Genomic DNA, 108,790 nt, shown 5'->3' with positions numbered 1-108,790 from the left:
TCGTCGATGGTGGCGCCCATCGGCCGCACGTCGGCGGTGATGTCCGAGGACAGCAGGAGCGAGGAGTGCCCGCCGGAGACGAGCAGGGCCATCGTCGGCTCGGGCAGCCTGCCGTGCTCCAGCTGGTCGACGCAGATGTGCGAGGCCAGGTGGTTGACGCCGTACAGCGGCTTGCCGAGGGCGTACGCGTACGCCTTGGCGGCGGAGACGCCGACGAGCAGCGCGCCCGCGAGGCCGGGCCCCGCGGTGACCGCGATGCCGTCGAGGTCCTTCGCCGAGACGCCGGCGGTCTTCAGGGCCCGCTCGATCGTCGGGACCATCGCCTCCAGGTGGGCCCGGGAGGCGATCTCGGGCACGACGCCGCCGAAGCGGGCGTGGGTGTCGACGCTGGAGGCCACGGCGTCGGCGAGGAGGGTGGTGCCGTGGACGATGCCGACGCCGGTCTCGTCGCAGGAGGTCTCGATGCCGAGTACGAGGGGTTCGTCAGCAGCCATCAGATATCGGATCCATTTCCTTGAACAGTCAGTCGCATCACGAGCGCGTCCACGTTGCCCGGCTGGTAGTAGCCGCGCCGGAACCCGATGGGCTCGAAGCCGAAGCGCTCGTAGAGCTTCTGCGCCCGGGTGTTGTCCACGCGCACTTCGAGCAGGACCTCGTCGCACTCGAAGGCGGTGGCGTGCTGGAGCAGGTCGGTGAGGAGCCGGGCGCCGAGGCCGGTGCCCCACTGCTCGCGGGCGACGGCGATGGTCTGCACGTCGCCGAGCCCGCCGGCCGCCGCCAGGCCCGCGTACCCGACGAGCCGCGCGGTGCCGTCCGGAAGGGTCTCCTCGGCGACCACGTACCGCCGGGTGGCCCGGGGCCCGCGCGCGTGCGCCAGCTCGGACCAGAACATCCCCTCGGACCAGGCGTCCTCGGGGAAGAGGTCCGCCTCCAGGGCCAGCACCTCCGGCAGGTCCCACCAGCGCATCTCGCGCAGGACCGCCCCGCCGGTCACCGCGTCCCCGCTCACTGGGGGGTGACCACCTTGTAGTTCTTCGGCACCTGCGCGTCGGGCCGCCGCAGGTACATCGGCAGCGGGTCCAGGAAGCCCTCCCCGCCGGCCCGCAGCCGCTCGGCCGCGAGGGCGGCGAGCGCGGCGGCGGACTGGTGCTCGGGGCCGCGGGCGTCCGGGAAGGCGTCCGGGTAGAGCAGGGCGCCCGCGCCGACCACCGGCAGGCTGGCGAGCCGCTCCGCGATGTCGGCGGGCCGGTCGACGGAGGCGTCGGTGACGCGGGTGCGGGCGTCGTCGTACCGCGCCCAGTAGACCTCCTTGCGGCGGGCGTCCGTCGCCACGGCGAAGGGCCCCTCGATGCCGGAGGCGTACGCGAGGCCGTCCAGGGTGCACAGGCCGTGCACGGGCACCCCGCCGAGGGCGGAGGCGAAGGTGGTGGCGGTGACGAGCCCGACCCGGAGACCGGTGTACGGCCCGGGGCCGACCCCGACCACGATCCCGGTCACCGCGTCGAGCGCGGTCCCGGCCTCCTTCAGGACCCGGTCGACGGCGGGGAGCAGCAGCTCCCCGTGGCGGCGGGCGTCGACCCGGGTCGACTCGGCGACGACGGCCGTGCCGTCGTGGAGGGCGACGGTGACGGCGGGGGTGGCGGTATCCATGGCGAGCAACAGCACGCGAACAGCCTACGGCGCCACGGGAGGGCGATGCGGCGCGCGGGCGTCCGGGGGCCCGGCTGCTACCGTCAGGGCCGTTGGTTCGTCAGGCTCGGCACGTACGTACGAAGAGGTGGAGACGGTGGCAAGGAGCAGCTCGGGATTCGTGGCCGGGCTCACCGCGGCGGCCGTCGCCGCGGTCGCCTTCCTCGCCTACCAGGCGTCGGCCAGCGTGCCGGCGGACCTCGCGGAGCAGCCGCGGACGCCCGGGGCGGTCGTGCCGTCGGCGTCGGCGTCCGCCGGGGTGAAGAAGCCGGTGCGGGACCCGCTGGCGCTGCCCGCGGCCTCCGGGACGGGCGAGCGCGTGGTGTACACCCTCAAGGACCGCCGGGTGTGGCTGGTCGGCGAGAAGAACAAGGTGCTCCGCACCTTCGCGGTGGCGCCGAGCTCGGTGAGCCCGGCGCCGGGGGCGTACGCGGTGACCTCCCGGTCGGGCGCGGTGCGCGGCTCCGACGGGGTGCAGATCGAGCACGTGGTCCGCTTCGCGACGGTGGAGGGCGTGACGGTCGGCTTCAGCGCGGCGGTGGACGGCTCGATGCCGGCGCCGGACCCGTCGAAGCAGACCGGCGGCATCCGGATGAAGCGGGCGGACGGCGACGCGATGTGGACCTTCGCGGCGATCGGCGCGAAGGTGATCGTCGTCCCCTGACGCCCGGCCCGGCCCCTGGCGGGTCAGGCGGCCTGGTCCCTGAGGTCCGCTTCCCCGTCCTCCTCGGCGGGCGCGAGGTCGCGTCCCGGCGGGGTGGAGACGGCGGTGGCCGCGGCGCAGGAGGCCAGCAGCTCGCTCATCGAGACGCGCTCCTCGGCGGGGCGGTCGTCGCGCTCCGGCATCTGCGTCACCATGCATGCCTCCCGTAGGTTAGGTACACCTAACCAGATCGTGCATCCATGTCACCACGGCGCGGAGCTGCGGCGCAACATTTTCCCGACATGCTGTCGGAACCTACGGACGTTCAGAGCAGTTCCAGGTCCTCCCCGGCCCAGCGCCCGCCGACCCCGCGCAGGGAGACGGTGCGCCGGTCGTCGTCGGTGTCGCCGGTGACGCGGTGGATGAGGACGTGCAGCCGATCGTCGGTCAGCTCCTCGACCTTGCCGTCGCCCCACTCCACGACCACCACGGACTCGGGCAGCGAGACGTCGAGGTCGAGATCCTCCATCTCGTCGAGGCCGCCGCCGAGCCGGTAGGCGTCGACGTGCACCAGGGCCGGGCCGCCGGTGAGCGAGGGGTGGACGCGGGCGATGACGAAGGTCGGCGAGGTGACCGCGCCGCGCACCCCGAGGCCCTCGCCGAGGCCGCGGGTCAGCGTGGTCTTCCCGGCGCCCAGTTCGCCGGTGAGCATGACGAGGTCGCCGGGGCGGAGGAGTTTCGCGAGCCGGCGGCCGAGCTCCTGCATCCGCTCGGGGGAGTCGACGGAGAGGGTGGCGCCGGAGACGGGCTGGTGCGCTGCTTCCATACCCGACAACCTATCCGCTCCCGGACCCCTCCCCCTGCGGCACCGGTACGGCTCCGGCCGCCTCCAGGAGACCGGTGAGCGCGCCGGTGACGGCCTCCGGCCGCTCCAGCATCACCAGGTGTCCCGCGTCGGGGACGACGACCAGTTCGGCGCCGGGCAGCTCGGCGGCGAGGGCCTCGGTGTGGGAGGCGGGGGTGACGAGGTCCTGGTCGCCGACGAGGGCCAGGGCGGGCAGGTCGCGGAAGGCGGCGAGGGCGACGCGCTTGTCGTGCGCGCCGAAGGCCGGGTAGAAGTCGGCGACCACGTCGACCGGGGTGGACTCGATCATCCGCTCGGCGAAGCGCACGACGGCCGGGTCCACGTCCTTCGACGCGAACGAGTACTTCTTCACCAGGCCCGCGAAGAGGTCGGCGGTGGCCCTGCGGCCCTTCTCGACCAGCTCGGCCTGGGAGCCGAGCGCCCGCAGCACGCCCGGCAGGACCCGGCGGACCGCGTTGACCCCGGCGAGCGGCAGCCCGTACGAGACCTCCTCCAGGCGCCCCGATGAGGTGCCGACGAAGGCGACCCCGGCGACCCGCTCCCGGATCAGCTCCGGATACCGCTCGGCGAGCGCCATCACCGTCATGCCGCCCATCGAGTGCCCGACGAGGACGAGCGGCCCCTCGGGCGCGGCGGCGTCGAGGACGGCCTTGAGGTCGCGGCCGAGGCGGTCGATGGTGACGGGCGCGCCGGCGGGCCTGGCGGCGTCGTGGGCCGAGCGGCCGTGGCCGCGCTGGTCCCAGAAGACGGCGCGGACCCGGCCGCGCAGGGCGGCCCGCTGGTAGTGCCAGGAGTCCTGGCTGAGGCAGAAGCCGTGGCAGAAGACGACGGTGACCGGCCCGGAGGCGTCGTCGGTCTCTTCGATCTCGTACGCGATCGGGGTGCCGTCGTCGGCGAGCGCCAGGCCCGGGGTGCCGCGGAGGGTGCCGTACGGGCCGGTGGCGTCCAGGGCGAGCCGCGCCTTCTGGCGTACGGAGCGGCCCACGGTCAGCCGCTCGATCGCCACGCCCGCCGCCGCACCGGCGGCGAGCACGCCTATCGCGGCGCCCGCGAACCCCGCGCGCCGCCAGCCGCCCCCGCTCCCGGCCCCGCCCCCGGTCGTCTCCCCCACGGCCGGTCACTCCCCCACGTACACGCGCGGCACGCGCGCGCCGATCCGGGTGACGATCTCGTACGCGATGGTGTCGGCGGCCGCCGCCCAGTCCTCGGCCGTCGGCTCGCCGTGCTCCCCTGAGCCGAACAGGACGGCCTCGGTGCCGGGTTCGGGCCGGTCGCCGCCGAGGTCCACCACGAACTGGTCCATGGCGACCCGCCCCGCGACCGTGCGGATCCTGCCGTCGACGAGGACCGGGCCGCGGCCGGAGGCGTGCCGGGGGACGCCGTCGGCGTAGCCCACCGGGATCAGGCCGAGGGTGGTCTCGCCGCCGGTGACGTAGTGGTGCCCGTAGGAGACGCCGTGGCCGGGCGGGACCTCCTTCACAAGTGCGACGCTCGCCTTCAGCGACATCACCGGCCGCAGGCCGAGCTCGGCGGAGGTGCCCAGCTCGGGCGCGGGCGAGACGCCGTACATCGCGATGCCGGGCCGGACCAGGTCGAAGTGGGTCTCGGGCAGGGTGAGGGTGGCGGGCGAGTTGGCGATGTGCCGGACCTCGGGCTCGATCCCGGCCTTCTCCGCGTGGTCGAGCATCGAGCGGAAGACGTCGAGCTGGGCGGCGATCGAGGGGTGGCCGGGCTCGTCCGCGCAGGCGAAGTGGGACCAGAGCCCGGTGACCTTGACCAGGCCCTCCTTCTCGGCCTGCAGGGCCTCGGAGACCAGGGCCGGCCAGTCGGCGGGCTGGCAGCCGTTGCGGCCGAGGCCGGTGTCGGCCTTGAGCTGGATACGGGCCGTGCCGCCGGTGCGGCGGGCCGCGGCGGTGACCTCGTCGAGCGCCCACCGGCCGCTGACCGCCATGTCGAGCCCGGCCTCGATGCCGGCGTCCCACGGGTCGCCGGGGGTCCACAGCCAGCACAGGACGGGGACGCCGGTGATCCCGGCGGCGCGCAGCGCCAGCGCCTCCTGCGGGGTGGCCGTGCCGAGCCAGTCCGCGCCCGCGTCGAGGGCGGCTCGGGCGCAGCGCTCCGCGCCGTGTCCGTACGCGTCGGCCTTGACCACGGCCATGATCCGGACGTGGGGCGCGACACGGGCGCGCAGCGCGCGGACGTTGGCGCGCAGCGCCCCGAGGTCGATCTCGGCGCGGGCTCGGCGGGGCGGCGGTGCTGTCTCAGTCATCGCGCCCAGTCTCTCAGGTGGTCACAGCCCCGGCCGCTTGCCCCAGATGTAGACCCCGTCACCCTTGCGGAGGACGGACCACAGCTTCTCCGCGTTCTTGTAGGTGAGGTTGACGCAGCCGTGGCTCCCGGTGGGCGTGGCGATGGCCCCGTAGACACCGTGGAAGGCCTGGCCGCCGTCGAAGAACTGGGAGAACGGCATCGGCGTGTCGTAGATGGTCGACCAGTGGTCCTTGTGGCGCCAGTAGACGGCGTGCCAGCCGGTGCGGGTGCGGTAGCCGGCCCGGCCGCTGCGGATGTTGACCACCGCGTACGTGATCTTCTTGCCCTTCTGCACCCACATCAGCTCGCGGTTCAGGTCCACGTAGGCCACGGGGTAGGAGCGGACGGGGCACTCGCCGGCCGCGTTGGGGTTCTTGCGGGCCGCGAGCAGTTCGGCGCGGCCCCAGGTGACGGGGCCCGCGTAGCCGTTGGCGGGCTTGATCTTCTCCTTGACCTGGAAGGCGCGGATGGCCCGGCAGTCGGCGGCCGACTGCCTGCCGTCGGCCTTCAGCTTCAGGAGTCGCTCGACCTGCCGCTGGTAGAACCCGGTCCTGGCGGTGCAGGCGGCCTCGACGGCGCTGCGCGGCAGGTACTCGACGAGTTCGTCGGGCTCGGCCTCCGGTTCGGGGACGGGGATCTCGCCGCCGGGGGCGGTCGGGGGCAGCACCTGGTCGGGCGTGTCCATGGGGTACTCGGGGCGCCCAGCGCCCTCGATCCCGGGGACGAGGACGTCGGACGCGGGCTCCTCCGCGGCCGCGGGGACGGCACCCGCGGCACCCACGGTGGCGGCGATCAGCAACGACGACAGGATTCGGCTTCTCCATCTGCTCACCGGTCCATCCGAACCCGTCCACGGCCGCCCCGGCACGCGTTGCCCCACGCGCGGAGCAACGGAGTTGCGCCGACCGTGGGCGCGCCGCCGTCAGGACTCCCGTACGTCCTGCCAGGCGGCGCGCAGCGAGCCGGCCACCTCGGTCGCGGTGATCGGCCCGGCGCCGGCGGAGGCCCGACGGGCGGCGAGGCCGTGCAGGTAGGCGGCGCAGGAGGCGGCGTCGACGGGGCCGAGGCCGCCGGCGAGGAGCGCGCCCGCCAGGCCGGACAGGACGTCGCCGGAGCCCGCGGTGGCGAGCCAGGGGGTGCCGGTCGGGTTGACCCGGACCGGTCCCGTGCCGCCGGGTCCGCAGACCAGGGTGGTCGAGCCCTTGAGGAGGACGGTGGCGCCGTAGCGGGCGGCGAGTTCGCGGACGGCGGCGAGCCGCCGGGCCTCCACCTCCGCCCGGTCGGTGCCGAGCAGCGCCGCCGCCTCGCCCGCGTGCGGGGTGAGCAGGGTGGGCGCCGACCGCTCGTGTACGGCCTCGGGGGTCAGGTGGCGCAGGCCGTCCGCGTCGACGAGGACGGGCACGTCGGTGGCGAGGATGTGCCTCATCGCCACCTCCGGGTCCGGCCCCTCCCCGACCCCCGGTCCGGCGACCCACGCCTGGACCCGCCCGACACCGGCCCACGGACCGGTGTGGACCAGGGTCTCGGGGTGCGCCCTGACGACCATGTCTCCCACACGGCCCACGTACCGGACGGCCCCGGCGCCGCCCCGCAGCGCCCCCGCCACGGCGAGCACGGCCGCGCCCCGGTACTGGTCGGAGCCGGCGAAGACACCGACGACGCCCCGCCGGTACTTGTCGCTCTCGGCGGCGGGCGCGGGCAGCAGCCGGGCCACGTCCCGGTGCTGGAGCGCCTCCGCGTCGGGCACGGACGGCAGGGTGGCGGCGAGCCCGATGTCGACGAGCCGCAGCGCGCCCGCGTACTCCCGGGCCGGGTCGACGAGCAGCCCCGGCTTGTACGTGCCGAAGGTGACGGTCGCGTCGGCGCGCAGGGCCTCGCCCTCGACCTCGCCGGTGTCGGCGTCGACGCCGCTGGGCAGGTCGACGGCGACCACGACCGCGCCGGAGCCGCGCGCGGCGCGGGCGACGGGGACGGCCTCGGGGCGCAGTCCGCCGCGCCCGCCGATGCCGGTGATGCCGTCGAGGACGAGGTCGGCGGCGGCCAGCGCCTCGTACGGGTCCTCGGTGACGCGCCCGCCGGCCGCCCGGAGCGCGGCGAGTCCGGCCCCGTGGGCGCGGGCGCCGAGCAGCACGGCGGTGACCCCGGCGCCTCGCCGGGCGAGCCGGGCGCCGGCGTGGAGGGCGTCGCCGCCGTTGTCGCCGCTGCCGACGAGGAGGACGACCCGGGACCCGTAGACCCGCCCCCTGCCGAGCAGGGAGCAGCAGGCGGCGGCGAGTCCGGCGGCGGCCTTCTGCATCAGCGCGCCCTCGGGCAGCCGGGCCATCAGCGCGGCCTCGGCGGCCCGGACGGTCTCCACGTGGTGAGCGGTACGCATGGTCAGCAGTCTGCCGCAGGAGGCGGGGCCCCGCCCCGTACGCACACGGGTACGGCTCAGCCCTCGGCGATCACCACCGCCGAGGCCACCCCCGCGTCATGGCTCAGCGAGATGTGCCAGTGCTTCACGCCCAGCTCGGCCGCGCGGGCCGCGACCGTGCCGCGCACCCTCAGCCGGGGCTGGCCGGTGGACTCCGCGTACACCTCCGCGTCCGTCCAGTGCAGGTCGCCGGGCGCGCCGAGCGCCTTGGCCAGGGCCTCCTTGGCGGCGAAGCGCACCGCCAGGGAGGCGGGGCCGCGGCGCTCCCCGCTCGGCAGCAGCAGTTCCTCCCGTACGAAGAGCCGGTCGAGCAGCGCCGGTGTCCGCTCCAGCGACGCGGCGAAGCGGTCGATCTCCGCCACGTCGATTCCCACCCCGATGATCATTTCTTCTTCACTCCACCGTCACGGACTTGGCCAGGTTGCGCGGCTGGTCCACCTCGTTGCCCCGGGCGGTGGCAAGCTCGCAGGCGAAGACCTGGAGCGGCACGGTCGAGACGAGCGGCTGGAGCAGCGTGGGCGTCGCGGGGACGCGGACGAGGTGGTCGGCGAAGGGCACGACGGCCTCGTCGCCCTCCTCCGCGATCACGATCGTGCGGGCTCCCCGGGCCCGGATCTCCTGGATGTTGGAGACGATCTTGTCGTGGAGGACCGAGCGCCCCTTCGGCGAGGGCACCACGACGACGACCGGCAGGTCCTCCTCGACGAGGGCGATCGGCCCGTGCTTGAGCTCACCGGCCGCGAAGCCCTCGGCGTGCATGTACGCGAGCTCCTTGAGCTTCAGCGCGCCCTCCAGGGCCACCGGGTAACCCACATGGCGGCCGAGGAAGAGGATCGTGTCCTTGTGGGCGAGGGAGCGGGCGAGCTCCCTGACCGGCTCCATGGTCTCCAGGACCCGCTCGACCTCCTCGCCGATCCTGGCCAGCTCGCGGACGACGGCGCGGATCTCGTCGCCCCACTTGGTGCCGCGCACCTGGCCCAGGTAGAGGGCGAGCAGGTAGCAGGCGACGAGCTGGGTCAGGAACGCCTTGGTGGAGGCGACGGCCACCTCGGGCCCGGCGTGGGTGTAGAGGACGGCGTCGGACTCGCGGGGGATCGTCGACCCGTTGGTGTTGCAGACGGCGAGGACCTTGGCGCCCTGCTCGCGGGCGTGCCGGAGCGCCATCAGGGTGTCCATCGTCTCCCCGGACTGGGAGATGGCGACGACGAGGGTCCGCTGCCCCAGGATCGGGTCCCGGTAGCGGAACTCGCTGGCCAGCTCGACCTCGCAGGGGATCCGGGTCCAGTGCTCGATGGCGTACTTGGCGATGAGCCCGGCGTGGAAGGCGGTGCCGCAGGCGACGATGACGACCTTGTCGGCCTCGCGGAGCACCGCGTCGGGGATGCGCACCTCGTCGAGGGTGAGCCGCCCGGAGGCGTCGATCCGGCCGAGGAGGGTGTCGGCGACCGCCTTGGGCTGCTCGGCGATCTCCTTGAGCATGAAGTGGTCGTAGCCGCCCTTCTCGGCGGCGGAGGCGTCCCAGTCGACGTGGAAGGCGCGGACGTCGGCGGGCGCGCCGTCGAAGTCGGTGACGGTGACGCCCTCCCGGGTCAGCTCGACGACCTGGTCCTGGCCGAGCTCGATCGCGGACCGGGTGTGGGCGATGAACGCGGACACGTCGGAGGCGAGGAAGTTCTCCCCCTCGCCCACGCCGACGACGAGCGGCGAGTTGCGGCGGGCACCGACGACGGCGTCGGGCTGGTCGGCGTGGACGGCGACGAGGGTGAAGGCCCCGTCGAGCCGTCGGCAGACCAGCCGCATGGCCTCGGCGAGGTCGCCCACGGAGGAGAACTCCTCGGCGAGGAGGTGCGCGACGACCTCGGTGTCGGTCTCGGAGAGCAGCTCGTGGCCGCGCTCGGCGAGCTCCTCGCGCAGGGCGGCGAAGTTCTCGATGATCCCGTTGTGCACGACGGCGACGCGCCCGGCGTTGTCGAGGTGCGGGTGCGCGTTGGCGTCGGTGGGCCCGCCGTGGGTGGCCCACCGGGTGTGCCCGACGGCGACGGAGCCGCCGGGCAGCGGCCGGTCGACGAGTTCCTTCTCCAGGTTGACGAGCTTGCCCGCCTTCTTCGCGGCGGCGAGCCCGCCGTCCGCGAGCACGGCGACCCCGGCCGAGTCGTACCCCCGGTACTCCAGCCGCTTCAGCCCCGCGACGACCACATCAAGCGCCGACTGCCCGCCGACGTATCCCACGATTCCGCACATGGCGGCAGCCTACGGCCGGAGGCCGCCCCCCGGCCGGTACCCCGCCCGGAGTCGGGACGGGCGGCGTCAACCGTGCGGCACGTGACCCACCCCACCACCCATGGCGGGCGGGAAGCCGGGACAATGGCGGGGTGATCACCTCGCCGCCACGAAGCGCCAACGGCAACGGAGCCGGTGCCGGAGGGGCCTCCCGCAGGTCCCCCGAGCCGACGCCGTACGTCGACCTCACCCGCGCGGAGTGGAGCGCCCTGCGCGACAAGACCCCCCTCCCGCTGACCGCCGAGGAGGTCGAACGGCTCCAGGGACTCGGGGACGTCATCGACCTCGACGAGGTCCGGGACATCTATCTGCCGCTCTCCCGGCTGCTCAACCTGTACGTGCAGGCCACCAGTGGTCTGCGCGGCGCCCTCAACACCTTCCTCGGCGAGAGCGGCGAGCAGCGCGGCACGCCGTTCGTCATAGGGGTCGCCGGGTCCGTCGCCGTCGGCAAGTCGACCGTCGCCCGCCTCCTCCAGGCTCTCCTCGCCCGCTGGCCCGAGCACCCGCGCGTCGAGCGGATCACCACGGACGGCTTCCTCTATCCGATGGAGGAGCTGAAGGCGCGCGGCCTGATGTCCCGGAAGGGCTTCCCCGAGTCGTACGACCGGCGGGCCCTGACCCGCTTCGTCGCCGACGTGAAGGCCGGCAAGGAGGAGGTCACCGCCCCGGTCTACTCGCACCTCATCTACGACCGGGTGCCGGGCGAGCAGCTCGTCGTGCGCCGCCCCGACATCCTGATCGTCGAGGGGCTGAACGTGCTCCAGCCGGCGCTGCCCGGCAAGGACGGGCGGACCCGGGTGGGCCTGGCGGACTACTTCGACTTCTCGGTGTACGTGGACGCGCGCGCCGAGGACATCGAGGGCTGGTACCTGAACCGCTTCCGGAAGCTGCGGGAGACCGCCTTCCAGGACCCGTCCTCCTACTTCCGGCGGTGGACGCAGGTCTCCGAGGAGGAGGCCCTGGACTACGCCCGCACGATGTGGCGGACCGTCAACAAGGTGAACCTCCTGGAGAACGTGGCGCCGACGCGCGGCCGGGCGACGCTCGTGGTCCGCAAGGGCGCGGACCACAAGGTGCAGCGGCTGAGCCTCCGCAAGCTCTGATCCCGGGTCCCGTACGTACGGGCTAGCCCAGCGCGGACTTCACCACGTCGGCGAGGCGCTGCGCGACCGAGCGGGCCTGCTCGATGTCGGCGGCCTCGACCATGACGCGGACCAGCGGCTCGGTGCCGGAGGGGCGGAGCAGGACGCGGCCGGTGGTGCCGAGCTCGCGCTCGGCGTCGGCGACGGCGGCGGCCAGCTCGCCGGAGGTGGCGACGCGGGACTTGTCGACGTCCTTCACGTTGATGAGGATCTGCGGCAGCCGCTCCATGACGGAGGCCAGCTCGGCGAGGGACTTGCCGGTGGCGGCGACGCGGGCGGCCAGCATGAGGCCGGTGAGGGTGCCGTCGCCGGTGGTGGCGTGGTCGAGCACGATGACGTGGCCGGACTGCTCGCCGCCGAGAGCATAGCCGTGCTCCTTCATGGACTCCAGGACGTAGCGGTCACCGACCGCCGTCTGGACGAGGGTGAGGCCCTCGCGCTCCATGGCGAGCTTGAAGCCCAGGTTGGACATGACGGTGGCGACGACGGTGTCGCCGCGCAGCGTGCCGGCCTCGCGCATGGCGAGGGCGAGCACGGCGAGGATCTGGTCGCCGTCCACCTCCTCGCCGGTGTGGTCGACGGCGAGGCAGCGGTCGGCGTCGCCGTCGTGGGCGATGCCGAAGTCGGCGCCGTGCTCGACGACGGCGGCCTTGAGGAGCTCCAGGTGGGTGGAGCCGCAGCCGTCGTTGATGTTGAGGCCGTCGGGGGCGGCGCCGATGGTGACGACCTGGGCGCCGGCGCGGGTGAAGGCCTCGGGCGAGACGCGGGCGGCGGCGCCGTGGGCCTCGTCGAGGACGATCCTCAGGCCGTCGAGGCGGTTGGGGAGGACGTCGAGGAGGTGGGAGACGTAGGTCTCGAAGCCCTCGTCGTAGTCGCGGACGCGGCCGACGCCGGCACCGGTCGGGCGGTCCCAGGGGGCGCCGGTGCGGTGCTCCTCGTACACGGCCTCGATCTTGTCCTCAAGCTCGTCGGCGAGCTTGTGGCCGCCACGGGCGAAGAACTTGATGCCGTTGTCGGGCATGGCGTTGTGGCTGGCGGACAGCATCACGCCGAGGTCGGCGCCGAGGACGCCGGTGAGGTGGGCGACGGCCGGGGTCGGCAGGACACCGACACGCAGGACGTCGACACCGGCGCTGGCGAGACCGGCGACGACGGCCGCCTCCAGGAACTCTCCCGACGCGCGCGGGTCCCGCCCGACCACGGCGGTCGGCCGGTGGCCCTCGAAGGTCCCCGCCTCGGCGAGCACGTGCGCGGCCGCGACGGAGAGACCGAGCGCCAGCTCGGCCGTCAGGTCCGCGTTGGCCACACCGCGCACGCCGTCCGTGCCGAAGAGTCGTCCCACAGCTGTCCTCCGAAATACGGGCCCAAAAGGTGATGAGGGGGTGAAGAAAGTGAAGAGGGTTACGAAAAAACGTACGCCCCGACGGCACGCGCAGTGCGCCGGGGCGTACGTACAAGCAGTGCGAGCAGGCGATTAGCGCTTGCTGTACTGCGGAGCCTTGCGGGCCTTCTTGAGACCGGCCTTCTTCCGCTCGACCGCGCGGTCGTCACGGGAGAGGAAGCCGGCCTTCTTCAGCGCCGGGCGGTTGTTCTCGACGTCGGCCTCGTTCAGGGCACGGGCCACGCCGAGGCGCAGGGCGCCGGCCTGGCCGGAGACGCCGCCACCCGAGATGCGGGCGATGACGTCGTAGCGGTTGTCGAGCTCGAGCACCTTGAAGGGCTCGTTGACTTCCTGCTGGTGCACCTTGTTCGGGAAGTAGTCCTCGAGGGTGCGACCGTTGATCTTCCACTTGCCGGTGCCCGGAACGATCCGGACGCGGGCGATGGCGTTCTTGCGACGGCCCAGGCCGGCGGCCGGCTGCGGGTCGCCGAAGCGGGAGGCGAGGGACTCGGAGGTGTAGTCACCCTCGACGACCTCGGTCTCGGTGGTGTACTCCTCGACGCCCTCGAACTCGTCGACAGGGGTCTCAGGGGTGGTCTCGGCCACGATGCTCCTCAGATTCTCTTCGTCTTAGGGGGTGGCCGGACTTACTGCGCGACCTGGGTGATCTCGAACGGAACCGGCTGCTGGGCAGCGTGCGGGTGGTTCTCGCCCGAGTAGACCTTCAGCTTCGAGAGCATCTGACGGCCCAGGGAGTTCTTGGGGAGCATGCCCTTGACGGCCTTCTCGACGGCCTTCTCGGGGTTCTTGTCCAGCAGCTCGTCGTAGCGGACGGAGCGCAGACCACCCGGGTAGCCGGAGTGGCGGTACGCCATCTTCTGGGTCCGCTTGTTGCCGGACAGGTGCACCTTGTCGGCGTTGATGATGACGACGAAGTCGCCCATGTCCATGTGGGGGGCGTAAACCGGCTTGTGCTTGCCCCGGAGGAGGGTCGCGGCGGTGGTGGCGAGACGGCCCAGGACAACGTCCTGGGCGTCGATGACGTACCACTGGCGCGTCACATCGCCGGGCTTGGGGCTGTACGTACGCACGTCGTTAGCCTTCGCTCTTCTTCAGTGAGTGGTCCTGACAGGGCCACCTGGGACGATCACGACAGCCTTGGCCGTATCTCGGGGACGCAACCCGGATACCTGCCGCTGGTCATCGGCCCGGTGGACCGGCGTAAGGGCCCCTCGCGTGAGAACGACCAAGCCAATACGCATAACAAAGCAGAAGCGTACCCGGGGGCCCCGGGGCGGGTCAAAACGCGCCCCGGCAACCCCCCTCCCGCTCCCTACCGCGCCCGCTCCACCCGCCGCTCGGCCCCGCTTCCGACGCCCCCCCTCGCACGGCTCGGCCCCAAGGGGCCCCTCCGGCTTCGGACGGCTGCGCCGGACTCCGCCCGGCGGGTCTCCCTACCGCGCCCGCTCCACCCGCCGCTCGTCCCACACGGGCTCGGAGGTCTCCCGTACGACCCCGTCCGAGCCGAAGACCAGGTAGCGGTCGAAGCTCTTCGCGAACCAGCGGTCGTGGGTGACGGCCAGGACCGTGCCCTCGTAGGACTCCAGGCCGTCCTGGAGGGCCTCGGCGGACTCCAGGTCCAGGTTGTCCGTGGGCTCGTCCAGGAGGAGCGCCGTGGTGCCGGCCAGTTCGAGCAGCAGGATCTGGAAGCGGGCCTGCTGGCCGCCGGAGAGCTTGTCGAAGGGCTGGTCGCCCTGGCGCTCCAGTTCGTACCGGCGCAGCATGGACATCGCCGCGCCCCGGTCCTTGGCGTGCTCCGTCCACAGGATGTCGACGAGCGGGCGGCCGGCCAGCTCGGGGTGGGCGTGGGTCTGGGCGAAGTGGCCGGGGACGACCCGCGCGCCCAGCTTCCACGTACCCGTGTGGGCGACCGACGGGTCGCCCGCCAGCAGCCGCAGGAAGTGGGACTTGCCGGAGCCGTTCGAACCGAGGACGGCGACCCGCTCCCCGTAGAAGATCTCCAGGGAGAAGGGCTTCATCAGGCCGGTGAGCTCCAGGTTCTCCGCCGTCACCGCCCGGACGCCGGTCCGGCCGCCGCGCAGCCGCATCCGGATGTCCTGCTCCCGCGGCGGCTCCGGCGGCGGGCCCGCCTCCTCGAACTTCTTCAGGCGGGTCTGCGCCGCCGCGTACCGGGACGCCATCTCGTGGCTGACCGCGGCCGCCTGCCGCAGGTTGACCACCAGCTTCTTCAGCTGCGCGTGCTTCTCCTCCCAGCGCCGCTTCAGCTCCTCGAAGCGGGCGAACCGCTCCCGTCGGGCCTCGTGGAAGGTGTCGAAGCCGCCGCCGTGCACCCACACGTCGGAGCCGGCCGCGCCGGGCTCCACCGCGATGATCTTCTGCGCGGCCCGGGAGAGCAGCTCCCTGTCGTGTGAGATGAAGAGCACGGTCTTACGGGTCTCCCGCAGCCGCTCCTCCAGCCACCGCTTGCCGGGCACGTCCAGGTAGTTGTCCGGCTCGTCGAGGAGCAGCACCTCGTCGGTGCCGCGCAGCAGCGACTCCAGGACGAGCCGCTTCTGCTCACCGCCGGACAGGGTCCTGACCTGCCGGAACTGCGCCTTCTCGTACGGCACGCCGAGCGCGGCCATGGTGCAGATGTCCCACAGCGTCTCGGCCTCGTACCCCTGCACCTCCGCCCAGTCGGCGAGGGCCTGCGCGTACGCCATCTGCGCGGCCTCGTCGTCGACCGTCATGATCAGGTGCTCGGCCTCGTCGACGGCCTTCGCCGCCTCCCGGATCCGCGGGTGCGCCACGGAGACCAGCAGGTCACGGACGGTCGACTCGTCCCGTACGGAGCCAATGAACTGCGGCATCACGCCGAGCCCGCCGCTGACGGTGACGGAGCCGCCGTGCGGCTGCAGATCTCCCGCGATCATCCGCAGGAGGGTGGTCTTGCCGGCGCCGTTGGCCCCGACGAGCGCGACGACCGCGCCCTCCCCGACCCGGAAGGAGGCGTCCCCGAGGAGGACCCTCCCGTCGGGAAGGTAGTACTCCAGATGCGCGGCCTCGACATGTCCCATGAGGTGCATTGTCACCGCCCGCGTCGGCTTCTCCCAAGCGGTTTAGGATGCGCGGCATGAGCTTTGGGGGACCGCAATGGCCGCAGGAGCCGCAGCAGCAGGGGCAGGGGTACGGACAACAACCTCAGGGATACGGGTACCCGCAGCAGCCGGGTCCGTACGGACAGCAGCCGCAGCACGGGTACGGGTACCCGCCGCCGCAGGACCCCTTCGCGGGCGGCCAGGGCGGCGGCACCCCTGACTGGGGCGCCCTCGCGGACGCCTCCGAGGCCGGCAGCCGCCGCAAGCGCCGGCTGATGATCGCGGGCGGGGCCGTCGCCACGATCGCCGTGGGCGCGGTCGTCGCGACCGCCGTCGTGGCCACCAACAAGAAGAACGACGAGGCGAAGAACGGCGGCCCGACCCCCACGGTCCCGGCCACCGCGACGGTCTCCCCCACCCCCGCGCCGACCTTCTCCTCGGTGGCCCCGCCGCCCCCGCCGGACCCGAAGGACTACATCACCGACCCGAAGAAGGACAAGGCGCCGCTGACCGCCGAGGGGCTCTTCCCCGGCAAGAAGCTCACCATGTTCGGCCGCCCCTACCGGAAGGGCGCGACCTCCTCGACGAAGAACTGCGCCTCGGTCACCCAGGGCGGGCTCGGCACCGTCCTCCAGAAGAACGGCTGCGAGCGCGTCCTGCGCGCCACCTACGTCAAGGACGGCGTGGCGATCACCGTCGGCGTGGCCGTCTTCCCCTCCGAGAAGGCGGCCCTGACGGCGAAGAAGCAGGCCACCGGCGGCATCGCCCCCCTCGCCGGTTCCGGCGTCGGCGACTTCTGCCACGCCACCGTCTGCCTCCGCCGCTCGAACTCGGTCGGCCGCTACGCCTACTTCACCCAGGCCGGCTTCGGCAACGGCACCAAGGTCACCATGAAGGACAAACCCGTCTTCCAGGCCAGCGACGACCTCGGCACCTTCGCCTTCAACCAGATCTACGCCCGCGGCAAGAGCCAGGCGCAGGCCGCGGCCGCCGCCTCGGCCCCGCCGCGGTAGCGGGGGAGGCGGGGCTCAGCAGCAGCCGGCGCCGGGCAGGGTCCGCTTGTTGCGGGCCTCCCGGTTGCGGGCGGCGAGCTGGTCGTCGGCCGGGTAGCCGACCTCTTCGAGGGTGAGGCCGTGGGGGCGTACGACGTGCACCGCGGAGTCGCGGACGCCCGCGGCCAGCACCTTGCCCGGCCACTCCACCGGCCGGTGCCCGTCGCCGACGAAGAGCAGCGCGCCGACGAGCGAGCGGACCATGTTGTGGCAGAAGGCGTCGGCCTTGACCGTGGCCTCCAGGACGCCGTCGGGCCGCCGCTCCCACCGCAGCTCCTGAAGGGTGCGGATGGTCGTCGCGCCCTCGCGCCTCTTGCAGTACGCGGCGAAGTCGTGCTCGCCGATCAGCGCCGCCGCGGCCTCGTTCATGGCGTCCATGTCGAGCGTCCAGTCGTGCCACAGCACATGCCCGCGCAGCAGCGGGTCGACGCCGCCGGGATGGTCGGTGACCCGGTACGCGTACCGCCGCCAGATCGCCGAGAAGCGGGCGTCGAAGCCCTCGGGCGCCTCCGTGAGCCGCCAGATCCGCACATCGTGCGAGAGCCGCCCCGCGAGCCGCCGCAGCAGCTTCTCGCGGTGCTCCTGCCACAGCTCCACCGGCAGGTCGACGTGGGCGACCTGCCCGCGCGCGTGCACCCCCGCGTCGGTCCGGCCCGCGACGGTCAGCTCGTACGTCTCCGAAGACCGCGTCACGGTCCGCAGCGCGTCCTCGATCTCGCCCTGCACGGTCCGCTGCCCGCGGGCCTGCTTGGCCCAGCCGGAGAAGTCCCGGCCGTCGTACGAAAGGTCGAGCCGTACCCGTACGAACCCGGGCTGCACGTCATCACTCACGCAGAAATCCTCTCAGACACTCCGGAACACGGGAGCGGGCCCGCACCCCAGGGGGTACGGGCCCGTCCGCGAGAAACGTCGGAAGAACGCTTACGCGTCCTTCGCCTCGTCCTCGGTCGCCTCGACGGCGGCGGCCTCGTCGGCCTCCTTGACGGCGCGCTTGGTGGCGGCCTCGGCCTCGGCGACGGTCGCCTTCTTGGCGATCTCGCCCTCGACCAGCTCGATCACGGCCATCGGGGCGTTGTCGCCACGACGGTTGCCGATCTTGGTGATGCGGGTGTAACCGCCGGGACGCTCCGAGTAGCGCGGGGCGATCTCGGTGAAGAGGGTGTGGACGATGCCCTTGTCGGTGATCGTCTGCAGCACCAGGCGACGGTTGTGGATGTCGCCCTTCTTCGCCTTGGTGATCAGGCGCTCGGCGACCGGACGCAGGCGGCGGGCCTTGGCCTCGGTCGTCGTGATGCGGCCGTGCTCGAAGAGCGACTTCGCCAGGTTGGCGAGGAGCAGCTTCTCGTGCGCGGCGGAACCGCCGAGGCGGGCACCCTTCGCGGGACGCGGCATGGTGTTTCTCCTTGTGATCTGCACCGGCCGTATGAGGTACCGGTGTCAGTATCCGAGCAGGCGGTTACCTGTCGGAGACCCCGGGCCCTGTAAGGGGCGCGGGGAGGTGTCGATCTGCGGCTAGCGCCGCGTGGGCGCGATCAGCCGAAGCGGACCCGCAGCAAAACTGCGACGTCAGTACTGCTCGGTCTCGACGAACCCGGCATCCGCGTCGTCGTCCGCGCCGAACGCGTCGGCCGCGGCGGTCGGGTCGAATCCGGGCGGCGAGTCCTTCAGCGCCAGGCCCATACCGGCCAGCTTCGCCTTGACCTCGTCGATCGACTTCGCACCGAAGTTGCGGATGTCGAGCAGGTCGGCCTCGGAGCGCGCCACGAGCTCACCCACGGAGTGGATGCCCTCACGCTTGAGGCAGTTGTAGGAGCGGACAGTGAGCTCCAGCTCCTCGATCGGCAGCGCGAGGTCGGCGGCGAGGGCGGCGTCCGTCGGGGACGGGCCCATGTCGATGCCCTCGGCGTCGATGTTCAGCTCGCGGGCGAGACCGAACAGCTCGACCAGGGTCTTGCCGGCGGACGCCATGGCGTCGCGCGGGCGCATGGCCTGCTTGGTCTCGACGTCGACGATGAGCTTGTCGAAGTCGGTGCGCTGCTCGACTCGGGTCGCCTCGACCTTGTAGGTGACCTTGAGAACCGGCGAGTAGATGGAGTCGACCGGGATGCGGCCGATCTCCTGGCCCACCTGCTTGTTCTGGACGGCGGAGACGTAGCCGCGACCGCGCTCGACGGTCAGCTCCATCTCCAGCTTGCCCTTGGCGTTCAGGGTCGCCAGGACGAGGTCGGGGTTGTGCACCTCGACACCGGCCGGGGGCGCGATGTCGGCGGCGGTGACCAGACCCGGGCCCTGCTTGCGCAGGTACATCACGACCGGCTCGTCGTGCTCCGAGGAGACGACCAGCTGCTTGATGTTGAGGATGAGGTCGGTGACGTCCTCCTTGACCCCCGGCACGGTGGTGAACTCGTGCAGGACACCGTCGATGCGGATGCTGGTGACGGCGGCACCCGGGATCGAGGAGAGGAGGGTACGGCGGAGGCTGTTGCCGAGGGTGTAGCCGAAGCCCGGCTCCAGCGGCTCGATCACGAACCGGGAGCGGAACTCGTCGACGACCTCTTCGGTCAGCGAAGGACGCTGAGCGATAAGCATGTGTGTTCCTTCAGTCGTGGACGCCCACTATTTGACGCCCGACGGGTGCGGTACTCCCGTACCGCGTACTGCAAGGGTACGGGCGGCACGCCCCGAAAGGGGGCGCACCGCCCGAAAGCCCAGGTCAAGCAGTCGACGCGTCAGACGCGGCGACGCCTGGGCGGACGGCAGCCGTACTGCGATTCCCGGGGGATAACCCCCGGGCCCCCAGCAGACCAACCGGCCGCCATCGGCAGCCGTACGTCAGACGCGGCGGCGCTTCGGCGGACGGCAGCCGTTGTGCGGCGTGGGGGTGACGTCCTGGATCGAGCCAACCTCGAGGCCGGTGGCCTGGAGGGAGCGGATCGCGGTCTCACGGCCGGAGCCGGGACCCTTGACGAAGACGTCGACCTTGCGCATGCCGTGCTCCTGCGCGCGGCGGGCGGCCGACTCGGCGGCCATCTGCGCGGCGAAGGGGGTGGACTTGCGCGAGCCCTTGAAGCCGACGTGGCCGGCGGAGGCCCAGGAGATCACGTTGCCGGACGGGTCCGTGATCGAGACGATCGTGTTGTTGAACGTGCTCTTGATGTGCGCGTGGCCGTGAGCGACGTTCTTCTTTTCCTTGCGGCGCACCTTCTTGGCAGCGCCCTGACGACCCTTGGGGGGCATCTAAAACTCCTACGGGAGGTGGTCGGTCCTACAGCGAAGACCGTGGACAGTCGTCCGCTGTGGACTACTTCTTGCCCGGCTTCTTCTTGCCGGCGATGGCGCGACGCGGGCCCTTGCGGGTACGAGCGTTCGTGCTGGTGCGCTGACCGCGGACGGGCAGGCCACGACGGTGGCGCAGACCCTGGTAGCAGCCGATCTCGACCTTGCGGCGGATGTCGGCGGCGATCTCACGGCGGAGGTCACCCTCGGTCTGGAGGTTGGCGTCCACGTACTCGCGGATCTTGACGAGGTCTTCCTCGGCAAGGTCGCGGACACGGGTGGACGGGTTCACGCCGGTGGCGGCGAGGATCTCCTCGGACCGGGTGCGCCCGATACCGAAGACGTAGGTGAGTGCGACCACCACACGCTTCTCGCGCGGGATGTCAACACCGGAAACGCGTGCCATTCAATGGCTCCTGGGTGCTCGGGGGTCTGCCGCAGAACCGCTCCCGACCGCCGGCCTCTTCACGCTGTTCCATAGATACAGCCAAAGATTAGGTACGAATCGGGTCCCCGGCCCCCGCCGGAGGTACCGTCAGCCGTGGATCACGACCGGACGGGCTCTGCGTATGTACGTATTGCTATGCGTCGCGCGAAGAACTGCGAGATGCAGGTCGGTCGGCGTGCGTCAGCCCTGGCGCTGCTTGTGGCGCAGGTTGTCGCAGATGACCATGACCCGGCCGTGACGGCGGATCACCTTGCACTTGTCGCAGATCTTCTTGACGCTCGGCTTGACCTTCATGGGATGTGAGGTTCTCCGGGTCAGTGCCACCCACCCACGCACGGAGGCGGGGTGCGGGCAAGATCTACTTGTAGCGGTAGACGATCCGGCCACGCGTCAGGTCGTACGGAGACAGCTCCACGACGACCCGGTCGTCCGGGAGGATGCGGATGTAGTGCATACGCATCTTGCCGGAGATGTGCGCGAGGACCTTGTGACCGTTCTGGAGCTCCACCTTGAACATGGCGTTCGGCAGGGACTCGATCACGGTGCCCTCGATCTCGATGGCACCTTGCTTCTTGGCCACGCTTCGCCCTTCGAATCGGCTACCTTGATCGACTCTCGCTCTCCGGTGCGGACACACGGGTACACGGGAGCCGACGCATCAGTCTACGCCAGGCCCTCCGAAAAGACGAATCGGGAGAGTGTGCCCAGCGCGGGAGATCGTTACGCCACCAGGGGGCGGCTGCTCCGGTGGCTACGCCGGCGGGACAGCCCTGCCTCACGCGCCCCTCGCGGGCTCGGCGCCGGGGCGCCTCACAGGCTTCGGGCCGCCTCGGCGGACTCCGTCCGCCGAGGCGCGGGCCTGCCCCGCCGGTTACGCCAGCGGGTCCGGTGCCGCCGTGACGCCCAGTTCCGCCAGCTTCGCCTTGCCGCCGTCGACGGCGGTGAGGACCAGGGGGCCGGCCTCCGTGAGGGCGACGCTGTGCTCCCAGTGGGAGGACCAGGTGCCGTCGGTGGTGACGACGGTCCAGTCGTCCTCCAGGACCTCCGTGCGCGGCGTACCGAGGGAGACCATCGGCTCGATCGCCAGGCAGAAGCCGGGGACCAGCTTGGGGCCCTTGCCGCGCTTGCGGGAGACGTAGTTCAGGAGGTGCGGGTCCATGTGCATCTCGGTGCCGATGCCGTGGCCGCCGTAGTCCTCGACGATGCCGTACCGGCCGAGGCTGTGGTCGCCGGCCGCCGGGCGCGGCTGGCGCTTGATGTAGGACTCGATCGCCTTCGAGATGTCGACCAGGCGGGCACCCAGCCGCATCGCGGCGATTCCGGCCCACATCGACTCCTCCGTCACCCGGGAGAGCTCGATCAGCTCCGGGGCGTGACCGGTGCCGACGAAGGCGGTGTACGCGGCGTCGCCGTGCCAGCCGTCCACGATCGCGCCCGCGTCGATCGAGATGATGTCGCCGTCCTTGAGGACGGTCTTCTCGTCGGGGATGCCGTGGACGACGACCTCGTTGACCGAGGTGCAGATGGTCGCGGGGAAGCCGCCGTACCCGAGGAAGTTCGACTTCGCCCCGTGGTCGGCGATCACCTTGCGCGCGACCTCGTCGAGGTCGCGGGTGGTGGCGCCGGGGACGGCGGCCTCACGGGTCGCCGCGTGGATGGCGGCGACGACCAGCCCCGCCTCACGCATCTTCGCGATCTGCTCGGGGGTCTTGATCTGCACCATCGTGGCCGGGGCCTTTCCATCGAGTACGGGGGGATCGGAACAAGGAGAACAACGAGAACAACGATACGGCCGCGGCGCCCGTGAGGGGCACCGCGGCCGTACCGCGTGAGTGCGGGGTTACTTCTTCAGCGCGTCCATCGCACGCGCCGTGACCTCGTCCACCTTGCCGAGCGCGGAGATCGTCACGACCAGGTTCTGCGCCCGGTAGTAGTCGATGATCGGCTCGGTCTGCGTGTGGTAGACCTCCAGGCGCCGGCGGACGGTCTCCTCGGAGTCGTCCTCGCGCTGGAAGAGCTCACCGCCGCAGACGTCGCACACGCCCTCTTCCTTCGGGGCGTTGTACGTCACGTGGAAGACGTGCGCGGAGTCGTTGCGGCAGATGCGACGACCCGCGATCCGCTTCACGACCTCGTCCTCGGGGACCTCCAGGTCCAGGACCGCGTCCAGCTGCATGTCGTCGGCCTTCAGGACGACATCCAGGGCCTCGGCCTGGGCCACGTTGCGCGGGAACCCGTCGAGCAGGAAGCCGTTGGCGGCGTCCGCCTGCTCCATACGGTCCTTGGCCATCCCGATGGTCACCTCGTCGGGGACGAGGTCACCGGCGTCCATGTAGGACTTCGCCTTGAGGCCCAGCTCCGTGCCCTGCGAGATGTTGGCACGGAACAGGTCGCCCGTGGAGATGTGCGGGATGTCCAGGTTCTTGGCGAGGAACGCGGCCTGCGTTCCCTTGCCGGCCCCGGGCGGTCCGACGAGGACGATTCGCATCAGCGGAGGAACCCTTCGTAATTGCGCTGCTGGAGCTGGCTCTCGATCTGCTTCACGGTCTCCAGCCCCACACCCACGATGATGAGGATGCTCGTCCCGCCGAACGGGAAGTTGGCATTGGCACCGCCGAAGCCTGCCAACGCCATCGTCGGCACAAGAGCGATCAGACCCAAGTACAGCGAGCCCGGCCAGGTGATCCGGTTGAGCACGTAGCTCAAGTACTCGGCAGTAGGTCGACCAGCCCGGATACCCGGGATGAAGCCACCATACTTCTTCATGTTGTCGGCGACTTCCTCGGGGTTGAACGAGATCGCCACGTAGAAGAAGGCGAAGAACACGATCAGGAGGAAGTAGGTGGCGATGTAATACGGGTGGTCACCCTTGACGAAGTGGGCTTCGATCCAGGTCTTCCAGCCGGCCGTGGAGTTCGAGAACTGCGCGATCAGGGCCGGGATGTAGAGCAGCGACGAGGCGAAGATGACAGGAATCACACCTGCCTGGTTCACCTTCAACGGGATGTAAGTGGACGTACCGCCGTACGACCTGCGGCCGATCATGCGCTTCGCGTACTGCACCGGGATGCGGCGCTGGGCCTGCTCGACGAAGACCACGAGGGCCACCATCACGAAGCCGATGAGGATGACGGTGCCGAACTCGATCCAGCCGTCGGCCAGGTTGCCGCTCTCCTTGATGGCCCAGAGGGCGCCCGGGAAGCCGGCGGCGATCGAGATGAACATGAGGATCGACATGCCGTTGCCGATGCCGCGGTCGGTGATGAGCTCGCCGAGCCACATCACGACGGCGGTGCCCGCGGTCATGGTGATGACCATGGTGGTGATGGTGAAGATCGACGGGTCCGGGACCACCTGGTTGGCCACGCTGCAGCCGCTGAAGAGCGCGCCGCTCTTGGCGGTGGCGACCAGACCGGTGCCCTGCAGGACCGCGAGCGCGATCGTCAGGTAACGGGTGTACTGGGTGATCTTCGCGGTGCCGCTCTGGCCCTCCTTCTTGAGGGCTTCCAGTCGCGGGATCACGACGGTGAGCAGCTGCAGGATGATGCTCGCCGTGATGTACGGCATGATGCCGAGCGCGAAGATGGTGATCTGCAGCAGTGCGCCGCCACTGAACATGTTCACCAGGCCGAACAGGCTGTTGTTGCCCTGGCTCGCCTGGTCCACGCACATCTGGACGGCCTCGTAGCTGACGCCTGGAACGGGGATGTGAGCCCCCAGGCGGTACAGCACGATGATGCCCAGCGTGAAGAGCAGCTTCTTGCGCAGGTCGGGCGTCTTGAACGCCCGGGCGAAGCCGGTGAGCACGGTGCCTCCTGCGACCCCCGCGCTATGCGTCAGAGGTGACGGTCTTGAGATTCGATAAGGACTGATTGGATCGGTCTCGACCCTGCGGTCCATACCGCATGAGTCTGGACGGTGCACGCCACCTTACCGGCGACCATGCCCCCCTAGGAACGACCAACCGGGGATGCCCCTTTTGGGAGGCATCCCCGGTCGGATGTTCAGGCCATCGAGTCGTCTCAGACGAGCTCGGTGACGGTGCCGCCGGCGGCGGCGATCTTCTCCTTGGCGGAGCCGGAGACGGCGTCGACCGTCACCTGCAGCGCCACGGAGATCTCGCCCTGGCCCAGGACCTTGACGAGCTGGTTCTTGCGCACCGCGCCCTTGGCGACCAGGTCGGCCACCGTGACCTCGCCACCCTGCGGGTAGAGCGCGGCCAGCTTGTCCAGGTTCACGACCTGGTACTCGGTGCGGAACGGGTTCTTGAAGCCCTTCAGCTTCGGGAGGCGCATGTGGAGCGGCATCTGGCCACCCTCGAAGCGCTCCGGAACCTGGTAGCGGGCCTTCGTGCCCTTGGTACCACGACCGGCCGTCTTACCCTTCGACGCCTCACCACGACCCACACGGGTCTTGGCGGTCTTGGCGCCCGGGGCGGGACGGAGGTTGTGGATCTTGAGCGGGTTGTTCTCCGCCATGATCAGTCGACCTCCTCAACCGTCACGAGGTGGCGGACGGTGTGCACCATGCCGCGGAACTCGGGGCGGTCCTCCTTGACGACCACGTCGTTCAGGCGCTTGAGCCCGAGCGAACGCAGGGTGTCGCGGTGGTTCTGCTTGCTGCCGATGTACGACTTCGTCTGCGTGATCTTGAGGCGAGCCATTACGCACCCGCCCCAGCACGCGCACGGAGCAGAGCCGCGGGGGCGACGTCCTCGAGCGGCAGACCGCGGCGGGCCGCGATCTCCTCGGGACGCTGCAGGCCCTTCAGGGCCTCCACGGTCGCGTGCACGATGTTGATCGCGTTGTCGGAGCCGAGCGACTTCGACAGGATGTCGTGAACGCCGGCGCACTCCAGGACGGCGCGCACCGGGCCACCGGCGATAACACCGGTACCGGGGGAAGCAGGCTTGAGCAGGACGACGCCCGCGGCCTTCTCACCCTGGATCGGGTGCGGGATGGTGCCCTGGATACGGGGGACCTTGAAGAAGTGCTTCTTGGCCTCCTCCACACCCTTGGCGATGGCGGCCGGCACCTCCTTGGCCTTGCCGTAACCGACACCCACGGTGCCGTCACCGTCGCCCACCACGACCAGCGCGGTGAAGCTGAAGCGACGTCCACCCTTGACAACCTTGGCGACGCGGTTGATCGCGACTACGCGCTCAACGTACGCGGTCTTCTCGGCGGCGGCAGCGCCACCGTCGCGGCCCTTCCGGTCCCGCCGCTCGCCGCCACCGGCACCGCTGCCGCGGCGCTGGGGTCCAGCCATTGGAATACCTCTCTCTGTTACGTCCGTTAGTCCCGGAACCGGGGCTTAGAACTTCAGCCCGGCTTCGCGGGCGGCGTCAGCCAGAGCGGCAATGCGCCCGGCGTACCTGTTGCCACCACGGTCGAACACGACGGCCTCGACACCGGCGGCCTTGGCGCGCTCGGCGACCAGGGCGCCGACCTGCTTGGCCTGCGCGGACTTGTCGCCCTCGCCACCGCGGATCGAAGCGTCCAGGTGGGACGCCGACGCCAGGGTGTGGCCCTTGAGGTCGTCGATGACCTGCGCGGTGATGCCGCGGTTGGAGCGCGTCACGACGAGGCGCGGACGCTCCGCCGTACCCGACACGTTCTTGCGGATGCGCAGGTGACGACGCGCCTTCGCGGCGCGCTTGTAAGCGTCGCCCTTGGCGATCTTGACACCGTATGCCATGGCTTACTTACCAGCCTTTCCGACCTTGCGGCGGATGACTTCGCCCTCGTACTTGACGCCCTTGGCCTTGTACGGGTCGGGCTTCCGCAGCTTGCGGATGTTCGCGGCGACCTCGCCGACCTTCTGCTTGTCGATGCCCTCGACCGAGAACTTGGTCGGCGACTCGACCTTGAAGGAGATGCCCTCGGGCGCCTCCACCACGATCGGGTGGCTGTAGCCGAGCTGGAACTCCAGGTTGGAGCCCTTCGCGGCGACGCGGTAACCGACACCGCTGATCTCGAGCTTCTTCACGTAACCCGTGGTCACGCCGGTGATCATGTTGGCCACCAGCGTGCGGGACAGGCCGTGGAGGGCCTTGTTCTGACGCTCATCGTTCGGACGGGTGACGTTGAGAACGCCCTCCTCGCCCTTGGCGATCTCGATCGGCGCGGCGACGGTGTGGGTCAGGGTGCCCTTGGAACCCTTGACCGTGACCGTGCGGCCCTCGATGGTGACGTCCACGCCGGCGGGAACCGTGATGGGGAGCTTGCCGATACGCGACATTGGCTTTTCCTCCGTTCCCGACTACCAGACGTAGGCGAGGACTTCCCCACCCACGCCCTTCTTCTGAGCCTGCTGGCCGGTCAGGAGACCGTGGGACGTGGAGATGATCGCCACGCCCAGGCCGCCGAGGACCTTCGGCAGGTTGGTGGACTTCGCGTAAACCCGGAGGCCCGGCTTCGAGATCCGCTTGATGCCCGCGATGGAGCGCTCACGGTTCGGACCGAACTTGAGGTCGATGACGAGGTTCTTGCCGACCTCGGCGTCCTCGACCTTCCAGCCCGTGATGAAGCCCTCCTGCTGGAGGATTTCCGCGATGTGCGACTTGATCTTGCTGTGCGGCATCGTCACGGTGTCGTGGTACGCCGAGTTCGCGTTACGCAGACGCGTGAGCATGTCTGCGATCGGATCAGTCATGGTCATGAATTGGCCTTCGGCCTCTCTCGCCGGGGTTTCCTGGTGCACCATCCCTCTCCCCGATCCGAGACGGGGCGGGTGCGGTGCGGTGGACCTACGGCGTAGTAAGTCGTACGGGCGGCGGACGCCCAACCCTTCAAGCCTACGGCATGTCGGGTTGGGCCTCCGCCGGCCCAATGCCTACCGAGAGACTCCGGTCATTCACCAACGCCCAGAGGGCGCCGGGGAATTACCAGGAGCTCTTGGTCACGCCCGGCAGCTCGCCACGGTGAGCCATCTCACGGAGGCACACGCGGCAGAGGCCGAACTTGCGGTACACGGAGTGGGGGCGACCGCAGCGCTGGCAGCGGGTGTACGCGCGCACACCGAACTTGGGCTTACGGGCAGCCTTCGCGATGAGAGCCTTCTTCGCCATCTCGCTTACGCCTCCTTGAACGGGAAGCCGAGGTGACGCAGAAGGGCACGGCCCTCGTCGTCGTTGGTCGCCGTGGTCACCACGGTGATGTCCATACCCCGGACACGGTCGATCTTGTCCTGGTCGATCTCGTGGAACATGACCTGCTCCGTGAGACCGAAGGTGTAGTTGCCACGGCCGTCGAACTGCTTCGGGGAGAGGCCGCGGAAGTCGCGGATGCGCGGCAGCGCGAGCGACAGGGTGCGGTCCAGGAACTCCCACATGCGGTCGCCACGGAGCGTGACGTGGGCACCGATCGGCTGGCCCTCGCGCAGCTTGAACTGCGCGATGGACTTGCGGGCCTTGGTGACGGCCGGCTTCTGACCGGTGATCGTGGTGAGGTCGCGGATGGCGCCCTCGATCAGCTTCGAGTCACGGGCGGCGTCGCCGACACCCATGTTGACCACGATCTTCACGAGGCCGGGGATCTGCATGACGTTCTCGTACTTGAACTCGTCACGCAGCTTGCCCGCGATCTCCTCGCGGTACTTCGTCTTGAGACGCGGAGTGGTGGTAGCCATCAGATGTCCTCACCCGTCCGCTTGGCAACGCGGATCTTGTTGCCCTCGTCGTCGAAGCGGTAACCGACACGCGTGACGACCTTCTTGCCGTCCTTCTCCACGACCAGCTGGACGTTGGAGACGTGGACCGGGGCCTCGGTGGTCACGATGCCGCCGGCCTGGTTCGGGCCGGCCTTGGTGTGCTTCTTGACCCGGTTGACACCCTCGACGAGGACGCGGGACTCGGCGGGGTAGGCCGCGATGACCTTGCCCTGCTTGCCCTTGTCCTTGCCGGTGATGACCTGGACCAGGTCGCCCTTCTTGATCTTCATGCTTACAGCACCTCCGGCGCGAGCGAGATGATCTTCATGAACTTCTTCTCGCGCAGCTCACGGCCGACGGGGCCGAAGATACGGGTGCCGCGAGGGTCGCCGTCGTTCTTCAGAATGACGGCGGCGTTCTCGTCGAAGCGGATGTACGAGCCGTCCTGACGGCGACGCTCCTTGACGGTGCGAACGATGACCGCCTTGACGACGTCACCCTTCTTCACGTTGCCACCGGGGATCGCGTCCTTGACGGTGGCGACGATGACGTCACCGATGCCCGCGTAGCGGCGACCCGAACCACCGAGAACACGGATGCAAAGGATCTCCTTGGCACCAGTGTTGTCGGCGACGCGAAGTCGCGACTCCTGCTGGATCACGTCTATCTCCTGATTGTCTGCCGGTTCCCGGCAGGGGTTGATCGCTCAACCCCTGCCGAGCCTGGCGGAACGAACCCGAGGGGAAAGCCCCTCGGATGAATTACTTGGCCTTCTCGAGGATCTCGACGACGCGCCAGTGCTTCGTCGCCGACAGCTTCCGGGTCTCCATCAGGAGGACGCGGTCGCCGACGCCGGCGGCGTTCTGCTCGTCGTGAGCCTTGAGCTTGTTCGTACGGCGGATGACCTTGCCGTACAGCGCGTGCTTGACGCGGTCCTCGACGGCGACGACGACGGTCTTGTCCATCTTGTCGCTGACGACCAGGCCCTCGCGGACCTTGCGGGCGTTGCGCTCGGTCTTCTCAGTCACGTTGTTCTCGCTCATCAGGCGTTCTCCACCGTCTCAATGCCGAGCTCACGCTCACGCATGAGGGTGTAGATCCGGGCGATGTCCTTACGGACCGCCCGCAGACGGCCGTGGTTCTCGAGCTGGCCCGTCGCCGCCTGGAAGCGGAGGTTGAACAGCTCTTCCTTGGCCTCGCGGAGCTTGGCCACAAGCTCCTCGTTGCCCAGCTCGCGCAGCTCGGACGCCTTGGTACCGGCCGACATCACAGCTCACCTGCCTCGCGCTTAACGATCTTGCACTTCATCGGCAGCTTGTGGGCCGCACGAGTCAGAGCCTCACGCGCGATCTTCTCGTTCGGGTAGGACAGCTCGAACATCACCCGACCGGGCTTGACGTTCGCGATCCACCACTCCGGGGAACCCTTACCGGAACCCATGCGGGTCTCGGCAGGCTTCTTCGTGAGCGGACGGTCCGGGTAGATGTTGATCCAGACCTTGCCGCCACGCTTGATGTGGCGGGTCATCGCGATACGCGCGGCCTCGATCTGGCGGTTGGTCACGTAGGCCGGGGTGAGGGCCTGAATGCCGTACTCGCCGAACGCAACCTGCGTGCCACCCTTGGACATGCCGTTGCGCTTGGGGTGGTGCTGCTTGCGGTGCTTGACCCTACGGGGGATCAGCATGACGGTCAGGCCTCCGTTCCGGTGCTCTCGGCAGCCGGAGCGGCGGCGGCCTCGGCCTTGGGGGCCTCGGCAGCGGGAGCCTGCTGCGGCTTGCGACCGCGACCGCCACGCTCGCCACCGCGGCCACCACGGCCGGCCGGGCGGTCAGCACCGCCACGGGCCGGACGGTTGCCGGCGCGGGCGGCGGCGTTCTCGGCGCGGACCTCGGCGATGTTCTTGACGTCGCCCTTGTAGATCCAGACCTTCACGCCGATGCGGCCGAAGGTCGTCTTGGCCTCGAAGAAGCCGTACTCGACGTTCGCGCGGAGCGTGTGCAGCGGCACACGGCCCTCGCGGTAGAACTCCGAGCGGGACATCTCGGCGCCGCCGAGACGGCCACCACACTGGATCTTGATGCCCTTGGCGCCGGCCTTCATGGCGGACTGCATGCTCTTGCGCATGGCCCGACGGAAGGAGACGCGGGAGGACAGCTGCTCGGCCACGGCCTGGGCCACGAGCTGAGCGTCGACCTCGGGGTTCTTGACCTCGAGGATGTTCAGCTGGACCTGCTTGCCGGTCAGCTTCTCCAGCTGGCCGCGGATCTTGTCGGCCTCGGCGCCACGGCGACCGATGACAATGCCCGGGCGAGCGGTGTGGATGTCCACGCGGACACGGTCACGGGTGCGCTCGATCTCGACCTTGGAGATGCCGGCGCGCTCCATGCCGGACGTCAGCATCCGACGGATGGCGACGTCTTCCTTGACGTAGTCCTTGTACAGCTTGTCGGCGTACCACCGGGACTTGAAGTCCGTGGTGATGCCGAGCCGGAACCCGTGCGGGTTTACCTTCTGGCCCATTACCGGGTTCCTTCCTTGCTGCTGACGACCACGGTGATGTGGCTGGTCCGCTTGCGGATCCGGTAGGCACGGCCCTGGGCGCGCGGACGGAACCGCTTCAGGGTCGGGCCCTCGTCGACGTACGCCTCGCTGATGAACAGCGAAGAGGCGTCCGTGTGGTCGTAGTTGTGCGCGGCGTTGGCAATGGCGCTGTCGAGCACCTTGCCGACCGGCACGGAAGCGGCCTGCGGAGCGAATCGCAGGACCGCCTGGGCCTCCGTGGCGTCCATGCCACGGATGAGGTCCACCACGCGGCGGGCCTTCATGGGCGTGACGCGGATGTACCGCGCCTGGGCCCTGGCTTCCATGGTTGTCCCTTCAGTTACTTACGTGTCTGAATGCGATCCGCTGTTAGCGGCGCTTCGACTTCCGGTCTTCCTTGACGTGACCCCGGAAGGTGCGCGTCGGCGAGAACTCGCCGAGCTTGTGGCCGACCATCGACTCGGTGACGAACACCGGGACGTGGGTCTTGCCGTTGTGCACCGCGATCGTGTGGCCGAGCATGGCCGGGACGATCATCGAGCGACGGGACCAGGTCTTGATGACGTTCTTGGTGCCGGCTTCGTTCTGGGCGTCCACCTTCTTGATGAGGTGGTCGTCGACGAAGGGCCCCTTCTTGAGACTGCGCGGCATCTAAACCCGCTCCTAGCGCTTCTTGTTCGTCTTGCGGCGGCGGACGATGTACTTGTTCGAAGCCTTCTTCGGCGAACGAGTACGACCCTCCTTCTGACCCCACGGGGAGACCGGGTGGCGACCACCGGAGGTCTTGCCCTCACCACCACCGTGCGGGTGGTCAACCGGGTTCATCGCCACACCGCGGACGGTCGGGCGGACGCCCAGCCAGCGCTTGCGGCCGGCCTTGCCCCAGTTGATGTTCGACTGCTCGGCGTTGCCGACCTCGCCGATGGTGGCGCGGCAGCGGGCGTCGACCAGACGGATCTCGCCGGAAGGCATGCGGAGGTGGGCCATGGTGCCCTCCTTCGCGAGCAGCTGCACGGAGGCACCTGCGGAGCGGGCGAACTTGGCGCCACCGCCGGGACGGAGCTCGATCGCGTGGATCGTGGTACCGACCGGGATGTTGCGGAGGGCCAGGTTGTTGCCGGGCTTGATGTCGGCCGTGGGGCCGTTCTCCACCCGGTCGCCCTGCGAGAGACCACGCGGGGCGATGATGTAGCGCTTCTCGCCGTCCGCGTAGTGGAGCAGCGCGATGCGCGCGGTGCGGTTGGGGTCGTACTCGATGTGAGCGACCTTGGCCGGCACGCCGTCCTTGTCGTGACGACGGAAGTCGATCACGCGGTAGGCGCGCTTGTGGCCACCGCCCTGGTGACGGACGGTCACACGACCGGTGTTGTTACGGCCACCCTTGCTGTGCAGCGGGCGGACCAGCGACTTCTCCGGCGTGGACCGCGTGATCTCGACGAAGTCGGCGACGGAGGCGCCACGGCGGCCCGGCGTCGTCGGCTTGTACTTGCGGATACCCATTTCTCAGTCCTCGTCCGATATCGGACGACTCGACCGCCCTTAGGCGGTCGGGCCGCCGAAGATGTCGATTCGGTTGCCCTCAGCAAGGGTCACGATGGCGCGCTTGGTGTTGGCACGCTTGCCGAAACCGGTGCGGGTGCGCTTGCGCTTGCCCTGGCGGTTGATCGTGTTGACCCCGGCGACCTTGACCGAGAAGACCGCCTCGACGGCCTGCTTGATCTGGGTCTTGTTGGCGGTGGGCGCGACGATGAACGTGTACTTGTTCTCGTCGAGCAGCGCGTAGCTCTTCTCGGAGACAACCGGCTTGACGAGGATGTCGCGCGGGTCCGTGAAGGTCTTGCTGGTGATCTCGGCCATCAGGCTTCGTTCCCCTCGTTGTCAGCGGCCTTGGGGCCAGACACGAAGGACTCGAACGCGGCCTGGGTGAAGACCACGTCGTCAGAGCGCATCACGTCGTACGTGTTCAGCTGGCCCGGCTCCAGGATGTGCACCTGGGGCAGGTTGCGGGCGGACAGCCACGCGGCCTCGTCGGCGCGCTCGGCGACCAGGAGCAGGTTCTTGCGCTCCGAGATCTTGCCGAACAGCGTCTTGGCGGCCTTGGTGGAGACCTCACCCTCGACCACACCGGTGACGACGTGGATGCGGGAGTGGTTCGCCCGGTCGGAGAGGGCACCGCGGAGGGCGGCGGCCTTCATCTTCTTCGGGGTCCGCTGCGAGTAGTCACGCGGCACGGGACCGTGCACGACGCCACCACCGGCGAACTGCGGGGCGCGGGTCGAACCCTGACGGGCGCGGCCGGTGCCCTTCTGGCGGTAGGGCTTCTTGCCACCACCACGGACCTCGCCACGCGTCTTGGTCTTGTGCGTGCCCTGACGGGCAGCGGCCAGCTGCGCGACGACGACCTGGTGGATCAGCGGGACGCTGACCTTGGCGTCGAAGATCTCGGCCGGGAGCTCGATGGTCCCCGCCTTGTCGCCCGCGGGCGACAGAATGTCAATGGTGCTCATATCCTCAGGCCCCCTTGGCCGCGGTGCGGACCAGGACGAGGCCGCCGTTCGGACCAGGAACCGCGCCCTTGATGAGCAGCAGGCCCTTCTCCGCGTCAACGGCGTGAACGGTCAGGTTCTGGGTGGTCACGCGCTCGTTGCCCATGCGGCCGGCCATGCGCATGCCCTTGAAGACACGGCCCGGGGTGGCGCAGCCACCGATCGAACCGGGCTTGCGGTGCACGCGGTGGGCACCGTGGGAGGCCTTGCCACCACGGAAGTTGTGGCGCTTCATGGCACCGGCGAAGCCCTTGCCCTTGCTCTTGCCGGTCACGTCGACCTTGATGCCCGCCTCGAAGACCTCGGCGGTGATCTCCTGGCCGAGGGTGTACTCGCTGGCGTCAGCGGTACGGATCTCGACGAGGTGACGGCGCGGGGTGACGTCGGCCTTGGCGAAGTGGCCCTTGAGGGGCTTGTTCACCTTGCGCGGGTCGATCTCGCCGAAGGCGATCTGGACCGACTCGTAGCCGTCGACGTCGTTCGTACGCACCTGGGTCACGACATTCGGGCCGGCCTTGACGACGGTCACCGGGACGACCCGGTTGTTCTCGTCCCAGACCTGCGTCATGCCGAGCTTCTCGCCCAGGATGCCCTTGATGTTCTTAGCCATCTCGCGCGTCACCTCAGAGCTTGATCTCGATGTCGACGCCAGCCGGGAGGTCGAGGCGCATGAGCGAGTCAACCGTCTTCGGCGTGGGGTCGAGGATGTCGATGAGGCGCTTGTGCGTGCGCATCTCGAAGTGCTCGCGCGAGTCCTTGTACTTGTGCGGCGACTTGATGACGCAGTACACGTTCTTCTCAGTGGGCAGCGGCACCGGGCCCGCGACCGACGCACCAGTGCGGGTCACCGTCTCGACGATCTTCTTCGCCGAGGAGTCGATGACCTCGTGGTCGTAGGCCTTGAGCCGGATGCGGATCTTCTGTCCCGCCATGGCTACTTCGTAGTCCTGTCTCTTCGTAACGCTCCGGAACCCGGAAGGTTCGCGTCTTCCTCCGACCCACGCGGTCGGGCGTGTCGCACTCCCTCTACGAAGAACTCCCGAAGGATTTCCCAACCAAGGGGGTGCGGGCCCGAGGACCGCGGAGCGGGGGTGGACACCCGCCGGGTGCCTGGCCGGTACCCCGCTGACGCTTCCCGGAAGATTCCCGTACGTCCGCTCCTGACAAGGAGCGACGAGTACTGTGGGACTCGCTTCCGGTCCCCCCGGCGGGAGGCGCGCAGCATCGGCACTCAACCGAGCAACCCCGCTAGTCTGCCATACGGCCCCTGGGGGCCGCCAATCGGGGGCGAAGACTGTACCCCACGTCACGTAGGGGTACACGCCGGGGGCGCGCGAGGTCCCGGACGCGCCGGCTTCACCCTCCAGGGTGGTCATATCCGGAAGGCATATTCCGAACCGCGTCGGCGGCCCTACGTTGCCGCCCATGGTCACTTCCTCCCACGAAGCGTCCCACCGGATCTTCCAGGACCGCCCGGAGCTCCTCTCCCCCGTCTTCCGGGTGCTCGGACTCCGTCTGCCGCCGAAGGCCGCCGTCGAGGTGCTGACGCCGGACGCGACGGAGCTGCGGCCCCTGGAACGCCGGGTGGACAGCGTGCTGCGGATCAGCCCCTCCGAGGGGCCGGGCTTCCTGCTCGCCATCGAGGCGCAGGGACGCCGGGATCCGGACAAGGCGTCGAGCTGGACGTATTACCTCGCCTACCTGAGCGCCAAGTACGGCATGCCCGCCCTGCTGCTCGTCGTCTGCCAGGACCGGTCCACCGCCCGCTGGGCGGCGGGGCCCTTCCTCACCGGCATCGACGGCTGGACGGCGCTGCGCACGCACCCCCTCGTCCTCGGGCCCGACAACGTGCCCGTCATCACCGACCCCGAGGAGGCCGGGCGGAACCTCGCCATGGCGGCCTTCTCCGCCATGACCCATGGCCGCGACCAGGACGCCTCCGCGATACTGGAGGCACTGGCACAGGCCCTGTCGACGGCCGAGTCCGACTCGGTCGCGTACTACTCGGAACTGCTGGAGATCGGCCTGGGCGACACCCCGGCCAGGAACATCTGGAGGCACCTGATGCGGCACGTGGGCAGCTTCTTCCCCGGGCGGGGCACGCTCGTCGAGGAGACCTTCCTGGAGGGCCAGGCCAAGGGCAAAGCCGAGGCCGTGCTCCGCTTCCTGCGGGCGCGCGGGATCGACGTCCCCGAGGCCGTCGCCGAGCGGGTCACCGCCGTGACCGACCCCGACGAGCTCGACCGCCTCCTCGACCGCGCGGTCACGGCCACCTCCGCCGAGGAGCTGTTCGACGCCGAGTAGCCGGTAGCCGGTACGGGCTCAGCCCAGCCCCCGGGCCCGCTCCGTGAGGTGGCGGCGCTCCGGGGCGCTGGACGTGCGGCGGGCGGCCTCGCGGTACGACTCCGCCGCCGCTGCCCGGTCGCCGGTGAGCTCCAGGAGGTGACCGCGGGTCGCCAGGAGGCGGTGGTGGCGGGCCAGGCGCTTGTCGGCGGCCAGGGTGTCGAGGAGGGCGAGGCCCGCCTCCGGGCCGTGGACCATGGCGACGGCCACCGCGCGGTTGAGGGTGACCATCGGGTTGGGTCCTGTCCGCTCCAGGAGCTCGTACAGGGCGAGGATCTGCGGCCAGTCGGTCGCCTCCGCCGACTCCGCCTCGTCGTGCACCGCCGCGATCGCCGCCTGGATCTGGTACGGGCCGACCCGGCCGCGCGGGAGGGTGCGGCTGATCAGGGCGACGCCCTCCGCGACCAGCCGCGCGTCCCAGCGGGAACGGTCCTGCTCCGCCAGCGGCACCAGTTCGCCGTGCGGGCCCGTGCGGGCGGGGCGGCGGGCGTCGGTGAGGAGCATCAGGGCCAGCAGGCCGGCGGTCTCGGGGTCGTCCGGCACCAGCCGGTGCAGCAGCCGGGCCAGCCGGATCGCCTCCGCCGACAGCTCCGGGGCGGTCAGCTCCTCGCCGCCGCTCGCCGTATAACCCTCGTTGAAGATCAGGTACAGCACGTGCCGGACCTCGGAGAGCCGCGCCGTACGGTCCTCCCCCTCGGGCAGCGCGAGCGTGTCCCCGGCCGCCCGGACGGTCTGCTTGGCGCGGCTGATCCTCTGCGCCGTCGTCGCCTCCGGCACCAGGAACGCGGCGGCGATCTGCGCGGTGGTGAGACCGCCGACCGCGCGCAGGGTGAGCGCGATCCGGCTCGGCGGCGACAGGTCCCGGTGGCAGCAGAGGAAGAGCAGCGCGAGCGAGTCGTCCGCCGCGCCCTCCCCCGCCTCGTCTGCGGCGGGCGCGAGCAGCTCCGCCGCCGGGGTGGCGAGCGCGACCGCGTCCTCGCGCCGCCGGCGCGCGGCCTCGCTGCGCACCTGGTCCACGTACTTGCGCTGGGCCACCGTCAGCAGCCAGCTCCCCGGCCGCTCGGGCACCCCCTGCTCCGGCCACTGCCGGGCCGCCGCGATCAGCGCCTCCTGCACGGCGTCCTCGCACCCGTAGAAGTCCCCGTGCCGCCGCACCAGCGCCCCGAGCACCCGAGGCGCACTGTCCCGCAGCAACTCCTCGACGCCCACCGGGTCTTCACCGTCCGAGCCCGCACCAGCCGGGGCCACCCCGGTCGCCCCGTCCGGCGAACCCGCGCCGGTCAGGTCCCCGTCGGTCGGCCTCACGCCCGCCGGACCCGCACCGGTCGGCCCCACGCCGGCCAAGCCCTCGCTGATCGGGCCCGCGCCGGCCGGTCTTCCGTCGACCGAACCCGCGCCGGCCAGGTCCCCGCCCGCCGACCCCATGCCGGCCGGACCCGCACCGGGTGGGCCCGGCCGGTGCCGGTCCGCCCCGGCCGGGTCCGGCCCCGTCGCTCCCCCGGTCACACGTCCGCCGCGGACTCGTGCAGGATCGGCCACAGTTCGACCGGGTCCACGTCGGCGAAGGGCATGTCGGCGGCGATCTGCTGGGCGCGTTCCAGGGAGTCGCAGTCCAGGAGGTAGAAGCTCGCCAGGTACTCCTTCGTCTCCAGGTAGGGGCCGTCGGTGACAGCGGGGGCGCCGGACTCGCGGCGGATCAGCTGGGCGGCGGCCGCGTCGGCCAGGCCGTAGGCGCCGAGGAGTTCGCCGGTCTCGCGGTACTTGCGGTTGAAGGCCTCCTGGCGGGCGATCGCGTCGGGCCACGCCTCGGCCGGGAAGGAGTCCCACTTGGCCTGGTTGCCGTAGATCATCGCGACGTACTTCATCTCGGGTGTCCTCCCCGTCCCGCGCGCCCCGTCGGCGCGCTGTCACCCTACGGTCGGAGCCGCGAGGGCGCTCTCTACATCCACCAGGAAGATCTTCGAAAAAAATCTTTTCGGCTTTTCGGTGGGCAACCCCCGCCCCCTCCCCACCCGTCTTGCCAGGGACCGATCCCGGGGGAAGGGCCATCCGCCGTGCACAGACCGTCCCGTCGCGCGCTCCTGGCCGCCGCGATCGCCGTGACCACCTCCCTGGCCGCCGGCTGCTCCGTACCGGCGCCGCGCCGGACCGGGCCCGCCGCCGATCCGGCGCCGGGCAGGCCGGTCGGCGGCGGGGAGCCGGGGCGGGCGCTGCTGCTCCAGGTCGTCGCGCATCCGGACGACGACCTGTACTTCATGAACCCGGACTCGCAGCGGCTGCTCGACGCCGGCGTACCGCTGGTCTCCGTCTACGTCACCGCCGGCGAGCACACCGGTGTCAACCGGGTCGACGGGATGCCGAAGACCGCGCCGGACCGGGCCGCGTACTCCTCCGCCCGCCGCCAGGGGCTCCGGCAGAGCTACGCGCAGGCGCTCGGGCTGCCGCTCTTCACGCCGTGGCGGCGCGGCGTGCTGGCGGTCGGCGGCGGACGGGCGGCCGAGCGGGCGGTCCTGGAGCACGGGGGGCGGCGGGTCGAGCTGGTCTTCCTCGACCTGCCGATGCACACCCCGCGCCGCTACACCGCCCTGACCGCGCTGTGGGAGGACCGCGGGGCCCTGGAGCTGCCCGCGCACCGCTCGGCGGGGTCGCCGGTCGCGCGCTCGGGGCCGTACGACCACGACGGTCTGGTGGAGACCCTCACCGGGCTGCTGCGCCGCTACCGGCCCACCGTCGTGCACACCCTCGACCCCGATCCGGACGCCCGGACCGGGCCCGGCGCGGGCCGGCCCCGGGACTCCGAGCAGCCGGGCTACTCGGACCACGAGGACCACACCGCGGCGGCCCGCTTCAGCTGGGCCGCGCTGGTGCGCTGGGTGGCGGAGGAGGTACGGGAAGGGGCGCCGGTCCCGGTCTTCACGGCGACCGCCTTCCGCGGCTACTACAACCGGCACTGGCCGAAGAACCTGCCGCCGCGGGTCCTGGCGGGGAAGGCCGCCCGGCTCGTGCCGTACGGCGGCGACCCGTCCTGGGAGTGCGGGAACCCTTCGGGATGCGGGGACTACGGGGTCGGCGGCGAGCGGCCGTTGACCAACCGCAAGGGGTGGGTCCGGTCCACTCATCACCGCTGGCCGGGGGCGGGCCCGCGGCTCGTCGAGGAGCCGGGCGGGCTGCTCGCCGCCTACGGCGTGCTGGGGCTGCGGGCCGTGCGGTGGCGGGAGACCTCCGCCGGGGTGTGGGGGCCGCCCGAGGACCTCGGCGGCGGGCCGCTGGCGCCCGCGCTGGGCTCCGCGGTGCTGCCGGACGGGCGGGTGCTGCTCCTCGGGATACGGTTCGCGGCCCTGGAGGGGCACGGCGGGCCGAACCGGCGGGAGGTGGTCCTCCTCGAACAGCGCGTTCCCGGCGGGCCGTTCCTGGCCTGGCGGGGGCTCGGCACCCCGGACACGGGTGCGGAGCGCAGCCGGCGGCTCGGCGCCCCGGTGGCGGTGACGGCACCGGACGGGCGGGTGCGGCTCCACGTACGGAACGCGGCGCGGGGGGTCGCCGAGCGGGTCCGGGAGCCGGACGGGTCCTGGGGGGCGTGGCGGGCGCTGCCGGGGGAGGCGGTGGTGCAGGACGGCCTCGCGGTCTCGCTGGACGCGGCGGGGCAGACGCATCTGTACGCGGCGGGGCGGGAGTCCGTACGGCACTGGGTGGACGGACGGGAGGCGCCAGGGGCGCTGCCGCTGTCGGGTTCGACGGTGGCGAGCGCGGGCGGCGGGCTGTACTTCCGGCCGCCGGCCTCGGCGCGGCTGCTCGGGCCCGACGGCGCCGACGCGGGCCTGGACGGCTTCGGGGAGGTGCGGGCGGCGCGCTCCGGCGCGCTGGGCACGGTGCTCCTCGGACTCGATGTCGCGGGGCGGCCGTGCGTACGGGCCGGAGGGCGGCTGCGTACCCGGACGGGGGGTCCCGCCGCGGTGGGGGCGCCCGCGCTCCACGTGGGCGCCCGCGGGGTGACGGTGGTGGGGCTCGGGCCGGACGGGCGGCCCTGGTCCTGGCGGCCCTGACCGGCTCGTACCGGACGCGGCCCTGACCGGCTCGTACCGGACAAGCGAGAAGGCCCCGCACCTCTCGGTGCGGGGCCTTCCCTCACTGCTCAGCGGCTCCTGGGAGCCACCAGGTCAGTTCAAGGTCACTTCGTGATCTTGACGACCTGGCCGGCGCCGACGGTCCGGCCACCCTCACGGATGGCGAACTTGAGGCCCTCCTCCATGGCGACCGGCTGGATCAGCTGGACGGACATGGAGGTGTTGTCGCCCGGCATGACCATCTCGGTGCCCTCGGGGAGGGTCACGACGCCGGTCACGTCCGTGGTACGGAAGTAGAACTGCGGGCGGTAGTTGTTGAAGAACGGGGTGTGACGGCCACCCTCGTCCTTCGACAGGATGTAGGCCTGGGCCTCGAACTCGGTGTGCGGCGTGACCGAACCGGGCTTGATGATGACCTGGCCGCGCTCGACGTCCTCGCGCTTGATGCCACGGAGGAGCAGACCGACGTTCTCACCGGCCTGGCCCTCGTCGAGCAGCTTGCGGAACATCTCGATGCCGGTGACCGTGGTGGTGGTCTTCTCGGTCTTGATGCCGATGATGTCGACGGTCTCGTTGACCTTGAGGACACCACGCTCGATACGACCGGTGACGACGGTGCCACGACCGGTGATCGTGAAGACGTCCTCGATCGGCATCAGGAACGGCTTGTCGACGTCGCGCTCGGGCTGCGGGATGGACTCGTCCACGGCCTTCATGAGGCCGAGGAGCTTCTCGCCCCACTCCTTGTCGCCCTCGAGGGCCTTGAGCGCGGAGACGCGGACGACCGGCAGGTCGTCGCCCGGGAACTCGTACTCGGAGAGGAGCTCACGGACCTCGAGCTCGACGAGCTCCAGGATCTCCTCGTCGTCCACCATGTCGGCCTTGTTCAGGGCGACGACGATGTACGGAACGCCGACCTGGCGGGCCAGGAGCACGTGCTCCTTGGTCTGCGGCATCGGGCCGTCGGTGGCGGCGACCACGAGGATGGCGCCGTCCATCTGCGCGGCACCCGTGATCATGTTCTTGATGTAGTCCGCGTGACCGGGGCAGTCGACGTGGGCGTAGTGACGCGACTCGGTCTGGTACTCGACGTGCGCGATGGAGATGGTGATACCGCGCTGGCGCTCCTCGGGAGCCTTGTCGATCTGGTCGAAGGCCGAGGCCTCGTTCAGGTCCGGGTACGCGTCGTGCAGCACCTTGGTAATGGCGGCCGTGAGGGTCGTCTTACCGTGGTCGATGTGACCGATGGTGCCGATGTTGACGTGCGGCTTAGTCCGCTCGAACTTCGCCTTCGCCACTGGGGTCCTCCTGTGGAGTGGTTCTGAACGCCTTGCTTCATCGGCGCCAGGTGATCTTTGCTGGGGTGCCGCCCGGCAGGGGGTATCCCTCTCGGGACGGCCCCCCACCGGTCGGTGTCAAGCCTAAGGTGTGTGAACGCGGTGCGTTGAACGCGGTTGCGTTACTCGCCCTTGGCCTTCGCGATGATCTCCTCGGCGACGTTCCGCGGAACCTCGGCGTAGGAGTCGAACTGCATGGAGTAGCTGGCGCGGCCGGACGTCTTGCTGCGCAGGTCGCCGACGTAGCCGAACATCTCCGAGAGGGGCACGAGGCCCTTCACGACGCGGGCACCGGCCCGCTCCTCCATGGCCTGGATCTGGCCACGGCGGGAGTTGATGTCGCCGATGACCTCACCCATGTAGTCCTCGGGCGTGGTGACCTCGACGGCCATCATCGGCTCAAGGAGCACAGGGCTGGCCTTGCGCGCGGCCTCCTTGAAGGCCTGCGAACCGGCGATCTTGAAGGCGAGCTCGGAGGAGTCGACCTCGTGGTAGGCACCGTCGTGCAGGATGACGCGGACGCCGGTCATCTCGTAGCCGGCGAGGATGCCGAACTGCATGGCCTCCTGCGCACCCGCGTCCACCGAGGGGATGTACTCCTTGGGGATGCGGCCACCGGTGACCTTGTTCACGAACTCGTACGAGGTCTCGCCGCCCTCGATCGGCTCGATGCCGATCTGGACCTTGGCGAACTGACCCGTACCACCGGTCTGCTTCTTGTGCGTGAAGTCGACGCGCTCGACGGCCTTGCGGATCGTCTCGCGGTACGCCACCTGCGGCTTGCCGACGTTGGCCTCGACCTTGAACTCGCGACGCATGCGGTCGACGAGGATGTCGAGGTGGAGCTCGCCCATGCCACCGATGATGGTCTGGCCGGTCTCCTCGTCCGAGTGGACCTGGAAGGAGGGGTCCTCCTCCGCGAGACGCTGGATGGCGACACCCAGCTTCTCCTGGTCACCCTTGGACTTGGGCTCGATCGCGACCTGGATGACCGGCGCCGGGAAGTCCATGGACTCCAGGATGACCGGGTTCTTCTCGTCGCACAGCGTCTCACCGGTGGTGGTCTGCTTCAGGCCCATGACGGCGACGATGTCGCCGGCGCCCACCGAGTCGATCTCCTCACGCTTGTTGGCGTGCATGCGGTAGATCTTGCCGATGCGCTCCTTCTTGCCCTTGACGGAGTTCAGCACCGCGGTGCCGGCGTCCAGGCGACCGGAGTAGATCCGGACGAAGGTGAGCTTGCCGAGGTGCGGGTCGCTCGCGATCTTGAACGCGAGGGCGGCCAGCGGCTCCTCGTCGGACGGCTTGCGCCGGATGACGACCTCGGCGTCCTTGACGTCCTGGCCCTCGATGGCCTCGACGTCGAGCGGCGACGGCAGGTAGCGGACGACGGCGTCGAGCAGGGGCTGGACGCCCTTGTTCTTGAACGCGGTGCCACAGAACACCGGGGTGACCGTGGTGTCGCCGCCCTTGCCGGAGGCGATGGTGATGCGACGGATCGCGGTGTAGAGCTGCTCCTCGGTGGGCTCCTCGCCCTCGAGGAAGAGCTCCATGAGCTCCTCGTCGTTCTCCGCGACGGCCTCGACGAGCTTGGCGCGCCATTCCTCGGCGAGCTCCTGCTTGTCGGCCGGGATGTCGACGACGTCGTACATCTCGCCCTTGGTGGCCTCGGCGGACCAGACGAGGGCCTTCATGCGGACCAGGTCGATGACGCCCTGGAAGTCGGCCTCGGCACCGATCGGGAGCTGCATGACGATCGGGGTCGCGCCGAGGCGGCTCACGATCATGTCGACACAGCGGAAGAAGTCGGCACCGGTGCGGTCGAGCTTGTTGACGAAGCAGATGCGCGGAACGCCGTAGCGGTCCGCCTGACGCCAGACGGTCTCGGACTGGGGCTCGACACCGGCCACACCGTCGAACACGGTCACGGCACCGTCGAGCACGCGCAGCGAGCGCTCCACCTCGACGGTGAAGTCGACGTGACCCGGCGTGTCGATGATGTTGATCGTGTGGTCAACGTTCTCGAGCGGCCAGTGGCAGGTCGTCGCGGCGGACGTGATCGTGATGCCGCGCTCCTGCTCCTGCTCCATCCAGTCCATCGTGGCAGCGCCGTCGTGGACCTCACCGATCTTGTACGAGACACCGGTGTAGAACAGGATCCGCTCGGTGGTGGTCGTCTTGCCCGCGTCGATGTGGGCCATGATGCCGATGTTGCGCACCTTGGCCAGGTCAAGCGAAGTGGTAGCCATAAGGCTTCAGTCTTCTCTCGGTCTCGATGGGGGTTGCGACTACCAGCGGTAGTGCGCGAAGGCCTTGTTGGACTCGGCCATCTTGTGCGTGTCCTCGCGCTTCTTGACCGAAGCACCCAGGCCGTTGGAGGCGTCCAGGAGCTCGTTCATGAGGCGCTCGGTCATGGTCTTCTCGCGGCGGGCGCGGGAGTAACCGACGAGCCAGCGCAGCGCGAGGGTGGAGGCACGACCGGGCTTGACCTCGATCGGCACCTGGTAGGTGGCGCCACCGACACGGCGGGACTTGACCTCAAGAGCCGGCTTGACGTTCTCGAGGGCGCGCTTCAGCGTGACGACCGGGTCGGCACCGGTCTTCTCGCGCAGGCCCTCCATGGCGCCGTAGACGATGCGCTCGGCGGTGGAGCGCTTGCCGTCGAGCAGGATCTTGTTGATCAGCGACGTGACAAGAGGAGAACCGTAGACCGGGTCGATGATGACCGGGCGCTTCGGGGCGGGGCCCTTACGAGGCATTCTTACTTCTCCTTCTTGGCGCCGTAGCGGCTGCGGGCCTGCTTGCGGTTCTTGACACCCTGGGTGTCGAGGGAACCGCGGATGATCTTGTAACGAACACCAGGCAGGTCCTTCACACGGCCGCCGCGCACGAGCACGATGGAGTGCTCCTGCAGGTTGTGTCCCTCACCCGGGATGTAGGCCGTGACCTCGATGCCGCTGGTCAGACGCACACGCGCGACCTTACGGAGGGCCGAGTTCGGCTTCTTCGGGGTGGTCGTGAACACACGCGTGCAGACGCCACGGCGCTGGGGCGAACCCTCGAGAGCGGGCGTCTTGTTCTTCTCGACCTTGTCCTGCCGGCCCTTCCGGACCAGCTGCTGGATCGTAGGCACTACTTCTCCGGTTTCTGTGTGCCGTAAGTACTACTAACCTGGAACATTCACCGACCCACGCGGTCGGGCGTGTCGGATCCGGCGGACCTCCGCAGAGCGCGGAAAGGGCGCGGATCACGGTGGCCGCTATCTGACTCGCCGTGCGGTTGTGGACACGCACAGGAGCCCAGGCACACCCCAGGCACAAGGCATGAGCGTACCTATCGCACGGACTGCGGTCAAAAGAAAAGCCCGGGCGACCCCGACTTCGAAGATCACCCACCCTTCGGGGCGCCCCGGCGAGCGCGCGGAACCCCCCGCCACCCACGCCGAGCGATCACTCGAAGTGATGAAGCGACTTCACTCCGCGAGAAAACTGCCTATCGTCTGACTCTCAAGGCTTTCCCTGACACGGAAGAGAGCAGATGTCATCGCGGCCACCAGAGTCCGAAAGTATTCCCACACCTCTCTCATGGGCGAAACGAGCCGGCGCCGCACCGCACATCCCGGGCAACCCCCAGGAGATCATCGGGAATCTCCGTGCGCTCCTGGCCGCCGTCGCGGAGGACGGAGCGATCGACCGCCCGTTCACCTGGCCGCATGCCGACAGGTCGCTCCCGATGCGGAACGCGGTGCACGCACTCGGGGCCTGCGGGCTCGTGGCACGGGAGGGGCGCCCCGCCCGCCTGGTACTCACCCCCGAGGCCAGGCGCTTCCTCGTCTCCGAGGACGACCTCTATCTCCTCGCCGTTCTCCACGCGAACGTCAGGTTCGTCGGCGAAGCGCTCGCCGCCCTGGGGAAGGGCCTCACCCACCCCGAACTGAACGCGGTCGCGGCAGAGGAGTACGGCCTGCCGTGGAACACGCTCGACCAGGTCCGCCGACGCGTGTACTGGTTCCGCGCGGCCGAACTCGTCGACTACTGGACCAACGGTCTGATCGTCCCCACGGAACGCGGTCGGCAGTTCCTGGAACTCGTCGAACCGGTCGACCCCGATCAGCTCCCCCATCGACGCCGGGCTCCCTCTCAGGCCATCGAGCTTCCCCCTCCGCCCCACTCCCTGGCCCTTGCCCTGTCCGACGCCGACCAGGCCGCGCTGCGGTCGCGAAAGCGTCAGGTGGGCTATATCGCGGGCGGTACGCGGACGGAGGTGCTGGCCCGGCTCCTCGACGCCGCAGTGCCGGAGATCCGGCGAACCGACTTCCTGACCTTCTGCGCCGAGGAATTCGACGTCCTGGAGTCCTCCGCCGAACAGACGCTGGGAACCCTGCGCTCACTCGGACTCCTGACCCAGGTGGGCAGCGACACGTTCGCGGCGACCGAGCGCACCGTCGACTGCCTGGCGTCCGGGGAACCCCTGGACTTCATCCGTCTCCTGCATCTCCACGTCGCCTTGCTGGGAGAAACCCTCGACGCGCTGGAGGGCGGGACCTCCTCGGCCGCACTCGCCCGCCTCCTCGCGGACCGGTACCCGGAAACCGGCCTCACCCGGGAGGACGTCACCCGCCGCCTCGCGCTGTTCCTGGAGACCGGACTCGCCGAACGCATCGGACTCGCCGTCCGGAGAACGGAGTTGGGGACCGCTCTGGTCCGCACGCTGCCGCTGCTCGCGCGGGCCGATTCCGACGGTCAGGAAGACACCGGTGGAGGCGCCGCGGAAGCCTCCCGCCAGGGGAGCTCCTCCCCTGGCGACGGAGCCGCCTCTCCGGACCACGGCCGGCTGGCCGCCGAGATCCTGGCGGCTTCCGTCGACAGCGCCGACTACCGGCGCTTCGAGCGTGCCATCGCCGCCGCTTTCCAGGCCCTCGGCGTCAAGGCCGAGCACATCGGCGGCCCCGACAGGACGGATGTGGTCATCGAACTCTGGCAGTCACCGACCGACCGTCGCCGCGTGGCGGTGGAGGCCAAGACGGACGGCGCCGGCCTGCTGACCGGTCGGGACGTCGAGTTCTGGAGCCTGGGCAAGCACCGCGAGCGCCACGGGGCACAGAGCACAGTGCTGATCGGTCCGCGGTTCGACGCCCGGCTCACGGAGGAGGCCGAGAAGGAGAAGGTGGCCCTGCTCACCGCGAGCGAGCTCGCGAACGCCCTTCTGCGGCACGGCCGTACCCCTCTCGCTCCCCATGAACTCACCGCACTGGTGACGTACGGAGAAGCGGAATCGCTGGCGCTCACCTGGCAGGCGGCGGAGCGGCGGCAGGAGACCCTGAGCCTGGTGCTTGACACTCTGTGGAAGAGCGGGAACGACCCCGTCGACATCGAATACACCGCCGGAGCGCTGAACGCCGGGGACATCTGGCGGGAGACCAAGGGAACCCTCGAAACCCCTCTGGACCAGGCCGAGATCGAGGCGGCTCTGGCCTTCCTGGAGGCACCCTTCGTCGCCGGGGTGGTACAGCGGGAGAAGGGAAAGCACGTCGTCACGGCGCCTCCCTCCCTGCTCGCCGCCCGCCTGCGCGCCCTGGCCGCCGCCATCGAGAACAGGCCGGCGGGGAAGGCGGACGCCAGGGCAACACCCCCTCCCCCGGTACGGCCGGATGCCGGGTCATCGGCGCGTACGCCCGCACCACGGCAAGCACCCGACGACGTCCCGGCGTCCCTGGTCCGGGCGTGGGCCAAGAGCCGAGGGCGTGCCGTCAACCCGAGGGGCAGACTTCCGGAGCACCTGGTCAGGGAGTACAAGCAGGCCCACGGCCTGGAATGAACGCCTGGACGGCATTCTCGAAGCCGGCTTCGCCCGCGTCGACGGCTCGCTCGCCCTCCTTGTGCAGCGCAGCGACCAGACCGACAAGCAGCTCGCCGACCACGAGGCCCGGCTCGACGCCCTGGAGCGGGCCCGCTGGCCGCTCGCCGGCGTCGCGGCGCTGACCGCGAGCGCCGGCGTGCTCGTCGCGGTCTGGGAGCTGGCCTTCCGCTGAGGGCCGCCCGTTGCCGGACCCCGGCAAGGAGGGCCTCCCCACACGACCGGCCCGGGGCCCTGTCCCCCGGGCCCGTCCGGGCGGACACTGCGCGGGAGCCCGACCAGCCGACGAAGGGGGCCGTCATGGCGACGGACGACCGCAAGCAGCCCATCTCCCCGCACGCCCCGTCCCTCGCTCCCGGCGGCGAGGTCGACGTGGACGTCCGTCTCGCCGTCATCGAGTACGGCGAGGTGGTCGCCGAGTACGCCGCCGCGGCCACCCATCCCGACGCGCCCCGGCCGATCGTGGACGACTACGCCGTCGCGGTCGACGTCCTCGCGCTCGCCCGCCGGGCCCCCGTGGAGGACGTCCCCGCCGTCCTCGCCGTCGGCACCCGGGCGCTCCTGCGCGTGCACCGCGCGCTGCTCGGGTAGCCGGCCGGAACGCCGAAGGGCGGCACCCCTCCCGGGGTGCCGCCCTTCTTTGGCGTACTGCCTACCGCTTACTGGTTGTACGGACCGTAGTCGTAGTCCTCCAGCGGAACGGCCTGGCCGGAGCCGGTGCCGAACGGCGAGTAGTCGAGGTCGTCGTAGCCGACGGACGAGTACATCGCCGCCTTGGCCTCCTCGGTCGGCTCGACCCGGATGTTGCGGTAGCGGGACAGACCCGTACCGGCCGGGATGAGCTTACCGATGATGACGTTCTCCTTGAGGCCGATGAGGCTGTCGGACTTGGCGTTGATCGCCGCGTCCGTCAGGACTCGGGTCGTCTCCTGGAAGGAGGCGGCCGACAGCCAGGACTCCGTCGCCAGCGAGGCCTTGGTGATACCCATCAGCTGCGGACGGCCGGAGGCGGGGTGACCGCCCTCGGTGACCACACGACGGTTCTCGGTCTCGAACTTCGACCGCTCGACCAGCTCGCCCGGCAGCAGCTCCGCGTCGCCGGACTCGATGATCGTCACGCGGCGCAGCATCTGCCGGATGATGATCTCGATGTGCTTGTCGTGGATCGACACGCCCTGCGAGTTGTAGACCTTCTGGACCTCGGCGACCAGGTGGACCTGGACGGCGCGCTGGCCCAGGATGCGCAGCACGTCGTGCGGGTTGGTGGCACCGACGGTGAGCTTCTGGCCGACCTCGACGTGGTCGCCCTCGCCCACGAGCAGACGGGCACGCTTCGAGATCGGGTAGGCCGTCTCGTCGGTGCCGTCGTCCGGGGTGACGACGATCTTCTTGGTCTTCTCGGTCTCCTCGATGCGGACGCGGCCGGCCGCCTCGGAGATCGGGGCGACACCCTTGGGCTGGCGGGCCTCGAAGAGCTCGACGACACGCGGCAGACCCTGGGTGATGTCGTCACCGGCCACACCACCGGTGTGGAAGGTACGCATCGTCAGCTGGGTACCGGGCTCACCGATGGACTGGGCGGCGATGATGCCGACCGCCTCACCGATGTCGACCAGCTTGCCGGTGGCCAGCGAGCGGCCGTAGCACATGGCGCAGGTGCCGACGGCGGACTCACAGGTCAGGACCGAGCGGGTCTTGACCTCCTCGACGCCCGCCTGGACGAGCTGCTCGATGAGGACGTCACCGAGGTCGACGCCGGCCGGGGCCAGCACCTTGCCGTCGATGACGACGTCCTCGGCGAGGCAGCGCGCGTACACGCTGGTCTCGACGTCCTCGGCCTTGCGCAGCACGCCGGCCTCGTCCTTCGCCGCGATCCGCAGCTTCAGACCGCGCTCGGTGCCGCAGTCCTCCTCGCGGATGATGACGTCCTGCGAGACGTCCACCAGACGACGGGTCAGGTAACCCGAGTCGGCGGTACGCAGGGCGGTGTCGGCGAGACCCTTACGGGCACCGTGCGTCGAGATGAAGTACTCGAGGACGGAGAGACCCTCGCGGAAGGACGCCTTGATCGGACGCGGGATGGTCTCGTTCTTGGCGTTCGACACCAGACCACGCATACCGGCGATCTGCCGCATCTGCATCATGTTTCCTCGGGCACCCGAGTCAACCATCATGAAGATGGGGTTCGTCTTGGGGAAGTTCGCGTTCATCGCCTCGGCGACCTCGTTGGTCGCCTTGGTCCAGATCGCGATGAGCTCCTGCGTGCGCTCTTCCTTGGTGATCAGACCGCGCTCGTACTGCTTCTGGACCTTCTCGTCCTGCTCCTCGTAGCCCTTGACGATGGCCTTCTTGGCCTCGGGCACGACGACGTCGGAGATGGCCACGGTGACGCCGGAGCGGGTCGCCCAGTGGAAGCCGGCCGCCTTCAGGTTGTCGAGCGTCGCCGCCACGATGACCTTGGGGTAGCGCTCGGCCAGGTCGTTGACGATCTCGGAGAGCTGCTTCTTGCCCACCGAGTAGTCGACGAACGGGTAGTCCTCGGGCAGCAGCTCGTTGAAGAGCGCACGGCCCAGCGTCGTCTTCAGACGGAACGAGTCACCCTGCTGCCACGCACCTGCCCCGACGTGGTCGTCCCCCTCCTCCTCGACCGGCGGGACCCAGCCGCGCGGCGGGACGGTGCCGATCGGGAAGCGGATGTCGATCTGCGACTGCAGCGACAGCTCGCCGGCGTCGAAGGCCATGATCGCCTCGGCCGTGGAGCCGAACGCGCGGCCCTCGCCCTTGACGTCACGCAGCTCGCCGTCGGTGGTGAGGAAGAACAGACCGAGGACCATGTCCTGGGTCGGCATCGTCACCGGGCGGCCGTCGGCCGGCTTGAGGATGTTGTTCGAGGACAGCATCAGGATGCGGGCCTCGGCCTGCGCCTCCGCGGAGAGCGGCAGGTGCACGGCCATCTGGTCACCGTCGAAGTCCGCGTTGAAGGCGGTGCAGACGAGCGGGTGGATCTGGATGGCCTTACCCTCGACCAGCTGCGGCTCGAAGGCCTGGATGCCGAGGCGGTGCAGCGTGGGCGCACGGTTCAGGAGGACCGGGTGCTCGGCGATGACCTCTTCGAGGACGTCGTACACGACCGTGCGGCCGCGCTCGACCATCCGCTTCGCCGACTTGATGTTCTGCGCGTGGTTCAGGTCGACCAGGCGCTTCATCACGAACGGCTTGAAGAGCTCCAGGGCCATGGCCTTCGGCAGACCGCACTGGTGGAGCTTGAGCTGCGGGCCGACGACGATGACGGAACGCGCCGAGTAGTCGACACGCTTGCCGAGCAGGTTCTGGCGGAAACGACCCTGCTTGCCCTTCAGCATGTCGCTGAGGGACTTCAGCGGACGGTTGCCGGGGCCCGTGACCGGGCGGCCGCGACGGCCGTTGTCGAAGAGGGCGTCGACCGCCTCCTGGAGCATCCGCTTCTCGTTGTTCACGATGATCTCGGGGGCACCGAGGTCGAGCAGACGCTTCAGACGGTTGTTGCGGTTGATGACACGGCGGTACAGGTCGTTGAGGTCGGAGGTCGCGAAGCGGCCGCCGTCGAGCTGCACCATCGGACGGAGGTCCGGCGGGATGACCGGCACGCAGTCGAGAACCATGCCCTTGGGGCTGTTCGCGGTCTGCAGGAACGCGGAGACGACCTTGAGGCGCTTGAGCGCACGGGTCTTCTTCTGGCCCTTGCCGGTGCGGATGATCTCGCGGAGCTTCTCCGCCTCCTCCTCCAGGTCGAAGGACTCCAGGCGCTTCTGCAGCGCCGCGGCACCCATCGAGCCGTCGAAGTACGTGCCGAAGCGGTCACGCAGCTCACGGTAGAGGAGCTCGTCGCCCTCCAGGTCCTGGACCTTGAGGTTCTTGAAGCGGTTCCACACCTCGTCGAGGCGGTCGATCTCGCGCTGGGCGCGGTCGCGGAGCTGCTTCATCTCGCGCTCGGCGCCCTCGCGCACCTTGCGGCGCACGTCGGCCTTGGCGCCCTCGGCCTCCAGCTCGGCCAGGTCGGACTCGAGCTTCTTGGCGCGGTTCTCCAGGTCGGAGTCGCGGCGCTGCTCGATCTGCTGGCGCTCGACGGAGACGTGGGCCTCCAGCGACGGCAGGTCGCGCGTACGGCGCTCCTCGTCCACGAAGGTGATCATGTACGCCGCGAAGTAGATGACCTTCTCCAGGTCCTTCGGGGCGAGGTCGAGCAGGTACCCGAGGCGCGACGGGACGCCCTTGAAGTACCAGATGTGGGTGACGGGGGCGGCCAGCTCGATGTGGCCCATCCGCTCACGGCGCACCTTGGCGCGGGTGACCTCGACGCCACACCGCTCGCAGATGATGCCCTTGAAGCGGACACGCTTGTACTTGCCGCAGTAGCACTCCCAGTCCCGGGTCGGACCGAAGATCTTCTCGCAGAAGAGTCCGTCCTTCTCGGGCTTCAGGGTGCGGTAGTTGATGGTCTCCGGCTTCTTGACCTCGCCGTGGCTCCACTGACGGATGTCGTCAGCGGTGGCCAGACCGATCCGGAGCTCGTCGAAGAAGTTGACGTCGAGCACTATGCGTCAATCCCTCTCAGGGTTGTAAGGCTGTGGGTCTGATACGGGGGTCCTGGGGCCGGCAGGGGAACCGTCACTGGTTCCCCTGCCGGACTCCCGTCAGACCTCTTCGACGCTGCTCGGCTCGCGCCGGGACAGGTCGATGCCGAGCTCCTCCGCTGCGCGGAAGACGTCCTCGTCGGTGTCGCGCATCTCGATGGACATGCCGTCCGAGGACAGCACCTCCACGTTGAGGCACAGGGACTGCATCTCCTTGATGAGCACCTTGAAGGACTCGGGGATGCCGGGCTCAGGGATGTTCTCGCCCTTGACGATGGCCTCGTAGACCTTCACGCGGCCGGTCACGTCGTCGGACTTGATCGTCAGCAGCTCCTGGAGGGCGTACGCGGCGCCGTAAGCCTCCAGCGCCCACACCTCCATCTCACCGAAGCGCTGACCACCGAACTGGGCCTTACCACCCAGCGGCTGCTGGGTGATCATCGAGTACGGGCCGGTCGAGCGGGCGTGCAGCTTGTCGTCGACCAGGTGGTGGAGCTTGAGGATGTACATGTACCCGACGGAGATCGGGTCCGGGAACGGCTCGCCGGAGCGGCCGTCGAACAGGCGCGCCTTACCGGTCGGGAGCACCATGCGCTCGCCGTCGCGGTTCGGGATGGTGTGCTGGAGCAGACCGGCGAGCTCGTCCTCACGGGCACCGTCGAAGACCGGGGTCGCGACGTTGGTGCCGGGGGCGACGGAGTCGGCGCCGATGGCCTGGAGGCGCTGCGCCCACTCGTCCGCGAGGCCGGAGACGTCCCAGCCGCGGCTGGCGAGCCAGCCGAGGTGGATCTCCAGGACCTGTCCCGGGTTCATTCGGGACGGGACACCCAGCGGGTTGAGGATGATGTCGACCGGGGTGCCGTCCTCCAGGAAGGGCATGTCCTCGATCGGGAGGATCTTGGAGATGACACCCTTGTTGCCGTGGCGGCCGGCGAGCTTGTCACCGTCGGTGATCTTGCGCTTCTGGGCGACGTAGACGCGGACCAGCTGGTTCACGCCCGGGGGAAGCTCGTCGCCCTCCTCGCGGTCGAAGACGCGGACGCCGATGACCTTGCCGGTCTCACCGTGCGGCACCTTCAGCGAGGTGTCGCGGACCTCACGGGCCTTCTCGCCGAAGATCGCGCGGAGCAGGCGCTCCTCCGGGGTCAGCTCGGTCTCGCCCTTCGGGGTGACCTTGCCGACCAGGATGTCGCCGGCGACGACCTCGGCACCGATGCGGATGATGCCGCGCTCGTCGAGGTCGGCGAGGACCTCCTCGGAGACGTTCGGGATGTCCCGGGTGATCTCCTCGGGGCCGAGCTTGGTGTCACGGGCGTCGACCTCGTGCTCCTCGATGTGGATCGAGGAGAGGACGTCGTCCTGGACGAGGCGCTGCGACAGGATGATCGCGTCCTCGTAGTTGTGACCCTCCCACGGCATGAACGCCACGAGCAGGTTCTTGCCGAGCGCCATCTCGCCGTTCTCGGTGGCGGGACCGTCGGCGAGGACCTGGCCCTCGATGACGTGGTCGCCCTCGGCGACGACGACCTTCTGGTTGACCGAGGTGCCCTGGTTCGACCGGGAGAACTTGTGCAGGCGGTACGTGTTGTACGTGCCGTCGTCGTTGGCGACCGTGATGTAGTCGGCCGACAGCTCCTGGATGACACCGGCCTTCTCGGCCTTGAGGACGTCGCCGGCGTCGGTGGCACAGCGGTACTCCATGCCGGTGCCGACGAGCGGGGCCTCCGCCTTGATGAGCGGGACGGCCTGGCGCATCATGTTCGCGCCCATGAGGGCACGGTTGGCGTCGTCGTGCTCGAGGAACGGGATCATGGCGGTCGCGACCGACACCATCTGGCGCGGCGAGACGTCCATGTAGTCCACGTCCGACGGCTCGACGTAGTCGACCTCGCCGCCGCGCTTGCGGACCAGGACGCGGTTCTCGGTGAAGCGCAGCTCGTCGTCGAGCGCGGCGTTGGCCTGCGCGATGACGAACCGGTCCTCCTCGTCGGCGGTGACGTAGTCGACCTCGTCGGTGACCCGGCCGTCGACGACCTTGCGGTACGGCGTCTCGATGAAGCCGAAGGCGTTGACCCGGCCGTACGAGGCGAGCGAACCGATCAGACCGATGTTCGGGCCTTCGGGGGTCTCGATCGGGCACATGCGTCCGTAGTGGGACGGGTGCACGTCTCGGACCTCGAAGCCGGCCCGCTCACGGGAGAGACCACCCGGGCCGAGCGCGGACAGACGACGCTTGTGCGTCAGCCCGGACAGCGGGTTGTTCTGGTCCATGAACTGGGACAGCTGGCTGGTGCCGAAGAACTCCTTGATGGAGGCGACGACCGGCCGGATGTTGATCAGGGTCTGCGGCGTGATCGCCTCGACGTCCTGGGTGGTCATGCGCTCGCGGACGACGCGCTCCATGCGGGCCAGACCGGTGCGGACCTGGTTCTGGATGAGCTCGCCGACGTTGCGCAGACGACGGTTGCCGAAGTGGTCGATGTCGTCGGTCTCGACGACGATCGACGCGCCGCTGTCACCGACGGTCTCGGTCTCGCCGGCGTGCAGCTTCACCAGGTACTTGATCGTCGCGATGATGTCCTCGACGGTCAGGATCCCGGCGTCCAGCGGAGCGTCGGCGCCCAGCTTCTTGTTGACCTTGTAGCGGCCGACCTTGGCCAGGTCGTAGCGCTTGGGGTTGAAGTACAGGTTCTCCAGGAGGGTCTGCGCGGCCTCGCGGGTCGGCGGCTCGCCCGGACGGAGCTTGCGGTAGATGTCGAGCAGCGCGTCGTCCTGGCCCTGGGTGTGGTCCTTCTCCAGGGTGGCGCGCATGGACTCGTACTCGCCGAACTCCTGGAGGATCTGCTCGGTGGTCCAGCCGAGGGCCTTCAGGAGGACGGTGACCGACTGCTTGCGCTTGCGGTCGATGCGGACGCCGACGAGGTCGCGCTTGTCGATCTCCATCTCCAGCCAGGCACCCCGGGACGGGATGATCTTGGCGGAGAAGATGTCCTTGTCGGACGTCTTGTCGATGGAGGAGTCGAAGTAGACACCGGGCGAGCGGACGAGCTGCGAGACCACGACACGCTCGGTGCCGTTGATGACGAAGGTGCCCTTGTTGGTCATGAGCGGGAAGTCGCCCATGAAGACCGTCTGGGACTTGATCTCGCCGGTCTCGTTGTTGGTGAACTCGGCGGTGACGAAGAGCGGGGCGCCGTACGTGAAGTCACGGTCCTTGCACTCGTCGATGGAGTTCTTCGGCGGCTCGAAGCGGTGGTCGCGGAAGGTCAGCGACATCGACCCGGAGAAGTCCTCGATCGGGGAGATCTCCTCGAAGATCTCCTCCAGACCGGACTTCGTGGGGACGTCCTGTCCCGACTCAAGGGCAGCCTCGACGCGAGCCTTCCACGCGGCGTTGCCGAGCAGCCAGTCAAAGCTCTCGGTCTGCAGCGCGAGGAGGTTCGGAACCTCGAGGGGCTCCTTGATCTTTGCAAAGGAGATGCGCAGCGGGGCGGTGCTGGCGCCGTTGTTCGTATGGGTCGAGGCGTTGCGCGAGGCGGCCAAGAGGGGGTCCTTCCGAGGGCTCGGACTCACTGCGCGCGTACCGGTCCCTCACGGAGCGACGGGGGCAGAATCTCCTGAGAAGGCTAAAAGGCCAGGTCAGGGGCTTCCGGCCCACGATGCATTTGCGAGAGTATGCCCCTGGTGACGGGCAGGGGGCAGCTAACAGGCAGCGCAAAGGGTCAGTGTAGCCACTTGGCCCACTGATGTCCAGGGCGAGTTGTGCGCGACCCTCGTTGTTCTCAACTCCGCGGTACTCGCGCCGTGCGGCGCACCTCGATACTGCCCGTTCGGTCGTCGATCCATGCCTCGGAAACGGATCGTTGTGACGACGCGTCCTGAGAATTGCGCGCGGCGTGCCGTTCGTCAAGGCCCCCGCCTGCGACCGGCGCACGGCGAAGATCACCATACTCCGCTTCCGCGGACCCGTACGACCCCCGCCACGCGGGTCCCGGGAACGCCGAAAGGCGACCACCCAGATGGATGATCGCCTTTCAGGCTGTGAGCGTTACACGCTCAGCGAAGAGTCGCTGGACGCGACGAGGTCTTACTTGACCTCGACGGAGGCGCCGGCGCCCTCGAGGGCCTCCTTGGCCTTGTCAGCGGCGTCCTTGGCAACCTTCTCGAGGACCGGCTTCGGGGTGCCGTCGACGAGGTCCTTGGCCTCCTTCAGACCCAGGGAGGTCAGCTCACGCACGACCTTGATGACCTGGATCTTCTTGTCACCGGCGCCGGTGAGGATGACGTCGAACTCGTCCTTCTCCTCGGCGGCGGCGGCACCGTCACCCGCGCCACCGGCCGGGGCGGCGACGGCGACGGCAGCGGCGGCGGCCTTGACGTCGAACTTCTCCTCGAACGCGGTCACGAACTCGGAGAGCTCGATGAGGGTCATCTCCTCGAACTGCGCGAGCAGGTCTTCCTGAGAGAGCTTCGCCATGATGGGCGATCCTTCCACTAATTCGGCAGGTGCCGGATGTTCATGTGAGGCGGGCGTACTGACGGCCCGCTGCGACCCGCTGCGCCGAAGCGGCGCGACAGGTCATTGCGCGAGCCGAATTACTCGGCACCGCCCTGCTCGGCCTGCTTGGCACGGAGCGCGTCCACGGTGCGGACGAGCTTCGTCGGCAGCGCCTGGAAGAGCTGAGCAGCCTGAGTCTGCTTACCCTTGAAGGCACCGGCCAGCTTGCTGAGCAGAACCTCGCGGGACTCGAGGTCCGCAAGCTTCTTGATGTCGTCGGCGGAGAGAGCCTTACCGTCAAGGACACCAGCCTTGATGATGAGGTTCGGGTTCTCCTTGGCGAAGTCACGCAGAGCCTTCGCCGACTCCACCGGGTCACCGGTGACGAAGGCGACCGCCGTCGGACCAGCGAAGTGGTCGTCGAGCGCGGTGATCCCAGCCTGGTTGGCCGCAATCTTGGTCAGCGTGTTCTTCACCACGGCGTACTGGGCGTTCTCACCGAGGGAACGACGCAGCGTCTTGAGCTGCGCGACGGTGAGACCCCGGTACTCGGTCAGCACCGCGGCGTTGGAGCTCTGGAACGCGTCCTTGAGCTCGGCCACCGATGCAGCCTTGTTGGGCGTCGGCATAGTGCGTCAGCCTCCTTCCGGGTGATGAGGACCGCTCAGAAGGGGCTGAACAAACGAAAACGCCCCGGGCGCAGGCGCACGGGGCTCAGCTCGACCGAACCGGACGGATCCGGGGCGGGAACTCTTCCACGGTCACCTGCGCGGGTCGCTCGCATCTCTCAGCGAATCCTTCGGCCGCCGAACCCTGAAGGGCACGGCGACGACCAGCGGTCTTTGGCTTCTGTGGAAGAGTACGTGACGTCGGGCGTCAGGGGCAAATCAGCCCTCGGACGCCTCGCCGGCGCCTTCGCCGATCTCCTGGAGCATCTTGAAGAGGTCGACGGTCTCACCGGCCGGCGGGGCCTGGACGGCGGCCTTGGTGCCGTAGTCGGAGTAGTCGGCGCGGACCTGCACGGAGCCCTTCTCCATCTTCATGCCGACGTCCATGCGGGCCGGGTAGCCGTCCTCGTTGACCCAGACCTCGGTGTCGTAGCCCTTGAGGCCGGCCTTCTTCATGCCCTCGACGAACTTGTCGTACTCCTCCTTCGAGAGGAGCTCCGACGCCTTGTTGGCCTTCAGCATCTGCTCGAAGGTGAGGGTGCCCTTGTAGTGCTGGGTCTCCATGCCGTTGACCTTCTCGGCACCGACGTGCTTGAGGTCGGGGGAGTCCAGAAGGAGGGCGAGCTGCTGGGCCGGGTCCTGGTTCATGTTGTCCAGGCCGCCGGTCATCTGCTTCTGCAGGTCCTTGTCGCCGGAGGCCTCGGCCGCCGCCTTCAGGTCCAGCTTCATCCAGCGCTTGCCGTCCATCTCGGCGGCCTGCTTCTCGCCCATGTCCATGTACATGACGTTGTCGAGCATGATCATGCGCATCTGCTCGGGGGCGTCGGGGCCGCCCGCGCCCAGCAGGGAGCCCTTGACCGTGAAGTCCGCCACAGAGGGGCTCCAGCCCATGGTGCCGGTCATCTCCATGGTCCCGGACTCGGCACCGGCGCCGGTGCCCTCCATCTTCATGGTCATCTCGACCTTGGCCGCCTTGGCGGCCGCGGTCTTCTCGTACGCCGCCGTCAGGACCTGCGTGACGTCCCCGGCGTCGGCGGCCTTGGTGCCCGCCGTCTTGCCGCCACAGCCCGCGAGACCCGCCACGAGGCCCGCGGCGGTCAGCGCGACACCCGCGCGCTTCCAGGTGGACTTGCTCATAGGTGTTCCCCACCCCTTGGTCTTCGTCTTCTTGTTCCCCTGCACCGTATCCGACGGCTACGACGGGAAGGACGCCAATAAAGCCGCCCCCGTTCCTCCGGAGAGGAACGGGGGCGGCTTCAGGACGGACTGCTCCTAAGCCTGAAAGGCTCAGACCGCGGCCGGGTCCTCCTCGACGAGGAGGTTACGGGTGCGGTTCGAGTCGACCGGGATGCCGGGGCCCATCGTGGTGCTGATGGCGGCCTTCTTGATGTAGCGGCCCTTGGCGGCGGACGGCTTCAGACGGAGGATCTCCTCCAGGGCCGCCGCGTAGTTCTCCACCAGCTGGGTGTCCTCGAAGGACGTCTTGCCGATGATGAAGTGCAGGTTCGAGTGCTTGTCGACGCGGAACTCGATCTTGCCGCCCTTGATGTCGTTGACAGCCTTGGCGACATCGGGGGTGACGGTGCCGGTCTTCGGGTTCGGCATGAGACCACGCGGACCGAGCACGCGGCCGAGGCGGCCGACCTTGCCCATGAGGTCCGGGGTCGCCACCACGGCGTCGAACTCGTTGAGGCGGTTGCCCTTGGCGATCTCGTCGATCAGCTCGTCGGAGCCGACGATGTCGGCGCCCGCGGCGACCGCGGCCTCGGCACGCTCACCGGTCGCGAAGACCAGGACCCGGGCGGTCTTGCCGGTGCCGTGCGGGAGGTTCACGGTGCCACGGACCATCTGGTCGGCCTTGCGCGGGTCGACACCCAGGCGGAAGGCGACCTCGACGGTGCCGTCGAACTTCGTGGTGGAGGTCTCCTTGGCGAGACGGACGGCCTCGAGCGGGGCGTAGAGCTTCTCCCGGTCGATCTTGGCGTCCGCAGCGCGGAGGGACTTGCTGCGCTTCACTTCTGCTCCTGTTGTGTTTCAGGTACGGAGTCGTGGTGCGGACCAAGCGCTGGCCCTACCACTGAGGTCACGAGACCCACTGGGGTCACGTACGAGGGGTGGTGATCAGCCCTCGACCGTGATGCCCATGGAACGGGCGGTGCCGGCGATGATCTTCGCGGCGGCGTCCAGGTCGTTCGCGTTGAGGTCGGGCATCTTGGTGGTGGCGATCTCGCGGACCTGCGCCTCGGTGATCTTGGCGACCTTGGTCTTGTGCGGCTCGCCGGAGCCCTTCTCCACGCCCGCGGCCTTGAGGATCATCTTGGCGGCCGGCGGGGTCTTGGTGATGAAGGTGAAGGAACGGTCCTCGTAGACCGTGATCTCCACCGGGATCACCCAGCCACGCTGCGACTCGGTGGCCGCGTTGTAGGCCTTGCAGAACTCCATGATGTTGACGCCGTGCTGACCGAGCGCGGGGCCGACCGGCGGGGCCGGGTTGGCCGCACCGGCGTTGATCTGGAGCTTGATGAGCCCCGTGACCTTCTTCTTCTTGGGAGGCATTGCTCTCTCCGGGTCCTAGTGAGAGTTTTTCAGCCGATCCATCCGGTCATCCGGATGGAGGCATACCGCACAACGATAACGGGTATGGCTGTGCGTCCAAAAACCGAGCAGGTCAGAGGGGCTGTAGCAGCCCCTCTGACCTGTTCGGAAACCTGGGTTCGACCCTCGGAACGATCAGTTCTTCTGGATCTGGTCGAAGCTGAGCTCGACCGGGGTCTCGCGGCCGAAGATCTCGACGAGACCCTTGACCTTCTTCGAGTCGGGGTTGATCTCGTTGATCGTGGCCTGGAGGGTGGCGAAGGGGCCGTCGGTGACGGTGACCGAGTCACCGACCTCGAAGTCGAGGACCTGGACCTCCAGCTTGCGGGCCGGAGCCGGCTTGCCCTCGGCCTCGGCGGCCTCGCGGGCGGCCTTCTCCTCGGCCTCCGGGGCGAGCATCTTGACGATCTCGTCCAGGGTCAGCGGGTACGGGTCGTAGGCGTTGCCCACGAAGCCGGTGACGCCGGGGGTGTTGCGGACGACGCCCCAGGACTCGTTCGTCAGGTCCATGCGGACGAGGACGTAGCCGGGGAGCTTGTTCTGCTTGACGTTCTTCCGCTCGCCGCCCTTGATCTGGACGATCTCTTCCTCGGGGACCTCGGCCTGGTAGATGAAGTCCTCGACGTTGAGCGAGACGGCGCGCTGCTCCAGGTTGGCCTTCACGCGCTTCTCGTAGCCCGCGTAGGTGTGGATGACGTACCACTCGCCGGGAAGGGTGCGCAGCTCCTCGCGGAGGGCCGCGACGGGGTCGACCGGGGCGGCCGGCTCGGCCTCCTCCTCGGTCTCCTCGGCCTCGGCCTCGACCGCCTCGTCGGCGGGCTCGGACTCGGCGTCCTCGTCCTCGGCGTCCTCGGCGTGGAGGGCGGCGTCCTCGGCGGACTCGTCCGCCGCGGCGCCCGCAGCCTGGTCCTCGTCCTCGTCGGCCGCCTCGACGATGTCCAGCTCGTCCTCGGCGGACTCGGACTCGAAGGCGTCGTTCAGGTTCGCGTCAGACACGATGGCTGCTTCTTCCTGCGATACAGATGGGGTGGAACAAAAAGTCAGCCGAAGACGTACTTGACTGCTTCCTGGAAGCCGAAGTCAATCACGGTGACCAGGCCGATCATGACAACCACGAAGATGATGACAACGGTGGTGTACGACGTCAGCTGGCTACGCGTCGGCCAGACGACCTTGCGGAGTTCCGCGATGATCTGGCGGTAGAAGACCGCGAGACGGCCCAGGGGGCCCTTCTTCCCGCGCTTGCCGCCCTTGCGGCCCTTCTTCTTGGATTCCGCAGAAGCGTCTTCGGCATCAGGCATGTCGATGGAGCCAACGGCGTCCGTCACGATCTCTCACCTGATTCCGGGTCGTGGCCGTGCCGCGCCCGGGTGGAGCCGCACGGCGGTGCAATGAAGACGTACATGCGCACACAGCCTGGCGGTGTGTGTAGCAGGGCCGGAGGGACTTGAACCCCCAACCGCCGGTTTTGGAGACCGGTGCTCTACCAATTGAGCTACGACCCTTCGTGGCGTCCCCAACGTACCTCATCGTGGATGCGGTCGGTGCGGGCCAACGAGGAGTGAGTGTACGTGGTCTTGGGCCCCCACGTCGAACAGGAACCGCGCCGACCTGCTCACGACCCGCTCCGGCCCCCTCTCGCAGGCCGTCCCGCGCCCTGTCTTCGACCGGGAACGACCACTCCTGTCCGCTCCCTGAAACCTGTGTGCCGGGCCGGGAAGGGGTCTGGGACGATGGCCGTATGAGCGCTGCTACCCCTCCCACCGAGCGTCGGGTCTCCGCCCGGATCGGTGCGATCTCCGAGTCCGCCACCCTCGCCGTCGACGCCAAGGCCAAGGCCCTCAAGGCCGCCGGGCGCCCGGTGATCGGTTTCGGCGCCGGAGAGCCCGACTTCCCGACCCCCGACTACATCGTCGAAGCGGCCGTCGAGGCCTGCAGGAACCCGAAGTACCACCGCTACACGCCGGCCGGCGGCCTGCCCGAGCTGAAGGCCGCGATCGCCGCCAAGACGCTCCGCGACTCCGGCTACGAGGTCGACGCCTCGCAGGTCCTGGTCACCAACGGCGGCAAGCAGGCGATCTACGAGGCGTTCGCCACGATCCTCGACCCGGGCGACGAGGTCATCGTCCCGGCCCCGTACTGGACCACCTACCCGGAGTCGATCCGCCTCGCCGGCGGTGTCCCGGTGGAGGTCGTGGCCGACGAGACCACCGGCTACCGCGTCTCGGTGGAGCAGCTGGAGGCTGCCCGTACGGAGAAGACCAAGGTCGTCCTCTTCGTCTCCCCCTCGAACCCGACCGGCGCCGTCTACAGCGAGGCCGAGACCGAGGCCATCGGCCGCTGGGCCGTCGAGCACGGCCTGTGGGTCCTCACCGACGAGATCTACGAGCACCTGGTCTACGGCGACGCCTCGGCCGCCTCGCTGCCCGCGGTCCTGCCCGAGCTGCGCGACAAGTGCATCGTCGTGAACGGCGTCGCCAAGACGTACGCGATGACCGGCTGGCGCGTCGGGTGGATCATCGGCCCGAAGGACGTCGTGAAGGCCGCGACCAACCTCCAGTCGCACGCCACCTCCAACGTCTCCAACGTGGCCCAGATCGCCGCCCTCGCCGCCGTCTCCGGGAACCTGGACGCGGTCGCGAAGATGGGCGAGGCCTTCGACCGCCGCCGCCGGACCATCGTGCGGATGCTCAACGAGATCGAGGGCGTCTACTGCCCGACCCCGGAGGGCGCGTTCTACGTGTACCCGTCGGTGAAGGCGCTGCTCGGCAAGGAGATCCGGGGCAAGTGCCCGGCGACCTCCGTCGAGCTGGCCGCGCTGATCCTCGACGAGGCCGAGGTCGCGGTCGTCCCGGGCGAGGCCTTCGGCACCCCCGGCTACCTGCGCCTGTCGTACGCGCTCGGCGACGAGGACCTGGTGGAGGGCGTGTCCCGGATCCAGAAGCTGCTGGCGGAAGCCCGCGACTGACCTGGTGACGTCACCAGGTGGGCCCCGGTTCCTCCGGAACCGGGGCCCGTTTTTGCGTTCGGGTGTGTATCGATCGGGGAATCGCCGTGCATACCGCCATTCGGGTAAGGCAGGATCGGCCAATGGAGCACCCCCGCGATCTCACCCTGCTGCCCAAGGCCCACCTGCACCTGCACTTCACCGGTTCGATGCGGCCGTCGACCCTCCTCGAACTGGCCGACAAGTACGGGGTGCACCTGCCGGAGGCCCTGAAGAGCGGTACGCCTCCGCAGCTGCGGGCGACCGACGAGCGCGGCTGGTTCCGCTTCCAGCGCCTGTACGACATCGCCCGCTCCTGCCTGCGCGCCCCGGAGGACATCCAGCGCCTGGTGCGGGAGGCGGCGCAGGAGGACGTGCGGGACGGGTCCGGCTGGCTGGAGATCCAGGTGGACCCGACCTCGTACGCGCCGCACCTGGGCGGTCTGATCCCGGCCCTGGAGATCATCCTGGACGCGGTCGACGCGGCCTCCCGGGAGACCGGCCTGGGGATGCGGGTCCTGGTGGCGGCGAACCGCATGAAGCACCCGCTGGAGGCGCGCACCCTGGCCCGGCTCGCGGTGCGGTACGCGGACCGGGGCGTGGTGGGCTTCGGGCTCTCCAACGACGAGCGCCGGGGCATGGCCCGCGACTTCGACCGGGCCTTCGCGATCGCCCGCGAGGGCGGTCTCCTGGCGGCCCCGCACGGCGGCGAGCTGACCGGCCCCTCGTCGGTCCGGGACTGCCTGGACGACCTGCGGGCGGCCCGCGTCGGGCACGGCGTACGGGCGGCCGAGGACGAGCGGCTGCTGCGGAAGCTCGCGGAGCGGGGCGTGACCTGCGAGGTCTGCCCGGCGTCCAACGTGGCCCTGGGCGTCTACGAGAAGCACGAGGACGTGCCACTGCGGACGCTCTTCGAGGCGGGCGTCCCGATGGCGCTCGGCGCCGACGACCCGCTCCTCTTCGGCTCCCGTCTGGCCGCCCAGTACGAGCTCGCCCGCCGCCACCACGGCTTCACCGACGAGGAGCTGGCGGAGCTGGCCCGCCAGTCGGTCCGGGGCTCGGCGGCCCCGGAGGGCGTACGCAAGGAGCTCCTGGCGGGGATCGACGACTGGCTGGCCGGCTGAGTCCCCGCATCAGGGTGTGGGCGAGGGCCCGGGCGAAGACGTCGAGCGGCTGGGGCGGCTCGCCCTCCGGGGTCGCCTCGTAGGCGAACGCCCGCTGCACACAGGCGCCGAGGAGCAGGGCGGCGGCGGCCTGCGGGTCGGCGTCGGGGGCGACGCGGCCCTGCCGCTGTTCGGCCCGCAGGTAGGCGGCGAGTCCCTCGATCGGCTTGTGCGGGCCCGCGCCGAGCTCCCGCATGGCGGCGTCGTGGCGGGCCTTGAGCCGGGGCTCCGCGTAGAGCGAGGCGGCGATGGGGAAGGTCTGCCCGTAGAAGAGGGCGGCCTGCCGGGCGACCTCGGTGAGGTTCTCCTCGACCGTGCGCCCGCCCGGGTCGACGGCGAGCGCCTCCAGGAGGCCGCCGAGCCCCGGCAGCCGTTCCGTGAGGACGGTGAGGAACAGCTGCTCCTTGCTGGTGAAGTGCTTGTAGAGCGCGGCCTCCGAGCACCCCGCCGCCCTGGCGATCTCCTTGGTGGTGGTGCGGGCGAGTCCCACGGTGCCCATGAGGTCGCGCGCGGCGTCGACGATCCGGACCCGCGTCGGCTTCTGCTCCATGCATCCTCCACTCACGCTTGACGCGTAGGTGAGTATCCACCCACCCTGGGGTGAGTGAGTATTCACCCACCTAGGAGGCCGGACATGAAGCTCACCGTCTTCGGTGCGACCGGCGGCGTCGGCCGGGAGGTCGTCCGCCAGGCGCTGGACGCGGGTCACGAGGTGACGGCGGTCGTACGGGATCCCGCGCGGTTCGCCGTGACCGGCGAGCGCCTGGAGGTCTTCCGCGCCGATCTGACCGACGCCGGGGCCCTGCGCGGCGCGGTGGCGGGCCGGGACGCGGTCCTGTCGGGCCTGGGGGCCCGCAGCCGCGCGGACGCGGGCGTCGCGAGTCGGCTGACCCGCTCGGTGCTCACGGCGATGGAGGCCGAGGAGGTCCGGCGGCTCCTGGTGGTCAGCGCGGCCCCGGTGGGACCGGCCGCGGAGGGCGACGGCCTGCTCGACAAGGCCGTCCTGGCGGTGGTCGGCAGCGTCCTGAAGGACGTCTACGCCGATCTGCGGGTGATGGAGTCCGAACTGGCCGCGAGCGGCACCGACTGGACCTCGGTCCGGCCGCCGAAGCTGACGGACCGGCCGGTCACCGGCCGGTACCGCACGGTCGTCGGCGGCAACCCGCCCAGGGGCCGCACCCTGGCCCGCGCGGACGTGGCCCACGCGATGCTCGCGATGATCGACGACCGGAGGACGGTCCGGCAGGGCGTCGGGGTCGCCTACTGAGGCGGTGGGGCCGTCAGAGGCTGACGCCGACCGTCACCGGCTCGTTGACGAGGGTGATCCCGAAGGCGTCCCGGACACCGGCGACGACCTCGCGGGCGAGGGCCAGGAGGTCCTCGGTGGTGGCCTCGCCGCGGTTGGTGAGGGCGAGGGTGTGCTTGGTGGAGATCCGGGCGGGCCCGGTGCCGTACCCCTTGGTGAAGCCGGCCTTGTCGATGAGCCAGGCGGCGGAGGTCTTGGTGCGGCCCTCGCCCGCCGGGTAGGCGGGCGGCGTCACGTCGGGGCCGAGCCGGTCGGCCACGCGCGTGAGGAAGGTCTCGTACTCCTCCGCCGTGAGGATCGGGTTGGTGAAGAAGGACCCGGCCGACCAGGTGTCGTGGTCCTCGGGGTCGAGGACCATGCCCTTGCCCGCGCGGAGCTTCAGGACGGTCTCACGCGCGCGTGCGAGCGGCACGCGGTCACCGGCCCCGACGCCGAGGGCGCGGGCGGTCTCCGGGTACGCGATCGGCGCGGACATCCCGTCGGCGTCCTCCAGCTCGAAGCGGACCCGCAGCACGACGTACCGGTCGGGCCGGTCCTTGAAGAGGCTGTGCCGGTACGAGAAGGCGCACTCGGCGTTCGTGAGGGTGACCGTCCCCTCGGCCCGGCGGTCGTACGCGACGACCTCGGTGACGGTGGCGGAGACGTCCTGCCCGTACGCGCCGACGTTCTGGATCGGGGTGGCGCCCGCGGAGCCGGGGATGCCGGCCAGGCACTCGATCCCGGCGAGCCCGGCCTCGACGGTCCGGGCGACGGCGTCCGTCCAGACCTCGCCGGCGGCGAGCTCCAGGCGGGTGCCGTCGAGGGAGAAGCCGGTGGTGGCGATGTGCAGGGCGGTGCCCTCGAAGCCCTTGTCGCCGATGACCAGGTTGGAGCCGCCGCCGATGACCAGCAGCGGGGTCCCGGAGTCGTCGGCCTCGCGGACCGCGGCGATCACCTCGTCGTCGGTGGTGGCCGTGACGAGCCGGGTGGCGGGGCCGCCGAGCCGGAAGGTGGTCAGGGGGGCGAGGGGGGCGTCCTTGAGCTGCTGCACGGGCTCAAGAATACGTTTCACGCGTGAAACCTACGTTCCACGCGTGAAACGTAGAAGCCGTCAGGCGAGCCGCACGACCGCCCGGCTCATGCCCAGGACCTTCTGGCCCGCGCTGGTGGCGGTGAGGTCGACCCGTACCCGCTGGTCGTCCAGCTTCGCGGCCACCTTCGCGGAGACCTCGATCACGGCGCCGACGCCGTCGTTCGGGACGACGACGGGCTTGGTGAAGCGGACGCCGTACTCGACGACGGCGGCCGGGTCGCCGGCCCAGTCGGTCACGACGCGGATCGCCTCGGCCATGGTGAACATGCCGTGGGCGATGACGTCCGGGAGCCCGACCTCCTTGGCGAACTTCTCGTTCCAGTGGATCGGGTTGAAGTCCCCGGAGGCGCCCGCGTACCGGACGAGGGTGTCGCGGGTCACGGGGAAGGTCTGCGCGGGCAGCTCGGTGCCGACCTCGACCTCGTCGTAGGCGATCTTCGCGGTCATGGTCAGGCCTCCTCGGGGGCGCGGGAGACGAGCTTGGTCCAGGCGGTGACGACGTGCTCGCCGGTCTCGTCGTGGACCTCGCCGCGGATGTCCACGATGTCGTTGCCGGCCCGCGACTTGATCCCCTCGATGGTGGAGGTGACCGAGAGGCGGTCGCCGGCGCGCACCGGGCGGGTGTAGGCGAACTTCTGGTCGCCGTGGACGACGCGGCTGTAGTCGAGACCGAGCTGGGGGTCCTCGACGACCTGGGCGGCGGCCTTGAAGGTGATGGCGAACACGAAGGTCGGCGGGGCGATCACATCGGGGTGGCCGAGTTCCTTGGCCGCCTCGGGGTCGGTGTACGCGGGGTTCGCGTCACCGATCGCCTCGGCGAATTCGCGGATCTTCTCGCGGCCGACCTCGTAGGGCGCGGTGGGCGGATAGGTCCGGCCCACGAAGGACTGGTCGAGCGCCATGGACTCGATACCTCCTGCTGGATCTGTTGCCGATGTTGCTTACCGGTGCCGGTAAACGCCACGAGGCCGCCCCCTGGTGGGGGCGGCCTCGTGAACGAGCCTGGTTATCGCGTCTCGCGGTGCGCGGTGTGCGAGTTGCAGCGGGGGCAGTGCTTCTTCATCTCAAGACGGTCCGGGTTGTTGCGCCGGTTCTTCTTGGTGATGTAGTTCCGCTCCTTGCACTCCACGCAGGCCAGCGTGATCTTCGGGCGGACGTCGGTGGCAGCCACGTGAGTGCTCCTTGGACGGACGGGTGGATGGATGAACGCATGAAAGAGTAGCCGATCGCAGGACCGACCCCACAATCGGCTACCGTGTGTAGCGGTGACCGGACTTGAACCGGTGACACAGCGATTATGAGCCGCTTGCTCTACCGACTGAGCTACACCGCTTTGATGATGGATCCTCCCGCCCGAAGGCGGGATTCCCCTCACCAGAGCCCCAATACGGAATCGAACCGTAGACCTTCTCCTTACCATGGAGACGCTCTGCCGACTGAGCTATTGGGGCGAGCGAGGAAGACATTACACGGTCTCCCGCCCATCACCCAAATCCGTTTCCCCGACCCTCCCCGACAAGCCCCCTGGCCACGCCCCCTACGCCACTCGTGGACTCATCGGTACGACTATTGCGCTCCTCCTCGAAGGCGGCCGCGCACGCCCCTAGGCTCTCCCCACGCTGCGTGAACTCGATCTTGGTGAGCCGGTCGGCGCGCCAGCCGCGAGCCAGGAGGAGCCCCGATGTCAGCCGAGAGCAAGCAGCCCCGCCGGCCCTCCGAGGACGGCGACGGCGGCGGCGGGAGCGGGGCGGCGACCGAGGAGCCCGGCTCGCTCCTGCTGTCGAACGCGCGGCTGGCCGACGGGCGGACCGTGGACGTGCGGCTCGTCCGGGGGCGGATCGAGGCCGTCGGCACCGCGGGGAGCCTCAGCACGGTCGGCGCCCGGGTGGACCTGGCCGGCTATCTGCTGCTCCCGGCCCCGGCCGAGCCGCACGCCCACGCCGACACCGCGCTCTCCGCGGAGGGCCCGGGCCCGGTCTCGCACGCCCCCGAGGAGGTGCAGCGGCGGGCCACCGAGGCGGCGCTGCTCCAGCTCGGGCACGGGGCCACCGCGGTGCGGGCCCACGTCCGGATCGGCGACGTGCACGGCCTCGGGCCCCTGGAGGCCGTCCTGCAGACCCGGCGCTCGCTGCGCGGTCTGGCGGACCTCACGGCGGTGGCGGTGCCGCGGCTGCTGACCGGGGTGGCGGGCGCGGACGGCCTGGCGATGCTGCGGGACGCGGTGAAGATGGGCGCCGGGGTGGTGGGCGGCTGCCCGGACCTGGACCCGGACCCGACGGGGTACGTGGAGGCGGTCCTGGAGGTCGCGGCCGAGCAGGGGGTGCCGGTGGACCTGCACACGGACGGGGACGGCCCGGCGCGCCTCGCCCGCTTCGCGGCGATGGCCGGCGGGCTGCGACCCGGGGTGGCGATCGGCCCGTGCGCGGGGCTCGCCCGGCTGCCGGAGGACGTGGCGGGCCGGGCGGCGGACCGGCTCGCGGCGGCGGGCGTGACGGTGGTGTGCCTGCCGCAGGGCGGCTGCGCGGGGACGGAGCGGCGGGGCACGGCGCCGGTGCGGCTGCTGCGCTCGGCGGGGGTGCGGATCGCCGCGGGCGGCGGGGCGCTGCGGGACGCGGCGAACCCGGTGGGGCGCGGGGACCCGCTGGAGGCGGCCTTCCTGCTGGCCTCCCTGGAGGGGCTCGAACCGGCGGAGGCGTACGGGGCGGTGAGCGCGCGGGCACGGGAGGCGATGGGCCTTCCGGAGGTACGGGTGGAGGCGGGCTTCCCGGCGGAGCTGGTGGCGGTGCGGGGCGAGCGCCTGGAGGGCGTGCTGTCGCTCGCGTACAGCCGGATCGTGGTGCACCGGGGGCGGGTGGTGGCGCGGACGAGCGCGGTGCGGGAGTACTGCGACTCGGCGGCGACGCTGGACCTGCCGCGCCAGGCCCGGACGGATCCGGGAGGCCCGGCGGCCCGCTGAGCCGTACGGTCGGAGCATGCGCATCGTCATCGCTGGAGGACACGGTCGGATCGCCCTGCGCCTGGAGCGGCTGCTCTCGGCGGGCGGACACGAGGCGGTCGGGCTGATCCGCCGCCCCGAGCAGGCGGAGGACCTGCGGGCGGCGGGTGCGGAGCCCGTCGTGCTCGATCTGGAGTCGGCGTCGGTGGAGGAGGTCGCGGAGGTCCTGCGGGGCGCGGACGCGGCCGTCTTCGCGGCGGGCGCGGGCCCGGGCAGCGGGGCGGCCCGCAAGGAGACGGTGGACCGCGGGGCGGCGGTCCTCTTCGCGGACGCGGCGGAGCGGGCGGGCGTCCGGCGCTTCCTCGTCGTCTCGTCGATGGGCGCGGACGCCGACCGTCCCGGTGACGAGGTCTTCGACGCCTACCTGCGGGCGAAGGGCGCGGCGGACGACGACATCCGCTCCCGTACGGGCCTGGAGTGGACGGTCCTGCGCCCCGGCATGCTCACCGACGACGCCGGCACGGGCCTGGTCCGCCTGGAGGCCCGTACGGGCCGCGGCCCGGTCCCCCGCGACGACGTGGCGGCGGTCCTCGCCGAGCTGGTGGACACCCCGGGCGCGGCCGGCCTGACCCTGGAACTGGTCTCGGGCTCGACCCCGGTGACGGTCGCGGCGAAGGACGTGGCCGGAAACTGACCCCTTCGTGTGAGACACGAGACGGGAGACACGAAGAAGGTCCCCGGTGCGAACACCGAGGACCTTCTCATATCGCGTGGCGGCGCCAGGATTCGAACCTGGGTAGGCTAAGCCGACGGATTTACAGTCCGCTCCCATTGGCCACTCGGGCACACCGCCATGGGATCCGTCACCCGGGTTTCCCGCTTTTCGGCGGTGCTCCCTGGCAACGACGTAAACAATACCTGATCCCCGGGGGTGGTTCGCCACCGGATTGATCAGCGGTCGGTCGGCGGTCGGTCCGCGACTCGGGCGGCGGGTCACCCCCTAGGCTTTGGCCGTACCCCACAGCATCCGAGCAAGGAGCCACGAGTCATGGCCGACTCCAGTTTCGACATCGTCTCCAAGGTCGAGCGGCAGGAGGTCGACAACGCCCTCAACCAGGCCGCGAAGGAGATCTCGCAGCGCTACGACTTCAAGGGCACGAACGCCTCGATCTCCTGGTCGGGCGAGAAGATCCTGATGCAGGCGAACGGCGAGGAGCGCGTCAAGGCGATCCTCGACATCTTCCAGACCAAGCTGGTCAAGCGGGGCATCTCGCTCAAGACGCTGGACGTGGAGGGCGAGCCCCAGCTGTCCGGCAAGGAGTACAAGCTCTTCGCGTCGGTCACCGAGGGCATCTCGCAGGAGAACGCCAAGAAGGTCGCGAAGACCATCCGCGACGAGGGCCCCAAGGGCGTCAAGGCGCAGGTGCAGGGCGACGAGCTGCGGGTCAGCTCGAAGAGCCGAGACGACCTCCAGGCCGTGCAGGCGCTACTCAAGTCGAAGGACTTCGACTTCGCGATCCAGTTCGTGAACTACCGCTAGTCAAGCGCCCTGACCTGCACGAACATCGTCAGGCCGACACGGCAGGGCACAACAGGGGCACAGCGCCGCGAACGGCATCGATCGCGGCCCTCGTTGTGCCTTCCTCAACCGGCCCGGGGTGTTGGCGCGCGCCAACACCCCGGGATGTGGCTATCTCCGTGACCCTGACGACCGGCCCGCCACCAGCCCCGCCGCCAGGAGCACGCACGCGGCAGCCAGCGCCACCAGCGATCCTGACCCGTGCAAGGGCCATGCCCACTCCCCGGCGACGGCTCGGGCGGCCGGCCCCGCTTCGGGGCTCCGGACAGGAGTGCGGGTGCGTTTCCGTGAAGGTCGTGTCCGAAAGCCGCCAGCCCTGGGCCAGCGAGGCTCGCACACTGGAGGCATGGACGACATCACCGTGTACGCGTACGCCGACGGCCCTCTGGGCGGGATGCTGCTGACCGGGCGGCGCTCCGCAGGGGGCCGGGCCGTGCTGCGGTCGCTCTCGCTGCCGGGGCAGAAGGGGGCCGTGGCGGTCGGGGACGGGTGGGTACGCGACCAGGGGGCGTTCGGCGAGGCCGTGCGGCAGCTGGAGGAGTACTTCGACGGGCGGCGGGAGCGGTTCGACCTGGAGTGCGCCGGGGACACCGGGACGGAGTTCCAGCGGCGGGTCTGGGCGGCCCTGGAGGAGATCCCGTACGGGACGACCGTCAGCTACGGCGAGATCGGGCGGCGGGTCGGGGCCGGCGGGGCCGGGGTGCGGGCGGTGGGCACGGCGATCGGGCGGAATCCGCTGCTCGTGGTGCGGCCGTGCCACCGGGTGATCGGCGCGGACGGGAGCCTGCGGGGGTACGCGGCCGGGCTCGACCGGAAGCGGTCGCTGCTGGACCTGGAGGGCGCCCTCGCGTGAGCGACAGGCTGTTCCCGCGTGAGCGGGCGGAGGTCGCACCCGGGGTGGTGGCATGTGCCGGGGTGGCTGATGCCCACCGGCAGCAGGAACTGGTGGCAGCCTGCCGGGAGTTCGGGTGTGGGCAGCTGTGGAGGCATACGGAGGCACGGTGGGTCGACAACTGTTGGCGCGGTTGTGGGGAACGGCTGGCCGCTGTGTCCTTCGATCGGGTGAGCGGGTGCGGTTTCCGGGATCTCGCGCCGTGCGGCACGCATGATCGGTGACAGCTGGTGGGTTCGACGGGGCTGGGGAGGGGGTGGCCGGTGGCGCGGAAACGCGGCGGGAAGCGCGGTCTGCGGACCATCGCGGCCCCGTTCACGGTCGCCGCGCCCGCCGGAGCGCGTATCCGGGACCGGCTGCGTGTCACCCCGGGTGAGGCGGAGGTGCTCCGGCTGGTCGGTGAGCATCTGGGCCGCCTTCAGCGGACGGATCTCGCGGTGCGGCTCGGGATCGGGCGGGTGAAGAGCAAAGAGAATCGGCGGGCGGAGCGGAAGAAGAAGCTCACCGCCGTGTCGTCGTCGCGGTGGGCCGGGGCGATGACCCGCGCGTCGGAGGACCAGTACCAGCTCTCCCTGCGCTGCCTGTACGACGAGAGGACCTCTCTGCGCCGGGCCGTCCGTGCCGTCGAGGCGCGGCTCGCGGTGCCGTGCGGGCAGCGCGAAGGCAGGGTCCGCGGCTATGCGGACCCGGGTGAGCGGTGGGCCAAGCAGCGCCGCCTCGCCGTACTCAAGACCCGCCTGACCAGTGTGGAGGCCCGTATCGAGTCCGGGCGGCCGGGCATCGTGGTGGGCGGCCGACGGCTGGCCAGGGTCCGGCATAGTCTTGCCGGGGCCGGGCTCACCGAGGCGGAGTGGCGGGAATCCTGGGAGGCTGCCCGGCTGTTCCTGACCGCCGACGGCGAGTCCGGCGCACCGTTCGGCAACTACACGATCACCGTCGATCCCGCCTCCGGCGAGGTGTCGCTGGTGCTGCCCGAGCCGCTGCGGCATCTCGCCAACGCACCCCGGGGCCGGTACCGGCTCGCGTGCAAGGTCGGCTTCTCGCACCGGCGCGAGGAGTGGCTGGACCGGGTCACCGTCAACCGGGCCGTGCGCTACGACATCGTGTACGACCCGCAGCGCGGCCGCTGGTACCTCGATGCCTCCTGGGCCACCGAGACCACCGTCCTGCCCACACCGGCCGAACTCCGGGCCTCCGGCGCGCGCATGCTCGGTGTCGACCTCAACGCCGATCACCTGGCCGCCTACGTCCTCGACCCACACGGCAACCCCGTCGGCGAACCCGTCACCGTCCCCCTCGACCTCGTCGGCCCCGCCTCCCAGCGGGACGGCCGCCTGCGCGCCGCGATCACCCGGCTGATCGCCCTCGCCCGTGAGCATCACTGCGCGGGCATCGCGATCGAGAACCTCGGCTTCGACGACGCCCGCGCCACCGGCCGCGAGACCATGGGACGCGGCAAGCGCGGCAAGAAGTTCCGCCGCACCGTGGCCGGCATCCCCACCGCGAAGTTCCGGGACCGCCTTGGCGCGATGGCCTTTCACGCCGGGCTTGTGGTGATCGCGGTCGACCCGGCGTACACCAGCGTCTGGGGCGAGCGGTACTGGAAGGCCCCGCTCCAGCAGCAGAACCAGAAGAACCAGCAGGCCACGGTTACCCGCCATCACGGCGCCTCGGTGGCCATCGCACGACGCGCCCTCGGGCACCGGGCACGGCGTCGGCCAGGTGTGACCGCCCACGACCAGCGGATCGTGACGCGGAGAGCTACCGGCCAGACCGTACCCGTCCCAAGGGCACACGGGACCGCGAGCCCACCCAGGACAGTGAGCACGCCCCTATGGGGCGGCAAGACTCGACCGTGCCGAGGTGACCAGCTCACGCTGTTCCCCGACCTCGAAGACCGTTCGCGAGGTCACCAGGCCATCACCGGCCCGGTTCGCGGCAGTTCGGCCACCACCGGCCGACAACGCTAAGAACGGTTCACGCCGGACACCGCGCTGGTGAACTTCTACGGGGACGGGGCCCGGATGGGCATGCACCAGGACAAGGAGGAGCGGTCCGGGGCACCCGTGGTGTCGCTCAGTCTCGGCGACACCTGTATTTTCCGGCTGGGCAACGGCGAGAACCGGGGAAGGCCGTGGACCGACGTGGCACTGGCCTCCGGGGACCTCTTCGTGTTCGGCGGGGAGTCCCGGTGGGTGTACCACGGCGTGCCGCGGGTGTTTCCGGGGACCGCCGAGCCGTCGCTCGGGCTGACCGGGCGGCTCAACATCACCCTGCGGGAGACAGGTCGATCGTGACCGCATCACTGCGCCGGTCCCTCGGCGTCCTCGACGCCGTCGTCATCGGGCTCGGCGCCATGGTCGGCGCCGGCATCTTCGTCGCGCTCGGGCCCGCCGCCGGCGCGGCCGGGAGCTCGGCGGGGCTGCTCGTCGCGCTCGGGCTCGCCGCCGTCGTGGCGTACTGCAACGCGATGGCCTCGGCCCGGCTGGCCGCCCTCCACCCGGAGTCCGGCGGCACCTACGTGTACGGACGCGAACGGCTCGGTCCCTTCTGGGGGTACCTGGCGGGCTGGGCCTTCGTGGTGGGCAAGACGGCCTCCTGCGCGGCGATGGCGCTGACCGTCGGCGCCTATCTGTGGCCGGACCAGGCGCATGCCGTGGCGGTGGCCGCCGTGGTCGCCCTGACGGCCGTGAACTACGGGGGCGTGCAGAAGTCGGCGCTGCTCGCGCGGGTGATCGTGGCGGGGGTCCTCGCGGTGCTCGCGGCGGTGGCCACGGCCTCCTTCGCGGGCGCCCCGGACGGCCGGTTCGGGCTCGGCGGGGAGATGACGGCGGGCGGGGTCCTCCAGGCCGCCGGGCTGCTCTTCTTCGCGTTCGCGGGGTACGCGCGGATCGCCACGCTCGGCGAGGAGGTGCGCGATCCGGCCCGGACGATCCCCCGGGCCGTGCCGCTCGCGCTCGGCCTCGCGCTCGCCGTCTACGCGCTGGTCGCGGTGGGCGTCCTGCTCGCCCTCGGGCCGCGCGCCCTGGCCGGCTCCCCCGCGCCGCTCGCCGACGCCGTGCGGGCGGCGGACGCCTCCTGGCTGGTGCCGGTGGTGACGGCGGGCGCGGCGGTGGCGGCGCTCGGCTCGCTGCTCTCGCTGATCCTCGGGGTGTCCCGTACGACGCTGGCGATGGCCCGGGACGGGTACCTGCCCGGCGGCCTGGCCGCGATCCACCCGCGGTTCCGGGTGCCGCACCGGGCCGAGCTGGCGGTGGGCGCGGTGGTGGCCGTGGTGGCGGCGACGGCGGACGTGCGGGACGCGATCGGCTTCTCGTCCTTCGGCGTCCTCGTCTACTACGGGATCGCCAACGCCTCGGCGTGGACGCTGGGCCGGCGGGTCCGGTTCCTGGCGGCGCTGGGGCTCGCCGGGTGCGTGGCGCTGGCCTGCGCGCTGCCGCTGGGTTCGGTGCTGGCCGGGGCGGGGGTGCTGGCGGCCGGTGTGGTCGCGTACGCGGTGGGCCGGGGGCGCCCCGGGCATCCCCGGTCCTGAGGCCGTCGGCTCCGGTTCCCGGAAGCCCGGGTTCTCAGAAGCCCGGGCGGCCGTACGCCTGGTCCGTGGGGACGATGTCCTTGCCGAGCGGCAGCAGCGAGACGGGGATGAGCTTGAAGTTCGCGATGCCGAGCGGGATGCCGATGATCGTGACGCAGAGGGCGATGCCGGTGACGACGTGGCCGAGGGCGAGCCACCAGCCGGCGAGGACCAGCCACAGCACGTTGCCGACGCAGGAGGCGGCGCCGGCGCCGGGCTTGTCGACGACGGTGCGGCCGAAGGGCCAGAGGGCGTAGAGGCCGATGCGGAAGGCGGCGAGGCCGAAGGGGATGCCGATGATCGTGATGCAGAGGAGGAGTCCCGCGGCGAGGTAGCCGAGGAACAGCCAGAAGCCGGAGAGGACCAGCCAGATGACGTTGAGGAGGGTCTTCACGGGCGGCGTCCTGCCATCTCTTCGAGCCGGGCGATCCGCTCGGCCATGGGTGGGTGGGTCGAGAACATCCTGGACAGTCCCCGGCCCGGACGGAAGGGGTTCGCGATCATCATGTGGCTCGCGGTCTCGATCCGCGGCTCCGGCGGCAGCGGAAGCCGTTTGGTGCCCGCTTCGAGCTTGCGGAGGGCGCCCGCGAGGGCGAGCGGGTCGCCGGTGAGCTGGGCGCCGGAGGCGTCGGCCTCGTACTCCCGGGAGCGGGAGATGGCGAGCTGGATGATCGAGGCCGCCAGGGGGCCGAGGACCAGGATCAGCAGGTAGCCGAGGATGCCGGGTCCCTCGTCGTCGCTGGAGCGGCCGACGGGGATCAGCCAGGCGAAGTTGACCAGGAACATCACCACGGAGGCGAGCGCTCCGGCGACCGAGGAGATGAGGATGTCCCGGTTGTACACGTGGCTGAGCTCGTGGCCGATGACGCCGCGGAGCTCGCGCTCGTCGAGGAGGGCGAGGATGCCCTCGGTGCAGCAGACGGCCGCGTTGCGCGGGTTGCGGCCGGTCGCGAAGGCGTTGGGTGCCTGGGTCGGCGAGATGTAGAGGCGGGGCATCGGCTGGCGGGCCTGGGTGGAGAGCTCCCGCACCATCCGGTAGAGGGCGGGCGCCTCGAACTCGCTGACGGGCCGGGCGCGCATGGCCCGCAGCGCCAGCTTGTCGCTGTTCCAGTACGCGTACGCGTTGGTGCCGAGCGCCACGAGGACCGCGACGATCAGCCCCGTACGTCCGAAGAGGCTGCCGATGACGATGATGAGGGCCGAGAGCCCTCCGAGGAGTACGGCGGTCCTCAGCCCGTTGTGCCGGCGGTGCACGGTACGCCCTCCAAGTGGTGCGGCAGGGGAACCCTTTGCTTCGTGGTCCACTCCCCCAGTGGACCCTCACGTACTGGTCAACGCCAGGCGGGAGGCTGCGGTTCCCCCGGCCGCACCGGGGGCGAGGTGCGCCGTACGGGTGATCAGCGGGCGGCGGGGATCTTGTGGGCGTCCTTGTGCAGGCCCGCCTTGGCGAGGGCCTCGGCGACCGGCTCGACCTCGCTGGTGCAGTGGGCGCAGCGGGTGGCGATGGCCGGGATCTCGGTGAAGCAGCGGGGGCAGTCGCGCTTCTCGGACTTCGGGTCGGCGGCCTCCTCCTTGGCGAACTTCGCCTGGACCTTCGCCATGGGGACGACGAAGAGGAAGTAGAGGACGAGGGCCGTGATGAGGAAGGCGATGGTGGCGGAGATCGCCAGACCGTAGGGGAACTCCGTCTTGCCGATGCTGAACGTCGCCTCGCTGAAGTCGCCGACGGAGCCGGTGGCGAGGCCGATGAGGGGGGTGATGAACGCCTTGCTGAAGCCGGTGACGACGGCCGTGAACGCCGAGCCGACGGCCAGACCGATGGCCATCGAGACGACGTTCCCGCGAAGTATGAAGTCCTTGAATCCGTTCAGCACGGGGGTGCGCTCCTCAGGGGTTCACGTGTGTGGGGGTCAGAAAAGGCCGGCCGTCGCGAAGCGGAGGGCGAACTGCGGGTAGCCCGACAGGACGACTCCGGCGGCGGCGGTCAGCACGATCGCCAGGGTGACGGGCGCGGGGGCCCGGTGCGGCACGGCCCCCTCGACGGCGTCGGCGGGCGTGCGGAAGAGCACGGCCGTCCAGCGCAGGTAGTACGCGAGGCCGAGGACGACGTTGACGCCCATGACCACGGCCAGCCAGCCGAGGCCCGCGTCGACGGCCGACGAGAACACGGTCACCTTGGCGAAGAGACCGATGATACCCGGGGGCAGACCGGCCAGGTTCAGGAGGAAGAAGGCGAGCGCGAGGGCGGCGGCGGGGTTCGTGGCGTAGAGGCCCGCGTGGTCGGCGATCCGCTTGCCGGGGTGCGTACGGGCGACGAGGACGACGACCGCGAAGGCGCCGAGGTTCACGACGGCGTACATGAGGGCGTACGCGACGGTGGCGCCGATCTGGTCGTCGCCGGAGTACGCGGCGGCCGCGATCGGCACCAGGAGGTAGCCGGCCTGGGCGACCGAGGACCAGGCGAGCAGCCGGACGGCGCTCCCCGCGCGCGTGGGGTCCTGCCGGAGGGCGGCGGCGTTGCCCGCGGTCATGGTGAGGGCGGCGAGGACGGCGAGGGCCGGGCCCCAGATGTCGGCGTACGAGGGGAAGGCGACGACGGTCACCAGGATGAGGCCGGTGAAGCCGACGGCCTTGCCGACCACGGAGAGGTAGGCGGCGACGGGCAGCGGGGCGCCGGTGTAGGTGTCGGGGACCCAGAAGTGGAAGGGGACGGCGGCGATCTTGAAGGCGAAGCCGACGAGGGTGAGGGCGACGCCCGCCTGGGCGAGGGTCTGGAGGCCGGCGGGGACGGTGTCGAGGCGGGCGGCGATCTCGGTGAGGTGGAGGGTGCCGGTGGCCGCGTAGACGAAGCTGGCGCCGAGGAGGGTGACGGCGGTGGCGGTCACCGAGGAGAGGAAGAACTTGAGGGCGGCCTCGCCGGAGCGCCGGTCGCCGCGCTTGAGGCCGACGAGCGCGAAGGCGGGCAGCGAGGCGACCTCCAGGGCGACCACGAGGGTGGCGAGGTCGCGGGAGGCGGGCAGCAGGGCGGCGCCGGCGGCGGAGGACAGCAGCAGGAACCAGTACTCGCCGGCCGGGAGCTTCGCGCGCGTGGCGGGCAGCGAGAGCAGGGCGGTCAGGAGGGCGCCGCCGAGCACCAGGAACTGGACGACCAGGGTGAAGTGGTCGGCGGTGTAGCTGCAGCCGGTGGTCTGGGCGTGGCTGTCGGCCTGGGATCCGGCGGTGAGGCAGAAGGTGGCGCGGTCGCCGGCGCGCAGCGGCAGGAGCAGGGCGAGGGCGGCGGCGAGGCCCGCGATCGAGACCCAGCCGAGGAGCTGCTTGCGTCCGGCGGGGACGAAGAGGTCGGCGACGAGGACGCCGAGCGCGACCAGGGCGGTGAGCGTCGGGGGCGCGATCGTCAGCCAGTCGACGGACTGGACGAGCGTGCTTCCGGCTGACATCACTGGGTGCCTCCCGCGAGGAGCTGCTGGACGGCCGGGTCGGTGAGGCCGAGGAGGACCGCGGGCCAGAGTCCGGCGAGGACGGTGAGGGCGACGAGCGGGGTCCAGGCGGCCAGCTCGTACGGCTTGACGTCGGCGAGCTCCGGTTCGCCGGCCGGGCGCGGGCCGCCCATGCAGACGCGGCGGACCACGATCAGCAGGTAGGCGGCGGTGAGCAGGGTGCCGAGGCCGCCGAGGGCCATGAAGACGAGGTACGCGGGGCGGCTCAGCCCCTCGGCAGGGTCGAAGGCGGCGAACAGGGCGAGCATCTCGCCCCAGAAGCCGGCCAGGCCCGGGAGGCCGAGGGAGGCGACGGCGGCGAAGGCGAGGAGGGCGCCGAGGCGGGGGGCGCGGCCGTAGAGGGCGGCGCCGGTGGCCCCGGCGAGGGTGTCGAGGTCGGCGGTGCCGTACCGGTCCTTCACGGCGCCGACGAGGAAGAACAGCAGGCCGGTGATGAGGCCGTGGGCGATGTTGGCGAAGAGGGCGCCGTTGACGCCGGTGGGCGTCAGGGTGGCGATGCCGAGGAGGACGAAGCCCATGTGGCCGACGGAGGAGTACGCGATCAGCCGCTTGAGGTCGCCCTTGGCGCCGGGCCGCGCAAGGGCGAGGCAGGCGAGCGAGCCGTAGACGATGCCGGCGGCGGCGAAGGCGGCCAGGTAGGGGGCGAGGGTGTGCATGCCGTCGGGGGCGATCGGCAGCGCGATCCGGACGAAGCCGTACGTGCCCATCTTCAGGAGCACGCCGGCGAGGAGGACCGAGCCGACGGTCGGGGCGGCGGTGTGGGCGTCCGGCAGCCAGGAGTGCAGCGGCCACATCGGGGTCTTCACCGCGAGCCCGAGACCGATCGCGAGAACGGCGGTGACCTGCACCGATGTGGTCAGCCCGCGGCCGTTGTCGGTGGCGAGTGCCACCATGTCGAACGTGCCCGCCTTGATCCCGATCAGGAGCAGGCCGAGCAGCATGATCACGGAACCGAGCAGCGTGTAGAAGATGAACTTCCCGGCGGCGACCCGCCGGCCCTCGCCGCCCCAGCGGGCGATGAGGAAGTACATCGGCACGAGGACCATCTCGAAGGCGAGGAAGAAGAGGACCAGGTCGAGGACGGCGAAGGTGGCGAGGGTGCCGGCCTCCAGGACGAGCAGCAGCGCGACGAACGCCTTCGGGGACGGGCCCGCGGGCATCCGGAAGTAGGAGTACAGCGCGCAGAGGAAGGTCAGCAGCGCGGTCAGGAGCAGGAGGGGGAGGGAGATGCCGTCGACACCGAGGTGGATCCGCACGTCCAGTGCCCTGATCCAGCTGATGTCCGTGGTGGCCTGCATCTTCGACGGGTGGTCGTGGTCGAAACCCAGGGTGAGGGCGATCGTGGCCAGCAGGATGACGCCGGTGACGGTGACGCCGTGGCGGAGCACCGCCTGCTCGGGGGAGTTCCCCTTCAGCCCCGGAGGGGCGGGGAGGAGGGCGGCCGCGGAGCCGAGGAGCGGCGCCACGACGATGAACGCGAGGAGGAACTGCATCACGGACGGGCTGATATCGATCACGGCTCACGCTCCGGCGAAGGCGTTGGCGAGGGCGACGGCGGCGATCGCCAGGACGACGGAGCCGGCGAGCAGGGCGCTGAGGTAGGTCTGCAGGTTGCCGGTCTGGGCGCGGCGGACGAGCCAACCGAGGCCCTTGGCGGTGCCGGCCGCACCGCTCACGTAGGTGTCGACGACCTCGCGGTCCAGGAAGCGGACCAGGGAGGCGGCGCCGAGCACGGGGCGGACGAAGGCCTTCCGGTAGAGGGCGTCCAGGTGGAAGCCGTCGGCGGCCGGGCCGTACAGCGGGCCGAGGAGGGCGCGGCCGGGGTCGGCCGGGTCCTCGGCGGGGTGCGGCAGGTGCAGCGCCTCGGCCTCGACCAGGCCCGCCTCGGCGTCCGGGTGGGCGACGTGCGGGGTCGGGACCGGGGGGACGGCCCGTGCGGTGAGGGTGCGCCAGACGGCGTACGTGACGGCGCCGCCGGCGACGGCGAGGCCGGTGCCGAGGACGACGGTGGTCAGGGCGGGGGTGAGGGCCTCGCCGTCGAACCAGTCGTCGAGGTGGGCGGCGCTCAGGCCGAAACCGAGGGAGGGGACCGCCAGGACCCACAGGACGCTCGTCATCGCGAGCGGCTGGCGTCCGTGATCCGGGGCTTCTGCGCCTCGGCCGCGGAAGGCGCGCAGCCAGAGGCGGAGCGCGTACGCGGCGGTGAGGAGGGCGGTCAGCAGGCCCGCGACGAGGATCGTCCAGCCCGCGGCGGCGGGGGCGCCGGAGCGGTCGCCGAGCGCGGTGTGCTCGGCGGCGACCAGGACGGCCTCCTTGGAGAAGAAGCCGGCGAAGGGCGGGATCGCGGCGAGCGCGAGGAGGGCGACGGTCATCGTCCAGTACGCGTCGGGGACCCGCTTCGCCAGGCCGCTCATCCGGGACATGGCGGTGAGCGAGTTGGTGCCGGCGGCGTGGATGACCGCGCCGGCGGCGAGGAAGAGCAGCGCCTTGAAGGCGGCGTGCGAGAGGAGGTGGAAGACGGCGGCGCCCCGGTCGCCGACGGCGAGCGCGCCGGCCATGTAGCCGAGCTGGCCGATCGTCGAGTAGGCGAGGACCCGCTTGATGTCGTCCTGGGCGAGCGCGGCGAGCGCCGAGCCGGTCATGGTGATCGCGGCCATCACGGCGAGCACGGTCATCGCGGCGGCCGAGGCGGCGAAGACCGGCAGGAGACGGGCGACGAAGTAGATGCCGGCGGCGACCATGGTGGCCGCGTGGATGAGCGCGGAGACCGGCGTCGGGCCGGCCATGGCGTCCGGGAGCCAGGTGTGCAGCGGGAACTGCGCGGACTTCCCCGCGACGCCCGCGAGGAGCAGCAGCGCCACCAGGGTGGGGTGGTCGAGGCCGCCGCTGGCGACGGTGGCGAGGATCCCGTCGATGCGGAAGGTGCCGGCGTCGGTGGCGAGCGCGAAGAGCCCGAAGAGGAAGGGGACGTCGCCGAGCTTGGTGACGAGGAAGGCCTTCAGGGAGGCGGAGCGCGCCTCGGGGGTCTCCCAGTAGTGGCCGACGAGGAAGTACGAGCAGATGCCCATGATCTCCCAGCCGACCAGGAGCACCATCAGGTCGCCGGAGTAGACGACGAGGAGCATCGCGGAGGTGAAGAGGGAGACGAGCGCGGCGTACGAGGGGTAGCGGGGGTCCTCGCGGAGGTAGCCGGTCGAGTAGATCTGCACGCAGCTCGCGACCACGCCGACGAGGACGGCGACGAGGGCGGCGAAGCCGTCGATGTGGAGGCCCAGCGAGATCGGGACGGAGCCGGTGGGCGTGAGCTCGGTGGCCGCGTCGATCACCGTGTCCCCGCCCTGGCGGAAGGCGACGACGACGGCGAGGACGGCGGCGGTGAGCGTCGGCAGGACGGCGAGCGGCCGGACGAAGCCGGGGGCGGTGCGGCCGACGGCGAGGCCGGCGGCGGCGCCGAGGAAGGGCAGGAGGGGGACGAGGACGGCGAGGGTCGTGGTGGTCACGCGGTGGCCTCGGCCTTCTCGTCGGTGCTGTCTTCCCGGGACTCGGCCGTGTCTCGGAGGCGGTCGACGTCCGACGTGCCCCGGCTGCGGTGGACCATGAGGACGATCGCGAGGCCGATGCCGATCTCGGCGGCGGCGATCGCGATGGTGAAGAGGGTGAGGGCCTGGCCGGCGTGGAGGGCGTCGCGGAGCCAGACGTCGAAGGCGACCAGGTTGAGGTTGACGGCGTTGAGCATCAGCTCGACCGACATCAGGACCAGGATCGCGTTGCGGCGGGCGAGGACGCCGTACAGGCCGACGCAGAAGAGGAGCGCGGCGAGGACGGCGGGGTAGGCGAGGTGCATCAGTCCCGCTCCCCTTCCGGCTTCTTGCGGGACAGGACGATGGCGCCGACCAGGGCGGCGAGCAGCAGCACCGACAGCGCCTCGAAGGGCAGCACCCAGTGCCGGAAGAGGATCTCTCCGGTGACGCCGGTGGAGCCCTGCGCGGGCCCGTCCAGCTCGATCCAGGTGGTGCGGAAGGCGTCGGCGACCACCCAGACGAGCGCCACGGCGGCGGCGACCGCGACGGCGAGGGCGACCGGCCGGTTGCCCGAGTCGGCGTCCGGGGAGCGGCCGATGGGGGCCTTGGTGAGCATGAGCCCGAAGAGGATCAGGACGACGACCGAGCCGACGTAGATCAGGACCTGGACCCAGGCGATGAACTCGGCGGTCAGGAGGAGGTACTCGACGGCGAGCCCGCCGAGCGCGACCACGAGCCAGAGCGCGGCGTGCACGAGCTGCTTCGTGGTGACGGAGACGATCGCGGCGCCGAGGGTGACGAGGCCGACGAGGAGGAAGGCGACCTCGACGCCGGAGGGCGAGAGGAAGCCGGGGGCGGTCTGGGCGGTCTGGACGGTCTGTGCGGCGGCGAGGATCACGCGTCGCCCTCCTGCTGATCGGCCTCGGCCGCCCGGGCCGCCGCCTGGGCCGCGGCGGCCTTCTCGGCGGCCTTGCGGGCGGCGGCGATCTCCTTGGGCTCCTCGGCGCCCGGGTCGAGCGCGGGCGGCTCGGGGACGGTCCACATCCACTCGCGGAGCTTGTCCCGCTCGTGGGTGAGCTCGTGGATGTCGGTCTCCGCGTACTCGAACTCCGGCGACCAGAAGAGGGCGTCGAAGGGGCACACCTCGACGCAGATCCCGCAGTACATGCAGAGGGAGAAGTCGATGGCGAAGCGGTCGAGGACGTTCCGGCTGCGCTCGCGGCCGCCGGGGGTGGCGGCCGGGACCGTCTCCTTGTGCGAGTCGATGTAGATGCACCAGTCGGGGCACTCGCGGGCGCACAGCATGCAGACCGTGCAGTTCTCCTCGAACAGCGCGATCACCCCCCGGGACCGGGGCGGCAGCTCGGGCTGTACGTCCGGGTACTGGGCGGTGACGGACCTGCGCGTCATGGTGCGGAGGGTGACGGCGAGGCCCTTGGCGAGCCCGGAGCCAGGAATCGGGGCCATTACTGAATCGCCACCTTCACGATGCCGGTGAGCGCGATCTGCGCCAGGGCGAGCGGGACGAGGGTCGTCCAGGCCAGCTTCTGGAGCTGGTCCTCGCGCAGGCGCGGGTAGGAGACCCGCAGCCAGATGACGACGAAGGCCAGGACGGCGGTCTTGAGGAGCGTCCAGAGCCAGCCGAGGCCGTCGCCGCCGAAGGGGCCGTGCCAGCCGCCGAGGAAGAGGACGGTGGTCAGTCCGCAGAGGACGACGATGCCGGCGTACTCGGCGAGCAGGAAGAGCGCGAAGCGGAGACCGGTGTACTCGGTGTACGCGCCGAAGATGATCTCCGAGTCGGCGACCGGCATGTCGAACGGGGGCCGCTGGAGTTCGGCGAGGCCCGCGACGAAGAAGACCAGCGCGCCGACGATCTGCCACGGCACCCACCACCACTCGAAGGCGTCGAGGAGGCCGGTGAGCGAGACGGTGCCGGCCGCCATCGCGACGGAGGCGGCGGCGAGCAGCATCGGCAGCTCGTACGCGAGCAGCTGGGCGGCCGTGCGCAGACCGCCGAGCAGGGAGAACTTGTTGGCGGACGCCCAGCCGGCCATCAGGCTGCCGAGCACGCCGACGCCCATGACGGCGAGCACGAAGAAGATCCCCGCGTCGACGACCGCGCCGACGGCGCCCGGTGCGACCGGGATGGCGACGAGGACGAGCAGGTACGGGAGGAGGGCGACGGCCGGTGCGAGCCGGAAGACCCGCCGGTCGGCGTCCTTCGGGACGACGTCCTCCTTCTGCGCGAACTTCACGCCGTCGGCGACGAGCTGGGCCCAGCCGTGGAAGCCACCGGCGTACATGGGCCCGAGCCGCCCCTGCATGTGGGCCATCACCTTGTGCTCGGTCTGTCCGACGACGAGCGGCAGCACGAGGAAGGCGGCGAAGACGAGGAGCAGCCGGACGGCGACGTCGAGTGCGTCGTTCACGCGGGATCGCCTCCGGCGGGGTCGGGACGGGTGTCGGGGTCGGGACGGGTGTCGGGGTCGGCCTCGGGGGCGGCTTCGGGAGCGGCGTCCGTGTCGTCCGTGGACGGTTCCGGTGTCTCGTCGAAGGCCGGACGGGCGTGGTGCCAGGGGGCGTCCGAGGCGCGGGGGCGGCGCGGGGGCGCGGGGGGCGCGGAGGGCGCCACGCCGTCGGCGGCCTCCGCCGGCGTCGCCTGGCTCGCCGAGCCCTGCGAGGCCGAGCGCATCCGGCGCGGCGGGGCGGCGGGAGCCGCGCCGGACTCCGGAGCCGCCGGGGCCGCCGGGGTCTCCGGGGCCTCCGGGGTCTCCGGGGCCGCCTGGCTCGCCGAGCCCTGCGACGCGGAGCGCGTACGGCGCGGCCGGGCGGCGGGAGCCGCGCCGGACTCCGGAGCGGCCGGAGCCGCCGGGGCCTCCGGGGCCGTCTGGCTCGCCGAGCCTTCCGACGCCGACCGCATACGGCGCGGCCGGGCGGCGGGAGCCGCCGGGGCCGCCGGGGTCTCCGGGGCCACCTGGCTCGCCGAGCCCTGCGACGCGGAGCGCGTACGGCGGGGGGCCGGGGTGTCCTGGGTGGCCGAGCCTTCGGCTGCTGTGCGGGTGCGGCGGGGGCGGTCGGCGGCGGCCGCGCGGGCGGGGCGTTCGGGGGCCGGGGGGAGCTGGCCCTTCAGGGGGCCCCACTCGTTGGGGTCCGGGACGCCGGGCGGCAGCATCTGGCGGCGCTTGGGGCCGCCGTCGTGCGACTCGCCCGGTTCCTTCGCGCCGGGCCAGGCCTTGGCGACGCGGGCGGCGAGGACGAAGTCCTTGCGGAGGGGGTGGCCCTCGAAGTTCTCGGGGAGGAGGAGCGGGGTGAGGTTCGGGTGGTCCTCGAAGACGACGCCGAACATCTCGTGCGTCTCGCGCTCGTGCCAGGCCGCGCCCGCGTACACCCCGATCGCCGTCGGCAGCGACGGGGCCGCGTGGTCGACGGTGGTGCGGAGCAGCAGGCGGCGGGGGGCGCCGTCGCCGACGGCGGCGACGTGGGCGCAGACCCGGAAGCCGGTGCCGGGCTCGTCGACCGCGCTCAGCCAGTCGAAGTAGGCGCAGCCGAGGGTGTCGCGGGCGGTCCGCAGGGCGTCGAGCCAGGCGGCCGGCGGGACGTCGACGGTCAGGAGCTCGTACGAGAGGTCGGCCGTGGCGTCGGGGCCGAAGACGTCCGTGACCGCGTCCGGGAGGGTGCCGTACAGGTCGCGCGCGCTGTCGTTCGTGCCGTCGCTCATGCCTCGGCTCCCGGGGGCGTCACGAGGGGGCTGGTCAGCTGGGCGACGGTGGGGCCGCCGGTCCCGTACCGCTCGGCCACGCTCTCCCGGGCGATCTTCTCCTGGAGCTTGAGGATGCCCTGGAGGAGCGCCTCGGGGCGGGGCGGGCAGCCGGGTACGTACACGTCGACCGGGATGATCTGGTCGACGCCCTTGGTGACGGAGTACGAGTCCCAGTAGGGGCCGCCGCAGTTCGAGCAGGCGCCGAAGGAGATGACGTACTTCGGCTCGGGCATCTGCTCGTACAGGCGCTTCACCGCCGGGGCCATCTTGTCGGTGACCGTGCCGGAGACGATCATCAGGTCGGCCTGGCGGGGGCCCGGCGCGAAGGGGATCACGCCGAGCCGGATGAAGTCGTGCCGGGCCATGGACGCGGCGATGAACTCGATCGCGCAGCATGCGAGACCGAAGTTGAAGACCCAGAGGCTGTAGCGGCGGCCCCAGTTGAGGACGACCTTCATGGGCTCGGGGGCCAGGCGGGCGAGCGTCCCGAGCTTCGGCGCGGGCAGGGGCACGGCGGCCCCCGTGGGGGTTCCGGGTGTTACGTCCATGCCAGGACGCCCTTCTTGTACGCGTAGAGCAGGCCGACGGCCAGGAAGCCGAGGAAGACGAACATCTCGACCAGGGTGGTGGCGCCGTAGCCGGGCGCGGCGAAGACCGTCGCCCACGGGAAGAGGAAGATCGAGTCGACGGCGAAGATGACGTAGAGGAAGGCGTAGACGTAGTAGCGGACCTGGGTGTGGGCCCAGCCCTCGCCGACGGGGTCGACGCCGCACTCGTAGGTGAGGAGTTTCTCCGGGGTCGGCACGACGGGCCGGAGCAGCCGCCCGGCGCCGAAGGCGATCGCCACGAAGAGCACGCCGACGACGGCGAGCAGCCCGACGACGGAGTACGTGTCGAAATAGTCCGCCGCCTGGTTCGCCGCGACTACGGTCGGTTCCCGCACGTCCGCCGCCCCTCAGTCCTCGCTGCCGTCTTCTCGGATTCTCGGACGCGAGTCTAGGCCCTGCTAAAAGCAGCGTAAGCAGGTGCGGGTGGGGTTATCCCCCCTGCCCGACGCCCACCTCCCCCATGGTCCGGAGGGGGCGGGGGACGGCAGGCTGGGGGCATGACCGCCGATCAGCAGAGCTCTCCTCCCCCCGCCGCAGCGGCCGGGGGTTCCCCCGCCGCAGCGCCCGAGCGCACCCCCGCGCGGCGGCGGACCGCGTACGGGAAGGAGACGTGGCAGGAGATCTCCTTCCTCCTCCTCGACCTGCCCGCCGCCCTCGTGGGCTTCGTCTACGCCGTGACCACCGTGCTCGTCGGCGTCGCCCTGTCCGTCACCGTGATCGGCCTGCCGCTGCTCGCGGCCGGGCTCGCGGGGGCGCGCGGGATCGGGCGGTCGGAGCGGGCGCGGGCGCGGTGGCTGCTCGGGGTGGACGTCGCCGAGCCGTCGCGGCTGCCGTCGGCCGGGCGCGGGCTGCCGTGGCTGTGGTCGCGGCTGACGGATCCGGTGGCGTGGCGGACCCAGCTGTACGGGCTGATCCGGCTGCCGTGGGGCGTGGTCGCCTTCGCGGTGACGCTGGTGGCGCTGGTGGCGCTGTGGCCGGTGCTGCCGTTCGTCACACGGGGTCTGGCGGCGGCGGACCGGGGCATGGTGCGGGGGCTGCTCTCGCCGTCGGACGAGCTGGAGCGGCGGATCGCCGAGCTGGAGTCGGACCGGGGCGTGGTCGTGGACACGGCGGCGGCGGACCTGCGGCGCATCGAGCGGGACCTGCACGACGGCGCGCAGGCACGGCTCGTGGCCCTGGCGATGGGGCTCGGTCTGGCGAAGGAGAAGCTGCACGAGGACCCGGAGGCGGCCGCGGCGATGGTCGCGGAGGCGCACGGCGAGGTGAAGCTGGCCCTCCAGGAGCTGCGGGACCTGGCGCGGGGCATCCACCCGGCGGTCCTGACCGACCGGGGACTCGGCGCGGCGCTGTCCTCGCTGGCGGGCCGGTGCACGGTCCCCGCGAAGGTGACGGTGGACCTGGCCGAGCGGCCCGCGGAGGCCATCGAGGGCATCGCGTACTTCACGGTCTCGGAGCTGCTGCAGAACGTCTCCAAGCACGCCGGGGCCCGTACGGCGTCGGTGGAGGTGTGGCGCACGGAGGACCGGCTGCTGCTCCAGGTGCGGGACGACGGCGTGGGCGGCGCCCGCCTCGACGGCGCGGGCACGGGGCTCACCGGCCTCGCGGAGCGGCTGGGCGCGGTGGACGGCCTGCTGGTCGTGGACTCGCCGGCGGGCGGCCCGACGACGGTCACGGCGGAGCTGCCCTGGCGGGGGCGGGCGCCGGCCTGACGACGGTCACGGCGGAGCTGCCCTGACAGGAGCGGGCGCCGACCTGACCACGGCCACGGCGAAGCTGCCCTGACAGGAGCGGGCGCCGACCTGACCACGGCCACGGCGAAGCTGCCCTGACAGGAGCGGGCGCCGACCTGACCGGTTGTCCTCCGGTGGGGATAACCCCCCTCCGAGGACGCCGACCCGCCTCATGGTGCGGCGGGGGCGGCGGGCGAGAGCCTGGAGCCGTACCCACGAAGCCCCCTTGACGAAGAAGGACGTTCCGATGGACTCGCCGCTCGTTCCCTCCGCACTCCGGGCCCCCTTCCAGGGACGGACCTGGCGGGCCTTCCTCTTCACGCTGGTGGGGCTGCCGCTGGGCATCGCCGCCTTCACGCTCGCCGTGGCACTGACCTCCACGGGGCTCGGGCTGCTGATCACCTTCCTCGGGGTGCCGGTCCTCGCGGCGTCGCTGGCCGTGGCCCGGGGGTTCGGCGCGGTGGAGCGGGCCCTGGTGCGGGGGCTGCTCGGGGCGGACGTGGCGGCGCCGGAGCCGGTGCGGGGGCGGACGGGCGGGGCGTTCTCCTGGATGACGGCGATGCTGCGGAGCGGGTCCGCGTGGCGGCACCTGCTGTACTCGGTGGTCCGCTTCCCGTGGGCGGTGTTCTCGTTCTGCGTGTCGCTGGTCGTCTTCACGTGCGGCTGGGGCCTGCTCACGTACCCGGCGTGGCACTGGGTCTTCCCGGCGTACGTGGGCCAGGACGGGATCCAGCTGTACGGGGACGAGACCCACGCCCTGTACCTCGACTCGCCCTTCGAGCTGACCGTCACCTGTCTGCTCGGGCTGCTCCTCGTGCTGCTGTGGCCGCCGGTGGTGCGGGGCCTGACGGCGGTGGACCGCTTCCTGGTGGCGGGGCTGCTGGGGCCGGGGCGGCTCGCGGAGCGGGTGACGGAGCTGGAGTCGGAGCGGGGCACGGCCGTGGACACGGCGGCGGCGGACCTGCGGCGCATCGAGCGGGAGCTGCACGACGGGCCGCAGGCGCGCCTGGCGTCGCTCGCGCTCGACCTGGGGCTCGCGAAGGAGACCCTGGCCCGGGACCCGGAGGCGGCGGCGCTGCTGGTGGACGGGGCGCACGGCGAGGTGAAGCTGGCCCTGAAGGAGCTGCGGGACCTGGCGCGGGGCATCCACCCGGCGGTCCTGACCGACCGGGGGCTCGACGCGGCGCTGTCGTCGGTGGCGGGGCGGTGCCCGGTGCCGGTGGCGGTGACGGTGGACCTGCCGGCGCGGCCGGTGCCGGCGATCGAGGGCCTGGCCTACTTCACGGTCACGGAGCTGCTGGAGAACGTGGCCCGGCACGCCCGGGCGCGGCGGGCCTCCGTGGACGTGTGGCGGTCGGGCGAGCGGCTGATGCTCCAGGTGCGGGACGACGGCGCGGGCGGCGCGGACCCGGCGCACGGCCGGGGACTCGCCGGTCTCGGGGAGCGGCTGCGGTCGGTGGACGGGGTGCTGGCGGTGGACTCGCCGGCGGGCGGCCCGACGACGGTCACGGCGGAGCTGCCCTGGCGGGCCTGAAGTCTCCGGGTGACGCCTCTCGCCCGGCCTTTCCTGCGATGCTGATCAGGTCGTGAGAAGAGCCGAGCGGGGCGAGCAGGGGACTTGGGGGCTGCGGTCGTGGGCGTGGAAGAGGTGGCGGACCGGGTGCGGGTGGTCATCGCCGAGGATTCGGTGCTGTTGCGGGAGGGGCTGACCCGGCTCCTCACGGACCGGGGCCACGAGGTCGTCGCCGGGGTCGGGGACGCCGACGCGCTGGTGAAGACGGTGGCGGAGCTGGCGGACGCCGGCGCCCTTCCGGACGTGGTGGTGGCCGACGTACGGATGCCGCCGACGCACACGGACGAGGGGGTACGGGCGGCGGTACGGCTGCGCGCGGAGTACCCGGGCCTCGGGGTGCTCGTGCTGTCGCAGTACGTGGAGGAGCAGTACGCCACCGAACTGCTGGCCGGTTCCACGCGGGGCGTGGGCTATCTGCTGAAGGACCGGGTCGCGGAGGTGCGCGAGTTCACCGAGGCGGTGGTGCGGGTCGCCGAGGGGGGTACGGCCCTGGACCCGGAGGTCGTCCAGCAGCTCCTCGGGCGGAGCCGGCAGCAGGACGTGCTGGCGCACCTGACGCCGCGCGAGCGGGAGGTCCTGGGCCTGATGGCCGAGGGGCGGACGAATTCGGCCATCGCGAAGCAGCTGGTGGTGAGCGACGGCGCGGTGGAGAAGCACATCGGCAACATCTTCCTGAAGCTGGGCCTGTCGCCGAGCGAGGGCGACCACCGGCGGGTGCTCGCCGTGCTGACGTACCTCAGGTCCTGAGCAGGTCCTGATCCCGGTCCCGAGCCCGGTCCCGAGCCCGGTCCGGCCGCCTGAAGCCTTGATCTTCTGACACCCTGTCAGGTGAGCCCCGTCCCGGCGCGAGGGGCCCCTCAGGGGAAGAACGCGACGGAGCGCAACGTTCCAGATCCATCCGGGTAGGCGCATAACAGGCCAAAGTGAGGCGAAAAGGCGTCTCAGGTAAAGGATCACGATGTGAGAAGTCCCGGGAAGGGCCACCTTACCGTCGTAGGGTGGGCCGAGAGTCCCGCTTGCCGCTAGGGAGGTCCAGTTCAGTGACCAGCCAGGTCAGTAGCGAGGCCGGCGAGGCCCTGCTCGGGGAGCAGCGCAGCGCCCCGGCGGAGGCCCGCCACGGCGCCGAGAAGGAAGTACGCCGTCTGGAGCGGGTGATCATCCGGTTCGCGGGTGACTCGGGTGACGGTATGCAGCTCACGGGCGACCGTTTCACTTCGGAGACGGCGTCGTTCGGGAACGATCTGTCGACGCTGCCGAACTTCCCGGCCGAGATCCGGGCGCCGGCCGGCACCCTGCCGGGGGTGTCGTCGTTCCAGCTGCACTTCGCCGACCACGACATCCTCACGCCCGGGGACGCGCCGAACGTGCTGGTCGCGATGAACCCGGCGGCGCTGAAGGCGAACATCGCCGATGTGCCGCGCGGCGGCGAGATCATCGTGAACACGGACGAGTTCGCGAAGCGGGCGATGGCCAAGGTCGGGTACGAGACCTCGCCACTGGAGGACGGGTCGCTGGACGCGTACCACGTGCATCCCGTGCCGCTGACGACGCTGACGATCGAGGCGCTGAAGGAGTTCGGCCTCTCCCGCAAGGAGGCCGAGCGGAGCAAGAACATGTTCGCGCTCGGACTGCTGTCGTGGATGTACCACCGGCCGACCGAGGGCACCGAGGCGTTCCTGCGGCAGAAGTTCGCGAAGAAGCCGCAGATCGCGGAGGCGAACGTGGCCGCGTTCCGGGCGGGGTGGAACTTCGGCGAGACGACGGAGGACTTCGCCGTCTCCTACGAGGTCGCCCCGGCCACGAAGGCGTTCCCGACCGGCACGTACCGCAACATCTCCGGGAACCTGGCCCTGTCGTACGGCCTGATCACGGCGTCCCGGCAGGCCGGGCTTCCGCTGTATCTGGGCTCGTACCCGATCACCCCGGCCTCCGACATCCTGCACGAGCTCAGCAAGCACAAGAACTTCGGCGTGCGCACCTTCCAGGCGGAGGACGAGATCGCCGGGATCGGCGCCGCGCTCGGGGCGGCGTTCGGCGGATCGCTCGCGGTGACCACCACGTCCGGCCCCGGTGTGGCGCTGAAGTCGGAGACGATCGGGCTTGCGGTCTCCCTGGAGCTGCCGCTGCTTGTCGTCGACATCCAGCGCGGCGGGCCGTCGACGGGCCTGCCGACCAAGACCGAGCAGGCCGACCTGCTCCAGGCGATGTACGGGCGCAACGGGGAGGCGCCGGTGCCGGTGGTGGCCCCGCGGACGCCGGCGGACTGCTTCGACGCGGCCCTGGAGGCCGCCCGGATCGCGCTGACCTACCGCACGCCGGTCTTCCTGCTCTCCGACGGCTACCTCGCCAACGGCTCCGAGCCCTGGCGCATCCCCGAGATCGAGGACCTCCCCGATCTGGCCACGGCGTTCGCGACCGGCCCGAACCACACCACCGCCGACGGCACCGAGGTGTTCTGGCCCTACAAGCGCGACCCCGAGACGCTGGCCCGGCCGTGGGCGGTGCCGGGCACACCGGGCCTTGAGCACCGGATCGGCGGCATCGAGAAGCAGGACGGGACGGGGAACATCTCCTACGACCCGGCCAACCACGACTTCATGGTCCGCACCCGCCAGGCCAAGGTCGACGGCGTCACGGTGCCGGACGTGGAGGTCGACGACCCGGACGGCGCGAAGACCCTGGTGCTCGGCTGGGGCTCGACGTACGGGCCGATCACGGCCGCGGTACGCCGCATCCGCCGCGACGGCGGCCACATCGCCCAGGCCCACCTGCGTCACCTCAACCCCTTCCCCGGCAACCTCGGCGAGGTCCTGAAGCGGTACGAGAAGGTGATCGTGCCGGAGATGAACCTCGGCCAGCTCGCCACCCTCGTCCGCGCGAAGTACCTCGTGGACGCCCGCTCCCACACCCAGGTCAACGGCATGCCGTTCAAGGCCGAGCAGCTCGCCGCCGTGCTCAAGGAGGCCATCGATGAGTGAGTCGCTCCTGAACCTCGTGCCCAGGGCCGAAGCCAAGCAGTCGATGAAGGACTTCAAGTCCGACCAGGAAGTCCGCTGGTGCCCCGGCTGCGGCGACTACGCCGTGCTCGCCGCCGTCCAGGGCTTCATGCCGGAGCTGGGCCTGGCGAAGGAGAACATCGTCTTCGTCTCCGGCATCGGCTGCTCCTCCCGCTTCCCGTACTACATGAACACCTACGGGATGCACTCCATCCACGGCCGCGCCCCGGCCATCGCCACCGGCCTGGCCACCTCACGGCGCGACCTGTCGGTCTGGGTGGTCACCGGCGACGGGGACGCGCTGTCCATCGGCGGCAACCACCTCATCCACGCCCTGCGCCGCAACGTCAACCTCAAGATCCTGCTCTTCAACAACCGGATCTACGGCCTCACCAAGGGCCAGTACTCCCCCACCTCCGAACTCGGCAAGATCACCAAGTCGACGCCGATGGGCTCGCTCGACGCCCCCTTCAACCCCGTCTCCCTCGCCCTGGGCGCCGAGGCGTCGTTCGTGGCGCGGACCGTCGACTCCGACCGCAAGCACCTCACCGAGGTGCTGCGGCAGGCCGCCGACCACCCGGGCACGGCGCTGGTGGAGATCTACCAGAACTGCAACATCTTCAACGACGGCGCCTTCGAGGTCCTCAAGGACAAGGACCAGGCCAAGGAGGCGGTGATCCGCCTGGAGCACGGGCAGCCGATCCGCTTCGGCGACGATTTCGACAAGGGCGTCGTACGGGACCCGGCCACCGGCGACCTGGAGATCGTCACCGTCACGCCGGAGAACGAGGACCGGATCCTGGTCCACGACGCCCACGCCACCACCCCGACGACGGCCTTCGCGCTCTCCCGCCTTGCCGACCCCGACACCCTCCACCACACCCCCATCGGCGTCTTCCGCTCCGTGAACCGCCCGGTCTACGACACGCTGATGGCCGAGCAGCTGGAGAAGGCCGTCGAGCAGCACGGCAAGGGCGACCTCGCCCAGCTCCTCACCGGCAACGACACCTGGACGGTCGTCGGCTGAGACGTACTCGCCATGGGGCCCGGCTGATCCACAGCCGGGCCCTCAGCGTTTCCGGCCGTTCGCCCCGTCGTAGCGGGCGCGGGCCTCCTCGACGGCGGGGACGCGGGCCTCGGTCCACAGGGCCAGCTCCCGGATCCGCCGGGCGGCCTCCTCGCCCATGCCGGTGAGGCTGTAGTCGACGCGGGGCGGGATGACGGGCTTGGCGTCGCGGTGCACGAAGCCGTCGCGCTCCAGGGTCTGGAGCGTCTGGGTGAGCATCTTCTCGCTGACGCCGCCGATCCTGCGCCGCAGCTCGCTGAAGCGGTACGAGCGCTCCAGGAGGGCGATCAGGACGAGCACCCCCCAGCGGCTGGTGACGTGCTCCAGGACGAGCCGGGAGGGGCAACCGGCGCCGTCGACGTCGGCCAGGAGAGGGCCGTCCGCGCGACCAGGGGTACTTACTTCCATGCCAGTACCTTACTTCAAAGTGGGTACTTTCGATTGGTTAGCGCCCGACGTACGGTGAGTGCATCACCCCCACGATCCCCGGAGAAGGAATCCCCATGAGCATCGTCGTCACCGGAGCCACCGGACAGCTCGGCCGTCTCGTCGTCGACGCCCTCCTCGCCGACCCGTCCGTCCCCGCCGGGTCCGTCGCCGCCGTCGTACGGGACAAGGAGAAGGCCGCCGACCTCGCGGACCGCGGCGTCGAGCTGCGGATCGCCGACTACAGCCGGCCCGAGACGCTGGCCGGCGCCTTCGAGGCGGGCGACCGGGTGCTGCTGATCTCCGGCAGCGAGGTCGGGCAGCGGGTGCCGCAGCACGCCGCCGTGATCGACGCGGCCAAGGCGGCGGGCGTGGCCCAGCTCGCGTACACCGGCGTCCTGGGCGGCCCGGAGGCCGACTTCGACCTGGCGGCGGAGCACAAGGAGACCGAGAAGCTGATCCTCGCCTCGGGCCTGCCGTACACCCTCCTCCGCAACGGCTGGTACAGCGAGAACTACACGGCCAACCTCGCCCCCGTCCTCGCCCACGGCGCCGTCGTCGCCAACGCGGGCGAGGGCAGGGTCGCCTCCGCCTCCCGCGCCGACTACGCGGCGGCCGCGGCGGCGGTCCTCGCGGGCCCGGCCGAGGAGCACCTGGGCAAGGCGTACGAGCTGAGCGGCGACGAGGCGTGGTCGTTCGCCGAGTACGCGGCGGAGGTCGCCGCCCGTACCGGCCGGGAGATCACGTACACGAGCGTGCCGGCCGCGGCCCACCTGGAGATCCTGACGGGCGCGGGCGTGCCCGAGCCCTTCGCGGCGATCCTCGTCGACGTGGACGAGGCGATCGGGCGGGGCGCCCTCGCGCTCCGCACCGGCGACCTGGCGCGCCTGATCGGCCGCCCGACCACCCCGATCGGCACCACGATCGCCGAGGCGCTGGCGGCGGAGTGACCCCTTCCAAGGTCATGACCGTATAGCGGTAGACACATGACAGCCTGCCCTGTGCGGCGCTACCTTCATCGGAACGGCGCGGCGCAGGGCGGGAGGCTTTCCATGGGCGGAAGAGGCGGAGCGGGTACCCGTGGGGGTACGGGTACGGATGCGGGCACCGAGAGCCGCGCGGGCCTGCTCTACGGCATCGGCGCGTACGCGATGTGGGGCCTGGTCCCGCTCTACTGGCCGCTCCTGAAGCCGGCCGGCGCGGGCGAGATCCTGGCCCACCGGATGGTGTGGTCCTTCGTCTTCGTCGGCCTCGTGCTCCTGGTGCTGCGCCGCTGGGGGTGGGTACGGGAGCTGGCGGCCGACCCGCGCAAGCTCGGCCTGCTGACGATCGCCGCGACCGTCATCACCGTGAACTGGGGCCTCTACATCTGGTCGGTCAACAACGGCCACGTCGTCGAGTCGTCCCTCGGCTACTTCATCAACCCGCTGGTGACGATCGCGCTCGGCGTCCTCGTCCTGAAGGAACGTCTCCGCCCGGCCCAGTGGGCGGCGGTCGGCATCGGCTTCGCGGCGGTCCTCGTCCTGGCGGTGGGCTACGGCCGCCCGCCGTGGATCTCCCTCGTCCTGGCGTTCTCCTTCGCGGTCTACGGCCTGGTGAAGAAGCAGGTGAACATCGGCGGCCTGGAGTCCCTGGCGGCCGAGACGGCCGTGCAGTTCCTGCCCGCCCTCGGCTACCTGGTCTGGCTCGGCTCCCAGGACACGCTCGCCTTCGGTTCCGAGGGCGCGGGCCACATGGCCCTCCTCGCCTCGACCGGCGTCGTCACGGCCGTCCCGCTGGTCTGCTTCGGCGCGGCGGCGATCCGGGTGCCCCTCTCGACCCTGGGCCTGCTCCAGTACCTGGCCCCCACCTTCCAGTTCCTGCTGGGCGTGGCGTACTTCCACGAGGCGATGCCGCCCGAGCGCTGGGCCGGCTTCTCGCTCGTCTGGCTCGCCCTCACGATCCTCACCTGGGACGCCCTCCGCACCGCCCGCCGCAGCCGCGCGGCCGTGGCGCGGGCGGCGGAGGCGGCGGCGGAGCGGCTGACGGACGGGGCGGGACGGCTGCCCGCCCAGGAACCGGCCGCCACACGCGAACCGCGCGCCTGAGCACCGCCCCGGAAGTCCGGACGCGGCGCCGTCTACGGCCGCCGCACCTCGAAGAGGAAGCACCCGTGCTCGACGGCCCGTACGTGGACCAGGGCGACGGCCGGGTCCTCGAAAGCCTCCGCCAGGGCGCGCTCGAAGCCCTCCGCCGGGACCTCGGGAAGCTCCACCAGCCGGCCGCCGGTGATCCGGCCGTCCGCGTCGTAGCGGCGCACGGCCCTCAGCACCCCCGGCCGGGCGAAGGGGTACGTCCCCGGTGCCGCCGGTTCCGGCCCTCCGCACTCCTCCGCGTGGACGAAGACGGGCCCCACCTCGTCGTACGCCCCCGGCACGGCGCCCGCACCCGCCGCCCACCGCCGCAGCGGGGCGTACGAGACGAGCGCGATCCGCTCCCCGGCCCGGGCACGGCGCAGACAGCAGCGCAGGGGTTCCCCGCCCTCGGGGGCGGCGTAGGGGACACAGGGGCGCCCGGCGTCGTCGGTGACCCGGAGCGCGGCGAGGACGGCGGGCTCGACGGCCCGCACGGCGAAAGGACTCATGCCCCCACCTTCTGCCCGCACCCGCCCCACCCGCTGGCGGAATCCGGACGCCGTACCGGCCGACGCCGGGAACGGTCACGGGGGCGGGGGCGGGGGCGGGGGCGGCCACAGGGACGGGAACGATGGCGGGGACGGAACGGGGACGGAACGGGGACGGTCAGTCGAGGCAGAACTCGTTGCCCTCGATGTCCCGCATGTTGATGCACGACTCGTTCTCCTCGTCGGCGAGCAGCACGCGGTCGCACACCGCCCCGAGCGCGACAAGCCGCTCGCACTCGGCCTTGAGCACGGCAAGGCGCTCCTCCCCCACGAGCCCGGTCCCGGCCCGTACGTCGAGGTGCACCCGGTTCTTGACGACCTTCCCCTCGGGGACCCGCTGGAAAAGCACTCGCGGCCCCTTGCCCGAGGGGTCGGAGCAGGCGAAGTACTGGGGCTTCTCGTCCTCCGGCGCGTCCGGCATGACGTAGCCCAGCACCTCGCACCAGAACGCGGCGAGGCGGACCGGGTCCGCGCAGTCGATGGTGACCTGGAATTCCTTGATCGCAGCCATCGGGTCACCGTAACAGCGAGGCTCCGCCCGGCACCCCGGTCCGCCCGGTCGCTCAGCCCGTGGTGCAGGGCGTGAGGGAGACGAAGGCGTCGTAGTGGTCGCGGTACGTCTCCGTGTACGTGGACGGCGGGCACAGGTGGGCGCGGCGGCGCATCGCGTTCGCTTCCTCGGGGAGGATGTACCGCGCCTTCTGGTAGGCGCGCAGCTTGGTGTCGAAGGCCTTGCGGTACGCCTGGTGGTCGGGGAAGCCGAGCTGCTGGACGGTGCGGACGTCCGTGTGGGAGCCCAGGAAGCCGGCGGTGAAGCGGGCCTCGCCGAGTTCGACGAACGGGAGGCGGGGGACGGTCGTACCGGTGGTGTCCTCGGTGATCGCGTTGCCGCGCGCGTCACGGACGATGGTGCCGTCGGGCGTGGTGCGCAGCCGGGTGCTGACGGGGGGCGCCGAGTTCTTGCGTACCCAGTCGTGTCCCTGGAGGAAGTGCGCGCGCAGGGCGGGGACGAAGGTCGCCGGTGTCGTCCCGGCCGCGGGCGGGGCCTCCGGCGGGTTGGCGTCGAGCTGGTCGGGGATGTGGGGGGAGCCCGCGACGGCGTAGAAGCGGTACTGCGTCGGCGCGACGCCACGGTCGGTGAGGGTGGAGGAGTCGTCGGCCTCCGAGTTCACGACGACGACCTTGCCCGGGTAGCGGCCGGCGGCGAGGTCCGCCTGCGGGTCGAAGGTGTCCGTGGTGAACGGCATCGCGAAGTCGAAGACGCCCGAGGCGCCGCCGGAGCCGATCAGTCGCAGGACCGGGTACGAGCTGTCGGAGAAGCCCGTCACGTACCGCCGGGACACCTTGCCCGCCAGTTTCTCGGCGCAGGCCAGGGCGCGGCCGAACTCCGCGATGATCTCGTCGTCGACCCGCGTCCCCGCCGCCTCCTCGAAGTCCTCCTCGAATCCGCCCTCGATGAAGGTCCCGGGCACCGTCGGGTCCAGGATGCGGTTGGCGAAGGTGCTCCAGCCGATCCCGGCGTGCACGAAGCCGCGGGTGAAGAGCAGTTCGGGCCGCAGGTACCCGTCGAGCGCGCCGAGCCCGACGGCGAAGTGCGACGGCTCCACCAGCACCGTGCCGTTGGTGCGGCCCGGGTCCTGCGGGGCGCTGATCCGGTACGGGACGCGGAACCGCCCCGTGGACGTCCGGCCCTCGAAGACGCCGTCGTACCGGACGTAGGAGACCCCGTCGAACGTGCCGAGGGGCGTGACGGAGGTGGGCTCACCGAGCGGCAAGGCGGCCGGGGACGGCGAGGGCGGGGCCTGCCAGGGGGCGGCTCGGCGGACGGTGCGAGCAGGGCCAGGCCCAGCACGGCCGGGAACAGGGCGCGCAGGGCCGTGCGCGCCCGCCGTCTCCCTGGTCGTGGGCCGGAAAAGCGCCGGAACATCGGTTCTCCTTCGGTGGCCCGCCCGGGGGCGGGCCGTCGGTGTGCGGCACCGGCCCCAGCCGATCACCTTCCGCCGCCCCCGGCCTTCCGACCACGTCCGAAGGCGGGAACCGCTGCGCCGCATGGCCCAACCGGCGCCCGATCCCCCCCCCGGCGCCGGTCACCGGCTCACCGTGCCGCCGGTGAGAGGCCGTCCCGATCGGCCAGGCCGTCCAGTCCGGCCAGTTCGGCCTCGGACAGGCGCAGAGAGCCGGCCGCCACGTTCTGGGTGAGGTGGTCGGGGTCGCCGGTGCCGGGGATGGCCAGGACGTGCGGGCCCCGGTGCAGCGTCCACGCCAGCCGGACCTGGGCGGTGCTCACCCCGCGGGCGCGGGCGACGGCGTGCACCGTGCTGCTGTCGTCGGCCGGTGTCCCGGCCGTACGTCCGCTGCCGGCGATCGAGTAGAAGGGCACGAACGCGACGCCCTGTTCGCCGCAGAGGCGCAGGACCTCCTCCTGCTCGGGCGACGCGCCGATGCCGTACATGTTCTGGACGCAGACCACCGGTGCGATGGCCTGGGCCTCGGCGAGGTGGTGCGGCCGGATGTTGGACAGGCCGAGGTGGCGGACGAGTCCGGCGTCGCGCAGTTCGGCGAGGGCGCCGAAGCGTTCGGCGAGGGAATCGGCGCCGACGATGCGCAGGTTGACCACGTCGAGGTGGTCGCGGCCGAGCTGGCGCAGGTTCTCCTCGACCTGGCCGCGCAGCTGCTCGGGGGTGGCGTGCGGCAGCCAGGCGCCCGAGGGGTCGCGGCCGGGGCCGACCTTGGTGGCGATGACGAGGTCGTCGGGGTAGGGGGCCAGGGCGCGGTTGATCAGTTCGTTGGCGGAGCGCAGGGGCGAGAAGTAGAACGCGGCGGTGTCGACGTGGTTCACGCCGAGCTCGACCGCCCTGCGCAACACCGTGATCGCCTGGTCGCGGTCGCGCGGGACGGCGTCGGGCACGAGCGCCTCGCCGTGCTGGGCGAGGCGCATCGCGCCGAAGCCGATCCGGTTGACCGTGAGGTCGCCCAGCCTCCAGGTGCCCGCCGCCGCGGTGATCGTCTGTGAGGTCATGGCGGGATGATCGGTGCGCGGTAGCCTGGCGGACCACTGTTTCAGGCATACCTGAATCCATTCCCGAATCCATTCCTGATTCCATCGAGGGACGACTGTCGTGGCGGATCTGGCGTTCTCGGCGAACGACCTCGCTCAAGTACGTTTCGCCGTCTCACTGTTGTGGGAGGTCGCGCCCAGCTTCCGGCTGCTGACGTCGAACGCGGCCCACCCGGTCCACCGACCCTGGATCGAGCAGGTACGGCCACGCGTCCTGGCCGCCGGCCTGGACCGGGGGTGGCTCGCCGAGCTGATCGGCCCTTCCGGCTACATCCCCGACTTCCTCAACCCGGCCCCCACCGGCCCGGCTCCCACGCCGGCGGCGGAACGGGACGCGATCCTGGCCTCGCCCGCCGACCGGGTACGCGAGGACCTCAACCACCTCGCCCGCCACCAGGGACACCTCGGCCCGCGCCTGTCGAGCCTCCGCGCCGACCCGCCCTCCTATCTCTCCAAGGTCACACAAGAGCTGGAAACCTACTGGGAGTTGGCGCTCGCCCCTCACTGGGCGCGGATCAGGGCCGTACTGGACGCCGACGTCCTCCACCGGGCCCGCACCGTCGCCGAGCACGGCGCGGCGCGTCTCTTCGACGACCTGCACGCGTCGGCGAGTTGGCACGACAACGCGCTCACCCTGGTTCACCGCAAACGGGACATGCCCCGCCGGTCCGCAGGCGCGGGACTGCTGCTGATCCCCTCCGCGTTCACCGGCCCCGGCCTCCGCACCCGCGTACGCCCGCCGGACCCGCCGCAACTCGCCTACCCCGCACGGGGCATCGGCACCCTGTGGGAGCCGCGCCTCGCCACCGGCGCCCGCGCCCTCACCCCGGTCCTCGGCCGCTCGCGCACCCTCCTGCTGACCGAACTGGACACCCCGGCCTCCACCACCGCCCTGGCCCACCGCACCGGCCTCTCACCGGCCGGAGTCTCCCAGCACCTCACCGCACTCCGCGACGCGGGCCTGGTCAGCGCCCACCGCGCCGGCCGCTCCGTCCTCTACGCCCGCACCGCCGCCGCCGAAACCCTCCTGGCCGCCGCCTCCGCCTGAGGTTTCGGCCGCGCCCGCGACGGCCGGCCCACCGCACTCCTCCACGCGCACGAAGCTCCGGCGGTACGAGATGGGCGGGACCTGCCGCCTCAGGGCTCAGTACTTCTTCAATCGCCCCGGCCGCTCGAAGTAGAAGCCCCTCGGCCCCTGCTGTTCGCCGGTCTCCTCGGGCAGGGACGGAGACGGCGCGGAGCCGCCTTCGACCAGCGCACTGCCGTCGAGGACGCGCTTTCCGTCGAACCGTCGGCCGGTGAAGCCGAACAGGTGTGTCCCCTTGCCCAGTCGCAGCAGCCCCAAAGTGACCTCTGTCGCCGAGATGGGCAGCCCTCCGGACACCAGGGGGACGGACAGGAAGAGGTTCTTCTTCTCCCGCGCCGTGGGACCGGTCCACAGCGCAACGGTCACCCTCGCCTCGTCCAGGTCCGGAATACATCCCCGCACGTAGTACGGCTTCGCCACCGGCGCGGTCGTGTAGTGCCACAGCGCGGCCGCGACGGCACGCTGCAGACGAGGCAGACAGTCCGGCAGGTCGGAGGCTAGTTGACCCATGACGGGCATTTCTGCACTCCCCTGCAGTAGGCGGTGATGACACCGATCTTCCCCTTTGCGCCAGGGGCGGTGTAACGACCGTCGTCGGTCTCTTTGGCATAGCGCACCTTGACCACGAAGTCGACCTGGCGTCCATTGTTGATGGCCGAGCCCCAGTACTCCAGGTTCCGCTGCTGGTCGGACATCTTGTCCGGCTTGCCGTTGAGGGCGGCATTGATGAGCTTGCACGACGTGATGTTGTGCGGTCTGGACAGGTGGTTCCAGCTCAACTCCGAGTTGCCGACACGGGTGGGGATGCGACGGCCGTCCCAGTCCTTCTGAACACACTTCTCATCGGTGTTCCACGATGCGCGAGAGACCGCGGTTGAAGTTCCCCCGGCCTCGCAGACACGCCCCACCGTGGCAGAGCCCTCAGGAAGAACGACTGACGATCCGTGCCAGCACCTTGACCAGCCGTGCCGAACCGACCTCCCCACGCCCGGCGAGGAGGGCCACTCACTGATCCGCCCGGTCCACAGGACCGGCCCTGGCCCCGGGCGGTGTTGTCCTGGGTACGCGGTCGGGCGGCGGGGACGGAGGGCGTACAACCTTCCGGGAGGCGGGGGCGTCCGTAAGGAAGACACGGTCGAGGAGGGGGCACTCGCATGGGTGAGGTACTGGTCGGGGCTGCCTGCCGGATCGCCCGGGGCGTGGTCCTCGTCTTCGCCTTCGTCACCCTGCGGTCCGACTACGAACACCTCCGGCGCAAGGTACGCAAGGCCCGCCAGGCCCGCTGCCAAGGCCCCCGTTGAGCCGGTACGTCAGATCACGGCCAGGCGGTCCACCAGCAACTCCACCCTCCGCTCGGCGTCCTCCCGTGGGAGCCGGCCCGCACGGGTCAGGGTCGCCAGGCCGTGGAGGGCCGCCCAGAAGGTCTCGGTGAACAGGCCCGGGTGGACGCCGTCCCCCGCGACCGCGCCCAGGCTTTCCAGGAGGGCGGCGAAGGCGTCCTTCAGCTGCTCCGGGGTGTCCTCGTGCGCGAACGCCAGGCCTCCGTCGAGCCGGAACATCGCGTCGTAGACCGCCGGGTGGCGTTCGGCGTAGTCGAGGTAGGTACGGGCGAGGGCGGCGACCCGGGCGCGGGGGCCGTCCGCGGCGGAGGTCGCGGCCCGCAGCGCCACGGCCATCTCGGCGGCGCCTTCCAGGGCGACGGCGCCGATGATCTCGCGCTTGCCGCGGAAGTGGCTGTAGAGGACGGGCTGGCTGTACTCGATGCGCTCGGCGAGCCGCCGGGTGGTGACCGCGTCCCAGCCCTGCCCCTCGGCGAGTTCGCGGGCCGCCGCCACGATGAGGCGCTCACGGTCCGCCCGTTCGCGCTGCTTGCGTTCCTGTACCGACACACCTCGACCCTAGCACCGCTAGACAATCGAGCGACAGCAGAACTAGCGTTGCCTCATCGGCTAGCAATGCTAGATCCCAGGAGGGGGCACATGCTCGACGCGCTCAAGGTCTTCACCACCGTGATCACCGGCCTGATGGTGGGAGTGGAGTTCTCCGTCTCCTTCGTCATCAACCCGATCCTCAATCGACTCCCCGAGGACAGCCGCGTACTCGGCCGCGCCCACGGCGGCCGGATGCTCGGCGCCCTGATGCCGGTCTGGTACGTCGCCTCGCTCGCCCTCACCGCCGCCTGGGCCGTCACCGGCCGGCACCACCCCGGCACCGGCCTCGTCGTCACCGCCGCCGCGCTGCTGATCCTGAGCGTGGTCATGTCGCTCCTGCTGCTCGTCCCGATCAACAACCGGGGCAAGACCTGGACCCCCGAGAACCGGCCCGCCGACTGGGAGGAGCAGGCGACCCGCTGGGACCGCTACCACTATGCCCGCGTCGCCGTCATCATCGCCGCCTTCACCCTGCTGGTCACCGCCCTCGCCTGAGCCCGCGCCCCGACACCGCGCCCGGGGCGCGGTGTTGTCCTCCGGGTGTTCACCTGAAGGTTCCGGACGGGCGCTACGGTGCGCGCCGTGGACATATCCGACTGGCTCGGCTGGTTCTTCCTCGGAATGATCGCCTTGCAGGCCCTCGGGCTCGTCCCTCTCGTCCGCCGGCTGCGCGGCCCCGACCCCGCACCGCGCTCCGAGGCGCGCTTCGACCTGCTGGAGACCGCCGGGTCCCTGCTGCTCTTCGGCGGCATGCTGCTGACCCTCACGGTGGCGGAATTCTGGTTGTGGCTCGTCCTCGTCGGCTGGCTCCTCATGACCGCCGTCTACGCCACAAGGGGATTCCACTGGCTCCGCACCCGCCGTCGCCGCCCCACGCCCTGACTCCCAGAAGGATTACGGCTCGTACAGCGGCAGGAAGTGGATGACCGCCTCCTCATAGGGGTGGGCAGCGCGGACAGCCCGCTGGACGGCGTCGGCCTGGTCCATGTCACAGACCGACTCGATCCGGCACTCCTCGCCGCGCTGCACGGCACCCACCTCGCCGTCGTACGGCTGCGCTCCCGGCAGGGCCTGCCAACTGCCGGTCACCTTCCAGACGCTGGAGCACCGCGCGTACGCGCCCACCCGCCCCGCACCGGCCGAGTGGAGCGCCTCGACCACGGCCTCCGCGTGACTCTCGGGGACGGATATCTCGATCTTCAGGCGCGTCATGCCCGGACCCTAGCAACAGGCCCTGCCAACAGGCTCTGGCGGCGGCCGTCCGGCGCCTCGGGCGCGCAGGCCGCGGAGAGCCCGGTCGTCACTCGCCGGACGACCTCGCCACCATCCAGGTGCCGAGCACTCCGGTCACGGCGGGACCGGCCCACAGCGCGACGGCGACGGGGACGGAGAGCGGAAGGTCCCAGAGGGCCAGGGCGGCGATCATCACCCCCAGCCACAGCAGCTGCCATGCCGCGGCGGCGGTCACCAGCCGTCGCGTACTCCACTCGCGCATCACCCGCGTCGGTCGCATGCGCCCCCCGTATCCACCTGCGTCTTCCTCACGCGTCCGGGCGCCCGCGTGACGCCACGACCAGCATGCCGCACCCGGGGGTACCGGGTCGCGCCCGAAAGCCCCCCGGGCGGGCTCCTCTCACCGCGCGCGCAGGCCGGCCAGGAGGCGGTCCAGCGTGTCGACCGCCGAGTCCAGCGCTTCGGGGCTCCGGCTCCGGGCCACCCACAGCGCCGCCTCGTTCATCGCGCCGGACAGCATCCGGGTCAGCGGCTCGACCGGCTGCCCCGCGATGACGCCGGTCTCGACCAGCGTCGACAGGGCCTCCCTCAGATGCCGGGCCGAGGACTCCTCGTCCAGGGCCCGCCACTCCTCCCATCCCATGACGGTCGGCGCGTCGACCAGGACGATGCGCCGCGTGGACGGGTCCGAACCGGCCGCGAGGAAAGCCCGGCAGCCGGCCCGCAGCTGCTCCCAGGGGTCGGACACCTCCTCGGCCGCCGCGGCGACCCGCTCGCCCAGCTCCTCCAGTACCTCCGCGACCACCGCGCGGAACAGCCCGGCCTTGCTCTCGAAGTGGTGGTAGGCGGCCCCTTTGGTGACCCCGACCGCCTGGGCGACATCAGCGAGAACCACCCCCTGATAGCCGTCGGCGGCGAAGCGCCTGCGCCCTTCGTCCAGCAGCGCCCGCCGGGTCGCCGCGCGCTGCTCCGCGCGCTTGCCCGCCGCCTGTCCGTTCGACACCGCCACGCACCGCCCTCCGCTTTTCGCGTACCCAAGGTATGCTAACCGCCACTTCGCATACCCCGGGTATGCGAAATCACGCCGGACACGCCGAGGAGTCATGCGATGGAAACCAAGCTCGACAGCTTCTACCCCGTGATCTGCACCCAGGACGTGGCCGCGGCAAGGGAGTTCTACACCCGCCACTTCGGCTTCGCGGTGACCTTCGAGGCGGACTGGTACGTCAGTCTGCGGCGTCCGGACGCCCCGCACTACGAACTCGCCCTGCTCGACCACAGCCACCCGACCCTCCCCGAGGGCCACCGCGTCCCCACCCGGGGCGGCCTGCTGCTCAACTTCGAGGTGGCGGACGTGGACGCGGAACACCGCCGCCTCGTCCACGCGGCCGGCCTGCCCGAACTGCTCTCCCTGCGCACCGAGGACTTCGGGCAGCGCCACTTCATCGTCGCCGCCCCGGACGGAGTCCTCATCGACGTGATCACGACCACCCCGCCCACCGAGGAGTACGCCCACCAGTACACGGAGGAAACGGCTCCGCTCCACTAGGCCGCCCTCGGGAGGGGATCGGCGAGCGGTGCCGGGGCGCGCCAAGACCGCGAGGCCACCGCCGGGCCGCTCTCCCGGTTCTTCACCCGAGGGTTCCGGGCATAGGGTTTCCGCCGTGACCAGAACCACGCCGCCGCGCCCCGTGCACCTTGAGGGACTGTTCCCGAAGCTGGGGGCGTTTCGCGGTGTGACGACGCGTCTGCACCCGCGGCCGGGGGGTCCGGACGCGTCGGTCAGCTCAGTCGGCGGCCCTCTGCTGTGGCCGGCCGACGAACCGTGGCCGGTCTGCACCGAGCCGCACAGGCGCGGTAGCGGGTACCGCATCGCGGACATCCGTCGCGGGCGCCGGGTGCTCGCCGACGCCTGGGCCCGCGACCGGCCCGGCGACGAGGAACGGGCCCTGCTCAAGGACCTCGGCCGCAGGCACCGCGAACGGACGATCGCCGACACCGATCCGATCCCGCTGCTCGGCTTGGTGCAGCTGTACCGGCGGGACGTGCCCGGCCTCCCGCCGGGCCCGGACGGCTGCGACCTGCTCCAGGTCCTCTGGTGCCCGTTCGAGGCACATGGCCCGAGCCGCCACGGCCTGGCCCCGCACGTACGCTGGCGCCGTTCCGACCGGGTCTCCGTGCCGCTGGAGGCTCCGCCGCAACCCGCTCTGGTCGGCTTCGAAGGCGCGGTCGCCGAACCGTGCGTGCTGCACCCCGAGCAAGTCGTCACCTACCCGTACGCCGACTCGCTGCCGGCCAGGCTGCGGAGAAGGATCGAGGCCTGGGAGGACGCGGAGGAACGCAAGGCGGAGAAACGCGGTCTGGACGCCGGGCCGGTCACCTACCACCACGACCTGTCGATTCCGCAGGGCTGCCGCGTGGGTGGCTTCCCCTCCTGGCGCACGACCGACCCCCACCCGATGAACTGCGAAGCCTGCGCCGCCCCCATGGTCCTGCTGCTGACCGTCGACAGCTACGAGTGGGACGGCGCCGACGGCAGCTGGATGCCCACCGAAGAACGGGGCGTCGCCGAGCGCCTTCGGGACAACCGCCCCACGAAGCTCGCGATCGGCCGCGACGGCCTGCTGAACATCTTCGCCTGCCCCACCGACCCCGGGCACCCGCACCGGTGGAGCCTCCAATGAGCCGGGCGGAGCTTGTCGGACCAGGCGCTGCCACCTCCTGCGAGCATCGGGCAGGACACCGCACAGGTGCCTCCCGAGCCCATGGGCGGTGCCGGTCCCCCGCGCTGCCGCACGTCGGCATCGGAGCGCCCCGGTGACACGGGATGCGGTGCGACACGGGCTACGGCGAGGAGAACCGGGTCACGCGGCGGTGGGCACACGCTCTCCGCTCGTCCCCGCGAACCGTACGCCGCTGCCCGGAGCCGTCACTCGCCGGAGCTGTACGCCACGAAGCCCGCCCACGCGGCCGGGCCGAAGGCGAGGCGGGGGCCCTCGGTGTTCTTGGAGTCACGGACGTGGACGGTGCCGGGGGTGGTCGCGACCTCGACGCAGTCGTTGCCGTTACTGCTGCTGCTGTAGCTGCTCTTGAACCAGTCCAGGTCGGGGGTGCCGATCATGTCTCTCCCAGCAGTTGCTCGATGAAGTCCCGTGACTCCGCCGGAGTGAGGGCCTTAGAGCGGATAATGCCATAGCGAAGGTCCAGGATCCGGAGGCGTTTCGGGTCGGACACCGGGCGGCCGCCGAAGTCGCCGTCCGTGCGCCCCACCGCCTTGCCGTCCCTGAACTTCAGGATCTCGATCAGCCCCGCCGTCCCGGGGTGGTCGGCGTACGCGGTGGGCATCACCTGGATCTCGACGTGGGGCAACTCGCCTACCTCCAACAGGTGCTCCAACTGGCGGCGCAGCACCATTCTTCCCCCGATGGGGCGCCGCAGCGACACCTCTTCCTGAATGAAGCTGAACTCGGGCGCCGGGGACTTCCTCAGTACCGTGCGGCGACCTTCGCGCGCCGTCGCGTACCGCTCCAACTCTGCCGGACTGTACGCCGGTCGCCAGGTCCGAAGCAGGGCCCGCGAGAACTCGTCGGTCTGCAGCAAACCGTGGATGTTGGCGTTGGAGTACAGGCAGAACTCGACCGCCTTCCCCTCCAGATTCGCCAGGTCCCGGATCGGCTTCGGGTACCGCACCTGCGTGGTGTCCTGCTTCAGGTCCGCCACGACCCCGTCCGCGCCCAGGACCTCGTCCGCCTTGTCCAGGAACTCGGGGCGCGGGATGCGGTCACCCCGCTCCAGCTTGCGGATCATGTCCTCGCCGTAGCCGGTCAGTTCGCCGAACTCTGCTGCCCGCAGCCCCTTCCTCTCCCGCCACGACTTGAGCTGGCGGCCGACCGTGGCCAGGACGGCCTTCCCGGGCTCGTCGCCGGGGTCCACCTCCCAGCCCGCGTCCTCGACGACCACACCGTCCGCTTCGTCCACGCTCATGCGCGTCCACCTCCTTGTGGCGGCCCTCTACCCGGCACTCGGCCCGAGACAGTCGAGACAGCGCGAGACAGCCACGAGACAGTAACCGTACGTAAGGGCATGTTCGATGGGCAGCGTAGGCGCGGGCCACCAGGCTGGTTCGCATGAACCAAGAAACCAGCCAACTGGTGGCGAGTGAACGCCACTTCACGATCCAGCTCTCGTCCACCCACCGAGGTGCCCGGCTCGCCCGGCTGCTCGCCGTCGAGCAGCTCCGCTTCTGGGGGCTGGGGGGTGTCGTCGACCCCGCGACACAGGTCGTGGCCGAACTGGTGAACAACGCCGTGACGCACGGGCACGTGGACGGGCGGGACTTCCGGCTGGGAATGACCCTCGGGGACACCACGCTCCTCGTCGAGGCGACGGACACGCGGGGTGACCGGCTACCGCTCATCGCGGCCCGGAGCGGGGAGGAGGAGGGCGGGCGCGGGCTGCTGATCGTGGCGGGGCTGGCGCTGCGGTGGGGGGTGCGGCGCGGGCCCGTCCCGCAGAAGACGGTCTGGGCCGAGCTGGCCCTTTCGTGAGTATCCGGCCTCGGGGAACAACGGTACAGCGGTGATCGGCGAGAACGATCATGGCCGTCCGGCGTAGTGATCCACTTCGCCGCTTCGCGGCCGTCGCGCACCGCTGACGGGGATCTTGGTGATGACGGTCGGCCATGCCCTCGGCATCTCCGTCTCCAAGATCCCCGACCTCGTCACCCGCGATCAGCTCCGCGTCTCCTCGCGGCGTCCCATGGCGGCCGCACCGGGTATGACGAGCAGCTTGCCGGTGGTACGCCGAGCCTCCAGATCGCTGTGGGCCC

At 70.9% G+C, this 108,790-nt stretch carries 122 protein-coding genes, 4 tRNA genes and 2 pseudogenes (1 of these 128 cut by a window edge); 32 read left to right on the top strand and 96 right to left on the bottom strand.

Annotated elements, in window-relative coordinates:
- The 3 genes in view from tsaD to tsaB are tightly spaced (at most 38 nt apart) and all read right to left on the bottom strand, a layout consistent with a single transcriptional unit that may run on beyond the window.
- Positions 1-494: the start of a tRNA (adenosine(37)-N6)-threonylcarbamoyltransferase complex transferase subunit TsaD gene (tsaD, locus tag QK442_RS14835; protein ID WP_282694387.1), read on the bottom strand. Its footprint begins 619 nt before the window's first position; the window shows 494 of its 1,113 coding nt (coding positions 1-494); the start codon lies at positions 492-494; the stop codon falls past the left edge of the window.
- The gene (gene rimI, locus QK442_RS14830; protein ID WP_282694453.1) at positions 494-967 is read right to left on the bottom strand and encodes a ribosomal protein S18-alanine N-acetyltransferase; all 474 of its coding nucleotides are present in this window, start codon (positions 965-967) and stop codon (positions 494-496) included. The genes tsaD and rimI overlap by 1 nt, the downstream gene beginning before the upstream one ends.
- 38 nt (positions 968-1,005) lie before the next feature.
- Complete coding sequence (tsaB, locus tag QK442_RS14825) at positions 1,006-1,665, bottom strand: tRNA (adenosine(37)-N6)-threonylcarbamoyltransferase complex dimerization subunit type 1 TsaB (protein WP_282694386.1); 660 nt, start codon at positions 1,663-1,665, stop codon at positions 1,006-1,008.
- Positions 1,666-1,810: 145 nt separating this feature from the next.
- On the opposite strand from tsaB, the gene QK442_RS14820 reads away from it, so the two are divergent.
- Positions 1,811-2,353 (top strand): hypothetical protein, encoded by a 543-nt coding sequence (locus QK442_RS14820; RefSeq protein WP_282694385.1) that lies wholly within the window; start codon positions 1,811-1,813, stop codon positions 2,351-2,353.
- Positions 2,354-2,376: 23 nt separating this feature from the next.
- Here QK442_RS14820 and QK442_RS14815 read toward each other — a convergent pair whose 3' ends face one another.
- The 8 genes from QK442_RS14815 to glmS all read right to left on the bottom strand — a co-directional run bounded on the left by QK442_RS14815 (position 2,377) and on the right by glmS (position 10,161).
- Complete coding sequence (locus QK442_RS14815) at positions 2,377-2,547, bottom strand: hypothetical protein (protein WP_282694384.1); 171 nt, start codon at positions 2,545-2,547, stop codon at positions 2,377-2,379.
- A gap of 110 nt (positions 2,548-2,657) precedes the next feature.
- Positions 2,658-3,158, bottom strand: coding sequence for a tRNA (adenosine(37)-N6)-threonylcarbamoyltransferase complex ATPase subunit type 1 TsaE (tsaE, locus tag QK442_RS14810; RefSeq protein WP_282694383.1), 501 nt, complete (start codon positions 3,156-3,158; stop codon positions 2,658-2,660).
- Between the two features lie 10 nt (positions 3,159-3,168).
- Positions 3,169-4,308 carry an alpha/beta hydrolase gene (locus tag QK442_RS14805; protein WP_282694382.1) on the bottom strand — a complete coding sequence of 380 codons (1,140 nt, stop codon included), beginning with the start codon at positions 4,306-4,308 and terminating at the stop codon, positions 3,169-3,171.
- Positions 4,309-4,314: 6 nt separating this feature from the next.
- Entirely contained in the window at positions 4,315-5,466 is a 1,152-nt protein-coding gene (gene alr / locus QK442_RS14800) for an alanine racemase (RefSeq protein WP_282694381.1), read from the bottom strand.
- 21 nt (positions 5,467-5,487) lie between these two features.
- Positions 5,488-6,339, bottom strand: a complete 852-nt coding sequence (locus tag QK442_RS14795; protein WP_282694380.1) for a L,D-transpeptidase family protein — start codon at positions 6,337-6,339, stop codon at positions 5,488-5,490.
- A gap of 90 nt (positions 6,340-6,429) precedes the next feature.
- Positions 6,430-7,881 carry an NAD(P)H-hydrate dehydratase gene (locus tag QK442_RS14790; RefSeq protein WP_282694379.1) on the bottom strand — a complete coding sequence of 484 codons (1,452 nt, stop codon included), beginning with the start codon at positions 7,879-7,881 and terminating at the stop codon, positions 6,430-6,432.
- Positions 7,882-7,937: 56 nt separating this feature from the next.
- Entirely contained in the window at positions 7,938-8,306 is a 369-nt protein-coding gene (locus QK442_RS14785) for a holo-ACP synthase (RefSeq protein ID WP_282694378.1), read from the bottom strand.
- 7 nt (positions 8,307-8,313) lie between these two features.
- Positions 8,314-10,161 (bottom strand): glutamine--fructose-6-phosphate transaminase (isomerizing), encoded by a 1,848-nt coding sequence (glmS, locus tag QK442_RS14780; protein WP_282694377.1) that lies wholly within the window; start codon positions 10,159-10,161, stop codon positions 8,314-8,316.
- 131 nt (positions 10,162-10,292) lie between these two features.
- On the opposite strand from glmS, the gene coaA reads away from it, so the two are divergent.
- Positions 10,293-11,303 (top strand): type I pantothenate kinase, encoded by a 1,011-nt coding sequence (gene coaA / locus QK442_RS14775; protein WP_282694376.1) that lies wholly within the window; start codon positions 10,293-10,295, stop codon positions 11,301-11,303.
- Between the two features lie 22 nt (positions 11,304-11,325).
- On the opposite strand, the gene glmM is transcribed toward coaA, so the two are convergent.
- From glmM to QK442_RS14755, 4 genes are all read right to left on the bottom strand, one after another.
- On the bottom strand, positions 11,326-12,684 hold the full coding sequence (gene glmM / locus QK442_RS14770) for a phosphoglucosamine mutase (RefSeq protein WP_282694375.1): 1,359 nt from the start codon (positions 12,682-12,684) through the stop codon (positions 11,326-11,328).
- Positions 12,685-12,816: 132 nt separating this feature from the next.
- Complete coding sequence (rpsI, locus tag QK442_RS14765) at positions 12,817-13,329, bottom strand: 30S ribosomal protein S9 (protein WP_282694374.1); 513 nt, start codon at positions 13,327-13,329, stop codon at positions 12,817-12,819.
- Positions 13,330-13,370: 41 nt separating this feature from the next.
- Positions 13,371-13,814, bottom strand: coding sequence for a 50S ribosomal protein L13 (gene rplM, locus QK442_RS14760; RefSeq protein ID WP_282694373.1), 444 nt, complete (start codon positions 13,812-13,814; stop codon positions 13,371-13,373).
- A gap of 363 nt (positions 13,815-14,177) precedes the next feature.
- A complete protein-coding gene (locus tag QK442_RS14755; RefSeq protein WP_282694372.1) occupies positions 14,178-15,800 on the bottom strand; it encodes an ATP-binding cassette domain-containing protein in 1,623 nt (540 codons plus the stop codon).
- Between the two features lie 56 nt (positions 15,801-15,856).
- Here QK442_RS14755 and QK442_RS14750 point away from each other — a divergent pair, with 56 nt between their 5' ends.
- Positions 15,857-16,834, top strand: coding sequence for a hypothetical protein (locus QK442_RS14750; RefSeq protein WP_282694371.1), 978 nt, complete (start codon positions 15,857-15,859; stop codon positions 16,832-16,834).
- Positions 16,835-16,849: 15 nt separating this feature from the next.
- Here QK442_RS14750 and truA read toward each other — a convergent pair whose 3' ends face one another.
- The 31 genes from truA to rpsJ all read right to left on the bottom strand — a co-directional run bounded on the left by truA (position 16,850) and on the right by rpsJ (position 34,268).
- On the bottom strand, positions 16,850-17,704 hold the full coding sequence (gene truA / locus QK442_RS14745; RefSeq protein ID WP_282694370.1) for a tRNA pseudouridine(38-40) synthase TruA: 855 nt from the start codon (positions 17,702-17,704) through the stop codon (positions 16,850-16,852).
- A gap of 90 nt (positions 17,705-17,794) precedes the next feature.
- Positions 17,795-18,265 carry a 50S ribosomal protein L17 gene (gene rplQ / locus QK442_RS14740; RefSeq protein ID WP_031012120.1) on the bottom strand — a complete coding sequence of 157 codons (471 nt, stop codon included), beginning with the start codon at positions 18,263-18,265 and terminating at the stop codon, positions 17,795-17,797.
- Between the two features lie 174 nt (positions 18,266-18,439).
- On the bottom strand, positions 18,440-19,462 hold the full coding sequence (locus tag QK442_RS14735) for a DNA-directed RNA polymerase subunit alpha (protein WP_004946635.1): 1,023 nt from the start codon (positions 19,460-19,462) through the stop codon (positions 18,440-18,442).
- A gap of 243 nt (positions 19,463-19,705) precedes the next feature.
- A complete protein-coding gene (gene rpsK / locus QK442_RS14730; RefSeq protein ID WP_003956432.1) occupies positions 19,706-20,110 on the bottom strand; it encodes a 30S ribosomal protein S11 in 405 nt (134 codons plus the stop codon).
- Between the two features lie 64 nt (positions 20,111-20,174).
- Positions 20,175-20,555 (bottom strand): 30S ribosomal protein S13, encoded by a 381-nt coding sequence (rpsM, locus tag QK442_RS14725; protein ID WP_015035595.1) that lies wholly within the window; start codon positions 20,553-20,555, stop codon positions 20,175-20,177.
- 222 nt (positions 20,556-20,777) lie between these two features.
- Positions 20,778-20,891, bottom strand: a complete 114-nt coding sequence (gene rpmJ / locus QK442_RS14720; RefSeq protein ID WP_003956441.1) for a 50S ribosomal protein L36 — start codon at positions 20,889-20,891, stop codon at positions 20,778-20,780.
- A gap of 64 nt (positions 20,892-20,955) precedes the next feature.
- A complete protein-coding gene (infA, locus tag QK442_RS14715) occupies positions 20,956-21,177 on the bottom strand; it encodes a translation initiation factor IF-1 (protein ID WP_003956442.1) in 222 nt (73 codons plus the stop codon).
- Between the two features lie 291 nt (positions 21,178-21,468).
- Positions 21,469-22,320: a type I methionyl aminopeptidase gene (gene map / locus QK442_RS14710; RefSeq protein WP_282694369.1), complete on the bottom strand. Its 852-nt coding sequence runs from the start codon at positions 22,318-22,320 to the stop codon at positions 21,469-21,471.
- 117 nt (positions 22,321-22,437) lie between these two features.
- Positions 22,438-23,085 (bottom strand): adenylate kinase, encoded by a 648-nt coding sequence (locus QK442_RS14705; RefSeq protein WP_282694368.1) that lies wholly within the window; start codon positions 23,083-23,085, stop codon positions 22,438-22,440.
- A complete protein-coding gene (gene secY / locus QK442_RS14700) occupies positions 23,085-24,404 on the bottom strand; it encodes a preprotein translocase subunit SecY (RefSeq protein ID WP_282694367.1) in 1,320 nt (439 codons plus the stop codon). The genes QK442_RS14705 and secY overlap by 1 nt, the downstream gene beginning before the upstream one ends.
- Before the next feature lie 215 nt (positions 24,405-24,619).
- Entirely contained in the window at positions 24,620-25,075 is a 456-nt protein-coding gene (gene rplO / locus QK442_RS14695; RefSeq protein ID WP_282694366.1) for a 50S ribosomal protein L15, read from the bottom strand.
- A gap of 2 nt (positions 25,076-25,077) precedes the next feature.
- Positions 25,078-25,260 (bottom strand): 50S ribosomal protein L30, encoded by a 183-nt coding sequence (gene rpmD / locus QK442_RS14690; RefSeq protein ID WP_005313525.1) that lies wholly within the window; start codon positions 25,258-25,260, stop codon positions 25,078-25,080.
- Positions 25,260-25,865 (bottom strand): 30S ribosomal protein S5, encoded by a 606-nt coding sequence (rpsE, locus tag QK442_RS14685; protein ID WP_030201551.1) that lies wholly within the window; start codon positions 25,863-25,865, stop codon positions 25,260-25,262. The genes rpmD and rpsE overlap by 1 nt, the downstream gene beginning before the upstream one ends.
- A 45-nt stretch (positions 25,866-25,910) precedes the next feature.
- Complete coding sequence (gene rplR, locus QK442_RS14680) at positions 25,911-26,294, bottom strand: 50S ribosomal protein L18 (protein WP_282694365.1); 384 nt, start codon at positions 26,292-26,294, stop codon at positions 25,911-25,913.
- 3 nt (positions 26,295-26,297) lie between these two features.
- Positions 26,298-26,837, bottom strand: a complete 540-nt coding sequence (gene rplF, locus QK442_RS14675) for a 50S ribosomal protein L6 (protein ID WP_282694364.1) — start codon at positions 26,835-26,837, stop codon at positions 26,298-26,300.
- Between the two features lie 21 nt (positions 26,838-26,858).
- Entirely contained in the window at positions 26,859-27,257 is a 399-nt protein-coding gene (rpsH, locus tag QK442_RS14670) for a 30S ribosomal protein S8 (protein ID WP_031012103.1), read from the bottom strand.
- A 223-nt stretch (positions 27,258-27,480) separates the two neighbouring features.
- Positions 27,481-27,666 (bottom strand): type Z 30S ribosomal protein S14, encoded by a 186-nt coding sequence (locus tag QK442_RS14665; RefSeq protein WP_003956452.1) that lies wholly within the window; start codon positions 27,664-27,666, stop codon positions 27,481-27,483.
- 5 nt (positions 27,667-27,671) lie between these two features.
- A complete protein-coding gene (gene rplE, locus QK442_RS14660) occupies positions 27,672-28,229 on the bottom strand; it encodes a 50S ribosomal protein L5 (RefSeq protein WP_265864084.1) in 558 nt (185 codons plus the stop codon).
- Positions 28,226-28,537: a 50S ribosomal protein L24 gene (gene rplX / locus QK442_RS14655; protein ID WP_282694363.1), complete on the bottom strand. Its 312-nt coding sequence runs from the start codon at positions 28,535-28,537 to the stop codon at positions 28,226-28,228. Before rplX ends, rplE begins: the two co-directional genes overlap by 4 nt.
- Positions 28,538-28,539: 2 nt before the next feature.
- Complete coding sequence (gene rplN, locus QK442_RS14650) at positions 28,540-28,908, bottom strand: 50S ribosomal protein L14 (RefSeq protein ID WP_003956455.1); 369 nt, start codon at positions 28,906-28,908, stop codon at positions 28,540-28,542.
- Positions 28,909-29,008: 100 nt separating this feature from the next.
- Positions 29,009-29,290, bottom strand: coding sequence for a 30S ribosomal protein S17 (gene rpsQ / locus QK442_RS14645; protein ID WP_282694362.1), 282 nt, complete (start codon positions 29,288-29,290; stop codon positions 29,009-29,011).
- Positions 29,290-29,514: a 50S ribosomal protein L29 gene (rpmC, locus tag QK442_RS14640; RefSeq protein ID WP_030494258.1), complete on the bottom strand. Its 225-nt coding sequence runs from the start codon at positions 29,512-29,514 to the stop codon at positions 29,290-29,292. Before rpmC ends, rpsQ begins: the two co-directional genes overlap by 1 nt.
- Positions 29,514-29,933, bottom strand: a complete 420-nt coding sequence (gene rplP, locus QK442_RS14635; protein WP_030494257.1) for a 50S ribosomal protein L16 — start codon at positions 29,931-29,933, stop codon at positions 29,514-29,516. Before rplP ends, rpmC begins: the two co-directional genes overlap by 1 nt.
- Positions 29,934-29,938: 5 nt before the next feature.
- Positions 29,939-30,769, bottom strand: coding sequence for a 30S ribosomal protein S3 (gene rpsC, locus QK442_RS14630; RefSeq protein ID WP_030759375.1), 831 nt, complete (start codon positions 30,767-30,769; stop codon positions 29,939-29,941).
- Complete coding sequence (gene rplV / locus QK442_RS14625; protein ID WP_009327087.1) at positions 30,769-31,116, bottom strand: 50S ribosomal protein L22; 348 nt, start codon at positions 31,114-31,116, stop codon at positions 30,769-30,771. The genes rpsC and rplV overlap by 1 nt, the downstream gene beginning before the upstream one ends.
- 43 nt (positions 31,117-31,159) lie before the next feature.
- Positions 31,160-31,441, bottom strand: a complete 282-nt coding sequence (rpsS, locus tag QK442_RS14620) for a 30S ribosomal protein S19 (protein ID WP_282694361.1) — start codon at positions 31,439-31,441, stop codon at positions 31,160-31,162.
- Between the two features lie 12 nt (positions 31,442-31,453).
- Entirely contained in the window at positions 31,454-32,290 is an 837-nt protein-coding gene (gene rplB / locus QK442_RS14615; RefSeq protein ID WP_282694360.1) for a 50S ribosomal protein L2, read from the bottom strand.
- A 39-nt stretch (positions 32,291-32,329) separates the two neighbouring features.
- On the bottom strand, positions 32,330-32,647 hold the full coding sequence (gene rplW / locus QK442_RS14610) for a 50S ribosomal protein L23 (protein WP_282694359.1): 318 nt from the start codon (positions 32,645-32,647) through the stop codon (positions 32,330-32,332).
- Entirely contained in the window at positions 32,647-33,297 is a 651-nt protein-coding gene (gene rplD, locus QK442_RS14605; protein WP_282694358.1) for a 50S ribosomal protein L4, read from the bottom strand. The genes rplW and rplD overlap by 1 nt, the downstream gene beginning before the upstream one ends.
- 4 nt (positions 33,298-33,301) lie before the next feature.
- A complete protein-coding gene (rplC, locus tag QK442_RS14600; RefSeq protein ID WP_031012092.1) occupies positions 33,302-33,946 on the bottom strand; it encodes a 50S ribosomal protein L3 in 645 nt (214 codons plus the stop codon).
- Positions 33,947-33,959: 13 nt separating this feature from the next.
- Positions 33,960-34,268 (bottom strand): 30S ribosomal protein S10, encoded by a 309-nt coding sequence (gene rpsJ, locus QK442_RS14595; protein WP_003948644.1) that lies wholly within the window; start codon positions 34,266-34,268, stop codon positions 33,960-33,962.
- A gap of 493 nt (positions 34,269-34,761) precedes the next feature.
- Here rpsJ and QK442_RS14590 point away from each other — a divergent pair, with 493 nt between their 5' ends.
- A complete protein-coding gene (locus QK442_RS14590) occupies positions 34,762-35,640 on the top strand; it encodes a hypothetical protein (protein WP_282694357.1) in 879 nt (292 codons plus the stop codon).
- A gap of 18 nt (positions 35,641-35,658) precedes the next feature.
- On the opposite strand, the gene QK442_RS14585 is transcribed toward QK442_RS14590, so the two are convergent.
- Positions 35,659-36,888, bottom strand: a complete 1,230-nt coding sequence (locus tag QK442_RS14585; protein WP_282694452.1) for a DUF6596 domain-containing protein — start codon at positions 36,886-36,888, stop codon at positions 35,659-35,661.
- 293 nt (positions 36,889-37,181) lie between these two features.
- Positions 37,182-37,544, bottom strand: a complete 363-nt coding sequence (locus tag QK442_RS14580; protein ID WP_282694356.1) for a YciI family protein — start codon at positions 37,542-37,544, stop codon at positions 37,182-37,184.
- A 189-nt stretch (positions 37,545-37,733) separates the two neighbouring features.
- Between QK442_RS14580 and QK442_RS14575 the strand changes: the two genes are divergently transcribed.
- Positions 37,734-39,722, top strand: coding sequence for a PIG-L family deacetylase (locus QK442_RS14575; protein ID WP_282694355.1), 1,989 nt, complete (start codon positions 37,734-37,736; stop codon positions 39,720-39,722).
- A 125-nt stretch (positions 39,723-39,847) separates the two neighbouring features.
- On the opposite strand, the gene tuf is transcribed toward QK442_RS14575, so the two are convergent.
- The 4 genes from tuf to rpsL form a co-directional block, all read right to left on the bottom strand.
- Complete coding sequence (tuf, locus tag QK442_RS14570) at positions 39,848-41,041, bottom strand: elongation factor Tu (RefSeq protein ID WP_282694354.1); 1,194 nt, start codon at positions 41,039-41,041, stop codon at positions 39,848-39,850.
- Positions 41,042-41,202: 161 nt separating this feature from the next.
- Positions 41,203-43,329, bottom strand: coding sequence for an elongation factor G (gene fusA, locus QK442_RS14565; RefSeq protein ID WP_282694353.1), 2,127 nt, complete (start codon positions 43,327-43,329; stop codon positions 41,203-41,205).
- Between the two features lie 39 nt (positions 43,330-43,368).
- A complete protein-coding gene (gene rpsG, locus QK442_RS14560; protein WP_030494244.1) occupies positions 43,369-43,839 on the bottom strand; it encodes a 30S ribosomal protein S7 in 471 nt (156 codons plus the stop codon).
- 2 nt (positions 43,840-43,841) lie between these two features.
- The gene (rpsL, locus tag QK442_RS14555) at positions 43,842-44,213 is read right to left on the bottom strand and encodes a 30S ribosomal protein S12 (RefSeq protein WP_003948652.1); all 372 of its coding nucleotides are present in this window, start codon (positions 44,211-44,213) and stop codon (positions 43,842-43,844) included.
- 599 nt (positions 44,214-44,812) lie between these two features.
- Here rpsL and QK442_RS14550 point away from each other — a divergent pair.
- The 3 genes from QK442_RS14550 (at position 44,813) to QK442_RS14540 (ending at position 47,527) form a co-directional block, all read left to right on the top strand.
- A complete protein-coding gene (locus QK442_RS14550; RefSeq protein ID WP_282694352.1) occupies positions 44,813-46,897 on the top strand; it encodes a restriction endonuclease in 2,085 nt (694 codons plus the stop codon).
- Between the two features lie 4 nt (positions 46,898-46,901).
- Positions 46,902-47,111 (top strand): hypothetical protein, encoded by a 210-nt coding sequence (locus QK442_RS14545; RefSeq protein WP_282694451.1) that lies wholly within the window; start codon positions 46,902-46,904, stop codon positions 47,109-47,111.
- A 125-nt stretch (positions 47,112-47,236) separates the two neighbouring features.
- Positions 47,237-47,527, top strand: coding sequence for a hypothetical protein (locus QK442_RS14540; protein WP_282694351.1), 291 nt, complete (start codon positions 47,237-47,239; stop codon positions 47,525-47,527).
- Between the two features lie 68 nt (positions 47,528-47,595).
- Here the strand turns inward: QK442_RS14540 and QK442_RS14535 are convergent, their stop codons facing one another.
- From QK442_RS14535 to QK442_RS14490, 10 genes are all read right to left on the bottom strand, one after another.
- The gene (locus QK442_RS14535; RefSeq protein WP_282694350.1) at positions 47,596-51,510 is read right to left on the bottom strand and encodes a DNA-directed RNA polymerase subunit beta'; all 3,915 of its coding nucleotides are present in this window, start codon (positions 51,508-51,510) and stop codon (positions 47,596-47,598) included.
- 99 nt (positions 51,511-51,609) lie between these two features.
- Positions 51,610-55,092 (bottom strand): DNA-directed RNA polymerase subunit beta, encoded by a 3,483-nt coding sequence (rpoB, locus tag QK442_RS14530; RefSeq protein WP_282694349.1) that lies wholly within the window; start codon positions 55,090-55,092, stop codon positions 51,610-51,612.
- A gap of 544 nt (positions 55,093-55,636) precedes the next feature.
- On the bottom strand, positions 55,637-56,026 hold the full coding sequence (gene rplL / locus QK442_RS14525; RefSeq protein WP_282694348.1) for a 50S ribosomal protein L7/L12: 390 nt from the start codon (positions 56,024-56,026) through the stop codon (positions 55,637-55,639).
- A gap of 119 nt (positions 56,027-56,145) precedes the next feature.
- The gene (gene rplJ / locus QK442_RS14520; protein ID WP_282694347.1) at positions 56,146-56,676 is read right to left on the bottom strand and encodes a 50S ribosomal protein L10; all 531 of its coding nucleotides are present in this window, start codon (positions 56,674-56,676) and stop codon (positions 56,146-56,148) included.
- A gap of 258 nt (positions 56,677-56,934) precedes the next feature.
- The gene (locus QK442_RS14515) at positions 56,935-57,852 is read right to left on the bottom strand and encodes a hypothetical protein (protein WP_282694346.1); all 918 of its coding nucleotides are present in this window, start codon (positions 57,850-57,852) and stop codon (positions 56,935-56,937) included.
- 150 nt (positions 57,853-58,002) lie between these two features.
- Positions 58,003-58,731: a 50S ribosomal protein L1 gene (gene rplA / locus QK442_RS14510; protein ID WP_282694345.1), complete on the bottom strand. Its 729-nt coding sequence runs from the start codon at positions 58,729-58,731 to the stop codon at positions 58,003-58,005.
- A 105-nt stretch (positions 58,732-58,836) separates the two neighbouring features.
- Positions 58,837-59,271 carry a 50S ribosomal protein L11 gene (gene rplK / locus QK442_RS14505; protein WP_128980827.1) on the bottom strand — a complete coding sequence of 145 codons (435 nt, stop codon included), beginning with the start codon at positions 59,269-59,271 and terminating at the stop codon, positions 58,837-58,839.
- A gap of 174 nt (positions 59,272-59,445) precedes the next feature.
- On the bottom strand, positions 59,446-60,306 hold the full coding sequence (gene nusG / locus QK442_RS14500) for a transcription termination/antitermination protein NusG (RefSeq protein ID WP_282694344.1): 861 nt from the start codon (positions 60,304-60,306) through the stop codon (positions 59,446-59,448).
- Positions 60,307-60,350: 44 nt separating this feature from the next.
- A complete protein-coding gene (secE, locus tag QK442_RS14495) occupies positions 60,351-60,638 on the bottom strand; it encodes a preprotein translocase subunit SecE (RefSeq protein WP_282694343.1) in 288 nt (95 codons plus the stop codon).
- A 104-nt stretch (positions 60,639-60,742) separates the two neighbouring features.
- Positions 60,743-60,815, bottom strand: a tRNA-Trp gene (locus QK442_RS14490).
- A 236-nt stretch (positions 60,816-61,051) separates the two neighbouring features.
- Here QK442_RS14490 and QK442_RS14485 point away from each other — a divergent pair.
- Together QK442_RS14485 and QK442_RS14480 are read left to right on the top strand one after the other, a co-directional pair.
- On the top strand, positions 61,052-62,278 hold the full coding sequence (locus QK442_RS14485) for a pyridoxal phosphate-dependent aminotransferase (RefSeq protein WP_282694342.1): 1,227 nt from the start codon (positions 61,052-61,054) through the stop codon (positions 62,276-62,278).
- A 122-nt stretch (positions 62,279-62,400) separates the two neighbouring features.
- Complete coding sequence (locus QK442_RS14480) at positions 62,401-63,420, top strand: adenosine deaminase (RefSeq protein ID WP_282694341.1); 1,020 nt, start codon at positions 62,401-62,403, stop codon at positions 63,418-63,420.
- Here QK442_RS14480 and QK442_RS14475 read toward each other — a convergent pair.
- Positions 63,416-64,009 (bottom strand): annotated as a pseudogene (locus QK442_RS14475) (helix-turn-helix domain-containing protein); the annotation flags it as partial. The gene QK442_RS14480 and the pseudogene QK442_RS14475 overlap by 5 nt on opposite strands.
- 84 nt (positions 64,010-64,093) lie before the next feature.
- Between QK442_RS14475 and QK442_RS14470 the strand changes: the two are divergent.
- Positions 64,094-64,726, top strand: a complete 633-nt coding sequence (locus tag QK442_RS14470; RefSeq protein WP_282694340.1) for an SDR family oxidoreductase — start codon at positions 64,094-64,096, stop codon at positions 64,724-64,726.
- A 13-nt stretch (positions 64,727-64,739) separates the two neighbouring features.
- On the opposite strand, the gene QK442_RS14465 is transcribed toward QK442_RS14470, so the two are convergent.
- The 6 genes from QK442_RS14465 to QK442_RS14440 form a co-directional block, all read right to left on the bottom strand.
- Positions 64,740-65,816 carry a UDP-N-acetylmuramate dehydrogenase gene (locus QK442_RS14465; protein WP_349239653.1) on the bottom strand — a complete coding sequence of 359 codons (1,077 nt, stop codon included), beginning with the start codon at positions 65,814-65,816 and terminating at the stop codon, positions 64,740-64,742.
- 39 nt (positions 65,817-65,855) lie between these two features.
- Complete coding sequence (locus tag QK442_RS14460) at positions 65,856-66,284, bottom strand: MaoC family dehydratase (protein ID WP_282694339.1); 429 nt, start codon at positions 66,282-66,284, stop codon at positions 65,856-65,858.
- Positions 66,285-66,286: 2 nt separating this feature from the next.
- Positions 66,287-66,739, bottom strand: a complete 453-nt coding sequence (locus tag QK442_RS14455) for a MaoC family dehydratase N-terminal domain-containing protein (protein WP_282694338.1) — start codon at positions 66,737-66,739, stop codon at positions 66,287-66,289.
- A 104-nt stretch (positions 66,740-66,843) separates the two neighbouring features.
- Complete coding sequence (gene rpmG, locus QK442_RS14450; RefSeq protein ID WP_003956487.1) at positions 66,844-67,008, bottom strand: 50S ribosomal protein L33; 165 nt, start codon at positions 67,006-67,008, stop codon at positions 66,844-66,846.
- 89 nt (positions 67,009-67,097) lie between these two features.
- A tRNA-Met gene (locus QK442_RS14445) sits at positions 67,098-67,170 on the bottom strand.
- Positions 67,171-67,215: 45 nt separating this feature from the next.
- Positions 67,216-67,288 (bottom strand) — tRNA-Thr (locus QK442_RS14440).
- 230 nt (positions 67,289-67,518) lie between these two features.
- On the opposite strand from QK442_RS14440, the gene QK442_RS14435 reads away from it, so the two are divergent.
- Together QK442_RS14435 and QK442_RS14430 are read left to right on the top strand one after the other, a co-directional pair.
- Positions 67,519-68,793 (top strand): amidohydrolase family protein, encoded by a 1,275-nt coding sequence (locus QK442_RS14435; RefSeq protein WP_282694337.1) that lies wholly within the window; start codon positions 67,519-67,521, stop codon positions 68,791-68,793.
- A gap of 16 nt (positions 68,794-68,809) precedes the next feature.
- The gene (locus QK442_RS14430; RefSeq protein ID WP_282694336.1) at positions 68,810-69,466 is read left to right on the top strand and encodes an SDR family oxidoreductase; all 657 of its coding nucleotides are present in this window, start codon (positions 68,810-68,812) and stop codon (positions 69,464-69,466) included.
- A 77-nt stretch (positions 69,467-69,543) separates the two neighbouring features.
- Here QK442_RS14430 and QK442_RS14425 read toward each other — a convergent pair.
- Positions 69,544-69,625, bottom strand: a tRNA-Tyr gene (locus QK442_RS14425).
- Between the two features lie 195 nt (positions 69,626-69,820).
- Here QK442_RS14425 and QK442_RS14420 point away from each other — a divergent pair.
- The 5 genes and pseudogenes from QK442_RS14420 to QK442_RS14400 all read left to right on the top strand — a co-directional run bounded on the left by QK442_RS14420 (position 69,821) and on the right by QK442_RS14400 (position 74,775).
- A complete protein-coding gene (locus QK442_RS14420; protein ID WP_282694335.1) occupies positions 69,821-70,312 on the top strand; it encodes a YajQ family cyclic di-GMP-binding protein in 492 nt (163 codons plus the stop codon).
- A gap of 385 nt (positions 70,313-70,697) precedes the next feature.
- Positions 70,698-71,204 carry a methylated-DNA--[protein]-cysteine S-methyltransferase gene (locus QK442_RS14415; RefSeq protein WP_282694334.1) on the top strand — a complete coding sequence of 169 codons (507 nt, stop codon included), beginning with the start codon at positions 70,698-70,700 and terminating at the stop codon, positions 71,202-71,204.
- Between the two features lie 302 nt (positions 71,205-71,506).
- On the top strand, positions 71,507-73,213 hold the full coding sequence (locus QK442_RS14410) for a hypothetical protein (RefSeq protein ID WP_282694333.1): 1,707 nt from the start codon (positions 71,507-71,509) through the stop codon (positions 73,211-73,213).
- 6 nt (positions 73,214-73,219) lie between these two features.
- Positions 73,220-73,540 (top strand): annotated as a pseudogene (locus QK442_RS14405) (alpha-ketoglutarate-dependent dioxygenase AlkB); the annotation flags it as partial.
- Positions 73,537-74,775, top strand: a complete 1,239-nt coding sequence (locus QK442_RS14400; RefSeq protein WP_282694332.1) for an amino acid permease — start codon at positions 73,537-73,539, stop codon at positions 74,773-74,775. The pseudogene QK442_RS14405 and the gene QK442_RS14400, both read left to right, overlap by 4 nt.
- 34 nt (positions 74,776-74,809) lie before the next feature.
- On the opposite strand, the gene QK442_RS14395 is transcribed toward QK442_RS14400, so the two are convergent.
- From QK442_RS14395 to QK442_RS14335, 13 genes are all read right to left on the bottom strand, one after another.
- Positions 74,810-75,208, bottom strand: coding sequence for a YccF domain-containing protein (locus tag QK442_RS14395; protein ID WP_282694331.1), 399 nt, complete (start codon positions 75,206-75,208; stop codon positions 74,810-74,812).
- On the bottom strand, positions 75,205-76,068 hold the full coding sequence (gene htpX / locus QK442_RS14390) for a zinc metalloprotease HtpX (RefSeq protein ID WP_282694330.1): 864 nt from the start codon (positions 76,066-76,068) through the stop codon (positions 75,205-75,207). The genes QK442_RS14395 and htpX overlap by 4 nt, the downstream gene beginning before the upstream one ends.
- A 143-nt stretch (positions 76,069-76,211) precedes the next feature.
- Positions 76,212-76,688, bottom strand: coding sequence for a large conductance mechanosensitive channel protein MscL (gene mscL, locus QK442_RS14385; protein WP_282694329.1), 477 nt, complete (start codon positions 76,686-76,688; stop codon positions 76,212-76,214).
- 36 nt (positions 76,689-76,724) lie between these two features.
- Positions 76,725-78,251 carry an NADH-quinone oxidoreductase subunit N gene (locus tag QK442_RS14380; protein WP_282694328.1) on the bottom strand — a complete coding sequence of 509 codons (1,527 nt, stop codon included), beginning with the start codon at positions 78,249-78,251 and terminating at the stop codon, positions 76,725-76,727.
- Entirely contained in the window at positions 78,251-79,828 is a 1,578-nt protein-coding gene (locus tag QK442_RS14375; protein WP_282694327.1) for an NADH-quinone oxidoreductase subunit M, read from the bottom strand. The genes QK442_RS14380 and QK442_RS14375 overlap by 1 nt, the downstream gene beginning before the upstream one ends.
- Positions 79,829-79,831: 3 nt before the next feature.
- Positions 79,832-81,811, bottom strand: coding sequence for an NADH-quinone oxidoreductase subunit L (locus tag QK442_RS14370; RefSeq protein WP_282694326.1), 1,980 nt, complete (start codon positions 81,809-81,811; stop codon positions 79,832-79,834).
- Positions 81,808-82,155 (bottom strand): NADH-quinone oxidoreductase subunit NuoK, encoded by a 348-nt coding sequence (gene nuoK, locus QK442_RS14365; protein WP_282694325.1) that lies wholly within the window; start codon positions 82,153-82,155, stop codon positions 81,808-81,810. The genes QK442_RS14370 and nuoK overlap by 4 nt, the downstream gene beginning before the upstream one ends.
- Positions 82,155-82,730 carry an NADH-quinone oxidoreductase subunit J gene (locus QK442_RS14360; protein WP_282694324.1) on the bottom strand — a complete coding sequence of 192 codons (576 nt, stop codon included), beginning with the start codon at positions 82,728-82,730 and terminating at the stop codon, positions 82,155-82,157. The genes nuoK and QK442_RS14360 overlap by 1 nt, the downstream gene beginning before the upstream one ends.
- Positions 82,727-83,299, bottom strand: coding sequence for an NADH-quinone oxidoreductase subunit I (locus tag QK442_RS14355; RefSeq protein ID WP_282694323.1), 573 nt, complete (start codon positions 83,297-83,299; stop codon positions 82,727-82,729). Before QK442_RS14355 ends, QK442_RS14360 begins: the two co-directional genes overlap by 4 nt.
- Complete coding sequence (locus QK442_RS14350; RefSeq protein WP_282694322.1) at positions 83,299-84,261, bottom strand: NADH-quinone oxidoreductase subunit H; 963 nt, start codon at positions 84,259-84,261, stop codon at positions 83,299-83,301. The genes QK442_RS14355 and QK442_RS14350 overlap by 1 nt, the downstream gene beginning before the upstream one ends.
- Positions 84,258-85,550 carry an NADH-quinone oxidoreductase subunit C gene (locus QK442_RS14345; protein ID WP_282694321.1) on the bottom strand — a complete coding sequence of 431 codons (1,293 nt, stop codon included), beginning with the start codon at positions 85,548-85,550 and terminating at the stop codon, positions 84,258-84,260. Before QK442_RS14345 ends, QK442_RS14350 begins: the two co-directional genes overlap by 4 nt.
- Complete coding sequence (locus tag QK442_RS14340; RefSeq protein ID WP_282694320.1) at positions 85,547-86,140, bottom strand: NADH-quinone oxidoreductase subunit B family protein; 594 nt, start codon at positions 86,138-86,140, stop codon at positions 85,547-85,549. Before QK442_RS14340 ends, QK442_RS14345 begins: the two co-directional genes overlap by 4 nt.
- Entirely contained in the window at positions 86,131-86,535 is a 405-nt protein-coding gene (locus QK442_RS14335; RefSeq protein ID WP_282694319.1) for an NADH-quinone oxidoreductase subunit A, read from the bottom strand. Before QK442_RS14335 ends, QK442_RS14340 begins: the two co-directional genes overlap by 10 nt.
- 162 nt (positions 86,536-86,697) lie before the next feature.
- On the opposite strand from QK442_RS14335, the gene QK442_RS14330 reads away from it, so the two are divergent.
- The 5 genes from QK442_RS14330 (at position 86,698) to QK442_RS14310 (ending at position 93,526) form a co-directional block, all read left to right on the top strand.
- The gene (locus tag QK442_RS14330; protein WP_282694318.1) at positions 86,698-87,909 is read left to right on the top strand and encodes a sensor histidine kinase; all 1,212 of its coding nucleotides are present in this window, start codon (positions 86,698-86,700) and stop codon (positions 87,907-87,909) included.
- 268 nt (positions 87,910-88,177) lie between these two features.
- On the top strand, positions 88,178-89,464 hold the full coding sequence (locus QK442_RS14325; RefSeq protein WP_282694317.1) for a sensor histidine kinase: 1,287 nt from the start codon (positions 88,178-88,180) through the stop codon (positions 89,462-89,464).
- A 126-nt stretch (positions 89,465-89,590) separates the two neighbouring features.
- Positions 89,591-90,250: a response regulator transcription factor gene (locus tag QK442_RS14320; RefSeq protein WP_282694449.1), complete on the top strand. Its 660-nt coding sequence runs from the start codon at positions 89,591-89,593 to the stop codon at positions 90,248-90,250.
- Between the two features lie 293 nt (positions 90,251-90,543).
- Positions 90,544-92,481 (top strand): 2-oxoacid:acceptor oxidoreductase subunit alpha, encoded by a 1,938-nt coding sequence (locus tag QK442_RS14315; protein WP_282694316.1) that lies wholly within the window; start codon positions 90,544-90,546, stop codon positions 92,479-92,481.
- A complete protein-coding gene (locus tag QK442_RS14310; RefSeq protein WP_282694315.1) occupies positions 92,474-93,526 on the top strand; it encodes a 2-oxoacid:ferredoxin oxidoreductase subunit beta in 1,053 nt (350 codons plus the stop codon). The genes QK442_RS14315 and QK442_RS14310 overlap by 8 nt, the downstream gene beginning before the upstream one ends.
- 42 nt (positions 93,527-93,568) lie before the next feature.
- On the opposite strand, the gene QK442_RS14305 is transcribed toward QK442_RS14310, so the two are convergent.
- The gene (locus QK442_RS14305) at positions 93,569-93,973 is read right to left on the bottom strand and encodes a helix-turn-helix domain-containing protein (RefSeq protein WP_282694314.1); all 405 of its coding nucleotides are present in this window, start codon (positions 93,971-93,973) and stop codon (positions 93,569-93,571) included.
- A 95-nt stretch (positions 93,974-94,068) separates the two neighbouring features.
- Here QK442_RS14305 and QK442_RS14300 point away from each other — a divergent pair, with 95 nt between their 5' ends.
- Both QK442_RS14300 and rarD read left to right on the top strand, forming a co-directional pair.
- Positions 94,069-94,941 (top strand): NmrA family NAD(P)-binding protein, encoded by an 873-nt coding sequence (locus QK442_RS14300; protein ID WP_282694313.1) that lies wholly within the window; start codon positions 94,069-94,071, stop codon positions 94,939-94,941.
- Between the two features lie 102 nt (positions 94,942-95,043).
- On the top strand, positions 95,044-96,078 hold the full coding sequence (rarD, locus tag QK442_RS14295) for an EamA family transporter RarD (RefSeq protein ID WP_282694312.1): 1,035 nt from the start codon (positions 95,044-95,046) through the stop codon (positions 96,076-96,078).
- A gap of 32 nt (positions 96,079-96,110) precedes the next feature.
- Here rarD and QK442_RS14290 read toward each other — a convergent pair whose 3' ends face one another.
- The 4 genes from QK442_RS14290 to QK442_RS14275 all read right to left on the bottom strand — a co-directional run bounded on the left by QK442_RS14290 (position 96,111) and on the right by QK442_RS14275 (position 99,672).
- The gene (locus QK442_RS14290) at positions 96,111-96,614 is read right to left on the bottom strand and encodes a DUF1203 domain-containing protein (RefSeq protein WP_282694311.1); all 504 of its coding nucleotides are present in this window, start codon (positions 96,612-96,614) and stop codon (positions 96,111-96,113) included.
- Positions 96,615-96,771: 157 nt separating this feature from the next.
- Positions 96,772-97,164 carry a VOC family protein gene (locus QK442_RS14285; protein ID WP_282694310.1) on the bottom strand — a complete coding sequence of 131 codons (393 nt, stop codon included), beginning with the start codon at positions 97,162-97,164 and terminating at the stop codon, positions 96,772-96,774.
- Between the two features lie 52 nt (positions 97,165-97,216).
- Positions 97,217-98,428 carry an alpha/beta hydrolase domain-containing protein gene (locus tag QK442_RS14280; RefSeq protein ID WP_282694309.1) on the bottom strand — a complete coding sequence of 404 codons (1,212 nt, stop codon included), beginning with the start codon at positions 98,426-98,428 and terminating at the stop codon, positions 97,217-97,219.
- Between the two features lie 320 nt (positions 98,429-98,748).
- A complete protein-coding gene (locus QK442_RS14275) occupies positions 98,749-99,672 on the bottom strand; it encodes an oxidoreductase (RefSeq protein WP_282694308.1) in 924 nt (307 codons plus the stop codon).
- Between the two features lie 109 nt (positions 99,673-99,781).
- Here QK442_RS14275 and QK442_RS14270 point away from each other — a divergent pair, with 109 nt between their 5' ends.
- Positions 99,782-100,759, top strand: coding sequence for a DUF5937 family protein (locus tag QK442_RS14270; protein ID WP_282694448.1), 978 nt, complete (start codon positions 99,782-99,784; stop codon positions 100,757-100,759).
- Positions 100,760-100,855: 96 nt separating this feature from the next.
- Here QK442_RS14270 and QK442_RS14265 read toward each other — a convergent pair whose 3' ends face one another.
- Entirely contained in the window at positions 100,856-101,308 is a 453-nt protein-coding gene (locus tag QK442_RS14265) for a hypothetical protein (RefSeq protein ID WP_282694307.1), read from the bottom strand.
- The gene (locus QK442_RS14260) at positions 101,296-101,577 is read right to left on the bottom strand and encodes a hypothetical protein (RefSeq protein ID WP_282694306.1); all 282 of its coding nucleotides are present in this window, start codon (positions 101,575-101,577) and stop codon (positions 101,296-101,298) included. Before QK442_RS14260 ends, QK442_RS14265 begins: the two co-directional genes overlap by 13 nt.
- 375 nt (positions 101,578-101,952) lie before the next feature.
- On the opposite strand from QK442_RS14260, the gene QK442_RS14255 reads away from it, so the two are divergent.
- A complete protein-coding gene (locus QK442_RS14255; protein ID WP_282694305.1) occupies positions 101,953-102,099 on the top strand; it encodes a hypothetical protein in 147 nt (48 codons plus the stop codon).
- Positions 102,100-102,108: 9 nt separating this feature from the next.
- Here the strand turns inward: QK442_RS14255 and QK442_RS14250 are convergent, their stop codons facing one another.
- Positions 102,109-102,687, bottom strand: a complete 579-nt coding sequence (locus QK442_RS14250) for a TetR/AcrR family transcriptional regulator (RefSeq protein ID WP_282694304.1) — start codon at positions 102,685-102,687, stop codon at positions 102,109-102,111.
- 90 nt (positions 102,688-102,777) lie between these two features.
- Between QK442_RS14250 and QK442_RS14245 the strand changes: the two genes are divergently transcribed.
- Positions 102,778-103,224: a DUF1772 domain-containing protein gene (locus QK442_RS14245; RefSeq protein ID WP_282694303.1), complete on the top strand. Its 447-nt coding sequence runs from the start codon at positions 102,778-102,780 to the stop codon at positions 103,222-103,224.
- Positions 103,225-103,311: 87 nt separating this feature from the next.
- Positions 103,312-103,611 carry a hypothetical protein gene (locus QK442_RS14240; protein WP_282694302.1) on the top strand — a complete coding sequence of 100 codons (300 nt, stop codon included), beginning with the start codon at positions 103,312-103,314 and terminating at the stop codon, positions 103,609-103,611.
- Between the two features lie 12 nt (positions 103,612-103,623).
- Here QK442_RS14240 and QK442_RS14235 read toward each other — a convergent pair whose 3' ends face one another.
- The 3 genes from QK442_RS14235 to QK442_RS14225 all read right to left on the bottom strand — a co-directional run bounded on the left by QK442_RS14235 (position 103,624) and on the right by QK442_RS14225 (position 104,971).
- The gene (locus tag QK442_RS14235) at positions 103,624-103,941 is read right to left on the bottom strand and encodes a hypothetical protein (protein WP_282694301.1); all 318 of its coding nucleotides are present in this window, start codon (positions 103,939-103,941) and stop codon (positions 103,624-103,626) included.
- 88 nt (positions 103,942-104,029) lie between these two features.
- On the bottom strand, positions 104,030-104,242 hold the full coding sequence (locus tag QK442_RS14230; RefSeq protein ID WP_282694300.1) for a hypothetical protein: 213 nt from the start codon (positions 104,240-104,242) through the stop codon (positions 104,030-104,032).
- A 120-nt stretch (positions 104,243-104,362) separates the two neighbouring features.
- Positions 104,363-104,971 carry a TetR/AcrR family transcriptional regulator gene (locus QK442_RS14225; protein ID WP_282694299.1) on the bottom strand — a complete coding sequence of 203 codons (609 nt, stop codon included), beginning with the start codon at positions 104,969-104,971 and terminating at the stop codon, positions 104,363-104,365.
- Positions 104,972-105,070: 99 nt separating this feature from the next.
- Here QK442_RS14225 and QK442_RS14220 point away from each other — a divergent pair, with 99 nt between their 5' ends.
- Together QK442_RS14220 and QK442_RS14215 are read left to right on the top strand one after the other, a co-directional pair.
- Complete coding sequence (locus QK442_RS14220) at positions 105,071-105,511, top strand: VOC family protein (protein ID WP_282694298.1); 441 nt, start codon at positions 105,071-105,073, stop codon at positions 105,509-105,511.
- 349 nt (positions 105,512-105,860) lie between these two features.
- Positions 105,861-106,646 (top strand): hypothetical protein, encoded by a 786-nt coding sequence (locus QK442_RS14215; RefSeq protein ID WP_349239652.1) that lies wholly within the window; start codon positions 105,861-105,863, stop codon positions 106,644-106,646.
- Positions 106,647-106,891: 245 nt separating this feature from the next.
- Here the strand turns inward: QK442_RS14215 and QK442_RS14210 are convergent, their stop codons facing one another.
- Positions 106,892-107,083 carry a DUF397 domain-containing protein gene (locus QK442_RS14210; RefSeq protein WP_282694296.1) on the bottom strand — a complete coding sequence of 64 codons (192 nt, stop codon included), beginning with the start codon at positions 107,081-107,083 and terminating at the stop codon, positions 106,892-106,894.
- Positions 107,080-107,946 (bottom strand): helix-turn-helix transcriptional regulator, encoded by an 867-nt coding sequence (locus QK442_RS14205; protein WP_282694295.1) that lies wholly within the window; start codon positions 107,944-107,946, stop codon positions 107,080-107,082. The genes QK442_RS14210 and QK442_RS14205 overlap by 4 nt, the downstream gene beginning before the upstream one ends.
- A gap of 143 nt (positions 107,947-108,089) precedes the next feature.
- Here QK442_RS14205 and QK442_RS14200 point away from each other — a divergent pair, with 143 nt between their 5' ends.
- Entirely contained in the window at positions 108,090-108,509 is a 420-nt protein-coding gene (locus QK442_RS14200) for an ATP-binding protein (RefSeq protein ID WP_282694294.1), read from the top strand.
- The last annotated feature ends 281 nt before the right edge of the window (positions 108,510-108,790 follow it).

Origin of the sequence: Streptomyces sp. CC208A (genome assembly GCF_030010625.1) — a bacterium.
Classification (GTDB): Bacteria; Actinomycetota; Actinomycetes; order Streptomycetales; family Streptomycetaceae; genus Streptomyces.
This window is presented reverse-complemented; position numbering and strand designations above follow the sequence as displayed.

Bases quoted from the DNA above. Each gene is read 5' to 3' on its own strand.
- rplV (WP_009327087.1), bottom strand. From the start codon at position 31,116: ATGGAAGCCAGGGCCCAGGCGCGGTACATCCGCGTCACGCCCATGAAG.
- QK442_RS14580 (WP_282694356.1), bottom strand. From the start codon at position 37,544: ATGAAGTACGTCGCGATGATCTACGGCAACCAGGCCAAGTGGGACTCC.
- QK442_RS14665 (WP_003956452.1), bottom strand. From the start codon at position 27,666: ATGGCGAAGAAGGCTCTCATCGCGAAGGCTGCCCGTAAGCCCAAGTTC.
- QK442_RS14275 (WP_282694308.1), bottom strand. From the start codon at position 99,672: ATGACCTCACAGACGATCACCGCGGCGGCGGGCACCTGGAGGCTGGGC.
- QK442_RS14415 (WP_282694334.1), top strand. From the start codon at position 70,698: ATGGACGACATCACCGTGTACGCGTACGCCGACGGCCCTCTGGGCGGG.
- QK442_RS14230 (WP_282694300.1), bottom strand. From the start codon at position 104,242: ATGCGACCGACGCGGGTGATGCGCGAGTGGAGTACGCGACGGCTGGTG.
- rpmC (WP_030494258.1), bottom strand. From the start codon at position 29,514: ATGTCGGCCGGTACCAAGGCGTCCGAGCTGCGCGAGCTGGGCAACGAG.
- QK442_RS14815 (WP_282694384.1), bottom strand. From the start codon at position 2,547: ATGGTGACGCAGATGCCGGAGCGCGACGACCGCCCCGCCGAGGAGCGC.
- QK442_RS14540 (WP_282694351.1), top strand. From the start codon at position 47,237: ATGGCGACGGACGACCGCAAGCAGCCCATCTCCCCGCACGCCCCGTCC.
- QK442_RS14705 (WP_282694368.1), bottom strand. From the start codon at position 23,085: ATGCGAATCGTCCTCGTCGGACCGCCCGGGGCCGGCAAGGGAACGCAG.
- QK442_RS14485 (WP_282694342.1), top strand. From the start codon at position 61,052: ATGAGCGCTGCTACCCCTCCCACCGAGCGTCGGGTCTCCGCCCGGATC.
- rpsK (WP_003956432.1), bottom strand. From the start codon at position 20,110: ATGCCCCCCAAGGGTCGTCAGGGCGCTGCCAAGAAGGTGCGCCGCAAG.
- rimI (WP_282694453.1), bottom strand. From the start codon at position 967: ATGCGCTGGTGGGACCTGCCGGAGGTGCTGGCCCTGGAGGCGGACCTC.
- QK442_RS14790 (WP_282694379.1), bottom strand. From the start codon at position 7,881: ATGCGTACCGCTCACCACGTGGAGACCGTCCGGGCCGCCGAGGCCGCG.
- tsaE (WP_282694383.1), bottom strand. From the start codon at position 3,158: ATGGAAGCAGCGCACCAGCCCGTCTCCGGCGCCACCCTCTCCGTCGAC.
- rpsC (WP_030759375.1), bottom strand. From the start codon at position 30,769: ATGGGCCAGAAGGTAAACCCGCACGGGTTCCGGCTCGGCATCACCACG.
- QK442_RS14305 (WP_282694314.1), bottom strand. From the start codon at position 93,973: ATGGAAGTAAGTACCCCTGGTCGCGCGGACGGCCCTCTCCTGGCCGAC.
- rpsS (WP_282694361.1), bottom strand. From the start codon at position 31,441: ATGCCGCGCAGTCTCAAGAAGGGGCCCTTCGTCGACGACCACCTCATC.
- rplJ (WP_282694347.1), bottom strand. From the start codon at position 56,676: ATGCCGACGCCCAACAAGGCTGCATCGGTGGCCGAGCTCAAGGACGCG.
- QK442_RS14325 (WP_282694317.1), top strand. From the start codon at position 88,178: ATGGACTCGCCGCTCGTTCCCTCCGCACTCCGGGCCCCCTTCCAGGGA.
- QK442_RS14480 (WP_282694341.1), top strand. From the start codon at position 62,401: ATGGAGCACCCCCGCGATCTCACCCTGCTGCCCAAGGCCCACCTGCAC.
- QK442_RS14755 (WP_282694372.1), bottom strand. From the start codon at position 15,800: ATGGGACATGTCGAGGCCGCGCATCTGGAGTACTACCTTCCCGACGGG.
- QK442_RS14265 (WP_282694307.1), bottom strand. From the start codon at position 101,308: ATGGGTCAACTAGCCTCCGACCTGCCGGACTGTCTGCCTCGTCTGCAG.
- QK442_RS14550 (WP_282694352.1), top strand. From the start codon at position 44,813: ATGCGGAACGCGGTGCACGCACTCGGGGCCTGCGGGCTCGTGGCACGG.
- QK442_RS14380 (WP_282694328.1), bottom strand. From the start codon at position 78,251: ATGTCAGCCGGAAGCACGCTCGTCCAGTCCGTCGACTGGCTGACGATC.
- glmS (WP_282694377.1), bottom strand. From the start codon at position 10,161: ATGTGCGGAATCGTGGGATACGTCGGCGGGCAGTCGGCGCTTGATGTG.
- rpsM (WP_015035595.1), bottom strand. From the start codon at position 20,555: ATGGCACGCGTTTCCGGTGTTGACATCCCGCGCGAGAAGCGTGTGGTG.
- QK442_RS14210 (WP_282694296.1), bottom strand. From the start codon at position 107,083: ATGATCGGCACCCCCGACCTGGACTGGTTCAAGAGCAGCTACAGCAGC.
- rplQ (WP_031012120.1), bottom strand. From the start codon at position 18,265: ATGCCGCGTCCCGCGAAGGGTGCCCGCCTCGGCGGTTCCGCCGCGCAC.
- QK442_RS14340 (WP_282694320.1), bottom strand. From the start codon at position 86,140: ATGGACGTAACACCCGGAACCCCCACGGGGGCCGCCGTGCCCCTGCCC.
- QK442_RS14235 (WP_282694301.1), bottom strand. From the start codon at position 103,941: ATGACGCGCCTGAAGATCGAGATATCCGTCCCCGAGAGTCACGCGGAG.
- rplP (WP_030494257.1), bottom strand. From the start codon at position 29,933: ATGCTGATCCCCCGTAGGGTCAAGCACCGCAAGCAGCACCACCCCAAG.
- QK442_RS14345 (WP_282694321.1), bottom strand. From the start codon at position 85,550: ATGAGCGACGGCACGAACGACAGCGCGCGCGACCTGTACGGCACCCTC.
- rplX (WP_282694363.1), bottom strand. From the start codon at position 28,537: ATGAAGATCAAGAAGGGCGACCTGGTCCAGGTCATCACCGGCAAGGAC.
- rpsQ (WP_282694362.1), bottom strand. From the start codon at position 29,290: ATGAGCGAGAACAACGTGACTGAGAAGACCGAGCGCAACGCCCGCAAG.
- QK442_RS14355 (WP_282694323.1), bottom strand. From the start codon at position 83,299: ATGGCCCCGATTCCTGGCTCCGGGCTCGCCAAGGGCCTCGCCGTCACC.
- rpmD (WP_005313525.1), bottom strand. From the start codon at position 25,260: ATGGCTCGCCTCAAGATCACGCAGACGAAGTCGTACATCGGCAGCAAG.
- rplL (WP_282694348.1), bottom strand. From the start codon at position 56,026: ATGGCGAAGCTCTCTCAGGAAGACCTGCTCGCGCAGTTCGAGGAGATG.
- rplW (WP_282694359.1), bottom strand. From the start codon at position 32,647: ATGGCCGAGATCACCAGCAAGACCTTCACGGACCCGCGCGACATCCTC.
- rplC (WP_031012092.1), bottom strand. From the start codon at position 33,946: ATGGCTAAGAACATCAAGGGCATCCTGGGCGAGAAGCTCGGCATGACG.
- rplD (WP_282694358.1), bottom strand. From the start codon at position 33,297: ATGAGCACCATTGACATTCTGTCGCCCGCGGGCGACAAGGCGGGGACC.
- nuoK (WP_282694325.1), bottom strand. From the start codon at position 82,155: ATGCACCTCGCCTACCCCGCCGTCCTCGCCGCGCTCCTCTTCTGCGTC.
- QK442_RS14735 (WP_004946635.1), bottom strand. From the start codon at position 19,462: ATGCTTATCGCTCAGCGTCCTTCGCTGACCGAAGAGGTCGTCGACGAG.
- QK442_RS14220 (WP_282694298.1), top strand. From the start codon at position 105,071: ATGGAAACCAAGCTCGACAGCTTCTACCCCGTGATCTGCACCCAGGAC.
- rplO (WP_282694366.1), bottom strand. From the start codon at position 25,075: ATGGCGGAGAACAACCCGCTCAAGATCCACAACCTCCGTCCCGCCCCG.
- QK442_RS14300 (WP_282694313.1), top strand. From the start codon at position 94,069: ATGAGCATCGTCGTCACCGGAGCCACCGGACAGCTCGGCCGTCTCGTC.
- rpmJ (WP_003956441.1), bottom strand. From the start codon at position 20,891: ATGAAGGTCAAGCCGAGCGTCAAGAAGATCTGCGACAAGTGCAAGGTG.
- QK442_RS14590 (WP_282694357.1), top strand. From the start codon at position 34,762: ATGGTCACTTCCTCCCACGAAGCGTCCCACCGGATCTTCCAGGACCGC.
- QK442_RS14205 (WP_282694295.1), bottom strand. From the start codon at position 107,946: ATGAGCGTGGACGAAGCGGACGGTGTGGTCGTCGAGGACGCGGGCTGG.
- QK442_RS14515 (WP_282694346.1), bottom strand. From the start codon at position 57,852: ATGAGCAAGTCCACCTGGAAGCGCGCGGGTGTCGCGCTGACCGCCGCG.
- rplB (WP_282694360.1), bottom strand. From the start codon at position 32,290: ATGGGTATCCGCAAGTACAAGCCGACGACGCCGGGCCGCCGTGGCGCC.
- QK442_RS14420 (WP_282694335.1), top strand. From the start codon at position 69,821: ATGGCCGACTCCAGTTTCGACATCGTCTCCAAGGTCGAGCGGCAGGAG.
- rplF (WP_282694364.1), bottom strand. From the start codon at position 26,837: ATGTCGCGTATCGGCAAGCTCCCCATCACGGTTCCCGCCGGCGTGGAC.
- QK442_RS14460 (WP_282694339.1), bottom strand. From the start codon at position 66,284: ATGACCGCGAAGATCGCCTACGACGAGGTCGAGGTCGGCACCGAGCTG.
- rpsG (WP_030494244.1), bottom strand. From the start codon at position 43,839: ATGCCTCGTAAGGGCCCCGCCCCGAAGCGCCCGGTCATCATCGACCCG.
- QK442_RS14285 (WP_282694310.1), bottom strand. From the start codon at position 97,164: ATGGCTGCGATCAAGGAATTCCAGGTCACCATCGACTGCGCGGACCCG.
- rpsJ (WP_003948644.1), bottom strand. From the start codon at position 34,268: ATGGCGGGACAGAAGATCCGCATCCGGCTCAAGGCCTACGACCACGAG.
- QK442_RS14750 (WP_282694371.1), top strand. From the start codon at position 15,857: ATGAGCTTTGGGGGACCGCAATGGCCGCAGGAGCCGCAGCAGCAGGGG.
- rpsE (WP_030201551.1), bottom strand. From the start codon at position 25,865: ATGGCTGGACCCCAGCGCCGCGGCAGCGGTGCCGGTGGCGGCGAGCGG.
- QK442_RS14455 (WP_282694338.1), bottom strand. From the start codon at position 66,739: ATGGCGCTCGACCAGTCCTTCGTGGGCCGGACCTATCCGCCCACCGCG.
- rpsH (WP_031012103.1), bottom strand. From the start codon at position 27,257: ATGACCATGACTGATCCGATCGCAGACATGCTCACGCGTCTGCGTAAC.
- map (WP_282694369.1), bottom strand. From the start codon at position 22,320: ATGGTGCAGATCAAGACCCCCGAGCAGATCGCGAAGATGCGTGAGGCG.
- QK442_RS14290 (WP_282694311.1), bottom strand. From the start codon at position 96,614: ATGAGTCCTTTCGCCGTGCGGGCCGTCGAGCCCGCCGTCCTCGCCGCG.
- rarD (WP_282694312.1), top strand. From the start codon at position 95,044: ATGGGCGGAAGAGGCGGAGCGGGTACCCGTGGGGGTACGGGTACGGAT.
- rplK (WP_128980827.1), bottom strand. From the start codon at position 59,271: ATGCCTCCCAAGAAGAAGAAGGTCACGGGGCTCATCAAGCTCCAGATC.
- QK442_RS14330 (WP_282694318.1), top strand. From the start codon at position 86,698: ATGACCGCCGATCAGCAGAGCTCTCCTCCCCCCGCCGCAGCGGCCGGG.
- QK442_RS14245 (WP_282694303.1), top strand. From the start codon at position 102,778: ATGCTCGACGCGCTCAAGGTCTTCACCACCGTGATCACCGGCCTGATG.
- QK442_RS14470 (WP_282694340.1), top strand. From the start codon at position 64,094: ATGAAGCTCACCGTCTTCGGTGCGACCGGCGGCGTCGGCCGGGAGGTC.
- QK442_RS14255 (WP_282694305.1), top strand. From the start codon at position 101,953: ATGGGTGAGGTACTGGTCGGGGCTGCCTGCCGGATCGCCCGGGGCGTG.
- fusA (WP_282694353.1), bottom strand. From the start codon at position 43,329: ATGGCTACCACTTCGCTTGACCTGGCCAAGGTGCGCAACATCGGCATC.
- QK442_RS14310 (WP_282694315.1), top strand. From the start codon at position 92,474: ATGAGTGAGTCGCTCCTGAACCTCGTGCCCAGGGCCGAAGCCAAGCAG.
- QK442_RS14430 (WP_282694336.1), top strand. From the start codon at position 68,810: ATGCGCATCGTCATCGCTGGAGGACACGGTCGGATCGCCCTGCGCCTG.
- QK442_RS14200 (WP_282694294.1), top strand. From the start codon at position 108,090: ATGAACCAAGAAACCAGCCAACTGGTGGCGAGTGAACGCCACTTCACG.
- rplR (WP_282694365.1), bottom strand. From the start codon at position 26,294: ATGGCATACGGTGTCAAGATCGCCAAGGGCGACGCTTACAAGCGCGCC.
- QK442_RS14785 (WP_282694378.1), bottom strand. From the start codon at position 8,306: ATGATCATCGGGGTGGGAATCGACGTGGCGGAGATCGACCGCTTCGCC.
- QK442_RS14435 (WP_282694337.1), top strand. From the start codon at position 67,519: ATGTCAGCCGAGAGCAAGCAGCCCCGCCGGCCCTCCGAGGACGGCGAC.
- alr (WP_282694381.1), bottom strand. From the start codon at position 5,466: ATGACTGAGACAGCACCGCCGCCCCGCCGAGCCCGCGCCGAGATCGAC.